Consider the following 110669-nt stretch of genomic DNA (forward strand, 5'->3'; position numbering starts at 1 on the left):
CGCGCCGATCTGCGACCCGCGGCGGATCCTCACGGTGACGATCGAGCGGAAGGAAGACCTGCTCTGGTGCATGGAGGAGGCCCTGCGCAGCGGGGCGGCCCCGCTGGTGGTGGCCGACCTGCCCGGACCGCCGGGCCTGACGCCGGTGCGGCGGCTGCATCTGGCAGCCGAGCAGGGCGGCACACGGCAAGAGATCGCGCCGCTCGGCGTGCTGCTGACCCCGGATCAGGGCGGCGCCGCCGGGATCGAGAGCCGCTGGTCGCTGATGCCTGCCCATGCCAGCCGCCACAGTGCCTGGACCCTGACCCGCCTGCGCGCCCGCAACGCCCCGCCGGGGAGCTGGCGACTGACCGCGCCGCCAACCCCCGAAGGGGTCTGGCGCACCAGCCGGGCCTCGGCCAGCGCCTGAGCACACGGGCGATCATAAGCCCGGCATCCATGGCAATGCAGACTATGCGCCGCGCAGAACGCGGCTATCATCGGGCCATGGAAAGACGATTGTTCTTGTGTACGGCCCTTGCATGGCCACTGGCGGCCCGGGCCGCGCCCACCCCCTATCAGCTCGCCCCACAAAGCGAGGTGGAATTCACCTTCTTTCTCGCAGGCGCGCCGAGCCGGGGCCGGATGCCCATTCTCGACGCGGATCTGCAGCTCGATTTCCGCCGGGTCTCGGCCTCGCGCGTGGATGTCACGCTCGACGCGGCCGGGGCGCGCACGAACCTGCCGCTGGCCAATGGGGCGCTGAAAGGGCCGAGCATCCTCGACACCAAACGCTATCCGCGGATCCGCTATACCAGCTCTGCCGTGCGCGCCGAGGAGGGCGGGGCTCGCGTGTCGGGGGAGCTTGAGCTGCGCGACCAGCGCCAGCCCGTGACCCTGAGCGCGCGCTTCTTTCGCCAGCCCGACCGCGACCCCGGGGATCTCAGCCAGCTTGTGATCGAGCTGCGCGGGGCGCTCGACCGCTCGGCCTTTGGTGCGACGGGCTTTTCCGATCTCGTCGCGGACCGGATCGAGCTGCGCTGCCTCGCGACCATCAACCGGGCTGGCTGAGCTGCGGCATCTGCGCCCGTCAAAGCCCATCCTGGTTAACAGATCGGTAAGGTTTTGGTCGCAAAGGTTAATGCAGCCCCGCTGACCGGAGCCGCCATGACCACCCGCGCCCATACCGTCGCCTTCCAAGGCATCGACCCCCGTCCTGTTGAGGTGCAATGCGCCCTGAGCCCCGGTTTGCCGGGGTTTTCCATCGTGGGCCTGCCGGACAAGGCCGTTTCGGAGGCCCGCGAGCGGGTGCGCGCGGCGATGTCCGCCCTGGGCCTCGCGCTGCCCTCCAAGCGAATCACGATCAACCTGTCGCCGGCGGATCTGCCCAAGGAGGGCTCCCATTTCGATCTGCCGATTGCGCTGGCTCTCATGGCTGCGCTCTCGATCATCCCGCCCGAAGCAGCGGAGAACACGCTCGCCCTCGGAGAGCTGTCGCTGGACGGCACGCTGGTCCCTGTCCTCGGGGCGTTGCCCGCAGCTCTGGCCGCAGCCGAGAGCGGTCGGACGCTCCTGTGCCCCGAAGCCTGTGGCGCCGAAGCCGCCTGGGTGGGCGGCACATCGGTGCTCGCGGCCGGATCGCTTCTGGGCGTGATGCGCCACTTTACCGGCGCGGCGCGGCTGAGCCCGGCCCAGCCCGGCGAGGTCGTCGAGACTCCCAATGTGCCGGACCTGTCCGATGTGAAAGGGCAGGAACGCGCGAAACGCGCCCTCGAGGTGGCTGCCGCGGGACGGCATCACCTGCTGTTGGTGGGCTCGCCCGGTTCGGGAAAATCCATGCTGGCCAAACGCCTGCCCGGGATCCTGCCGCCACTCGACGCCGCCGAAGCGCTCGAAACCTCGATGGTCCACTCCCTCGCCGGTCTGCTGGATGCGGGCGGGATCTCGCGCTTGCGTCCCTTTCGCGATCCGCATCACACGGCCTCGAGGGCCGCGATGGTGGGCGGCGGGCGCTGGGCCCAGCCCGGAGAGATGTCGCTCGCCCATAACGGGGTGCTTTTTCTCGATGAGTTGCCCGAATACGCCCGAGATGTGCTGGAGAGCCTGCGCCAGCCCATCGAGACCGGCTCGGTCGTGGTGGCCCGGGCAAACGCCCATCTGCGCTATCCCTGCCGGTTCCTGCTGGTGGCGGCTGCCAACCCCTGCAAATGCGGGCATATGTTCGACCCGGCCCAGGCATGCGGGCGCGCGCCGCTCTGCGGGGATGACTATATGGGACGGCTCTCCGGGCCGCTTCTGGACCGGTTCGATATCCGTCTCGATGTGCCTCCGGTCAGCTTCTCGGATCTCGATACTCCGTCCCAGAGCGAGCGCTCCGAGACGGTGGCGGCCCGCGTGGCCGCGGCGCGCGCACGGCAGACCGATCGGTTCGCGGGGCTCGACGGGGTGCGCGTGAACGCCGATGCGGAGGGCGCCCTTCTGGAGGAGATCGCGACGCCCGATGCAGCAGGGCGCGCCCTGTTGAGGGACGCGGCCGAACGCTTCGGGTTGACCGCGCGGGGCTATCACCGGGTGCTCAAGGTCGCGCGCACCATTGCCGATCTCGATGGCGCGGATCAGATCGCCCGACCGCATCTGGCCGAAGCGCTCAGCTACCGGGTGGTGATCCGCGAGACGGTCGCCTGACCCTCAGGCCTTGCGCGCCTCGATCGCGTCCCAGATCAGCGCCGCGCCATTGGTCCCGTCGAAACGCTCCAGCTCCTGAAGGCCCGTGGGCGAGGTGACGTTGATCTCGGTAAGATAGGGACCGATCACGTCGATACCGACAAAAATCTGGCCCTTCTCACGCAGGAAGGGTCCGATGGCGGCACAGATCTCGCGATCCCGCTCAGACAGGCCCACCGGCTCGGGCCGCCCGCCGACATGCATGTTCGACCGGGTTTCGCCCGCGGCAGGCACGCGGTTGATCGCGCCGATCGGCGCGCCGTCCACGAGAATGATGCGCTTGTCGCCCTGGGCCACATCCGGCAGGAACTGCTGCATGATCAGCGGCTCGCGGTTGATCCCGGCAAAGAGCTCATGAAGAGAGTTCAGGTTGCGATCCTCGGCGGTCAGACGGAACACCCCCGCCCCGCCATTGCCATAGAGCGGCTTGAGAATGACATCGCCAAACTCCGCCTTGAAGGCTTTCAGATCGTCGAGATTGCGCGCGATCATGGTGGGCGGCGTCAGATCGGGAAATTGCAGGACCAGCAGCTTCTCGGGGGCGTTGCGCACCCAGAAGGGGTCATTCACCACCAGCGTGTCCTCACCGGCCATGTCGAGCAGGTGGGTTGTGGTGATATACCCCATGTCAAAGGGCGGATCCTGCCGCAGCCAGACCACATCCATATCGGACAGATCAACCGTCTCGCGCGGGCCAAGCACTGCGGGATCCCCAACGACACGCTGGATCTCGGCCCAGTGGCCCGTGGCGCGCAGCCTGCCGCGGTCAAATGTCAGATCCGCCGGACCATAGACGAAAATCCGGTGCCCGCGCGCCTGCGCCTCTTCGGCCAGCCGAAAGGAGCTGTCGGCATCGATATCGACCTCTGTGATCGGGTCCATCTGAAAGGCAATCTTCATGGCGCGGGGCTCCTTCTGGCAGCATGCGCCTGTCTTGCCGCAGCAGGCAGGCCAGCGCAATGGCTGGCAGCCTGCCGGAATTCACATGGTGATGTTCGGAATCACACGGAACCGGCCCATCCCGTCAAGGGCCGCGAGATCCACCCGCATATCCATCAAGGCCAGGTCCGGATGCGCCCCGACAAAGGCCTCGGCAGCGGTCTGAATGCGCACAACCTGTGTCCAATGGAGGCTTTCGATGGCTCTTTCGAAGCTACTGCTCGATTTCACTTCGACAAAGACGAGCAAATCTTCGCGACGAAAGACCAGATCGATCTCGCCACCGCCCCCACGCCATCGCCGGGCCAGCAGAACACAGCCCCGGTCGAGATATGCCCGTTCAATCCGCGCCTCGGCGGAGAGGCCCGAAAGATGGGCACGCTGTCCACGGTCGCGCAATGCGGCCTGTGCCGGGCGCGGGGTCACTTGGGGCAATGCCATATCCATACCCCAGCCTTCCACAACGGGTTTAAGACTTGCCTAAGATCGCCAGGGCTTCCTTGTAGACCTGTCGGCGCGGCGCACCGGTGGCGGCGCTCACCTGGGCCACGGCGTCCTTTGCGCTCTGGCTTGCGAGCGCTTCGGTGAGCATCTCCGTTATGTCCTCGGGTGAGATCTCTGCCGCCGCGGCGGGCCCCACCAGCACCACGATCTCGCCCTTTGGCGGGGACTCGGCCACAAGCTGAACCAAGTCGCCGAGGGGCGCGCTGCGGATCTCTTCGAAGCGTTTGGTCAACTCGCGGGCGATGACGCCCGCGCGCGCGGGCCCTAGGATCTCGGCCATGTCGGAGAGGCTTTTCTCCAACCGTTTCGGGCTCTCGTAGAAGATCAGCGTCCCGGGCACCGCCGTCAGCGATTGCAGAACCTTGCGCCGCCCGCCCTTGGCCGAGGGCAGAAACCCTTCGAAAAAAAATCGATCCGTGGGCAGTCCCGCGAGGGACAGAGCCGTCACCGCCGCCGAAGGGCCCGGCGCCGCCGTGACCCCGTAACCTGCTGCCCGCGCCACCTGCACCAGATCGTAACCCGGATCCGCGATCAGCGGCGTCCCCGCCTCGGAGGCATAGACCACCAGCGCCCCGGCCCCGAGATGATCCAGCACCTTGTCCCGCATCCTTGGGCCCGAATGGTCGTGATAGGCCAGAAGCGGACGCCCGCCCACGGCCACCCCGTGAATGTCCATCAGTCGCCGCAGGCTGCGCGTGTCCTCGGCCACCAGCACCGTCGCCTCGCGCAATAGATCAAGCGCGCGCAGGGTGATGTCACGAGCATTGCCGATCGGCGTTGTAACCAGAACAAGGTGGCCCGCGCGCGGGTCTGACATCGTTGCAATCCTCTTTTAGGCAAGCCGGGCAACGCCCGTTTACATAGCGCTATGCGCCCTTTAGGTTCGGCCAGTGACGACCACCCCTGTTCCTGACCCCGATGCGCGGAGACCCGCATGTTCCCTGTTTTCCTCAAAACGCGCAAGGCTCTGCGCGCCGCCGCCCTGACGCTGACGTGCTCGGTCGCGCTGGCGGCCTGCACGGTGCCCTCCGATATTGCCGGCGGTGGCCCTTCGATAAACGCCTCCAGACCGGTGCCCGTGGCACTGCTGTTGCCCTATGGCACCGAAATTGCGAACCAGACCGGCCTCGCCCGCTCGCTCGAGAATGCCGCGCGCCTTGCGATCGCCGATCTGAACGGGGTGACGATCGACCTCAAGGTCTATGCCACCGCGGGCAATGCCGAACAGGCCGCCGTGGTCGCACAGGAGGCCGTGGGCGACGGCGCCAAGATCATCCTCGGGCCGGTCTTTTCCGCCGCGGCCAATGCGGCCGGGGTGGCCGCGGCGCGCGCCAATATCAATGTGCTGAGCTTCTCGAACAACACGGATATCGCAGGGGGCAATGTCTTCGTGCTCGGCAACACGTTCGAGAACACGGCCCGGCGGGTCGTCTCCTATGCGGCGCAGCAGGGATCCGGGAATGTCTTTGTCGCCTATCCGCAAACCTCCGTCGGGACGGTCGGGCGCGATGCGATCCTGCAGGCCGTGGCCGAGACCGGCGCCACGGCGGCGGGCAGCATCGGCTATGAAGCCTCGCAAACCGGCGTGGTGAACGCGGTGCCGCAGATTGCCAGCGCCCTGCGCTCCAGCGGGGCGACCGCGCTGGTGATGGCCGATGACACCTCGGGCAGCATCCCGCTCCTGTCGCAGCTTCTGCCCGAAAACGGCATCGACCCTGCCAGCACCCAGTTTGTCGGCCTGACCCGCTGGGATATCCCGGCCTCGAGCCTCGCACTGCCCGGCCTTCAGGGCGGGATCTTTGCCCTGCCCGACCCGGCGCTCAGCGCGCAATTCGCGGACCGCTACCAAACGACCTATGGCGCCCCGCCCCACCCGATTGCCGGGCTGGCCTATGACGGGATCGCGGCCATCGGCGCGCTGGTGAGCACGCAACAAAGCCGAGCCCTGACCGGTGCGGCCCTGACCCAGGGGTCGGGGTTTGCAGGCGTGACCGGGGCCTTCCGCCTGCGCGCGGATGGCACGAATGAACGCGCCCTCGCCGTGGCGCGGATCACCAACCAGGCGGTGACCATCGTCTCACCCGCCCAGCGCAGCTTCGGGGTCGGAGGCTCCTAGGCCGGTGCGCACCGAAACCCCGGATGTGGGCGCGCGCACCGCGCCGACCACGCCCCCGCCCGCCCAGAGCCTGGGATCCGCGCTTGCCGAGCTGCCGCTCGTGGCGCCGCCCGCCTCGATCTTTGACATGGCCGGCATGCAGGCCAAGCTTGACGCGGCCTGCGCCGAGACAGCCTCGGATGCCAGCGCCACGCGGGCCGCGGTCGTGCGCCTGCTCAAGGAGGCCCGGGCCGACGGGCTGCGCGCCATCCGCGAAGGCTTCGACGCGGCCCCCTTCGCGGCGCGCGAAACCGTACGCGCCTATGCCTACCTGACCGACGGGCTGGTCACCTCGGCGATCTACGTCGCCCGCCAGCACCTCCATCCGCTGCACACCCCGACCGGGGGCGAGCGGCTCTCGGTGATTGCGGTGGGCGGCTACGGGCGCGGGGAAATGGCCCTGCATTCCGACGTGGATCTGCTGTTTCTGACGCCCTACAAGATCACCCCCTGGGCCGAGAGCGTGATCGAGACGACGCTCTACATCCTGTGGGATCTCAAGCTGAAGGTCGGCCATGCCTCGCGCACGATCAAGGATTGCCTGCGACTGGGGCGCGAGGATTACACGATCCGCACTGCCCTGCTGGAAAACCGGTTCCTCACCGGCGACGCGGCCTTGGCCGACGAGCTGCGCACACGGCTGAAGTCCGAGCTCTTCCAGGGCACCTCGCAGGATTACATCGAGGCCAAGCTCGAGGAGCGGGAACAGCGCCATATCCGCCAGGGTGGTCAGAGGTTCATGCTGGAACCCAATGTCAAAGAGGGCAAGGGCGGGCTCCGCGACCTGCAATCGCTCTACTGGATCGCGAAATATGTCCACGGGGTCGAGACCGTGGACGCGCTCGAGGAACTGGGCGTCTTTGCCCATGACGAGCATATCCTCTTCGACACGGCCGAGACCTTTCTCTGGGCGGTGCGCTGCCATCTGCATATTGTGTCCGGCCGGGCCACGGACCAGCTGACCTTTGATTTGCAGGTCGAGGTTTCGGACCGCATGGGCTTCAAGGACCGGGACGGACGGCGCGGGGTCGAGCATTTCATGCAGCTCTATTTCCGTCACGCCACCAGTGTCGGCGACCTGACACGGATCTTCCTGACCGCGCTGGAGGCCAGCCATGCCAAGCGCGAGCCGCGCCTGATCGGCCTCTTGAAACGGTCGCGTAAGAAGAAGGTGAAAGACAGCTACGAGATCCGGCAGAACCGGATCGCCATCGCCGACCCAGACAGCTTCTTCGCCGACCCGGTGAACATCCTGCGCATCTTCGAGGAAGCCCTGCGCACGGGCTACCTGCTGCACCCGGACGCGATGCGGCTTATCAAGGCCAACCTGTCCCTCTTGGACAAGACCGTGCGGTCGAACAAGGAAGCCAACCGGATCTTCTTTGACACGCTGCTCAAGCACGGCAATCCGGAGCGCGCCCTGCGCCGGATGAACGAGCTCGGTGTGCTGGGCACGCTTATCCCCGAGTTCCAGAAGATCGTCGCGATGATGCAGTTCAACGTCTATCACCAGTACACGGTGGACGAGCATATCATCCAATGCATCTCGAACCTCGCCCAGATCGAGCGTGGCGAGCTGGTCGAGAGTCTGCCCGTGGCGAGCCGGATCCTGAAGGGCGGCGTGGACCGCAAGGTGCTCTATACCGCGATGCTTCTGCACGATATCGGCAAGGGCCGGCCCGAGGATCACTCGGTCGTGGGCGCGCAGATCGCCCGCAAGGTCGCGCCGCATATGGGGTTCAACGCGAAGGATTGCGAGACGGTCGAATGGCTGGTGCGCTATCACCTGTTGATGTCGGACATGGCGCAGAAGCGCGACATCTCGGACCCGCGCACCATCCGCGATTTCGCCAAGGCCGTGCGCAGCCGCGAGCGGCTCGACCTGCTGACGGTCCTGACGGTCTGTGACATCCGCGGGGTCGGACCGGAGACCTGGAACAACTGGAAGGCCCAGCTGATCCGCGCCCTCTATCGCCAAACGGCGGAGGCGCTGGAAAACGGGCTCGAGGATCTGAACCGCGAGACGCTGGAAGCCGAGGCCAAGCGGGCCCTGCGCGCCGCGCTCAGCGATTGGCCCCGCAAGGACCTGCGGGCCGAGACCGCGCGCCATTACGGCCCCTATTGGCAGGGGCTGCCCGCCGATGCCCATGTGGCCGTGGCCAACCTGCTGCGCGGGATCGAGGATGACGAGGTGCGGCTCGACCTGACCCTCGACGTGGATCGCGACGTCACGCGGATCGCCTTTGCCATGTCCGACCATCCGGGCATCTTCGCCCGGCTCGCGGGGGCACTGGCCCTGGTCGGCGCGAATGTGGTCGATGCCCGGACCTATACCACCAAGGACGGCTATGTGACCGCCTGCTTCTGGGTGCAGGATGCCGAGGAGAAACCTTACGAGGAATCCCGCCTGCCCCGCCTGCGCAAGATGATCGACAAGACGCTCAGCGGCGAGGTCGTCACCCGCGAGGCCCTGGTCAGCCGGGACAAGGTCAAGAAACGCGAGAGCCAGTTCCGCTTCCCGACCTCGATCAGCTTCGACAATGAGGGCTCGGAAATCTACACCCTCATCGAGGTGGATACCCGCGACCGTCCCGGCCTGCTCTTTGATCTGGCCCGCACCCTGGCGGAGGCGAATATCTATGTCGCCTCGGCCCAGATCGCGACCTATGGCGCGCAGGTGGTGGACACCTTCTACGTCAAGGACATGTTCGGGCTGAAGCTGCATGGCGCCTCGAAACTCGCCACGATCGAGAAGCGCCTGCGCGCCGCGATCGAGAACGGGGCCGAGCGCGCACAGTCATGACCCGTGAGCCTGCCTCGCGCCGCCCGAGGGCGCGGCGATGAAACCGATCCGCCTGATGGCGGGGTTCATGACCGTGGGGCTCTGGACCATGGCGAGCCGGGTGCTGGGCTTTGTCCGCGACATCCTGCTGGCGAGCCTGCTCGGGGCGGGGCCGGTCGCGGATGCGTTCTTCGTCGCCTTCTCGCTGCCCAACATGTTCCGCCGGTTCTTTGCCGAGGGCGCGTTCAACATGGCCTTCGTGCCGATGTTTTCGAAGAAGCTCGAAGCCGGGGAGGATGCGGACGGCTTTGCCCGCGACGCGCTGTCCGGGCTGGCGCTGATCCTGATCGCCTTCACGCTGGTGGCATTGGCGGCCATGCCCTGGCTGGTGTTGGCTATGGCCTCGGGCTTTGCGGGGGATGCGCGGCTGGACCTCGCGGTCGGGTTCGGGCGGATCGTCTTCGTCTATATCCTGTTCATCTCGCTGGCCGCGCTCCTATCCGGGGTGCTCAACGCGACGGGGCGTTTCGCGGCGGCGGCGGCGGCGCCGATCCTGCTGAATGTGGTGCTGATCACCGTGCTGCTGATCGCCCAGACCGGTGTGCTGGCCGAGACGCTGACCCTGCCCGCCCCCGGTGGGGCCGAGATCGCCGGGCTGCATCACGGGACCATGCTGGCCATCGGCGTGGTGATCGCGGGGATCGCACAGCTCTGGCTGCTCTGGCGGTCCGCGGCACAGGCCGGGTTTGACCTGCGCCCGCGCCGCCCGCGGATGACGCCCGAGCTCAGGCGTCTGGCCATCATCGCCGCCCCCGCGGCCCTTGCCGGGGGCGTGGTGCAGGTCAATCTGCTGGTCGGGCGGCAGGTGGCGAGCTTCTTCGACGGGGCGATTGCCTGGCTGACCTATGCGGACCGGCTTTATCAACTACCCCTCGGGGTGGTGGGTATCGCCATCGGCGTGGTGCTGTTGCCAGATCTGTCGCGCCGCTTGCAGGCGGGCGATACTGCCGGGGGGCGCGATGCGTTCAACCGGGCGGGCGAGATCTGCCTGACGCTCACGGTGCCCGCTGCCGTGGCGCTGGTCGCGATCCCCGAGGCGCTGATCTCGGTCCTGTTCGAGCGCGGGCGCTTCACCGCCGAGGACACCGCCGCCACCGCGCTCGCCGTTGCGGTCTATGGCATCGGCCTGCCGGCCTTTGTGCTGCAAAAGGTGTTCCAACCGCTCTATTTCGCGCGCGAGGATACGCGCACCCCCCTGCGCTTCGCGCTCTGGGCCATGGTGGTGAACGCGGTCGTGGCGGTCTGCCTTGCGCCGGTCATCGGCTATATCGCCGCCGCGCTCGGGGCGACGCTGGCGGGCTGGGCCATGGTCTGGCTCCTCTGGCGCGGCACCCGCAGCCTTGGCGAGGCTGCGGCCATCGACGCGCGCTTTGCCCAGCGGATCTGGCGGATCGTGCTGGCCTCGCTGGCCATGGGCGCGCTGCTCTGGGGGGCGGAGATGCTGCTGGCCGAGGCGCTGCGCACGCCGACCCTGCGCTACGGGGCGCTGGCCCTGCTGGTGGGATTCGGGATTGTGAGCTACGGCGTGATCGGCCACCTGATCGGGGCCTTCCGGATCTCCGAGATCAAGGGCGCCCTGCGCCGCAAGCGCGCCTGAGGCGTCGCCCCTAGCGCTTGCGCAGTTTGGCCAGCACGCGGTTCCAGCCGCCCGGCACCAGCACGAAGCTAAGCCCGAACCCGGCGACGAACCCGCTCAGATCCGCGACCCAATCCATGCCCACCTCGAAGAAGATCGCAAAGATCAGCTGGATTCCCAGCAACATCCCGATCAGCGAGAAGGCCCGGTATTGCTGCCCCCCGGTGGCGATCAGCGACACCCAGAGCAGGAACGTATAGGCCCCGATCAACCCGTACACCCCGGGATACCCCCCGATCAGCGGCAGTTCTGCATCCAGCAGCAGCCCGTAGACCAGCGCCCCGGCAATGGCCGAGGCCCAGAAGATCGTCAGGAAGGCGAGCCCGCCGAACACCTCGGACACCATCTTGCCCATGGCCAGCACGAAGATCGCGACAAAGACCGCATGGGTCAGGCTCGCATGGATCAGCGGATAGGTCAGAAAGCGCGCCATCTGCTCGGGCGGGAAGCGGCCATTGGCCAGCATCCAGTCAAAGACCTGATCCACGAAGCCGAAATCCCGGATCGCCGCAAGGCGCCAGCCCACAGCCTCGGGTCCCCCGAGGATCCCCCGTGCGCCGAGGCTGAACAGCGCCTCGATCCCGATCACCACAACGGCAAGGGCCACCACCAGCGGCGGCAGCGGATTGAAGGGCGATTCCGGGGTGGGTGTCATCTTGCTTGCGGGCCTTTGCGTCACGGCGGCTGGTTGACGAGTGCTGGGGCCATGGGTAAGCGACGCAACGGGGCGCGTCCAGCCCGCCCAGCCCCGGAAGACCGACCACAGGACCCACCGCGCACGCACCGTGCCCCGCCGCCAGATCGAAAGGCCCGCCATGACCGAGACCGAAACCAGCTTCACCCCGCGGGTCTTCTCCGGCATCCAGCCCTCGGGTGGTCTGACCCTGGGCAACTACCTGGGCGCGATCAAACGCTTCGTGGACATGCAGGAAAGCGGCATCCAGACCCTATATTGCATGGTCGACCTGCACGCGATCACCGTCTGGCAGGACCCCGCGGACCTGACGCGCAACACGCGTGAGCTGGCCGCGGGCTATCTCGCCGCCGGGATTGATCCGAGCAAGTCCATGCTCTTCAACCAAAGCCAGGTGCCCGAGCACGCCCAGCTCGGCTGGATCTTCAACTGCGTGGCGCGGATGGGCTGGATGAAGCGGATGACCCAGTTCAAGGACAAGGCGGGCAAGAATGCCGAGAACGCCTCGCTGGGCCTGTTTGGCTATCCGGCGCTGATGGCCGCGGACATCCTGATCTATCACGCGACCCATGTGCCCGTGGGCGAGGACCAGAAGCAGCATATCGAGCTGACCCGGGACATTGCCGCGAAGTTCAACCACGATTTCGGCGTCGATTTCTTTCCGCTGACCGAGCCGGTGATCGAAGGCGCGGCCACACGGGTGATGTCCCTGCGCGACGGGTCCAAGAAGATGTCGAAATCCGACCCTTCGGATATGAGCCGGATCAACATGACCGATGACGCGGACACGATCGCCAAGAAGATCCGCAAGGCCAAGACCGATCCCGAGCCCCTGCCCGAGACCGCCGAAGGCCTCAAGGAACGTCCCGAAGCGCGCAACCTCGTGAATATCTACGCCGCCCTGTCGGATCAGAGCGTGGATGCGGTGATCGCCGAGCATGCAGGCGCGCAATTCGGCGCCTTCAAGCCGGCGCTGGTGGATCTGGCCGTGGACAGGCTCGCCCCGATCTCGACCGAAATGGCGCGGCTGATGAATGACCCCGCCGAGATCGACCGCCTGCTGGGTCAGGGGGCTGCGCAGGCCCGCGAGATCGCGACGCCGATCCTCGACAAGACCTATGACATCGTCGGCATGGTTCGGAGCTGAGACACACAAATTCGCACAAAGGGCGTGCTGTGCTGCGCCTTTTGTGACCAGGCGCAGAGCTTTAGGTTCCTTGCTGAAAGGAGACCTGCCATGTCTGCGACCGATCTCGACACTGCCCCCAGCCGGACGCCCGCCCATGGGGCGCCGGTGCCCACGCTGGGTCATGTCCACCTCAAGGTGGCCAATCTGGACCGGGCTCTGGGTTTTTACCGCGACCTGCTCGGCTTTGAGTTGATGGAGCGGATGGGCGAGGACGCGGCCTTCCTCGCCTCGGATGGCTACCACCACCATCTCGCCCTCAACACCTGGGAGACCCGGGATGCCAGCCCCCCGCCCGCGGGCCATACCGGGCTCTATCATACGGCGTTTCTCTACAAGGACCGGGCAGATCTGGGCGCGGTGGTTCAACGGGTCCTCGATGCGGGCTACCGACTCGATGGGGCGGCGGATCACGGGGTAAGCGAGGCCGTCTACCTGCGCGATCCCGACGAAAACGGCGTCGAGCTCTATCGCGACCGCCCCCGGAGCGCCTGGCCGCGCAAACCGGATGGATCGATCAAACTATCGAACCAGCGTCTTGATATCGCGGCGCTTTTGGCAGAGGCGCGCAGGGAACAATCCTAGCGCCTACACAAAACTGTTGCGATTTGCGCATATCGGATATGCGCATAGGGGTTGGCAAACGCGCGCGCATCCTCTAACTAACACGCTCCGACAAAAATCGTGGAGGCAACCATGGCGTATCTGAACGCAAAACCGCAATCCGTGCGGTCTGTACCGACGACCCCGAGTGAAAAGTCCGTATCCCCGGACGAGGTCGTCAAAACCCCGGCTGGCCCGGGTACCATGAATTACCAGCTGGGTTTCGCCGCAGGCTGAGACCCGCCTATGAGTTTTGGCGAGGCGGCCCGGACCGCCTCGCCCCATACGACCCCTGCCCCTGAAGACCGCTTCGACGCGCTTCCCGGCCCCCTCCCGAAAATCGATGGACCTCGCCCCCCGACGCCCCTAGCGTGCGGCCCAGGAGGACGCGACATGGCGACGGGCACCAATATCCACACCTATTTCGAAGGCCGCTGGCACAAAGGCGATGTCCCGATCATGCGCGCGGCGGATCACGGATCTTGGCTCGGCAGCACGGTGTTCGACGGCGCACGCTATGTGAACGGGCTGGTCCCGGATCTGGAAGCCCACTGCGCCCGGGTCAATGCCTCTGCCGAGGCGCTGATGATCACGCCCACGGTCACCACCGCCGAGATGGTCGCGCTGACCCATGAGGGGCTGGCGCTCTATCCCAAGGACGCCGCCGTCTATATCCGCCCGATGTACTGGGCGCTCGATGGCGGACCGCTGGCGGTCGCGCCGAAAGAGGGCGCCACGGGCTTTGCGATCTGCCTCGAAGAGATCCCCATGGCCCCGCCCGAGGCCGCCACCACCCTGACCCGGACGCAGTTCCGCCGCCCGGTGCTGGAGGACAACCTGACCAATGCCAAGGCGGGCTGCCTCTATCCCAACAACGCGCGGATGCTGATGGAGGCGAGCCGCAAGGGGTTCGGCAATGCGCTGGTGGCCGACGCCATGGGCAATGTCGCCGAGAGCGCCACGTCGAACGTGTTCATCGTGCGCGACGGAACGGTCCTGACCCCGATCCCGAACGGCACGTTTCTGGCCGGGATCACCCGGGCCCGGCATATGGCGAACCTGCGGGCCGACGGGGTCGAGGTGGTCGAGACCGTGCTGAGCTTCGAGGATGTGACCGCCGCGGATGAGGTCTTTCTGACCGGCAACATGATGAAGATCACCCCGGTCACCGCCTTTGACGCGCGGCAGTACCAGGTGGGGCCAATCACACGCCGGGCGCGCGAACTCTATTGGGACTGGGCGCATTCGGCCTGACCTCAACGCGCGAGGTCCCGTGGCATATCCGTTGCCATCCCCCCCGGCATTCGCCATGATGAGCTTCGGACTGGAGGCCCCCAATGCGCAAGTTTCTCGTCGTTCTCGATGACAGCCGTGAATGTTTGAATGCCATGCGCTTTGCCGCAATGCGTGCCGCAAGCACCGGTGGCGGTGTGCAGATCCTGTCAGTGATTCCCCCCGACGAGTTCAACCACTGGATCGGCGTGAGCGAGGTAATGCGCGAAGAGAGCCGCGAGCGCATCGTCGCCCATTTCGAGGTGTTCGCGAAGTGGATGCGCGACAAGCAATCCATCGACCCCGAGCTTGTGATCCGCGAGGGCGAGCCTGTGGACGAGATCCTCGGCCAGATCACCTCCGACCGCGAGATCGGCGTGCTGGTGCTGGGCGCGGGCACGGGCCGCAAGGGCCCCGGGCCACTGGTCTCGGCGCTGGTGAAATCCTCGGGCACCCTGCCCGTGCCGCTCACCATCGTGCCGGGCGAGCTCAGCAAGGACCAGCTTGAGGCGGTCTGCTAGGCCCTGTCCCGCAGGCTTCGCCCCTTTTTCGCGCTTTGGGTGATTTAGAATCGTTCCAACTTCTTGACCCCGCGCGCCGGGCAGCGCATATAAGGGTCAACCCGAACGGAGGCCGTCCATGTTTATTCAGACCGAATCCACGCCGAACCCGGCGACCCTGAAATTCCTGCCCGGCCAGACCGTTCTGGAAACCGGCACTGCCGACTTCCCGTCGGTGGACGCCGCAAGCGCATCGCCCCTCGCAGGCCGCATCTTCGCAGTGGACGGAGTGACCGCCGTGTTCTTCGGAACCGACTTCGTCACTGTCACCAAGGCCGATGCGGTCGAGTGGGACCATATCAAGCCAGCCGTCCTCGGCGCCGTGATGGAACACTACCAATCCGGCGACGCGGTCATGACCGGAGAGGCCAGCGCGCCGGCCGGTCACGCCAGCCATGATGGGCCCGACTCCGCGATCGTGGGGCAGATCAAGGAACTGCTCGACACCCGCGTCCGCCCCGCCGTGGCGCAGGATGGTGGTGACATCACCTTCCACGGGTTTGATCGCGGCATCGTCTACCTGCATATGCAGGGGGCCTGCGCGGGCTGCCCCTCTTCGACCCTGACGCTGAAAATGGGGATCGAGAACCTGCTGCGCCACTACATTCCCGAGGTTCTGGAAGTCCGCCCCGTCGCGGCCTGACCCCTTTGGGACCGGTTCTTGCCTTCGATACCGCGGCCGCGCATTGCGCGGCTGCTTTGCTTTGGGACACCGAGATCCGCGTCTCGCGGATCGAGCCCATGGCCAGAGGGCAGGCCGAACGGCTGATGCCACTCCTCGAAGAGGTGCTGGCCGAGACCGGGATCGGCTGGGCCGATCTGACCGCGCTCGGCGTCGGGATCGGACCGGGCAACTTCACCGGCATCCGGATCTCCGTGGCGGCGGCGCGCGGGCTCGGGCTGGGTCTCGCGGTGCCGGTAGTCGGCGTATCGACGCTGGAGGCGCTGGCGCTCGGGGCCGAGGGCCCCGCGCTGGTCAGCCTCGACGCCCGGCGCGGCAATGCTTATCTGCAAGGCTTTGGCGCGGATGGTACGGCGCTCGCCCCGCCGGTCATGGCCCCCGTCGAGACAGCCGCCCTGCCGGGGACCGGCCCTGCTCCGCTCTGCCTCGGTGATCTGGCGCCGGAGCTCGCCACCCGCAGCGGCGGGACGGTTGTCCCGCCCCGCCACCCCCTGCCCGAGGCCATCGCCCGCATCGCCGCCCGGCGCGCGCGCCCGGACCTGCCGCCACCCGCGCCGCTCTACCTGCGGCCCGCGGATGCGGCCCCGGCCAAACCCGCCCCGGCCCTGCTCACCCCGTGATGGAGCCGGTGGTCATGGCCGCGATCCACGCGGCCTCCTTCACCACCCCGCGGCCCTGGTCGGCGCTGGAATTCGCCGATCTTCTGGCCCGTCCCGACAGTTTTCAGGTGGCGGTCCCGGCGGGCTTTGCCATCGGCCAGTCCCTCGGCCCCGAGGTCGAACTGCTCACGCTCGCCGTGGACCCGGCCCAGCGCCGCCGGGGCCTCGCCCGGGCCCTGATGGGGGCCTTCCACGAGGCGGCCCGGACCCACGGCTCTGAGGATGCCTTTCTCGAGGTGGCTGCCGAAAACGCCCCGGCCCGCGCGCTTTACGCGGCCTGCGGCTACACGCAGGCGGGACGGCGACGGCGCTATTACCGGCACCCGAACGGCACCCGCAGCGACGCGCTGATCCTGCGACGGAGCCTTGCGCGGGACTGACGCAATGTCACCCGCCCAAGCCTCGGGCATTCGCCCGCAAATCGCGCGCCCGGACCCGGAATCCTGTTGACCTTACCCGGAGGCCCCGCCTTACTTGGCCCGATCATTCGATCTGCTTGTGCGTGCAGGGTGACCCGAGTCAGAGGCACCCGCAGCCCGAAACCAACTGGGAGACGTAAGATGACCATGATGCAGAAACTGCTCGGTGCCGCTGGGGCAATGGCGCTGTCCGCCGGCGCGGCCTATGCCGAGCCCGCGCTGATTTTCGATCTGGGCGGCAAGTTCGACAAATCCTTCAACGAGGCGGCCTATACCGGCGCCCAGCGCTGGGTCGAAGAGACCGGCGGCAGCTACCGCGAGATCGAGCTGACCTCCGAGGCCCAGCGCGAGCAGGCCCTGCGCCGCTTTGCCGAGGCGGGCAACAACCCCATTGTCATGACCGGCTTTGCCTTTGGCAACGTGCTGGGCGAGGTGGCACCGGATTACCCGGATACGAGCTTTGCGATCATCGACATGGTCGTGGACGCCCCGAATGTGCGCTCGGTTGTGTTCAACGAGCATGAGGGCTCATACCTCGTGGGCATGATGGCGGGCATGGCTTCGGAATCCGGCACCGTGGGCTTCATCGGCGGCATGGATATCCCGCTGATCCGCAAATTTGCCTGCGGCTATGCCCAGGGCGTCAAGGCGGCCAATCCCGAGGCCACCGTGATCGAGAACATGACCGGCACCACCCCGGCGGCCTGGAATGACCCGGTGAAGGGCGGCGAGCTGACCCGTGCCCAGATCAGCCAGGGCGCGGATGTGGTCTATGCCGCTGCGGGCGGTACCGGCGTCGGTGTGCTGCAGACCGCAGCCGATGAGGACATCCTCTCGATCGGCGTGGACAGCAACCAGAACTATCTCTTCCCGGGTGAGGTCCTGACCTCGATGCTCAAACGCGTGGACAACGCCGTCTATGAAGCCATGTCCGACGGCCCGGGCTTCGAGACCGGCTTCCGCGTGCTCGGCCTCGCCGAAGAGGGCGTTGGCTATGCGGTGGACGAGTTCAACGCAGATCTGGTCACAGAGGACATGATGGCCGCCGTGGAGGCCGCCAAGGCCAAGATCATCTCCGGCGAGATCACCGTCCATGACTACATGTCCGACAACACCTGCCCGGTGATGTAAACCAGACGCAGACGACACGACCGGTGCGCGCGGGCCCTCTGGCCTGCGCGCGCCAGACCAGAACGGGGTGGGGCATATGGCAGACACGCAGGCGCCCGCGATTGAACTTCGCGGCATTTCCAAAGCCTTCGGGCCGGTCCAGGCCAACAAGGACATCTCAATCCGGGTCATGCCCGGGACCATCCACGGGATCATCGGCGAGAATGGCGCGGGCAAGTCCACGCTGATGAGCATCCTCTACGGGTTCTACAAGGCCGATGCGGGCGAGATCTACATCAAGGGCGACCTGACCCAGATCCCCGACAGCCAGGCCGCGATCCGCGCCGGGATCGGCATGGTGTTCCAGCACTTCAAGCTGGTCGAGAATTTCACGGTGCTCGAGAATGTCGTGCTCGGCGCCGAAGAGGGCGCGCTGTTGCGCCCGTCGCTGGCCAAGGCGCGCAAGCTCCTCAAGGAGCTATCGGATGAATACGAGCTCAACGTGGATCCGGACGCCCTGATCGAAGATCTGAGCGTCGGCCACCAGCAGCGGGTCGAAATCCTCAAGGCGCTGTACCGCAAGGCCGACATCCTGATCCTGGACGAGCCCACGGGGGTGCTGACCCCGGCCGAGGCGGACCACCTGTTCCGGATCCTCGAAGGGCTCAAGGCCGAGGGCAAGACGATCATCCTGATCACCCACAAGCTGCGCGAGATCATGGAGACCACGGATACGGTCTCGGTCATGCGCCGCGGCCAGATGACCGCCACGGTCAAAACCGCCGAGACCAGCCCGGAACAGCTCGCCGAGCTGATGGTGGGGCGCAAGGTTCTGCTGCGGGTGGACAAGACCCCGGCCCAGCCCGGCGCCCCGATCCTGCAGGTCGAGAACCTGCGCGTGGTCGATGACCAGGGGGTCGAGCGGGTCAAGGGGATCTCCTTTGACGTGCGCGCGGGCGAGGTGCTGGGCATTGCCGGGGTGGCCGGGAACGGCCAGTCCGAATTGCTCGAAGTGCTGGGCGGGATGATCACCGCCACGGGCCGCGTGGTCCTGAACGGGACCGAGATCGACCTGAGCGGCAAGCATTCCAACGGCAAGACCCGGCGCGCGCGCGGCATCGCCCATGTGCCCGAGGATCGGCAGGCCGAGGGCCTGATCATGGAATACCACGCCTGGGAAAACGTCGCCCTCGGCTATCACGAGGACCCCGCCTTCAATCGCGGTTTCCTGATGGATAACAAGGCGATCCGTACCGATGCCGAGGGCAAGATCGCCCGGTTCGACGTGCGCCCCGCCAATTGCTGGCTCTCGGCCAAGAACTTCTCCGGCGGCAACCAGCAAAAGATCGTGCTCGCGCGCGAGATCGAACGCAACCCCGAGCTTCTGCTCGTGGGGCAGCCGACCCGCGGCGTGGATATCGGCGCGATCGAATTCATCCACCAGCAGATCATCGCCCTGCGCGACGCGGGCAAGGCCATCCTTTTGGTCTCGGTCGAGCTCGAAGAGATCCTCGCCCTCTCGGACCGGGTCGCGGTGATGTTCGACGGCCAGATCATGGGCGAACGCCCGGCCCATGCCACGGACGAAAAGGAGCTCGGGCTCCTGATGGCCGGGATCACTGACACCCAGACGGAGGTTGCCTGACATGGACCGCATGCCGAAATGGGCCGATGCCCTGCTGGTGCCCCTGCTCAGCGTTCTGATCGCCTTCGTGATCTCCGGGCTGGTGATCGTGGCCATTGGCGAGAACCCGTGGGAAGCGCTCAAACTGATGATCACGGGCGCGCTCGGCTCCACCTATGGCTGGGGCTATACCCTTTATTACGCGACGAATTTCATCTTCACCGGCCTCGCGGTCGCCGTCGCTTTCCACGCCCGGATGTTCAATATCGGCGGCGAGGGTCAGGCCATGCTGGGCGGGCTCGGCGTGGCGCTGGTCTGTCTCTACCTGCCCCTGCCCCACTGGATCCTGATCCTGCCTGTGGCGATCATCGGCGGCGCGGTCTTTGGCGCGGCCTGGGCGGCGATCCCCGCCTATCTGCAGGCAAAGCGCGGCAGCCATATCGTGATCACGACGATCATGTTCAACTTCATTGGGGCCGCTCTGCTGAACTACCTCTTGGTCAATGTCCTGCGCCCCGAGGGGAACATGGATCCGGCCACGGCGAAATTCCCCGAGGGCAGCCACCTGCCGACGCTCCATGATCTGCTGGCTCCGCTGGGGATCGAGTTCTCGCGTTCGGCCCCGGCCAATGTCAGCCTGCTGATCGCGCTCTTGGCCTGCTACCTCTTCTGGCTGCTGATCTGGCGCACGCGGCTCGGTTACGAGATCCGGACCTATGGCAATTCCGAGACCGCCGCCGTCTATGCGGGCTACGGGCCGACCAAGATCATCATGGCCGCCATGCTGATTTCCGGCGGGCTTGCGGGCATGATGGCGATCAACAACGTGATGGGCGAGGCCGAGCGGCTGGTGCTCAACGCGGTCGAGGGCGCGGGCTTCATCGGCATCGCCGTGGCGCTGATGGGGCGTTCCCACCCGGTGGGCGTGTTCCTTGCCGCGATCCTTTTCGGCTTCCTCTATCAGGGCGGCGCCGAGCTGGCGCTCTGGACCAGCATCCCGCGCGAGCTGATCGTGGTGATCCAGGCCCTCGTGATCCTCTTTACCGGCGCGCTGGACAACATGGTCCGGATGCCGGTCGAGAAGGTCTTCATGGCGCTGAACAAGCGCAAGGCCGCCAAAGCCGCCTCGGAGCCCGCGGAATGACCGGCCCGATCTGGGACTACATGCCCGCGCTGCTCGCGGCTTGGGGCATCCAGCTGGTCGGGGTCATGTCCCCCGGCCCCGCGGTGGCCCTGCTCCTCGGGGTTGGGACCACGCAAGGGGCCCGGGCGGCCCTGCTGACCTGCGCCGGGATCGGCAGTGCGGCCATCGTCCTGTCGCTCGCCACGGTGCTCGGCCTGACGGTGATCTTCGCGCAACTGGCCGAGGCCGTGCTGGTCCTGAAACTGATCGGCGCGGGCTATCTCGCCTGGCTGGCCTATGGCGCGTTTCGCCGGGCCGCGAGCCCGCCCCCACCGCCCAGCGCAACCACGGTGCAGGCCTCGGCCCGCCGGCTCGCCCTGCGGGGCTTTCTGCTGCAGGTCACGACCCCCAAGGCGATCTTCTTCTGGATCGCCATCGCGAGCCTTGGTGGACTGGCCGCCGCCCCCTGGCCCGTGATCGCGGTCTTCGTTGCCGGAGCCTTCCTGAATTCCTTTATCGGCCACGGGCTCTGGGGGTTGGTCTTTGCCTCCCCGCCCATGCGGCGCCTCTACCTCTCGGGGCGGCGTTGGGTCGAGGGCGCGCTGGGCGCGTTCTTCGCCTTTGCCAGCTTCAAACTTCTGACGACGAGGATCTGAGCCATGGATTTCGCCACCCTCCTGCAGGTCCTCGACAGCACGATCCGCCTCGCGACCCCGCTCCTGCTGGCCTGCCTCGCCGGGCTCTTCTCGGAGCGGGCGGGGATCTTCGATATCGGGCTGGAGGGCAAGATGCTCGCCGCTGCCTTCCTGTCGGCGGCCGTCGCGGCGGTCACAGGCTCGGTCTGGGTCGGGCTCTTGGCGGGGATCTTTGCCGCGCTTTTGTTCTCGGCGATCCACGGGCTGGCCTCGATCACCTTTCGCGGCAACCAGCTGATCTCGGGCGTGGCGATCAACTTCCTCGCCGCCGGGCTGACGGTCCTGATCGCCCAGAGCTGGTTCAGCCAGGGCGGACGCACGCCCTCCCTCCTCGGTGGCGCACGGTTCGAGCCGATCACCCTGCCCTTTGCCGAGGCGCTGCAAGGCGTGCCGATCTTCGGACCGATCTATTACGAGCTGATCTCGGGCCACACTATCCTCGTCTATGTCGCGATGCTGGCCGTCCCCGCGACCTGGTACATCCTGTTCCGGACCCGGTTCGGTCTGCGCCTGCGCGCGGTGGGCGAGAACCCGGCCGCCGTGGACACCGCCGGGATCTCGGTCGTGGGCCTGCGCTATGCGGCTGTCGGGATCTGCGGCCTGCTTTGCGGGCTGGCGGGCGCCTATCTGGCCACCGGCCTCTCGGCGGGCTTCGTCAAGGACATGACGGCAGGTCGGGGCTACATCGCCCTCGCCGCCCTGATCTTTGCGAAATGGCGCCCCTGGTACGCGCTCATGGCCTGCCTGCTCTTCGGGTTTCTCGAGGCCATCGCCAACCGCTTCCAGAATATCGAGATCCTGAGCATCCCGATTCCGGTGCAGCTCATGCAGGCGCTTCCCTATATTCTGACGGTCGTGATCCTCGCCGGGTTCGTTGGCAAGGCAATCCCCCCTCGCGCAGGTGGGGAACCCTATGTTAAGGAGCGCTAAGCCAATCTGCGTCGGTGCGCCCATTGCGTCCGACGTACCGCCACGACTAAGCTGAGCCATGCAAATTTACCTCCCCATTGCCGAGGTTTCGGTTAACGCGTTCCTACTTCTGGGACTGGGGGGGATCGTCGGGGTCCTCTCGGGCATGTTTGGCGTCGGGGGCGGGTTCCTGATGACGCCGCTTCTGTTCTTTATCGGCATTCCGCCCGCCGTGGCCGTCGCGACCGAGGCGAATCAGATCGTCGCCTCCTCCTTCTCCGGCGTGCTCGCCCATCTCAGGCGAAAGACCGTGGATCTCCGAATGGGGACCGTCCTGCTGGTGGGCGGTCTCTTGGGCGCCGCGGTCGGTGTGGTCCTGTTCAACTACCTGAAATCGCTGGGCCAGGTCGATCTGCTGGTGAAGCTCTGCTACGTGGTCTTCCTAGGCGTGGTCGGCAGCCTGATGTTCGTCGAGAGCCTGAATGCGATCCGCAAGTCCAAGAAATCCGGCGGCGCCCCGCCCGCACGGCGGCAGCGCGGCTGGGTGCACAGCCTGCCCTTCAAGATGCGGTTCCGGACCTCGGGCCTCTATATCTCGGTGATCCCACCGCTGATCGTGGGCTTCTTTGTCGGCATCCTCGCGGCGATCATGGGTGTGGGCGGCGGCTTCATCATGGTGCCCGCGATGATCTACGTGCTGGGCATGCCCACCAAGGTGGTGGTCGGGACCTCGCTCTTCCAGATCATCTTTGTGACCGCCTTCACCACGCTGCTCCATGCGACCACGAACTTCACCGTCGACATGGCGCTTGCGGTGCTCCTGCTGATCGGGGGCGTGATCGGCGCCCAGATCGGCACCGCCATCGGCACTAAGCTCAAGGCCGAGCAGCTCCGCGTACTGCTCGCGGCTCTCGTGCTGCTGGTCTGTGGCAAGCTGGCCTTCGACCTGCTGGTGATGCCGTCCGAGCTCTATTCCATCGGCGCAGGGGGGCATTGATGTGATCCTGCGCAGTCTTCTCCTGCTCCTGCTGCTGGCCCTGCCCCTGCAGGCTGAAACCGTCGTCGCCGATCTGAGCCAGACCCGCGTTTCGATCACCGCGAATTTCGACGGCTCCGAGATCCTGATCTATGGCGCGGTGAAACGCGAAACCGAGATCCCGCCCGAGAACGATCTGGGCGTGATCATCGCCGTCGAGGGACCGCCCGAGCCGGTCACGATCCGGCGCAAATCCAAGGTGGCGGGCATCTGGGTGAACACGGCAGCTGCCGAGATCGACGCGGCCCCGACCTTCTACGCGGTGGCCACCTCGGCGCCGCTGGACAAGATCCTGAGCCAGACCGAAGACCTGCGCCACAAGATCACGACGCGGACAGCGATCCGCGCCATCGATAGCGGTGCCGCCGAAGAGCTTGACCAGTTCACCGATGCGCTGGTGCGGATCCGGGCCAGCGAAGACCTCTACCAGACCCGGGAATCCGCGGTGCTGCTGCGGTCGCAAACGCTGTTTTCCACCGAGTTCGCCCTGCCGGCGAACCTCACCGAAGGCAGCTACCGCACGCGAATCTTCCTCACCCGCAACAAGCAGGTGATCGACGAGTTCGAGACCGCCATCGATGTGCGCAAGGTCGGGTTGGAACGGTGGATCTACAACCTCGCCCATGAGCGTCCGCTCATCTACGGCCTGTTGTCTCTGGCGATTGCCATCGCCGCGGGGTGGAGCGCGTCAGCCGTGTTCCGCTATATCAAGGGCTAGGCTGGACCCAGCCCTAACCCCTTCCGATATAAGGCATTTTCGTCGCCATCAGGGTCATGAACTGGACATTCGCCTCCAGCGGCAGCGTGGCCATGGACCAGACCGCATCCGCAACCGCATCGGTCTCGATCATCGGGGTCGGCGGCTCCCCACGCGCGCGCGCGGCCGCGTCGATCCCCTCCAGAAGCTCGGTCCGGGCATTGCCGATATCGATCTGCCCGCAGGCGATCCCGAGGGGCCGCCCATCCAGCGAAAGCTGCCGCGTCAGCCCCGTGACCGCGTGCTTGGTCGCGGTGTAGCACACCGCCCCCTCGCGCGGCACATGAGCCGAGATCGAGCCATTGTTGATGATGCGCCCGCCCGCCGGATCCTGCCGCCGCATCCGCCCAAAAGCCGCTCGGGCGGCGAGAAACATCCCCGTCAGGTTCACCGCCAGGGCGCGATCCCAATCGGCCACGGGCACCTCGTCAATCATCGCTGCGGGCACGAAAATCCCGGCATTGTTGAACAGAACATCGAGCTGCCCGACCGCCGCGTCAAAGGCCGCGAACGCGGCCTCCACCGCCTCCGGATCCGAGACATCCGCGTTCAGAACATGCCCGTTCGCGCGCCCCGCCCGCACCGCGTCCAGCGCATCGGCCCGCCGCGCCAGCAGGCCCACCTGCCAGCCCTCGGCGAGAAACTTCTCGGCCACCGCGGCGCCAATACCGCCGCTCGCACCGGTGATCAGAATCGATTTGCTCATCGGGGATCCTCCTCCGTGGGCTCAAGGGTCAGTTTGGCAGGCGCAGCTTTCAGATCCGTTACGGACAGCGGCCCGTCCGGCCGCGCGAGCCGGGCCCGCGTCACCCAGATCAGCCGCTCCTGCGCGCGGGTGATCGCCACATAGGCCAGACGTTTCCACAAGGGCTGGCCCGCTTCGACCCGGCCGGCCCACGCCGCCGCCGAGAGGTCCGGCCCAAAGACCTGCACCGTATCCCATTGACTTCCCTGAGCTTTATGGATCGTCACCGCCGCCCCATGGAGGAACGTCGCCCCCATCCGCGCCGCGTAGGGAATGAAAGGCTCTTCCTCATCGGGCAGCTCGATCTTGACGATCGAGGCCGCCGAAACCTCGGGGGCCTCCGCCCCGACCACATGCAGCTTCGAAAAACCCGGCTTCCGCCCGGGCCCCAGATAGATCACCTGCGCGCCTTTGATCAGGCCGCGCGCCTCCAGATCGATCCGCTTTTTCCGGTGTTTCAGGGGCAGCTCCAGCCCATCGCAGATGAGCGGCTCGCCCTCGAGCAGCGCATCGGCAGGGGCATCATAGGCCGCCCGAAAGGCGTGGATCATCCGGATCCGCGTGGCATTCCGCCAGACCAGCGCGGGCGAGCGGGCCATCAGCGATGCCTCGACCCGACCCTGCACGACCACGCGCTCATCCCGCGCGGCGGCCTCCTCGATCATGCGCTCGAACCGGTTGAAATCGACCTCGGGATCGGCCAACGCATGGGCCAGATCGAGGATCGGGTTGTCTTCGGCCTGCCGGTGGATCCGGCTCAGGACTAGCTGCCGGGGCGCGGGCAATGTATCAAAAACCATCTTGCCCGACTGCCCCACCGGGGGCAGCTGGGCCGGGTCACCGAACAGGCATAGGGTCGGGAAAATCTCGCGCAGATCATCGAATTGTCGTTCGTCCAGCATCGAAGATTCGTCAACGAAACCAATGTCTAACGGGTCTTCACGCCGCTTCCAACCGGTGATGAAATCCGAACCCCGCAACCCTGCGGCGGCCAGCGCGCCGGGGATTGAGCTATGGGCCTCATAAAAGGTCTTGGCCCGGTCCAGCGCCTCATCCGTCAGCCCCTCGACCTCTGGCCTGTCGCCCGATCCGGCGAGCCAATCGGCGATCCGCTCGTATTCCGGATTATAGACCGGCGTATACAGGATCCGGTGGATCGTCGTGGCCGGAACCCCGCGCATCCGCAGCACCGAGGCGGCCTTGTTCGTGGGGGCCAGGATGGCGAGCGTGCGGCGATCCTTGCGGCGGCGGCCCTCCCAATCGCCCGAAACCACTTCGACCCCGGCCTTCACCAGATCATCGGCGAGCCGCGCCAGAAGCAGCGTCTTGCCCGATCCGGCCTTGCCCAGAACGGCGAGGACCGAAGAGGCGGCCCCCTCGCGCGGCGGCATCAGGGTTTCATCGGCCAGATCCACCCCAGCGGCAGCAAGGGCATCGGCGACCCGATCATAGGCATCGGCCTGATCGTCAGAGAAGATTACGGCGGGGGCGGTCATGGTGCGACACTAGCCAACGCCTCCCGCCCCCACCAGCGCGAATGATCCGTCAGGCCGCCAAGCTCGGACCAAACGCGCGTTCGTACCAATGGCAGCTGATCTCGCGGCTGATACCGATGCGGGCGGCGAGACGCTCGCGGAGATCTGCTTCCATCGGCCAGAGGCCAACGGCGACGGCGCTGCGGCCCTCACCTTCCTGGCCGAGGATTTCCGGGATCCAGCCGAGGCGGCGGTAGACCAGGGTCATCCGCGCATCGAAGACACCGACCGAATGGGTCAGGCCCGAGGCCACGCCGAATTCGGCCCCGGCCAGCATCAGCGCCCCGGCCACCTTGCTGTCGGCGCGCGGCGACAGGCAGAACCGGGTGCATTCCCAGATCAGCGGGCTCTGGATCGCCACGCCATCGGTCAGGTGCAGGAAGTGATCATTGATCATGGTCGGCCCGGTGGTCGGCAGGATCCGCATGGATCCGCCATGGGTGCCATCGGGCAGTTCATAGATCACATAGATCGGATTGACGGCATCGTACTCGTCGCGCTCAAAGCCATTCGCGTCCACGGTGACGTCCCATTTGAGGCGCACGGAGAACTGTTCAGCCCGATCCCGGAACATGGTGTCACGGAGACGGGGGTAAGCGTTAAGCTGGTCTGCGTAGATGAAACGGATCATGGGGGCGGCCCTCTTGTTGCGAAAACGAGAGGAAGCTACGCCCGGACCTGGTTAAGGATTTCCTAGCGGTCGCAGGCAAAAAAATCCTGCACATAGGGGTATTTAGACGACGATCAGCCCCCTGATCATCGCCCGCGCAACAGCGTGAGTGGTGTTGGCCGCGCCCAGTTTGAACCGCGCGCTTTCGATGTAAACCCTTAGAGTATGCTCGGAAATCTTCAGCTTGTCGGCGACCTGGCCACGGCTCAATCCGTTGGCCAGATGTGTGAGCGCATCTGATTCCCTGGGCGACAGGGGCTTCATGGGTGGATTTATATCTTCTTCGAGCTCCAATGCGCGCTGATTGATGAAATGCGCGGCAAGGATGAAGGTCTGCAGGTACTCCTTACGGTATGATTCCCAGCCTGAGTCGCTGGCCTTGTTGTTAACCGAGAAGACCGCGAACTGTCCGTTCGGGCCCCGGATCGGCACCGAGAGGCCTTGGTTCCCCACCCCGGTCTGAAGCGCCTCTCCCATGAACTCCCGGGCCGCTTTGGGAGACCAGTCGAGCTGCTTCCAGTCTACGGGGTTGAACCTCTGATACGTGCCTTTGATCACTGGATCGACGCGGGCGTAATCTTGTTCGATGTACCGTTTCACCCAGGGGGCATCGTAGGTCATCGCGCCGTATTTGTTCCCGCTGGCGTCGAGGCAGTGATAGGCGAAGTTCTCGACCTCTAGCTCATCACGCAAGGTGAAGAGCCGTGCCTGCACGTCATCAAGCGATCTTGCCGCCTGCAAATCCTCCAGAAACGATTCCAACCCGCGGGGCATGTCTCTCCAAAGCGTTGGGTTCGTCCTCGGTCGATTGAGCCAATTCCGTGGCCGCCACCAGCATGGTGTCGTCCAGTTGTTCAGCCAATGAAGTCAGGCCGTTTTGAAGGGCAAAACTCCGGAGATCCGCGAGAACATCAACAATCCAGTCTTGTGCCATGAGTGTTTCTTTCCAAAGGTTAACGAAACATTAACACAACTATAGCACGAGGGATTTGCCCCCGGTATTCGCGAAAAAAACCTCCCCAGAAATAGTGAGGGGCGCGAATCTAAGTGCTTGAATGCCTTGAAACGACTGGATTGGGTCAAAAGCAAAGGCTCGCAGCACTGGTTGTGCCGCGAGCCTTTCATTGATTCGTTAAGAAGAAGTTAGGCCGATTTACTCGCCTCTAGCGTGTCCTCAAACGTCCGCAGGCCGGTCCGCGGCGCCTGCACCAGCACGCTCATATTGCCCGGCTTGTGCTCGTTGCGCAGCATCTTCATATGCGCCTCCGGCAGCTCCGCCCAGGGGAAGACCTCGGACATGCACGGATCGAGCCGCCGCTCCAGCATCAGCTTGTTGGCCGAGGAGGCCTGCTTGAGATGCGCGAAGTGCGAGCCCTGCAGACGCTTCTGGTGCATCCACATGTAGCGCACGTCGAAGGTGCAGTTGAAGCCGGTGGTGCCCGCGCAGATCACGACCATGCCGCCCTTCTTGCAGACCAAGGTCGAGACCGGGAAGGTGCTCTCGCCCGGGTGCTCGAAGACCATGTCCACATTCACACCCTTGCCGGTGATGTCCCAGATCGCCTTGCCGAACTTCCGCGCCTCGGTGAACCACTCCTTATACTCAGGCGTGTTCACGGTGGGCAGCTGCCCCCAGCAGTTGAAGTCCTTGCGGTTGATCGCGCCCTTGGCCCCAAGGCCCATGACGAAGTCGCGCTTGTCCTCATCCGAGATCACGGCGATCGCATTTGCGCCTGCAGTGTTGATCAGCTGGATCGCATAGGAGCCGAGACCGCCCGACGCGCCCCAGACCAGCACGTTCTGGCCCGGCTTGAGGTCATGGGGCTCGTGCCCGAACAGCATCCGATAGGCCGTGGCCAGGGTCAGCGTGTAGCACGCGCTCTCTTCCCAGCTCAGGTGCTTGGGACGCGCCATGAGCTGCTGAGACTGCACGCGGGTGAACTGCGAGAACGACCCGTCCGGCGTCTCATAGCCCCAGATCCGCTGGCTGGACGAATACATCGGATCGCCGCCATTGCACTCTTCATCATCGCCATCGTCCTGGTTGCAATGCACAACCACCTCGTCGCCCACTTTCCAGCGGGTGACCTTGTCGCCCACGGCCCAGACGATGCCCGAAGCATCGGAGCCGGCAATGTGATAGGGCTGCTTGTGGCCGTCAAAGGGGCTGATCGGCTGGCCGAGCGCGGCCCAGACACCGTTATAGTTCACGCCCGCGGCCATCACGAGCACCAGCACCTCGTTGCTGTCGAGGGTCGGAACATCGACCACTTCCTGCAGCATCGCCTCGGTGGGCTCCCCGTGACGCTCGCGGCGGATCGCCCAAGCGTACATCTGCTTGGGCACATAGCCCAGCGGGGGCATCTCGCCCAGTTCATACAGGTCCTTCTCCGGTGCGTCGTAGGACACAAGGGATTGATCTACATCCAGCGCCATCTGGGCCTCCTCGTAAAAAACGGTTTCCGCAGCGCAGAATCAAATTGCTGCAGTGCTCACGAGGGGAATATGGGGCGCGCCGCAACATTGCAAACGAAAAACGTCTGGTTTGTGAAATTTTATGTCGCAGCCGCGAATTTTTCTGTCTCTGTAGGGGGGCTTGGCGGGCTTTGTGAACCTTTGGGCACCGTGCGGGCATAATACTCCAGGATCTGCACCGCAGCAGAGGGCACCTCGATCCGCCCCGCCGTCTCGCGCACAAAGCCCCGGCGGCGCAGCACCTTCAGCCCGTCCTCCGCCTTCAGGTCGGGGGGCAGCCGGTCCTCGATCAGGGGGCTCGCGGGCTGCACCGCACTGCGCGCGGCAAAGAGCCGGTCGAGATCCTCCCGCGCGATCCCCTCGGGATGGGCCAGCAGGATATCGGCCACCAACGGCACCGGCAGAAGCGGCACCGCAGCCCCCACCCGGGTCATCAGCTCCTGCCCCAGATCCTCGACGGTGCCGCCCGCCAGATAGGCCGCCCGCATGGACAGCGGCGCGCCAAAACTCACCCCCGCATAGCCGAACCGCTGCCGCCCGCGCAGGATCGGCCAGATCTCCGGCAGCACCGCGCCCAGAACCCGGCCCCAGGCCAGCTTGAACCGGCCCTCGGGGCGCGCGGCGACCAGCGAGGCATCCTCGAACACCCGGTCATAGTTCAGCCCCACGGGCAGAAAGACCACATCCGCCCCCGTCTCTGGATCGAACCCGTCCCAGAGATAGCTCAGCAGGCCCAACTTCGGCGGCCCCAGATGTCCGGACCGCGACAGCCCGCCCTCGGGGAAGATCGCCTGGGTCACCTTGGCCTCCCGCGCCATCTGGACATAGCGCGCCAGAACCGCCCGATAGAGCGGGTTGAGCTTGCGCCGCCGGATGAAATACGCGCCTGAGGCCCGGACCAGCCAGTTCAGCGGCCAGATCCGCGCCCATTCGCCCACCGCATAGGACAGGGTCGTGTTCTCGGCCACAAGCCACGTGACCAGCACGTAATCCATGTTGGACCGGTGGTTCATGACAAAAACCACGGTCGCCTCCGGGTCGATCCCCGCGACCGAGACATCCACCCGCTCGATCCGCACCCGGTAAAGCGCCCGGGTCAGCCAGCGTCCGACCCGGATTGCAAAGCCGAAATAGGTGGCCGTCGAAAACCCCGGCACGATCTCGCGCGCATAGCCACGGGCCTTTTCAAAGGCCACATCCTCGCGCACGCCCTCGGCCTTGGCATAGGCCACCACCGCCTCAATCACCTTGGGATCATAGAGCAGCCGGTTGATATTATCCGCCCGCCGCATGAGCTTGAACGGCTCGATGGGCCGCGCGAGCCGCGTGTTGAGCCGCGCCACCGCCCGTTCGAACCGGCGGCGAATGAACCAGCGCACCGAAGGGAAGAGGAAATGCGAGGCAAAGGTCACCGCCGCGAAGAGGATGACCAACACAAAGAGCCATAGGGGGACCGCAATCGTCTCCGTCATGGGGCCAGCTTGGGCCATGCGGCGCAACGGGTCCAGAAAAAGCCGACCGCCCCCGCTCGCAGGGCCCGGCGGTTCCCGTTGCCGCAGCACGGGACTGAACAGGGGACAAGCGGGCCGCGATCCGGTAAAACCGGGCCGGGTCGCGCGTGGCTTTCTGCGTGCGCTCTGTTGCGTTGCAGCGAATTGACACGGACATAAAGTTTCCGTAGAACCCAGCCAAACGCAAGATCATTGCGGCAAGTGATTCACGAGGATGTTGATGACCGAGATCAAGAAAGACCGCCCCTGGCTGTTTCGGACCTATGCGGGCCATTCCACGGCCGAAGCCTCCAACGCGCTCTATCGCGGCAACCTCGCCAAGGGGCAGACCGGTCTTTCCGTGGCCTTCGACCTGCCGACCCAGACCGGCTATGACAGCGACCATGTCCTGAGCCGGGGCGAAGTGGGCAAGGTCGGCGTGCCGGTGGCGCATCTGGGCGATATGCGCGCGCTCTTCAAGGACATCCCCCTTGATCAGATGAACACCTCGATGACGATCAACGCGACCGCGCCCTGGCTGCTGTCGCTCTACATCGCCGTAGCCGAGGAACAGGGCGCCGATGTCTCCAAGCTGCAGGGCACGGTGCAGAACGACATCATCAAGGAATATCTCAGCCGCGGCACCTATATCTGCCCGCCCAAGCCGAGCCTGCGGATGATCACCGACGTGGCCGCCTATACGCGCGAGCATCTGCCCAAATGGAACCCGATGAACGTGTGTTCCTACCACCTGCAGGAGGCGGGTGCGACGCCCGAGCAGGAGCTCGCCTTCGCACTTGCCACCGCCACCGCCGTGCTGGATGATCTCAAGGACAAGGTTCCGGCCGAGCATTTCCCGGCCATGGTGGGCCGCATCTCGTTCTTCGTGAATGCAGGCATCCGCTTCGTGACCGAGATGTGCAAGATGCGCGCCTTTGTCGAGCTCTGGGACGAGATCTGCCGCGAGCGCTATGGCGTCGAGGACCCCAAATTCCGCCGCTTCCGCTACGGGGTGCAGGTGAACTCCCTCGGCCTGACCGAGCAGCAGCCCGAGAACAACGTCTACCGCATCCTGATCGAGATGCTGGCCGTCACCCTGTCGAAAAACGCCCGCGCCCGCGCTGTGCAGCTCCCGGCCTGGAACGAAGCGCTCGGTCTGCCCCGCCCCTGGGACCAGCAATGGTCCCTGCGCATGCAGCAGATCATGGCGCTGGAAACCGACCTTCTGGAATATGATGACCTCTTTGACGGCAACCCGGCGGTGGACCGCAAGGTCGCCGAGCTGAAGGAAGGCGCGCGCGCCGAGCTCGCCACCATCGACGGGATGGGCGGCGCCGTGGCCGCGATCGAATACATGAAGTCCCGTCTGGTGGAGGCGAATTCCGACCGCCTCGGCCGGATCGAGATCGGCGAGACCACCGTGGTCGGCGTGAACAAGTACCAGCAGGGCGAGCCCTCGCCGCTGGTGGATGCCGATGGCGGCATCATGGTCGTCGACCCCGCCGTCGAAGCCGACCAGATCCAACGCCTTGAGGCCTGGCGCGCCGCCCGCGACGAAGACGCCGCGCAAAAGGCGCTGGCCGACCTGCGCGAGGCCGCCATGTCCGGCGTCAACGTGATGCCCGCCTCCATCGCCGCCGCCAAGGCCGGCGTCACCACGGGCGAATGGGGGCTTGAGATCCGCAAGTCTTTCGGCGAGTACCGCGCACCCACCGGCGTGTCGTCGAACCCCTCGAACCGCACCGAAGGTCTGGACGAGATCCGCGACGCGGTCTCTGCCGTCTCCACCAAGCTGGGCCGCAAGCTCAAGTTCCTCGTGGGCAAGCCCGGCCTCGACGGCCACTCCAACGGCGCCGAGCAGATCGCCGCCCGGGCCCGCGATTGCGGCATGGACATCACCTATGAAGGCATCCGCCTGACGCCCGAGGAAATCGTCAAAGCCGCCCGCGAGCAGGACGCCCATGTGGTCGGCCTGTCGATCCTGTCGGGCTCCCACATCCCCCTGATCGAAGAGCTCATGGGCCGGATGCGCGACGAAGCCCTCACCCATATCCCGGTGGTCGTAGGCGGCATCATCCCCGACGATGATGCAGACCGGCTCCGCGCCATGGGCGTGGCCAAGGTCTATACCCCCAAGGATTTCGAGCTGAACCGGATCATGTTCGACATCGTCGGCCTCGTGGACGCACAGCCTGTCGCGGCGGAGTAACGCGGGCGGCCTGCGGGCCCCCGCCCCTAGTCTTCTAGGATCTCGATCAGCTCCTCATAGGCATAGCTCTGCTGGACCACGATCTCGGTCTCCGGTTCGAAATCGCCGTCCATCGGCAGGCAACCGACACCGCAGATCTGGCTGGCGATCATCTCCGAGCTGTCCACATACCACATCCGCCCGCCCGGCGTGGCGATATAGCCGTCCACCCCGTCCTCTTCATCGGCCTCCATGTCATCGCCACTGGGGATCTCGGACCACGCATTGGGGTCATAGCCCCCATGGGTGTGATAGGAGGCCACCGGGTCGAAATCCTCGGGCCAGTCCGGCGCGCAACTGTCCGACCGGCCCCGTTGCGCCTTGGTCGCCACCAGATCCCCGTCATCGGTGTAGCCCACATAGCCGCAATACTCGCGATTCTTGCGGATCGACTTGACCTGCAGCTCCGCAAACAGCGCCCGCATGAAGGCGATCTCGTCGCTCTCGGCCACCGCCATACCCCCAGGCAGCGCCAGAACACCCCCGACCAATGCGGCACGGAACAAATCTCTCGGCATGGGACACGCACTCCTTATACTGGTCCGAACCCTAGCCCCCAACGCGCCCCGCGCAAAGGATCTCTCATGCGCTCTGCCCTCGCCTCGCTTGCCCTCGCCCTGCTCACCGCCAGCGCCGCCCCGGCGCAGGACCTGCCCGCCGCGCTGCAGGCCGAGATCGAGACCGCCCGCACCGATTGCGCGGCTTTCGAGAACGGCACGCTCGAGGTCCCATGGGAGGCCACGACCCGGACCGACCTGACCGGGGACGGCACCATGGATCTGGTCCTCGATCTGGGCAAGCTGCGCTGCTCCAGCTCCGCGAGCCTCTATTGCGGGACCGGGGGCTGCTCGGTCCTGTTCGCGGTGGGCGAGACGGTGACGCGGCGCCTCTCCAAAGGCTGGAGCGTCGAGCGTCTGGGCCCCATGACCGTGGTGCTGAACCAGCGCCATGGCAGCGATTGCGGCGGCACCAACCTGCGGCCTTGCGTCGAGGCCATGGTCTGGGACCCCGCTGAGAGCCGGTTCTCCAGCCTCGCCGAGTAAAGACAGGTTAACCGGATCTGACCCCGGCGCGCGCCGGTGCCCGACACTTGCCCGACACATGTCCGACAGGGAGCCGACAGGAGGCCGACCGGGTCAGGCAGCGCTTTCCGCCGCCCGCGCGCCCGCTATACTGAGGCGCAAACAGGGAGCTTTCCATGACCGTCCATATCGGAGCCAAACCCGGCGAGATCGCCGAAACCGTCCTCATGCCCGGTGATCCGCTGCGCGCGAAATGGGCCGCCGAAACCTATCTCGACGACCCGGTCTGCGTGAACGAAGTGCGGGGCATGTTGGGCTTCACCGGCACCTGGCGCGGCAACCGCGTGACCATCCACGGCTCCGGCATGGGCATGCCCAGCCTGTCGATCTATGCCAATGAGCTGATCCAGGAATATGGCGCACAAACCCTGATCCGCATCGGCTCCACCGGCGCGATGCAGGAGCATGTGGCCCTGCGCGATGTCATTCTCGCCATGACCTGCTCGTCAATCTCGACCCCGTCCAGCGGCATCTTCCGCGAGCTGAACTACGCACCCTGCGCCGATTGGAGCCTGCTCAAGGCCGCCGAGGCGGCCGCCCTGGCCAAGGGCACCAAGGTTCACGTGGGCGGGATCTATTCGTCAGATGTGTTCTATGACGAACGCCCCGATCTGAACGAAGAGATGACCCGTCACGGCGTCCTCGCCGTGGAAATGGAGGCCGCCGAGCTCTATACTCTCGCCGCCCGGTATGGCCGCCGGGCCCTCGCCGTGCTGACCGTGTCGGACCATCTGATCACCGAAGAGGCCCTGCCCTCCGCCGATCGGCAGTCAAGCTTCGGGGACATGGTCGAGATCGCGCTGCACGCCGCCTTCGACGCAGACTAGCCCGGGATAACCACCTGAGCTGAAACAGAAACAGCCCTGCGCAATCGCAGGGCTGTTCTGCTGTGCCACCGGCGGGAGTGCCCGGTCGCGCGCGTGGCTTAGCCCGCCTTGGCCTTGCGCCGACGCCAGCTCATGGCACCCAGTGTCCCCAGGGCCGAAAGCGTCAGGAGCGCCGGTGCCGGCAGCGGCACGGGCGGGATCGGTGCCAGACCCGTGGCCGTGAAGGCCGCCGCATCCGGGTTGCCCCCCACCGCCGCGAAGATCCCTGTCAGCTGCTGACCATCCGAGAAATTGATCGCCGCCGTGGCCCCGATCATCTCGTTGCCGAGCACGGTCGGCGTCGGCGCATTGGGATCGGCCGGATCCACATCGAGCAGGAAGCTGAACGTCTCGCCCGCATCGAAATTGTTGAACAGGATGTCGAGCGTGGTGCCACCATCGACAACCGTGCTCCCGGTCAGGCCGGTCGTGACATCCGTCCCCCCGGTCGCCGCAAAGGCCGTCCCGCCAGAGCCATTGCCCGGCGCACCGCCATCGACAGGGTCAAAGACCAGCGCCGTGCCACTCAGATCAATGGAGAAGGCCGTGATCATCTCGCCCGCATCGGAGGTGTTGGTGAAGGAATACGGCTGGCTGAACGTATCGCCATCGATCAGGAAACTCAGTGATGGAATAGCCAGTGCCGGAAGAGGTGTCATGACAAAGGCGGCAACAAGGATTGGCTTCAATTTAGGAAACATTGTGAACCTCAAAGATTTGGCGCGAAACAAAAGCACCACGTTAAAAAAACAGCCCGAAAGCGTGAACAATACAGCCCCAAGCCCTTCAATGTTATCACAATGCCCGTTTTTCAGCCAACAATCTTTTCGTTTTGCGAATATCTCACTGATTTCTTAGGCATATTTTAGGCATCTTTTGATCGCCAGTGACAGCAACGGCGCCACATGCCGCGCAGCGCCAATCCTGAGAGCCGCGGCGCCGCCAGCGGCACATCCGCGTGCGTCGGGTCCGCATGAGGTACATCAGCAGAAAGACGATCAGGATCGCGATTGGAAACAATGCCATAGGTGTCGCCCAAGCTCAGGTGCCACCCGCCGTCCCATCGCGCCCTCTGGAAAGGTCTCGGGATGCGGGCCGCCAGGTGGTCTGGTCAAACGCAAACAGGCAGACCTTAAAGGCCTGCCTGTCCGGAACGCGTCGATGAGACAGGTCTCAGACCTGACGTTCGACCATCATCTTCTTGATCGCGCCGATGGCCTTGGCCGGGTTCAGCCCCTTGGGGCAGGTCTTGGCACAATTCATGATCGTGTGGCAGCGATAGAGCTTGAAGGGATCCTCCAGGTCATCCAGACGCTCGCCCGTGGCCTCGTCGCGGCTGTCGATGATCCAGCGATAGGCGTGCAGCAGCGCGGCCGGCCCAAGATAGCGGTCCCCGTTCCACCAATAGCTCGGGCAGGAGGTGGAGCAGGACGCGCACATCACGCATTCATACAGCCCGTCGAGCTTCTTGCGGTCCTCGATGGACTGCCGCCACTCGGTGGCCGGCCGGTTTGTCTTGGTCTCGAGCCAAGGCATGATCGACGCGTGCTGGGCATAGAAATGGGTCAGGTCAGGGATCAGGTCCTTGACCACCGGCATATGCGGCAGCGGATAGATCTTCACGTCGCCCTTGATCTCGTCCATCCCGTAAATACAGGCCAGCGTGTTCCCGCCATCAATGTTCATCGCGCAGGACCCGCAGATCCCTTCGCGGCAGGAGCGGCGGAAGGTCAGCGTCGGATCGATCTCGTTCTTGATCTTGATCAGCGCGTCCAGAACCATCGGCCCGCAAGTGTCCATGTCCACCCAATAGGTGTCCACGCGCGGGTTTTCACCGCTATCGGGATCGTAGCGATAGATCTGGAACTTGCGCAGGTTCGTCGCCCCATCGGGCTTGGGCCAGGTTTTGCCCACGCGGATCGTCGAATTCTTCGGCAGGGTCAGTTGTACCATAGGGTTATCCTCACATTGCGGACCGACCACTCCGAGGTGCGTGGCAACAAGTCCTTACCAGAGTTTGAATGTTCTTGGGGACAGAATTCCATCGTATCAATTCCCCATAACATCGAGAATCGACCGCGCGCGACAGTCAAAGCTGTGATTGGCCTGCACATGCTCCGCCAATTCTTCGCGGTTTTGCTCCGCATCCTGACGCGCGGCCTCAAGTTGAGCCGCAAAGGTCGTTGCTGTGTACAGGCGCATATACGGAGCAAGATCTGTCGGAAGGCCAGACATCTGCTCGTTCAGCAACGGGCGTCCGCAGGCCAGAACGTCGAAAGCACGATTGGACAGGAACCCATGCGTTTTCATGTCCGCGGTGTGATCATTCAGCACGACGCGGGCGGCGCCGTAGTGCTTGCCAATGTCACTATAGTCAATGGAGCGTCCGCGCAGCACGCCTTCGGGAAGCTTACCCTCCCAGCCCCGTCCCCAAACCGCCAGCTCAGCACCGGCATTGAGCGCATACTCAACCACCGGACGTGGTGCGTAGTCTCGACGGTTGCCCACAAAAAGCACATTGGTGGCAAACCGAGGCTCCGCCTGCGCTGTGTTGCAGATTTCGGGATCTGTGCATTGCGGCAAGTAGCTTGCAGGGAGGCCACGCTCGGCCAGCATGTCAGCAAACCCCCTGGATGCGACGAAAATGTGCTCGGCCTCTGACAACTCCGCTTCCGTCAAACTGTCTGGTTGCGAAATGACCCAAAGGAAGAACGGGCGCTTTGATAGCGCGCGGTAGGGATGACTTCCGCGAATGACCAAATCGATTTCGCGTCGGAACGACAGCCGGCTGGGGACGTGCAGGCGTCCCTTCCGCTTTGCCCGACTGAGAAACTCAAACCTGATATCGCGTCCAGCTCGCGTGAGCGCCCTGCCGAGCGCTGACGCGAAAAACCAGTCCCCCCAACTGCGACCGGGCCGCGGCCGCGGGCAGGGTAAGAGCAAGCGTATGGGCATGGCCGTCGTCATTGGGGCAACCGAAAAAGACGTTTGAGGCGTCGGCGGCGTTGTCTCCGTCGGTCAAGTTTCTGGGAGTCTCTCCAAGACGTCAGGAAATCCCTGCGCGCAGTCTCTGCCAATGCGCGCTCCTCCTCCAAGCGGGCCTTCCACTCCGCTCCGGCCAGTTTTGAGAACGCAACTTCACTCCTCATCTCATCTGCCGCGAGTATCTCAGCCCGCTTAAGAACAGATGTAAGCAGCGGGTCGAGAAAGAAGCGGCTGCGCAATTCCTCTGGCATCCCGACGGCAAACCGATCCGCTTCGGCAAATCCCGAGAGCAATTCTGCGGCCAGCACCTCGGCTTCGCGTGGGTTGCGCATACATCGGCCAGAGAAGTTTGCCTCCGCCGCAGCCTCGAAATTGTCGTGCGATAACCAGCCTGGCCCCCCAAATCGGTCGTAGCAGAACACGGGCACCCGGGCGGCCAACGCGTATTGCACAGTCTTCCCAATGGAAACGACCGCGTCTATTCCATCGAAATCTGTGGGGGAAATCCGTCGGGGCGTATCCTTGCGCCCCACTCTTACTACCGCGACCCCGGCCTTCTCCAGATGGCGCAAAGCATGGCGCATCTCTGTCGGTACGTGGTTTGACACGCACAACAGTCGGCGCAACGCTTCACGGGGCGGGCGTTCCCCCCGTTGAAAGCTCGCCGGTGCCGGATTTGGAAAAACCTCTGCCCTGGCTTCGAGGTCAGGGTCATGGTTCACAAGCGCTGAGCGGGTCTCCGGGCTGTTTGTCAGGATGATATCGCCAAAGGCTTTTTCGAAATGTGGCCCTGGCACTTCGAGCGGAGCGTATGGAGACAGATGATTAAAAACAAAAACCGGGAAAGCGCCACGCTTTGGAACGGGCTTTTCGAATAAGCGTGCAAACACCGAGTGCTGGCAGTAGACGAGATCGTGCTGCCATAGGTTCACATCCTCCGGCCTATCCGTAACTGTGACCCCCCGCTCCAGAAGGGGGCCAGCAAGTTCTGAGGATATGGCATTAGTAAACAAGGTTACGTCAAAGCCCCGATCACGAAAAGCTTCGGCAAATTCCGTCGCAACCATTTCCGAACCTGCCCAACGGGCAAACTGGTTGGTCGCAATGAGGACGGAACAAAGCGTCATGTCTCACAGCAAACGGATTGCTGCACCAGATGTCTGGGCAGTCCGACAAGTGGCAGCACACGTCATGAACTTACGGGCCAAAGCGCGCACCGCAGGTTTCGATGCGCGCAATTGGAAGACGCATGCCCTTGGACACTCATCTTTAGTAGACCCGGGCCTTCGGCGCGATCTTCTTGAGGTCGATGCCGCCCTCGTTATGCCCCAGAAGCGGGTTGAGGTGCACGGGACGTGTGTCCAGGTCCACTTTGCCGTTCACATAGGACAGGGAGTGGACGCGCCAGTTCTCGTCGTCGCGATCCGCGTAATCCTCATGGGCGTGGGCGCCACGGCTCTCCTTGCGGGCCTCGGCGGAAACGATGGTCGCCAGCGCGTTCGGCATCAGGTTGGTGAGCTCGAGCGTCTCCATGAGGTCGGAATTCCAGACCATTGAGCGGTCGGTGACCTGGATGTCATCGACCTTGCCCGCCACGCCGTACATCTTCTCGACACCCTCGGCGAGGGTCTTGTCGGTGCGGAAGACGGCCGCGTCGGCCTGCATGGTTTTCTGCATCTCGAGGCGCAGCTCGGCGGTCGAGACCGTGCCTTTGGCATGACGCAGACCGTCGAAGCGCCCGAGGGCCGCATCCACGGAAGACTGGTTGAGGGTCGGGTTGGCGGAGTTCGGATCCACCACCTGGCCCGCCTTGATCGCCGCCGCACGGCCGAAGACCACGAGGTCGATCAGGGAGTTGGAGCCGAGGCGGTTCGCCCCATGCACCGAGGCGCAGCCCGCCTCGCCCACGGCCATCAGGCCCGGCGCGATCCGGTCGGGCTCGTCGGCGGTCGGGTTCAGCACTTCACCCCAGTAGTTCGTGGGAATGCCGCCCATGTTGTAATGCACCGTGGGCAGAACCGGGATCGGCTCCTTGTTCACATCCACACCTGCAAAGATCCGCGCGCTTTCGGAGATGCCCGGCAGACGCTCGGCCAGGGTATCCGGCGGCAGGTGGTTCAGGTGCAAATGGATATGGTCGCCCTCGGCGCCCACACCGCGGCCTTCGCGGATCTCCATGGTCATGCAGCGTGAGACCACATCGCGCGAGGCGAGGTCCTTGTAGGTCGGCGCGTAGCGCTCCATGAAGCGCTCGCCTTCGGAGTTGGTCAGATAACCGCCTTCGCCGCGCGCGCCTTCGGTGATCAGGCAGCCTGCGCCGTAAATCCCGGTCGGGTGGAACTGCACGAACTCCATGTCCTGCAGGGGCAGACCCTGCCGCGCGACCATGCCGCCTCCGTCACCGGTGCAGGTATGGGCCGACGTGGCCGAGAAATAGGCCCGGCCATAGCCGCCCGTGGCCAGCACGGTCATCTTGGCGTTAAACACGTGGATCGTGCCATCGTCGAGCTTCCAGCAGACCACGCCCTGACACTGCCCGTCTTCGGACATGATCAGATCGATGGCGAAGTACTCGATGAAGAACTCGGCGTTGTTCTTGAGCGACTGACCATAGAGCGTGTGCAGGATCGCGTGGCCGGTCCGGTCCGCAGCAGCACAGGTGCGCTGCACCGGCGGGCCTTCGCCGAACTCGGTGGTGTGGCCGCCGAAGGGACGCTGATAGATCTTGCCCTCTTCGGTGCGCGAGAAGGGCACGCCGTAATGTTCCAGCTCGTAGACCGCCTTGGGGGCTTCGCGGGCGAGATATTCCATCGCGTCCGTATCGCCGAGCCAGTCGGAGCCCTTGACGGTGTCATACATGTGCCACTGCCAGTGGTCCGGGCCCATATTGCTCAGGCTCGCGGCGATGCCCCCCTGGGCCGCCACCGTGTGGGAGCGGGTCGGAAACACCTTGGAGATACAGGCCGTGCGCAGCCCTTGCTCAGCCATGCCGAGCGTCGCGCGGAGGCCAGCGCCCCCGGCCCCGACGACCACGACGTCATAGTTATGCGTCTCGTATTCGTATGCAGACATTAAGGTCTCCTCGGGATCACAGGGCGAGCCGGGCAATGGCGAAGAGGCCAGTGGCCATCGCGCCGTAGCTCACGCAGGTCATTGCAATAATCAGCGCCTTCCGGGTCGTACCCTGGGCGTAGTCCTCGATCGCAACGGTCACGCCGTGGCGGAAATGGTCGAACCCCACCACCAGCATCAGCGCGGTCACGATGGCCGGGAAGGGCCGCGAAAGATAGGCGATCACTTCTTCATAGGGTGCGCCGACGACGCTCCCGAAGGTGAAGAGGAAGAGCGGCACGAGGATCACGAGCCCGACGGAGCTCACCTGCATGTGCCAGTGATGTTCGGTCCCGGTCTTGGCAGAGCCCAGTCCGGCGGCGCGTTTGCGGTCGGTCATAAATGCCATATCAGCCTCCCTCAGAGCGCGATAACGGTGATCAGGGTGAGCACGACAGAGCCGCCGATCACCATGTATCCCATGGCGTAGGCATCCTTGAGCTCGAACCCGTAACCCGCATCCCAAACGAGATGCCGGATGCCCGCGAGGGCGTGGTACCAGAGCGCCCAGATCGAGCCGAAGAAGACCAGCTTGCCGAACCAGGAGGTCACGATCCCATCGACGAAGGCGAAGTATTCAGGACCCGCTGCAGCACCCAGCAACCACCAGACGCAGAGCAACGCCCCGACCAGCAATGCGTTGCCTGTGATCCGGGTCAGGATCGAGGTGACCGAGGTCAGCTCCGGCCGATAGATCTGAATATGCGGGGACAGGGGCCGGTCCCCCCGGTTCACGTCTGCCATAGCGGCACCTCATGCTTGTCCTGGCGAATGGGATCTTTGCAGATATGCATAAAGAGTTTTGAGGCCCTGTCACGGCCTGACACTGTCACGATCCGGGTTTCCGGCGCGGTTATTTGGCGCAACCAGAGGGATTCTGGCGATTTGTGATCACGCGCCACAAAAGTGTGATCACAATAAGCGCACCCCGCCCAAGCCCTGACCCAGAATCGGTTTTTTCCCGCCTTTTTCGCCACCTGCGCCAAGTTGTGGTCGGCAGATCCTGAATCCGTGCTACATTCTGTCGCAGAGAATATGGGATAAGGAGCCCCTGATGTCGATCACTCGCAGCTTTGCCCTCGCCCTTGTCGGCGCCGCGGCCTTCGCCACGATGACCCCGAGCCTCGCAATAGCGCAGTCTTACGAGAACCAGCTCAAGGCCCGGCAAGGCCAGTTCCGGCTGATTGCGCTGAATATTGGCGTGCTCGGCGGAATGGCCCGGGGGAACGTGCCCTATGACGCCGAGGCGGCCCAGGCCGCGGCGGACAATCTCGTCGCCGTTGCCTCGCTCCACCAGGGGGCGATGTGGCCGGAAGGATCGGACAGCATGAGCATCGACGGCACCCGCGCCATGCCCTCCATCTGGGAAGACAACGCGGATTTCCTGTCCAAGTGGCAGGACGTGGCCACGGCTGCCGAAGGTCTCGCCGCTGTCGCGGGCGATGGTCAAGCCGCGCTCGGCCCGGCGCTTGGGCCTCTGGGCGCGACCTGCAAGTCCTGCCACGAGGCGCATCGCGCGCCGGAAAGCTAAGCGCAGGCGATGGGACGTCTTTTCGGGATCGCCCTGCTGCTCATCGCGGCGGGGGTGTCTCTGGGCCTCTTTCTGACGCGCGCGACCCCGCTGGATGAGGCCGCGCTCGAGGGGCTGACCGGCGATCCTGTCGCTGGCGCTCAGGTGTTTCACGCCGCGGGCTGCGCGTCCTGTCACGCGGCCCCCGGCGCCAAGGGCGAGGATCGTCTGGTCCTCGCCGGGGGGCAGCGCTTCGCTTCGCCTTTCGGGACCTTCGTGGCGCCCAATATCTCGCCGGATCCCGAGGCCGGGATCGGCGGTTGGTCCGAGCTCGACTTCGCCTCGGCGGTGATGAGAGGCGTGTCGCCGGACGGCATGCATTATTTCCCGGCCTTCCCCTTCACGGCCTACGCTCTGATGGAGCGGCAGGACGTGGCGGACCTCTGGGCCTATATGGCCACGCTCCCCCCGAGCACCGCGCCCAGCGCGCCACACGAGCTTGGCTTTCCTTTCAATATCCGGCGCAGCGTGGCGGTCTGGAAACTGCTGAACGGGCCATCGGACTGGGTGCAGCCCGCCGGCGACACACCGCGCGGGCGCTACCTCGTGGAGGCTTTGGCCCATTGCGCCGAATGCCACACGCCCCGCGACAGCCTCGGACGTCTCGAAACGGCGCGTTGGATGGCCGGGGCCCCGAACCCGTCGGGTCAGGGCAAGATCCCGGGGATCACCCCGGCCCAGCTCGACTGGTCTGCCGGGGACATCGCCTACTATCTGGAAACCGGCTTCACCCCCGATTTCGACTCGGCTGGCGGGCATATGGCCTCTGTGATCACAAACATGGCGCAGCTGCCCGCCGAGGATCGCAACGCCATCGCCGCCTATGTGAAAGCTCTCCCTCCGGTAGAGTGACAGGGCTGCGAACCGGCGAAGCTTTGCCAAAAGATCCGCGCGCAGCCTTGTGCGCGGGCCTGGCACGCCCATGTGATGAAGAGCCCCCCCACATGCCTAAGGAACTCACATATGTCCGAGCAAACACCTGATCCCGCAAAGACCTCCTCCACGCAGGGCCAAGACCTGATGGCGAAACTCAAAGCCCCGATGACGGTCACGCTGCCCACATGGGCGTTCGGCGCGGCCGGTCTGGTCGGTTTCCTGTTGCTGATCGCCGCGCTCGATTGATCGAAACGCCCCGCTCGGACCCCGGGCGGGGCGCGTCGCTCAGAGCGGCATGAGCGCCCAGTAATCGAGGTCCAGCAGAACTCCCGGCAGATACTTGCCGTTCTCGCCCTTAAGTTCCCCGACCGAACCGTCTTTTGTCGCCACAAGGCGCAGCCGGATCGCCCCCACACCGGGCGCGGCGGTCTCGGCCTTGTCGAGAACCTCGGACCAGCACTTCACCGTATCCCCCGAGAAACAGGGGTTCGCATGGGCCCCGGCATTCAGCCCGACGACCATCTGCGCATTGGCCAGACCGTTGAAGCTGAGCGTGCGCGCCATGGAAATGACGTGACCGCCATAGATCAGCCGCTGACCATCGGGGCGGAAAGTGGCGTCGAAATGCACCTTGGCCGTGTTCTGCCACAGGCGGGTGGCCTGCATATGCTCGGCCTCTTCGATGGTCACCCCGTCCACATGGTCGATGATCTCGCCCACCTCGTAATCGCCCCAACGGTGCAGCTCCCCCGCGAGATCGAAATCATAGCCTGTGAAATCGAGCCCCTCGGGGATCACGAGATCCGCTGCCGGAACCGTCTTCGCGAGATCCGGGATCACCGTCTCGGGCGCGGGCGCGTCCGGGTTCGCTTTGCGCACCATCACCCAGCGGACATATTCCAGCACCGTCTCATCGCGCTGGTTCAACCCTTTGGTCCGGACATAGACCACGCCGGATTTACCGTTCGAGTTCTGTTTCAGCCCGATCACCTCGGAGACCGAGCGCAGCGTATCGCCCGGATAGACCGGCTTCAGAAACCGCCCCTCACCATAGCCCAGATTGGCCACCGCATTCAGCGAGACATCCGGCACGGTCTTGCCAAAGACGATGTGGAACGCCGCGAGATCGTCCAGCGGGCTCGCCGAGAGGCCGCTCGCCTGGGCAAACGCATCGGAAGAATAGAGCGCATGGCGTGCCGGATAGAGCATGTGGTAGAGCGCGCGCTCCCCACCGGAGACCGTCCGCGGCACCGCGTGGGTCAACACCTGACCCAGCGCATAGTCTTCGAAAAAGCGGCCCGCATTGGTTTTGGCCATCATTGGTCTCCTAGTTTCATCTCGGAACTGTAGGGGGTGTCGATCTCCTTGATGACCGCCTGACCGCAGCGCATGACGCCATGTGCGGCATCAAAGGCGTAGGTCGGATCACCATGGAGGTCCCAGCCCTTGGACAGCGCCTCCGAGACCTTGTGGCAGAAGGCCGAGGTGTCGTCCTCGGTCAGGAAGCGGTAGATCTTCATGGGCTCAGGCTCCGAAGGGCGAGACGCCGAGCCAGGCATGGATGCCCGCGATCAGCACGTAGAGCACCACTGTGATCACAGCGAGGCGGATGGTTGTCTTGGTGCCGGCCTTCTCCGGAGCGGTCCAGCTCGGCTCCGCCTTGTTGATCAGGATGACCGAGCCCACGGCCCAGCCCAGAAGCCCGCCAAAGAGCAGGATCGATGCGAGATCCCCATTCACCAGCAGATGCGCAAAAGCCCAGATCTTGACCGCCAGAAGCTGCGGATGCCGGGTCCGGTAGGCAGGCCAGGCCTTGGCGCCCTTGGCCGCGCTGGACCCGTACACCCAGAGGGCCAGCAACATCAGCGCGTTGTTGACGTGGGTCAGGAACGCCGGCGGATACCAGACGGAGATGAACTCCGCCCCCCGATAGCCGAAGATCATCAGCACGAGCGCGGCCACGATCGCGACAGCGACCACCCCCCGGCCCATATCGCCCATGGCAGCGCGCTGCTCGGGCATCAAACGCTTGAAATAATGGGCGCTCGTCCAGAGGACGAGACCGGCGATCAGAAGGACAAAGGACATGGCTTACTCCGCGGCGATGGCTTGGATTGCCTCCGCTTTTGCCAGAAGTTGCCGCGCGGTGGCAACGTGAAGGTTCTCGACGATCTTGCCATCGACAACGGCCACGCCCTGCCCGCTCGCCTCGGCCTCTTCAAAGGCGATGATCTGCCGATTTGCCAGGTCCAGTTCAGCCTCCGAGGGGGCGAAGGCGCTGTTGGCCACGGCGATCTGTGCGGGATGGATCAGCGTCTTGCCGTCAAAGCCCATATCCCGGCCCTGATCGCATTCGGCCTTGAGACCGGCTTCATCCTTGAACGCATTATACACGCCGTCGACCGCGACCAGACCGTAAGCCCGCGCCGCCAGCAGGCACAGACCGAGCCCCGTCTGCATGGGCAGGCGGTCGGCGCGGAAGCGGCTGTCGAGTTCCTTGGCCAGATCGTTGGTCCCCATCACGAACCCCGCCATGCGCGGCGCTGCGGCAATCTCGGCCGCGTTCAACATCCCCAGCGGGGTCTCCATCATGGTCCAGATCGTCGTCTCGGCGGTTTCGGGGCGCGCATCGAGCTTCGCGGCGAGCGCTTCGACATCCGCGGCGCTGTTCACCTTGGGCAGCAGGACCGCCTCGGGCTTGGCGGCGGCCACCACATCGAGATCGGCCAGCCCCCACTCGGTGTCAAACCCGTTCAAACGCACGATTTTTGCCCGCGCGCCGTAGTCTTTCTCGGCGAGGGTCTCGGCCAGGAGATGCCGGGCATTCTCCTTCTCCTCGACGGCCACGGCATCCTCGAGATCGAAGATGATCGCATCCACGGGCAGGGTCTGGGCCTTTTCGAGCGCGCGGGCCTTGGAGGCGGGAATATACAGAACAGAACGGTAAGGGCGCGCACGGTGATCCATGATTCTCTCCAATGACAAACTTGGCGGAAAGAACCCCAGAGAGAGAAATTTTGCAAGAAAGTTTCTTCTGCGCCGCAGAAATGCAGAAAGGTCAATAGCTTGGACATAATTGCTGCAGGTGCGAAAAGGTCGCACGCTGCATTAACACGTTTTGAGGTATTCTATGGGCACGATAGCTCTATGCGTCGGACTTTGGAGGGATGCGCAATCCGCCCAGGATTGCACGACATAAGCGGGTAGTCCGGCATGGCTTAACCACTAAAACGGGTCTCGGGTTTTCCGGGGCACGGAAGGAAAGGTAGACCCATGAAGACCCAATTGAAGACGCTGTCCCTTGGCCTGATGACGACCCTGGTTCTCTCCGGCGCAGCACTGGCACAAGCCGCCCCCTCCCCGTGTGCTGAACGTGACAAGGTCGTGAGCCGACTGACCTCCAATTATGGCGAAACGGTTCGGAGCATGGGGCTCGGCGCGAATAACGGCGTGATGGAGGTGTTTGCCTCCGACGAAACCGGCACCTGGACGATCACGGTCACCATGCCGAACGGCCAGACCTGCCTGATCGCCTCTGGCCAAGCCTTCGAAGGCGCCGCCGTGATGGCCAAGATCGCCCCGGGCGACGACGTCTGAGCCGACATCCCGCGCCGCGGTGCAGCGGCGCGACTGGCCTGTTCACCCTGTAAGTATGCCCTGCGCTGCAGCGTTTTCTGCGGCGCAGCCCACCCTCCGGGTCCAGACTCCCGCCTCCCTGCCCTTGGGAATCGCCCGTTTCGGCCTGTTTTCAGGACCAATCGGCGCTTTTGTATGCAACGGCACACAGACTGCGCGATGGGTCGCACCTGAGCCCTTGATCAGATAATCACCAGTTTTCCGACTCTTAGCCGCGCAAGACCGCGCGGTACGGGCGTTGGGGCGTTCCGCCGCGCGGCACTTCCCTTGTAAGGCCATGCTGCAGCCGCTAGGCACGCAGCGAAGATCAACGAAAGCCGGAGACTTATCCATGGCCCGACCCAAGATCGCCCTCATCGGCGCTGGTCAGATCGGTGGCACCCTTGCCCACCTCGTCGCACTCAAGGAACTCGGAGATGTCGTTTTGTTCGATATCTCGGATGGCATCCCGCAGGGCAAGGCGCTCGACATCGCCGAGAGCGGTCCGGTCGAAGGTTTCGACGCCGCGCTGAAAGGCACCACCGACTACGCGGATATCGCAGGCGCAGATGTCTGCATCGTGACCGCCGGTGTGCCGCGCAAGCCGGGCATGTCCCGCGACGACTTGCTGGGCATCAACCTCAAGGTCATGAAATCTGTGGGCGAAGGCATTGCCGCGAACGCGCCCGACGCCTTCGTGATCTGCATCACCAACCCGCTCGACGCGATGGTCTGGGCGCTGCAGCAGTTTTCGGGCCTTCCGAAAGAGAAAGTCGTCGGCATGGCCGGCGTTCTCGACGCAGCCCGCTTCCGCCACTTCCTGTCAGTGGAATTCGACGTGTCCATGAAAGACGTCACCGCCTTCGTTCTGGGCGGCCATGGCGACACCATGGTGCCGCTGACCCGCTATTCCACCGTGGCGGGTATCCCGCTCCCGGATCTGGTGAGCATGGGCTGGACCAGCCAGGAGAAGCTCGACGCGATCGTGCAGCGCACCCGTGACGGTGGCGCCGAGATCGTCGGCCTGTTGAAAACCGGCTCGGCCTTCTACGCCCCTGCCGCCTCGGCCGTCGAGATGGCAGAAGCCTATCTCAAGGACCAGAAGCGTCTTCTGCCCTGCGCCGCCTATTGCGACGGCGAGTTCGGTCTCGAGAAGATGTATGTGGGCGTGCCCACCGTGATCGGCGCCAATGGCATCGAAAAGGTCGTGGACATCAAGCTCAGCAAGGACGAGCAGGTCATGTTCGACAACTCCGTCAACGCCGTCAAAGGCCTGATGGAAGCCTGCAAGGGCATCGACGACAGCCTGTCCTGATCGCGCAGCGCATTCAGACACCGGGCGACGCATGATCCCATGCGTCGCCTTTTTCATGCCCGCGGCCCATGCCGGGGCCGTTTGGTACAAGGGCCTGACGACGGGCCCCGAATCGCCAACAGCCTTCCATCTGCTTAATGGATTTTAATTTGTGATCACACTTTTTCAGGGTGTGATCACAAATGTCGAAAAAAGACCCTATGCGGCGAAATGGCGTTTTGCCCCCCTACCTGCCTGTGCAACACCCGAGGAAATACAAGCAGAACGGGACAGTTTCATGAACATTCATGAGTACCAGGCGAAAGCCCTCCTTCGCAGCTACGGCGCTCCGGTATCGGATGGTCGTGTGGTCTTGAAGGCCGAAGATGCCAAGACCGCCGCAGGCGAAATGGATGGGCCGCTTTGGGTGGTCAAGGCGCAGATCCACGCCGGTGGACGCGGCAAAGGCTCCTTCAAGGAAGCCGATGCCGGTGAAAAGGGCGGTGTCCGTCTCGCCAAATCCGTCGAAGAAGCCGCCGAAGAAGCCAAGAAAATGCTGGGCCGCACGCTGGTGACCCACCAGACCGGCCCGGTGGGCAAGACCGTCAACCGGATCTATATCGAAGACGGCTCCGGCATCGAGACCGAGCTTTACCTCGCGCTGCTCGTGGACCGTGGCACCTCGCGGATCTCCTTCGTCTGCTCCACCGAGGGCGGCATGGATATCGAAGAAGTCGCGGCCTCCACCCCGGAGAAAATCCTCTCCTTCGCCGTCGATCCGGCCACGGGCTACCAAGCCTATCACGGTCGCCGCATCGCCTTCGCGCTCGGTCTGACCGGCGCGCAGGTCAAGCAATGCGTCAAGCTCATGGGCCAGCTCTACAAGTGCTTCGTCGAGAAGGACATGGAGATGCTCGAGATCAACCCGCTGATCGTGACCGATGGCGGCGATCTGAAATGCCTCGACGCCAAGATGGGCTTTGACGGCAACGCGGTCTACCGCCACCCGGACATCGCCGAGCTGCGCGACGAGACCGAGGAGGACCCCAAGGAGCTTGCCGCGTCCAAGTATGACCTGAATTACATCGCGCTGGACGGCGAGATTGGCTGCATGGTCAACGGTGCGGGCCTCGCCATGGCGACGATGGATATCATCAAGCTCTACGGCTCCGAGCCTGCGAACTTCCTCGATGTGGGCGGTGGCGCCACCAAAGAGAAAGTGACCGAAGCCTTCAAGATCATCACGTCCGACCCGCAGGTCAAAGGCATCCTCGTGAACATCTTCGGTGGCATCATGCGCTGCGATGTGATCGCCGAGGGCGTTGTGGCCGCGGTCAAGGAAGTGGGCCTGCAGGTGCCGCTGGTCGTCCGTCTCGAAGGGACGAATGTCGAGCAGGGCAAGGAGATCATTAACACCTCCGGCCTTAACGTCATCGCCGCCGAGAACCTCAAGGACGGCGCCGAGAAGATCGTGGCAGCCGTCAAGGGCTGACCCAGTTGACCGCCGCGCGCCCGCCTGGGGCGCGTGGCACCCCCGCTGCGAGACGGACCACGTCCGATGATGATCCACGCCTCTGATTTCTCTGCCGAGACGCATGCTTGCGGCCTGCTGGCCACGTGCCATGCGACCCGCGCCGCGCGTTTTGCACCGGCCCGGTCGCATCGCGGGGCAATCGGGGATGCGCGGGAGCTCGTACTGCAACACCGTTCGTCCGGCGACGGGCTGAGGACGTGAACATGCGCCTGTCGTCTCTCCTCTTTCCTCTTTCGGCGATGATTTCCGGCATGATTTTTGCCGCCCCGCAGATCCCTGCGCGCACGCTCACCTTTGAGGATGCCGCCCGGATCAACCTGCAGGAGGCCGCCGAGATCTGCTTTGCCCCCGTGGCCAGCAATGACGAGATCATCGAAGGGTTCCGGGCCGCCGGGTTCATCGAGACCGTGCGCAACGACCCGCGCAACACCGGCAAGACCTACACTTTCAGCGCCCCGTCCGAGACCGTGGTGGCCGAGGTCTATTCCGGCGACAGGCCGGACCGTTGCGCCGTGGCGACCCGCGCCGTGGGCGTGCAGGAGGCCTCGGCGATCCTCGACGCGCTCGTGCCCGGTTTCTACCCCGAGTTCATCCGCAAGCTGACGCGCGGCGGGCTCTCGGTCGTCACGGGCGAGCAGATCAGCTGCGTGAATTTCGAGGACCCCGACAATCCGATCGGGCGCTATTTCAGCACCCGCAGCGCCCTCACCGATGCCTGTGTCGATGACGGCACGAGCATCCTGTTTTCCGCCTATCGCTCATGAGGACCTGCCGATGATCCGCATGCCCTCCGCGACCCGCGCATATCAGGCTCTCTCCCGGAGCCAGACCCGCACGATCACGCGACACCCGATGTCGCGACCAATGAAATAAACGACCCGAAGGACACCCAATGGCCGTACTTATCGACGAAAACACCAAAGTCATCTGCCAGGGCTTCACCGGCAGCCAAGGCACCTTCCACTCCGAGCAGGCCATTGCCTATGGGACGAAGATGGTCGGCGGCGTCACCCCCGGCAAAGGCGGGATGACCCATCTCGACCTGCCTGTGTTCAACTCGGTCCATGAGGCCAAGCATGTCACCGAGGCCAATGCGACCGTGATCTACGTGCCGCCGCCCTTCGCCGCGGATTCGATCCTCGAGGCGATCGACGCCGAGATGGAAGTGATCGTCTGCATCACCGAAGGCATCCCGGTGCTCGACATGATGAAGGTCAAGCGCGCGCTCGAGGGGTCCTCCTCGCGGCTGATCGGCCCGAACTGCCCCGGTGTGATCACGCCGGATGCCTGCAAGATCGGCATCATGCCCGGCCATATCCACAAGCGCGGCTCCGTGGGCGTTGTGTCCCGCTCCGGCACGCTGACCTATGAGGCGGTCAAGCAGACCACCGATGTGGGCCTCGGCCAGTCGACCTGCGTCGGCATCGGCGGCGACCCGATCAAAGGGACCGAGCATCTCGACGTGCTCGAGTGGTTCCTCGCGGATGACGAGACCGAGAGCATCATCATGATCGGCGAAATCGGTGGGTCCGCCGAAGAGGAAGCCGCCCAGTTCCTCGCCGACGAGAAGAAGAAGGGCCGCTGGAAGCCGACCGCAGGCTTCATCGCAGGCCGCACCGCCCCTCCGGGCCGTCGCATGGGCCATGCCGGTGCGATCGTCGCAGGCGGCAAAGGTGGTGCCGAAGACAAGATCGAAGCCATGCAGAGCGCAGGCATCGTGGTGGCCGAAAGCCCCGCGGGTCTGGGCGAAGCGGTTCTCAAGGCCATCGAGAACGGCTGATACAGCAAGTTCAGGTCCCGGCGGAGCGCCGCAGAGCGCGCCGGGGCCTGCACCGTCCAACACTCTTCGAGGGGGGATCCCATGACCGACCAAAGCCCGAACGATGTTTTTCATGCCTCCTCGTTTATGCAGGGGCACAATGCCGAGTATCTCGAGCAGCTCTATGCCCAGTATGCCAACGACCCCAATGCGGTCGATGCGGCCTGGGCCGAGTTCTTTCGCGCGCTTGGGGATGCCGAACTGGATGTGAAGGCCGAGGCGGCAGGTCCGTCCTGGGCGCGCGGTGACTGGCCGCCCGCCCCGAGCGATGATCTCACCGGTGCGCTGACCGGCGAATGGCCCGCCCCGGCCCCGACCGAGGTCAAGGCCGCCGGCAAGAAGATCGCCGCCAAGGCCGCCGACAAGGGTGTCGAGGTCACCGACGAGCAGATCAAGCGCGCCGTGCTCGACAGTATCCGCGCCCTGATGATCATCCGCGCCTACCGGATCCGGGGCCACCTCGTGGCCGATCTCGATCCGCTGAAGATGCGCAACCAGACGCCCCATCCGGAGCTGGATCCCAAGACCTACGGCTTTGCCGAGGCAGATATGGATCGCCCGATCTTCATCGACAACGTGCTGGGCCTGCAGATCGCCTCCATGCGCCAGATCATCGAGATCGTGAAGCGCACCTATTGCGGCACCTTCGCTCTGCAATACATGCACATCTCCAACCCCGAAGAGGCCGCCTTCCTGAAAGAGCGGATCGAGGGTCTGGGCAAAGAGGTGCAGTTCACCCGCGAGGGCCGCAAGGCCATCCTGAACAAGCTGGTCGAGGCCGAGGGCTTCGAGAAGTTCCTCCATGTGAAATACATGGGCACCAAGCGCTTCGGCCTCGACGGCGGCGAATCCCTCGTCCCGGCCATGGAGCAGATCATCAAGCGCGGCGGCAATCTGGGCGTCAAGGAGATCATCATCGGCATGCCCCACCGGGGCCGTCTGTCGGTGCTGGCCAATGTGATGTCCAAGCCCTATCGCGCGATCTTCAACGAATTCCAGGGCGGCTCGTTCAAACCCGAGGATGTGGATGGCTCCGGCGATGTGAAATACCACCTCGGTGCCTCGGCGGACCGGGAGTTCGACGGCAATTCCGTGCACCTGTCGCTGACTGCCAACCCCTCGCATCTCGAGGCGGTGAACCCGGTGGTTCTGGGCAAGGCCCGGGCCAAGCAGGACCAGCTGGGCGATGTGGATCGCACGGCCTGCCTGCCGATCCTGCTGCACGGGGATGCGGCCTTTGCTGGCCAAGGCGTCGTGGCCGAGTGCTTTGCGCTATCGGGCCTGCGCGGTCATAAGACCGGTGGCACGATCCACATCGTGGTGAACAACCAGATCGGCTTCACCACGGCACCCCATTTCAGCCGCTCCAGCCCCTATCCCACGGATAACGCGCTGGTGGTCGAGGCCCCGATCTTCCATGTGAATGGCGACGATCCGGAGGCAGTGGTGCATGCCGCCAAGGTGGCCACCGAGTTCCGCCAGAAGTTCCACAAGGACGTGGTGCTCGACATCTTCTGCTATCGCCGCTTCGGGCATAACGAGGGCGATGAGCCCATGTTCACCAACCCGATCATGTACAAGGCGATCAAGAAGCAGAAGACCACGCTGCAGCTCTACACCGAGCGGCTGGTCAAGGACGGACTGATCCCCGAGGGCGAGATCGAGGACATGAAGGCCTCGTTCCAGGCCCATCTCAACGAAGAGTTCGAGGCCGGCAAGGAATACAAGCCGAACAAGGCCGATTGGCTCGACGGGCGCTGGTCCCATCTGCAGACCGACAAGGAAGATTACCAGCGCGGCCAGACCGCCATCAAACCCGAAACGATGGCCGAGGTTGGGGCCGCTCTGAGCCGGGCGCCGGAGGGCTTCCCGCTGCACAAGACGGTCGGGCGACTTCTGGAGACCAAGGCCAAGATGTTCGAAAGCGGCGAGGGCTTTGACTGGGCCACCGCCGAGGCGCTGGCATTCGGCTCGCTGCTCACCGAGGGGTACCCGGTGCGGCTGGCCGGTCAGGACAGTACGCGCGGGACCTTCTCGCAGCGTCACTCCGGCCTCGTGAACCAGGAAACCGAAGAGCGCTACTATCCGCTCAACAACATCCGCGAGGGTCAGTCGCGCTACGAGGTGATCGACAGCGCATTGAGCGAGTACGCGGTGCTCGGCTTCGAATATGGCTACTCGCTGGCAGAGCCGAACGCGCTGACCATGTGGGAAGCCCAGTTCGGCGACTTCGCCAATGGCGCGCAGATCATGTTCGACCAGTTCATCAGTTCGGGCGAGCGGAAATGGCTGCGGATGTCCGGTCTGGTCATGCTGCTGCCGCACGGGTTCGAGGGCCAGGGGCCGGAGCACTCTTCGGCACGGCTCGAGCGGTTCCTGCAGATGTCCGCCGAGGACAACTGGATCGTGGCCAACTGCACGACCCCGGCGAACTACTTCCACATCCTGCGTCGCCAGCTGCACCGGACTTTCCGCAAGCCGCTGGTCCTGATGACGCCGAAATCGCTCTTGCGGCACAAGCTCGCGGTGTCAACCGCCGCCGAGTTCACCACAGGATCGAGCTTCCACCGGGTGCTCTGGGATGACGCCCAGCAAGGCAATTCCGACACGCAGCTGGTCTCGGATGACAAGATCAAGCGGGTCGTGATCTGCTCGGGCAAGGTCTATTACGACCTGCTCGAAGAGCGGGACGCGCGCGGCATCGACGATGTCTACCTGCTGCGTCTGGAACAGTTCTATCCCTTCCCCGCCCTGGCGATGATGAAGGAGCTGGAGCGGTTCAAGGGCGCCGAGATCGTCTGGTGTCAGGAAGAGCCTAAGAACCAGGGCGGCTGGACCTTCGTCGAGCCGAATATCGAATGGGTGCTGAGCCGGATCGGCTCCAAGCACAGCCGTCCGGTCTATGCCGGGCGCTCGGCCTCGGCCTCGCCGGCAACCGGCCTCGCCAGCATGCACAAAGCACAACAAGCCGCGCTCGTGAACGAAGCGCTTACGATTGAGGGATAAGAATATGTCTGTAGAAGTCCGCGTCCCCACGCTGGGGGAAAGCGTCACCGAAGCGACGGTCGCCACCTGGTTCAAGAAGCCCGGGGATGCTGTTGCAGTCGACGAAATGCTCTGCGAGCTGGAAACCGACAAAGTGACCGTGGAAGTGCCCTCTCCTGCCGCCGGCACCTTGGCCGAGATCGTGGCCGAAGAAGGCACGACCGTCGGGGTCGACGCCCTGCTGGCCTCGATCGGTGAAGGCGCCGGTGCGGCCCCCGCCGAAGCGCCCGCTGCCGCGGCAGAGGCCGAGGCGCCAGCCGCTGGCGGAGGCGAGAGCGTGGATGTGATGGTTCCGACCCTGGGCGAAAGCGTCACCGAAGCCACGGTATCGACCTGGTTCAAGAAGGTCGGGGACACCGTCGCGCAGGACGAGATGCTCTGCGAGCTGGAGACTGACAAGGTTTCGGTCGAGGTGCCCTCCCCCGCTGCCGGCGTTCTGTCCGAGATCGTGGCCGCCGAAGGCACCACGGTCGACGCGACGGCCAAGCTGGCCGTGATCGGAGGGGCCGGCGCGGTCGCGGCACCTGCGGCACCGGCTCCCGCGCCGGCGGCGCCCACCGCCTCCGGCAAGGATGTCGAGGACGCGCCCTCGGCCAAAAAGCTGATGGCAGAAAACAACCTGTCCTCTGGCGATGTTCAGGGCACGGGCCGCGATGGCCGCGTCATGAAAGGCGATGTGCTCGCCGCCATGGCCGCACCCAAAGCCGCGGCCCCGGCCCCCGCCGCAGCCCCCCGCGCGCCCGTTGCCGCCGATGATGTTGCCCGCGAAGAGCGGGTGAAGATGACGCGTCTGCGTCAGACCATCGCCAAGCGCCTGAAGGACAGCCAGAACACCGCCGCCATGCTCACCACCTATAACGAGGTGGACATGACCGAGACCATGGCACTGCGGAAGGAATACAAGGACCTCTTCGAGAAGAAGCACGGCGTGCGCCTCGGCTTCATGTCCTTCTTCACCAAGGCCTGCTGCCACGCCCTGAAAGAGGTTCCTGAAGTCAACGCCGAGATCGATGGCACGGACATCGTCTACAAGAACTTCGTCCATATGGGCATCGCCGCTGGCACGCCCACGGGCCTCGTGGTGCCCGTGATCCGCGACGCGGACCGGATGAGTTTTGCCGAGATCGAAGGCGCCATCGCCGAGAAGGGCAAGCGCGCACGGGACGGGAAGCTGTCCATGGCGGAGATGCAGGGCGGAACCTTCACGATCTCCAACGGCGGTGTCTACGGCTCGCTCATGTCCTCGCCGATCCTGAACCCTCCGCAATCGGGCATCCTCGGCATGCACAAGATCCAGGACCGCCCGATGGTCATCAATGGCGAGATCAAGATCCGCCCGATGATGTACCTCGCGCTCAGCTACGACCACCGGATTGTGGACGGCAAGGGCGCCGTGACCTTCCTCGTGCGCGTCAAGGAAGCGTTGGAAGATCCGCGACGTCTGTTGATGGACCTGTAAGAAACCAAGCCCCGGCGTTTCGCCGGGGCAGCCTCGAACCCTTTGGGACGCTCGCATGTCGCTGACCCTGACAGCATTGAGGTGGATGATCGCTCTGGCGATTTTTGCGCTGGCTGTCCGCGTTTTCGCGGCCTCCTTTCGTGAGGCGACGGCGGCTCAAGTCACCATTTCAACAGCAAACGTCGCCATTCTTTGGGGCTTCTTGGTTGCGCTCAAAAGACCAGTAAAGTGGGTTGCCTATGTCGCGCTACCGCTGAGCATCTTGGATGTGTTCAGAGCTATGTCCGGTGGCTTCGTCCCAAAAAACGCACTGAACATGGTCGATGCGATTTTCTCGTTTGTCGCCGCATGTGGTCTGGTGATCTGGATGGGTGAACAACGAAAGGTTTCTGTCCGATGACCCCCGAACTCACCGTCCTGGCCCTCGCGGGCTTGCTTCAAGTTGTTCAGTTCGTTCTGTACTCCGTTACAGCGAACCTTCAGGTTGGGCCCCAAAAGGCCATGTCTCCCCGCGACGAGCCGATCCATCTGACCGGGATCGCGGGGCGATTTCAGCGCGCGATGAACAACCATTTCGAAGGGCTTGTCCTCTTCACCATCGCGGTGGTCGTGGTCACGCTCGGCGAGCAATCCACGCCCTTCACCGCCCTCTGCGCCCATACTTACCTGATCGCACGGATCCTCTATATCCCGGCCTATGCGCAGGGCCTTGCCCCGTGGCGCTCGGTGATCTGGTTTGTCGGCTTTGCCGCCACTGTCGCGATGCTTCTGGCGGCGCTCTTATGATTTCATTGTTCCCGAAATACTCCGGGGGAGTCGCATCGCGACGGGGGCAGCGCCCCCCCGACCCCGCCCGCCCCATGAAAGGACCTCTCCATGGCAAGCTATGACGTTATCATCATCGGTTCAGGCCCCGGCGGCTATGTCTGCGCCATCCGTTGCGCGCAGCTCGGCCTGAAAACCGCCTGCGTCGAAGGGCGCGAAACTCTGGGGGGTACCTGCCTGAATGTGGGCTGCATCCCGTCCAAGGCGCTGCTCCATGCCTCCCACCAGCTGCACGAGGCAGAGCATAACTTTGCCAAGATGGGCCTAAAGGTCGCGCCCAAGGTCGACTGGAAACAGATGCTCACCTACAAGGACGATGTGATCGGCCAGAACACCAAGGGCGTCGAATTCCTGTTCAAGAAGAACAAGATCGACTGGCTCAAGGGCTGGGGCTCGATCCCCGAGGCTGGCAAGGTCAAGGTCGGCGACGAGGTCCATGAGGCCAAGCACATCATCATCGCCTCGGGCTCCGAGGCGGCCTCGATCCCGGGCGCCGAGGTGACCATCGACGAGAAGGTCGTCGTGACCTCCACCGGTGCGCTTGAACTGGGCAAAATCCCCAAGCGGATGGTCGTGGTCGGCGGCGGCGTGATCGGGCTGGAGCTCGGATCCGTCTATGCGCGCCTCGGCACCGAAGTGTCGGTCATCGAGTTCATGGATGGCATCACCCCGGGTCAGGACATGGAAGTGGCGCGCCAGTTCCAGAAGATCCTGACCAAGCAGGGGCTGAAATTCATCTTGGGCGCTGCCGTGCAGAAAGTGACGGCCACCAAGACCAAGGCGACCGTCACCTACAAGCTGCGCAAGGATGACAGCGAGGAGAGCCTCGAAGCGGATGTGGTGCTCGTCTCCACGGGTCGCAAGCCCTACACTGCGGGGCTGGGCCTCGACGCGGTCGGCGTGCAGATGACCGATCGCGGCCAGATCGCCACCGATGGCAGCTACCGCACCAGCGTGGCGGGCATCTATGCGATTGGCGATGTGATCGATGGCCCGATGCTCGCGCACAAGGCCGAGGATGAAGGCATGGCCGTCGCCGAAATGATCGCCGGTCAGCACCCCCATGTGAACTATGATGTCATCCCGGGCGTGATCTACACCCATCCCGAGGTCGGCAGCGTCGGCAAGACCGAAGAGCAGCTCAAAGCCGAAGGCGTGGAGTACAAGGTCGGCAAGTTTTCCTTCATGGGGAACGGGCGGGCGAAGGCGAATTTCGCCGCCGAGGGCTTTGTCAAGCTGCTGGCGGATGCCAAGACGGATCGGATCCTCGGGGCCCATGTGATCGGTCCCATGGCAGGCGATCTGATCCACGAGGTTTGCGTGGCCATGGAATTTGGGGCCGCAGCCGAGGATCTGGCCCGGACCTGCCACGCGCATCCCACCTATTCCGAGGCCATGCGCGAGGCCGCCCTTGCCTGTGGCGACGGGGCGATCCACGCCTGAGCGATGCGAAAAACGACTAAAGACAAAGCCCCGCGCCATGGCGCGGGGCTTTGGATTTCTGGCCTCCGGCGGGGATATTTCCGGACTTAAGTCAGACCCGCTCAGACCGACAGGCAGATATACTTCATTTCGAGATACTCCTCGATCCCATGATGGGAGCCTTCGCGCCCCAGACCGGATTGCTTGATCCCACCAAAGGGCGCGCTCTCGGTCGAGATGATGCCCGTATTCACGCCGACAATGCCGTATTCCAGCGCTTCGGACACCCGGGTGATCCGGCCGATGTCACGGGCGTAGAAATAGCCAGCGAGACCGAAGATCGTGTCATTGGCCATGGCGATGGCCTCCGCATCGGTCTCGAACCGGAAAAGCGGGGCGACCGGGCCAAAGGTCTCTTCCTGCGCGACCTTCATCTCCTGGGTGACCCCGGTGACCACGGTCGGCGTGAAGAATGTGCCGCCCAGCGGGTGCGGCTCGCCTCCGGTGATCACGTCACCACCCTTGGCACGCAGATCGTCCAGATGGTCCTGCACCTTTTCCACAGCGGGCATGTTGATGAGCGGCCCGATGGTCACCCCTTCCTCAAAGCCATCCCCAACCTGCAGCGCCTCGACCGCCTTGGCCAGCTTCTCGGCAAAAGCGTCATACACGCCATCCTGCACGTAAATCCGGTTCGCACAGACACAGGTTTGCCCGGCATTGCGGAACTTGCAGGCCATGGCGCCCACGACCGCCGCATCCAGATCCGCATCATCAAACACGATGAAGGGCGCATTGCCCCCGAGTTCCATGGAGCATTTCTTCACCTGATCCGCCGCCTGCGCGAGCAGGATCCGCCCGACCTGGGTCGAGCCGGTGAAGGTCAGCTTGCGCACCGTATGGTTCTCGCAGAACTCCTTGCCGATGGCGGCGGAGTCGTTGCTCGGCACCACGGCAAAGAGCCCTGCCGGGATGCCCGCGCGCTCTGCCAGAACCGCGAGTGCCAGCGCCGAGAGCGGCGTGTCCTCTGCGGGCTTCGAGATGAACGCACAGCCCGCCGCCAGCGCGGGGGCGGCCTTGCGGGTGATCATCGCCACGGGGAAATTCCAGGGCGTGATGGCCCCCACCACCCCTACGGGCTGCTTGATCACCTGGATCCGCGCATCGGGCAGATGGGCCGGGATGGTCTCGCCATAGATCCGCTTGGCCTCTTCGGCGAACCACTCGACGAAAGAGGCGCCATAGCCGATCTCGCCCTTGGCCTCGGCCAGGGGCTTGCCCATTTCGGCTGTCAGGATCCGCGCCAGATCCTCGGTATTCTCGGTGATCAGGTCGAACCAACGGCGCAGCACGTTGGCGCGGTCCTTGGCCGTGCGCGCGGCCCAAGCCCTTTGCACCGCATCCGCGGCGGCGATGGCACGGGCGGTCTCGGCGCGGCCGAGATCGGCCACCTCGGCGATCAGATCGCCCCGGGCCGGGTTGCGCACGGGGAATGTTGCGCCATTGTCGGCCTCGATCCAGTCGCCGCCAATATAGGCGCGCGTTTCCAGCAATGTCGCATCGCTGAGCTGCCCGCGCAGATCGGTCACGGTATCAAGCATTCTGGACCCTCCCTCGTCACTTGTGCCAGATCAAGAGCTAGCCGCGCGACGCGGTAAGGACAAGAGCGAGGAGCAGAGCCGATGGATTGGAACGCCGCTTATGACAATGCCGGGTTCATCCCCGAGGCCGCCGGATATCTGACCCGCTGGCCGGCGGAGGCGGCGGCGTTTCGGGAGACGGCGCAGGCGCGGCTGGACATCCCCTATGGCGATGAACCGCGCGAGGCGTTCGACCTGTTCCTGCCCGAGGGGGCGCCGGAGGGGCTCGTCGTGTTCGTCCATGGCGGCTACTGGCGGCGGTTTGACCGGACGGACTGGTCGCATTTCGCCGCCGGTTCCCTTGCGCGGGGCTGGGCCGTGGCCATGCCGAGCTATCCGCTCTGCCCCGTGGTGACGATCCCCGAAATCACCGAGTGCACGCGGCGCGCGATCGAAGCGGCGGCGGCGGAGATCCCGGGGCCGATCCGCCTCACCGGGCATTCGGCGGGCGGGCATCTGGTCGCGCGCATGCCTGCCGCGGGCCTTGCGCCCGAGGTGCTGGCGCGGGTCGCGCGGATCCTGCCGATCTCGCCGGTGAGCGATCTGCGGCCTTTGCTGAAGATCGATCTGGTCGAGACTCTGCGGCTGACACCGGAGAGCGCCGCAGCCGAGAGCCCGCGCCTCGCGCCTGCGCCGGGCATCCCCGTGGATGTCTGGGTCGGGGCCGAGGAGCGTCCGGTGTTTCTCGATCAGGCACGCTGGCTGGCCGAGGCCTGGGGCGCGCACCATCACGTGGCCACGGGTCGGCACCATTTCGACGTGATCGATGATCTGCGCGTGCCGGACAGCCCCCTCGTGGCCGCGCTATTGGCCTAGTCGCTCTGCTCGACCCAGCAGGGCAGCACATCCTCGGGCGCTGGTCGCGCCGCATGAACGCCCCGGGCAATGGCGCGCGCCAGACAAAGCGAGGCTGCGTGCCCCAAAAGCAGCGGGTCGGACACCCGCGTGCCCAGCGAGGCCGCAAAGACCAGATCCCCGTCCATGGGCGTGTGCGAGGGCACGAGCGCACGGGCCATCCCGTCATGGGCCGCCACCGCCATGCGCGTCGCCTGAGCCTGGGACAGCGCGGCATCCGTGGCCACGATGGCGATGGTCGTCGCGGTCCGCGCCACGCCCTTGACCGGCGGCAGGGCGGTCGGATCCGCAGCGCCCGCCCCAAGCCCGCCGAATTCATCCCCAATCTCGAAAGGTGCCGCCCAGAAGTGACGGCTGCCGGGGATCGTCGCCGAGCCCAGCGCATTCACCGCCACCAGCGCCCCGACCGTCGCTCCATCGGGCAGCACCAGCGAGGCCGACCCGAGCCCGCCCTTGAGCGTCGCCGTCAGAGCCCCGGTCCCGGCCCCGACGCTGCCGAGGGCAAACTCCGGCGCGGCGGCCTCCAGCGCCTCGCGCCCGAGCCAGTTATAGGGGTTCATCATCCAGTCCTTGTCGCCGCCATTGAGCAGATCGAACAGGATCGCGGCGGGCACGATCGGCACGCGCTGTCCCCCGACATCGAACCCCCGCCCCTTGGCGCGCAGGGCATCCGCCACGCCCGAGGCCGCATCGAGCCCGAGGGCCGATCCGCCGGACAGGACCAGCGCATCCACCTGCTCCACCGTCTTGTCGGGGGCGAGCAGGTCTGTCTCGCGCGTGCCGGGCGCGCCGCCCATGACATGCAGCCCGGCGACGAACGGCGCGGCGGCTGTCACTACCGTGACACCGGATTTCAGCCCGTCATCCTCGGCATTGCCCACCAGAAGCCCCGGAACATCCGTGATCAGGTTGCGCGCGCCCGGGCGCAGGGCCCCCGCACTCATGCCCGCCTCAGGGTGCCTTGGGCAAAGCCCAGCGGGGTGAGGCGCGCGCTGCCCGGAAAGACGCCCGCATCGGGCATCAAGAGCACCAGCGTGTCGTCTTCATCCAGCGCCACCAGCAGTCGCGTCACCGTCTCGGGCGGAAAGAACCCTTCGAGCCGCTTGCGGATCCCGCGATCCTGCAGCACCTCGATCTGGTCGAAATCGAGATTGGGCGCCTCGTCGAGCAGATGCGCAAAGACCAGCGGCTGGCTTTCGAACGTACCGGCAAACACCGCGATATCCGCGGGCAGGTCCTGCGGCGCGCTCATATGCAGCGCCCGCCATCGACTTCCATGGCGACCCCGGTGATCATGCTGGCCTCATCCGAGCAGAGGAAGGCCGCCGCATTGCCCAGATCCTCGGGCTGCGAGAAGCGGCCCAGCGGGATGGTCGACAGGAACTTTGCCCGCATCTCAGGCGTGTCCTCGCCCATGAAAGAGGCCAGCAGCGGCGTCTCCCCGGCCACGGGGTTGAGCGCGTTGACCCGGATGCCATGGGGGGCCAGCTCGACCGCCATGGCCTTGGTCGCCGTGATCATCCAGCCCTTGGAGGCGTTGTACCAGTTCAGGTTCGGACGCGGGCTGACACCGGCGGTTGAGGCGATGTTGAGGATCGCGCCCGCCCCCCGCGCCTTCATGCCGGGCACGAAATGCCGCGCGGTCAGGTAGACGGATTTCGCGTTCACCGCGAGCACCCGGTCGAACTCGGCTTCGGTCACCTCTTCCATGGGTTTCGGCAGATGGGTGATGCCCGCATTGTTCACGAAGATATCCGGCGCGGGATGGGCTGCGGCCAGTGCGGCGACACTGGCCCCATCGGCTACGTCCACCTCGGCGGCGATACCCCCGAATTCCGCAGCCACGTCGCGCGCCGCCTGCAGATTGATATCCGCCACGATCACCGCAGCCCCCTCGGCCGCGAACTTCCGGACGATCCCGGCCCCGAAGCCGGAGCCTCCGCCGGTGACGATTGCGGTTTTTTCGGCCAAACGCATACTGGTCCCTCCCCTTGGGACCAAGGTGCTCAGGAACCCGCGACCGCGCAAGCCGAAACGCAAAACGGGCGCGCAAATGCACGCCCGTTCGGTGTCGTCTGGTCAGCCGTCAGGCGGCGACGGTGCCTTCCACGGCCTGCGCCGTGCGGCCGGAGCCGATGGCGATCCGGCGCGGTTTGAGGGCTTCGGGCACCTCGCGCTTGAGATCGATGTCGAGCATGCCGTTCACGAGGCTCGCCCCGGTCACACGGACATGGTCGGCCAGATGGAAGCGGCGCTCGAAGGCGCGGGTGGCGATGCCACGGTGGAGATAGCTGCGCTCAGCCTCATCCTCGGGCTTCTTGGCGGTCACGACGAGAGCGTTCTCGCGCACCTCGATGCTCAGATCATCTTCGCCAAAGCCAGCGGCCGCGATCGAGATGCGATACGCATCCGCGTCGGTCTTTTCGATGTTGAACGGGGGGTAGCTCGGCTGGTTGCCGGCATCGGTCCGCATGACCCGGTCCACGAGATCGGCGAAGTGGTCAAAGCCGACGGTGGCGCGGTAGAGCGGGGACATATCAATAGATCGCATGGTCATCCTCCTGGAGCGATGTGCGTGGTTCAGGCCCCCCATCCGGGGCGACCCTGGTTGAAACACCGGACCCGATTGGCGTCCGATGACATTGATCTGGGGATGTGGATTTGGGCTTTCAAGAGGGGTGCTGCGCCTCAAGGGCGCAGAAATTTCGCCCCAGCCCCCTGCATGGCGCGGTCCCGGGTCAGGGTGCGGACCTTGGGGGCCTCGCGCTTGAAGACCCCGTCGGTCTCGGCCAGATGCCCGCGCAGATCCTCGACCGCCGTCTCGACCTTGACCGCCAGGGCCACGCGCTCCTGCTTGTAGAGCGATTTGGCCGAGATCACCGACACCACCCGCGGCACCCCGTTGAGCCAGGCCAGCACCGGCGCTCCGGAGGAGCCGAAATCCACATCGCAGGACAGGACCTGCACCGTGTCCTCGCGCTCCAGCACACGGCAGGACGACTGCAGCGAGGGCACCTCCTCCCGGTCGCGGGCATAGGAGACCAGCGCCACCTCGTTAAGCCAGCGCGGGGTCTGGTCCACCACCAGCGGCGTGATGTTGGACTGCCGGATCGGCTGGGCCAGCTCGAGGATGGCCAGATCCGTGGCCACACGGTGCAAGGTGTCGGGTTCACCGAAGATGTAATCAGGATGCACCGCCGCGCGGCGGATGCTGCGATAGGCCGCCGCCCGCCCGTTGCGCAGCCCGGGCTTGAAGGTAATGTCCTGAGCCCGCACCCGCTCGCCGCTCTGCTTGTCATAGAGGCAATGGGCCGCCGTCAGCACGAGATCCATGCTCACCAGCGTGCCGGTGCAAAACCCCGTCCCGCCGATATCGAGCCGCCCGACTGCCTGATAGGCGCGCACGGCATCCGCCGTTTCCAGCGCCTCAAGCGGTTCGTCGGCCCGGGCGGTCCCGCCCAGAGCCACCAACAGGGCCAGACCACAGGCCTTCAGAAGTAATGCCACACCAAACTCCGTCCTCGACCGACACAGGGTGGACCCACCCTAACGCCGGTTTAGGGCGGAATTCAGGCAGCCTCCGCCGCGGTCAGGGCCCGCGGCTTGGGCCCCCCGGTCGCCCAATCGATCAGCTCGACCGTATGCACGATCGGGACCTGCGTGCCAGAGCCGATCTGCATCATGCAGCCGATATTGCCTGCGGCGATCAGATCCGGCGCCTTGGCCTCGAGCGTCTCGACCTTGCGCGCCTTGAGCTGGCCCGAGATCTCGGGCTGCATCAGGTTATAGGTCCCCGCCGAGCCACAACAGAGATGGCTGTTCTCCGGCTCGACCACCTTGAACCCGACCCGGCGCAGCAGGTCCTTGGGATAGGTCTTGATCTGCTGGCCATGCTGCAGCGAACAGGCCGCGTGATACGCCACCGTCAGCCCCTGGCTGAATTTCTCATGCTCGGGCACCTCGAGACTGATCAGAACTTCGGAGATGTCCTTGGCGATCCCGGCCACGGCCTCGGCTTCGGCGGCCAGCGGTTCATTGCGGAACATATGCCCGTAATCCTTGACCGTGGTGCCACAGCCCGAAGTGTTGATGACAATCGCATCGAGCCCCTCGCCCTGCATCTCGCGGTGCCAGGCCCGGATGTTATGGGCCGCCGTGGCATGGCTCTCGGCGGTCTTGCCCATATGATGCGTCAGCGCCCCGCAGCAGCCCTGCCCCTCGGCGATCACCACCTCGCACCCCAGCCGCCGCAGCACCCGGATGGTCGCATCATTGATATCGGTGTTCAGCGCCTTCTGGGCACAGCCCGTCATGAGCGCGACGCGCTTCTTGCGCGGCCCAATGGCCGGAAAGACCTGCGGGTCGTCATTGCGGCTGACCGGCGGGATGGTCTTGGGCGCCATCTCCAGCATGGCGCGCAACCGGGCATCGGGGACAAACCGCTTGAAGGGTTTGGCGATCTTCGCGCCCAGCATCGCCACCCGGAACCGCATCGGATAGGGCAGGATCCGCGCCAGAGTCCAGCGCAGGACGCGCTCGGTCAGGGGCCGCTTGTAGGTCTCTTCGATATACTCGCGCGCATGATCCACCAGATGCATGTAATTCACCCCCGAAGGGCAAGTGGTCATGCAGGCCAGACAGCTCAGACAGCGATCCACATGCTTGACGGTCTTCTCATCCGCCGGGCGCCCGGTCTCGAGCATGTCCTTGATCAGATAGATCCGCCCGCGCGGGCTGTCGAGCTCATCGCCCAGCACCTGATAGGTCGGGCAGGTCGCCGTACAGAACCCGCAATGGACACAATTGCGCAGGATGCCGTTGGAATGGGCCGTGGCCGGATCCTCGAGCTGCTCGGGGGTGAAATTGGTTTGCATGGTGTTTTCCCTGCTCTGCGGTCAGGCCATCAGGCCGGGGTTGAGGATGCCCTTGGGGTCGAACTGCGCCCGCAGGCGGGTCTGGATCGCCGCAAGCGGGGCCGGTTCGGGCTGGAACACGGGCCGTGCCGCCCGGGTCTCCTCCCGGGCCCGGATCAGGGTCGCATGACCGTGGAACGGCTCCGCCCGAGCCGCAAGCTTGGCGCGCAGGTCGAGCCCGTCCGGCACCCGCGCCCAGATCAGCCCCCCGCCCCAATCGTAGTAAACCGACCCGCCAAGACCCGAGATCAGCGTACCCAGCGCCGGCCCGTCCGAAGGCTTGACCGAAATCCGCCAGATATCGCCCTCGGACCCGCTGAGCGGGGCGACGTCCCGCACACCCTGCCAGAGCGCCGGTCCATCGCCTGACAGAGTAACCTCGCCATGACTCCCCAACAGCGCGCGCAGCTTGTCGCTGCGATAGCGCACCGAAGCCTCGAACCCCTCGATCCGCACGCAGGTTTCCGGCCCCGACGCTCCAGCAGGCAGATGCGCCGCGCCGGTCACCTCGTAAGGCGCGCCCAGCGCCGCCGACAAGGCCGCAACTGCGGCCGCGTCGGACAAGCCATGCACCACCAGCGTCGCCTCGGTCTCGGGCTGGGGCAGCACCTTGAAACTCACCTCGGTCAACACCCCGAGCGTGCCATAGCTGCCCGCCATGAGCTTCACGAGATCATAGCCCGTGACATTCTTCATGACGCGCCCACCATTCTTGATGACCTCGCCCTCGCCCGAGACAAAGCGCACCCCGATCAGACTGTCGCGGCAGGCCCCGGCCTGGATCCGGCGTGGGCCGGAGATATTTCCGGCAACCACGCCACCAATCGTCGGCGCGCCCTCTTGTCCAAAGAGCCCCCGGTGATCCATGGGCTCAAAGGGCAGGCGCTGACGCTCTGCCGCCAGAGCCGCCTCGATCTCGGCCACCGGCGTGCCCGCCTGCGCCACGACCGTCAGCGCGCCCGGCTCATAAAGCCCGATCCCCGACAGCGCGGCAGTGGACAGAACCTCCCCCGCCACGGGTTTCCCGATGGGCCGTGTCCCGCCCCCGCGCACGCGCAAGGGTGCCTCTGCAGCCGCAATCATTCCGGCCAATTCGGTCTCGCTCGTCGGTGCCAGCATGGGCCCGCCCCCTCATTGTTCTTGAAATACTCCGGGGTGAGGCGCGCATGCGCCGAGGGGCAGCGCCCCTTCCCCCTGCGGATCTCAGGCTGCGGCGTCCGGCTTCACGCGCCGCGCCTCGGTCACGTCCAGCGGAAACACCTTGGATGGGTTCAGCAACCAGGCCGGGTCGAACACGTCCTTGACCCGCAGCTGCATCTCCATATCCGACCCGGTAAACTGGGTGTTCATCAGATCGCGCTTCTCAATCCCGACCCCGTGCTCCCCGGTCAGACAGCCGCCCACCTCGACGCAGAGCTTCAGGATCTCGGCCCCAAACGCCTCGCAGAGCTCCAGATCCCCCTCCTTGTTCGCATCAAAGAGGATCAGCGGATGCATGTTCCCATCCCCCGCATGAAACACATTGCCGACCTTCAGCCCGAACTCCTCGGACATCTCGCCGATCCGGCGCAGCACATAAGGCAACTCCGAGACCGGGATGGTCCCGTCGAGACACATGTAGTCGTTGAGCTGCCCGATCGCGCCAAAGGCCGATTTCCGCCCCAGCCAGATCTTGGCGCTCTCTTCAGGCGACTGGCTCTGGCGCAACTCCACCGGGTTATGCTTGCGCGCGATCTGCAGGATGACGCCCAACTGCTCATCGATCTCCGCCTGCGAGCCCTCGACCTCGACGATCAACAGCGCTTCGCAATCGGGATAGCCCGCCTTGGCGAAGTTTTCCGACGTCTCGATGCAGAGCTTGTCCATGAACTCGATCGCCACGGGCAAGACGCCCGCCTTGATGATGTCGGCGACACAGGCCCCGGCCACCTCGTTATCGTCAAAGGCAATCAGCGCCGGGCGCGCGCCCTCGGGCTTGCGCAGGATCCGCAGGGTCGCCTCGGTGACAACCCCCAATTGCCCCTCGGAGCCGCAGATCACCCCAAGCAGGTCGAGCCCGCCTGCATCCAGATGCGCGCCGCCGATCTCGACCACGGTGCCATCCATCAGGACCATGGTCACACCCAGCAGGTTGTTCGTCGTCACCCCGTATTTCAGGCAATGGGCCCCGCCGGAATTCATGGCGATATTGCCCGCAATCGCACAGGCCAGCTGCGAGGACGGGTCCGGCGCATAGAAGAAATCCTCTTCCTCGACGGCCCCGGTCACGCTCAGATTGGTGCGCCCGGATTGCACGCGGATGATCCGGTTCTCGTAATCGGTCTCGAGAACCTGGTTCAGCTTGGCCACCCCGAGGATCACGCTATCTGCCGTGGGCAGTGCCCCGCCCGCCAGCGAGGTGCCCGAGCCGCGTGGCACCACGGGCACGCCCTCCGCTTGGCAGATCTTGAGCACGGCCGCGACCTCTTCGGTCGTGGCAGGCAGAACGGCCGCGAGGGGCGGGCATTTATAGGCGGTGAGCGCGTCGCATTCATAGGCGCGCGTCTCATGGGGCTCGTGGATGACGGCGTCGGTCGGCAGAACCTCCTGCAAGAGCGCGACGATCCGGCTCTTCTTGGCCAGCACAGCCGCATCCGGCGTTGGCATCTCCATCGGATTTCCTCCTGATCGACGGGGCTCGCACCCAATTGGTAATAATTTATAACCAATTTACGTGATCCGGCAAGGTGTTTCTCATCTGATGCCCCAAAACGCAAACCGCGCGGAGGGGACCCCGCGCGGCTCGGCTCTCGTGATCCCCGCGGCACGCGCGCCGCGGGACAATCAATTCAAGGGCTTACTCGGCTGTGGCCGCCTCGACCAGACCGCTGAGCATGGCGCTCATCCCGGCCTGGGCTTTCGCGGGCATCTCCAGCCCATGGCGCGCCATCACCGTCTCGGCCAGCCATTCACCGGAGTTATAGGCCACAAAGACCTCCCCTTCGCCGGTTTCATAGACAAGAGCGCGCAGGGGCAGATCGATGGCCAGTGTCGGCGCCTTCAGGAACATCGGCGTGCCCGCCTTGGGCACCCCGAAATAGAGAACCGTCGCCGCAGGCATCTGCAGATCAACGCCTGCTGCGGCCGCCTGATGGTCGATCTTGGCCAGCAGGGTCAGGTTCCGCCTCGCCATTTCGGCTTCGAGCTTGGCGATGGTCTCGGCGGAGGAATGGGCGCTCGGAACGGTGACGGGCGCGATGTCATCGGCCAGAGCGGGCCCGCCGAACCAGGCAAGGCAGAGGATCACGAGGGCGCGAATGGTCATGGGTCAGGTCTCCTTCAGGACTGTCTCTGAACCGACGCTATCGGCTCGGGCCCAACGGCCACAACGGACCCCACCGGAACGTGATCCAGCGTGGGCGAGCCCTTGCCGATGCGGCGTCTTTCCCGTGAAAAAGGGGCACGTGTCGCCACGCGCCCCGGTCCTGAAAATGTCTTGTGGGTTAATGCGCCATTCCGATCGAGAGGAACAAGGTCTCGCCGGAATGGTCATCCACACCGTCATTGTCGGTGGAGATGAAAATCTCGCCCGCCTGCGTGATGGCCAGCCCCTCGACCTTGTCGAGCACATAGCCCCCCGTCGCGGTCAGGTCCGGAAGCAGGTCGCGGACCAGCTCCTTGGATACGGTGGGGATGTCATCCCCGCCGAGCTTGCCGGGCACCATCTCGGCCACAGGCACCCGGTAGACCTTCTTGGTGACGGCCGCGCGCCCATGCTGGTTGTCGCGCTCGACGATGTAGACGTGATCGCCATGGGCGGTGATCTCCGACAGACCGACCCAACCCTGCGCCGGTGCCGCCTTGGGATAGAGCACCGCGCCCCAGTCCCCGGTTTCGAGATTGTAAGACACGAGCTTCACGTGATGCTCGGGATCATCCCGCCACTCGCGCTGCACCGCCATCCAGAGTGTGTCGCCGATCTTGGTGATCCCTTCGAAGCCAAAGCGCCGCTCCACCGCCATCAGTTCGGGCGGCAGGCCGATCTCGGCCTCGATCTCGCCATCCGCGCCGATGTGATAGAGCGCATGGGGCGTGACCCGGTCCGTGCGCCCTTCGGAGGCCACCCAGAACCCGCCTTCGCCATCCAGCGTGATGCCCTCCAGGTCCAGCTTCTGCGCCGGACGGCCCTTGCGGGTCACGGGCAGGGCCGAGGTGATCCGCGCCGGCGTGGTCGCGGTATCGATCGTGTAAATGGTCGGCTGATAGCTGTAGAAGCTGTCATTCACCGCGTAGATCGTGCTGCCCTCACCCGCGACCATGCCCGAAAGCGCGCCCCAACCGATCAGCTCATCCGCGCCGGCAGAGGTCAGGTGCGGATAGGACGCGGGTGCCTCGGAATACTGGTACAGCATCACATGGGCCCGGGCTGCCCCATCCTCGAGCCCGTCATACTCGTTCGCCGTGGCCAGCAAGCCGCGCGACGGGATCGCCACCGCGCCCTCGGGCGAGATGCCCGACGGCAACAACTGCGCCAGCACCGGCGCGGTCGGATCCGTCACGTCATAGACGCCTACGACCGAGGCCCGCTCGGCCATGACGAACACATAGGGCGTGCCGTCAAAGCTGCCGAACTCCATCCCCTCGGGCTCCACGCCCTTGGCGTCCGAACGCTTGTCCGGGTAATGGCCGATCTGCACGATGGCATGCTCAAGGGTCGCCCCGGTCTCGAAGATCTCGGTGCCGTCCTTGGCAAAGATCGTCATGCCGCGCGCGCCGCCATCCATGTCGCCTTCATTGGCGATGGCGAAATGGGTGTCGTCGATCCACTGGATCCCGTCCGGCTCGCGCAGACGGCTAGGCTGACGCTCGGTGAAGATCAGCGCGCCGCGCTCATCCGTGGCATCGATCCCCTCAAGATCCACGCCCCCCGCCGAGAAATGCGACAGGATGGACCCATCGCGGGCCACCACGGCGATATGGTTGTTCTCCTGCAGGGTCACGACCGTCTCGCCTAGGCTGTTGATGTCGACGAACTCGGGCTCGGGATCCTCCCCGGCGATCTCCGCCAGCCCGGTCAGGTCCGCACGGATCAGGCTGTCGCAATCAAGGCTGCCCTCCACCACATCGATCATCACCAGATCGCCCGCGGGCATCTGCGGCACGCGCCCGTCGCCCAGATCCTCGTCGCGCTCATTCTCGATCGCGACAGAGATGAAAGACCCGTCCGGCGCCTTGGCCGTGCTGTCGGGCTGCCCGCCCAGATCGCAGCGGGCAATCTCGGTCATGGTGGTCAGATCGATGGCCTTCACCAGTCCCGAGGGCGCCGTATAGCTCTCGGAGGTGTTGATCCCCACGAACGCCGTGCTCCCGATGATCGAGACGGCGGTCGGCTCCCCGTCCATCGCCATGGTGCCCAGCGGTCTGGGGTTGGAAGGATCCGTGATATCAATTGCGCCGATCACCCCGGCGGGGCTGTCCGTATAGACCAGCGTCATGCCATCGGCGGTGGCGTCGATGATCTCGGCAGAGGTTTCCTTCGGCGCGTCGCCGTCAAAATTCGCCGTGACCGGAAAGGACGCGATGCGGTTAAAATTCATATCGGCAGAGGCGGCACCTGCGACCAGGGCGAGGGCGGCGCTGCTCAGAAGACCAGTTTTTGTCATGACATTCCCCAAGGTTTGCGCCCCCGGGCATGCAACAGCTGTGTAACAGCCCCGCGTCAGAGCCATGTCACTTCTGTAAAAGCCGCACTGGCGCAGAAGTGACTGCCGCCGCACCACGCCTTGTGCAAAACTGGCGCGACGGGCAAAGGAGCACCCCATGACACGACATCCCCTTCGCGCGGCCCTCCTCGCGACTGGCCTGAGCCTTGCCAGCGGCGCAGCACTTGCCAGCCCCTCGGTGATCGAGCGGGCCGAGGCGCAGCGCTCCGGCGACAGCTATCGGATCTCGGTCACCCTCAGCCATGCGGATACAGGCTGGGACCACTATGCCGATGGCTGGGAGGTCCAGACCCCCGACGGCACGGTGATCGGCAGCCGCGTCCTCTACCACCCCCATGTCAATGAACAGCCCTTCACCCGCAGCCTCAGCGGCGTGATCGTCCCGCCCGGCGTGACCGAACTTGTGATCCGCGCGCGCTGCAATGTGGACGGCTATACCGGCACGCCCTACCGGCTGCGCCTCACCAACTAGGGCCCCGCGCGGATCCGCGCGACGCCCGTTTCATTGTTCCAAAAATAGGCGTTATTATACTTGCCGTACCCACCTTGAATTGCTATATTGGTAGCAAGAGAAGAGAGTGTATGTCATGTCGATCCTGTCCCGCAAAGAGTTCCACGACGAGCAAGCCGCTTACGACTATGTTGAAGCGCGTGTTTGGCCGCATGGCGCTACCTGCCCGAAGTGTGGCGAGCGTGATCGCGTGTCCAAGATGGGCGGTAAATCCACCCGGATCGGCGCGTACAAGTGCTACAAGTGCCGCAAGCCGTTCACCGTGAAGGTTGGCACCATCTTCGAGTCCAGCCACGTTCCGATGCACATTTGGCTTCAAGCGATCTACCTGATGTGCGCCAGCAAAAAAGGCATCAGCAGCAACCAGTTGCACCGCACCCTTGGCGTTACTCTGAAAACCGCATGGTTCATGTCTCACCGTATCCGTGAAGCTATGCGCACCGAGGGCGGCGCGTTTGGCGTTGGTGGCGGCTCTGTCGAGATTGACGAGACTTTCATCGGCAAAGAACCGGGCGTGACCAAAACCAAGACCGCTCGCGGCGGCGCTCACAAGATGAAGGTTTTGACCTTGGTTGACCGCGATACCAGAACCGCAAAGTCAGTCGTTATTGACGATCTGCGCGTTGACACCATGGCGAAAGCTGTAGCTGAGAATATGTCTCGTGAAGCCCGCATGATCACCGATGAATACCGCCAGTATAAGCACATGGCGAAAGACGTTGCCGCACAGCATGAATTCGTGCGTCACAGTGCTGGCGAATACGTCAGACAGGATGATCCTGAAATTCACACCAACACCGTTGAAGGCTTTTACAGCGTATTTAAGCGGGGCATGAAAGGCGTCTATCAGCACTGCCAGAAACAGCATTTGCACCGTTATGCAGCGGAGTTTGATTTCCGGTACAACAACCGTGCAGCCAAGGAAATTAGCGATACTGTTCGTGCTGACATTGCGCTCACTGGCATCGTTGGCAAGCGGCTCACCTATCAAACAATTGGTGCATAATGGCAAAGAAGCCCGAAAGCGATCCAGAGCAGTACAAGCGGTTTCTAGCAAAGGTCAAAGAGCTAGAGGACGCTGGCGAACTAAACCCCATCGCCGATGAGGCGATGGAGCGGACTGTCGTTGCCGCGAAGCAAAACTCAAACCGAGATCAAGATTTGTAGCCAGAATTGCAGAATGGGTGCGTCGGCTGCAAATTTCCAGTCCTAGAGTCGCCGCCCTCTCGAGCTCGCGTTATGTGGTCAAAAGTTACCGAGTTAGAATGCACCGCCGCATCGCAGATGGCACACCTCCGCGGGGATTCCATAACTAAGCGAATAAATGCCGCCGATTTTGCGGATGATGACGGGCTAGACTTACTGGGAGGAAGTTCCGCCCCAGGCGGCGGGACCTCTAGTTGCTTGAGATGAGCAAAATCCTTCTGTTGGGATAGCCAACCTATAATGTCGTCATCATCTTTTTCGCCCCACATCGCCTCGGCGATGCTCCAGTAGAGGTCAACCACCCTTGATAGGCTGCGACCTCCCGCGCCCAATCGGCTCATGGTTAAGGAAACGTAGGTTCTATTTCGAGCTAGGTACGCCTCAAACCGATTTCTAATTTTGGTGAAGTCGTTTTTCTTACCACGCTCGTCTATTTTTGCAGCGAACTCTACTGTTGCCAAAAAAGCGTTTGGCTGGAAGTTGCCTGTGGCTGAATAGCAATACACCAAGGGGTGCAGGCCGAGCGACCCGCTATGATTGGTACTTACCAACCGCAGTTTGGACTGCACTCGCTTCAAGAATTCAACGGTTTTTTGCCCATCGACGTCTTCGGGCAATGCATCTGGAATTTTCTTTGCGGAAGCGCTCGTCGGTAGCGGAATTCCGTTGGAAACATTTACTAGCTCAAACACAAAAGGAAGCGCGTTATAACCCTTGCCTGCAATCGGCACATCGGAAGTCGTAATCGGCGCATTGTGCGGCGGCTCATAAAGTACCTTAAACAACTCTTCTCCGAGTTGCTCTATTTCGCGCTGGACTTCTGGTGCAAAACCGGCCCAATATTTGTGCCCCTTTGCACCTCGGGCAATGCATCGGGCGGATATCGCGTCCGGTGCCTTTCTGGTTTGCAAAATTCTGCGCTCGGTGGGGTCAATCGGCTGTGCGGCTTGATTGATTTTGAAAAACGATGCTTCAGCGGCCTTTGAGTCAGCCGCAGTAACCCACTGCACCTCAACTGCACCAGACCCCATACGGCGCAACCATCGTGCTTTCTTTGCGTCAGAAACCTCCTGCCCTATTAGCCCTTTGAATTCGGCATAGGGGCCGATGTCCTTTCGGACCTTCTTACGTACTCGATCCGCGATTTTTCTCTGCTCTTCGGTTAAGCCGGAGCCATATTTCGAAATTGATGCGGTGCCATCTCCGTAGTCGTCCCTTATCCAAGAGATCAAAGCGCTCAACCTATGAGCGCCATCAATCACAAACACATGGTCCCCGCTCTGCCACAAGATGACAGCAGGGATTAAATGACCCTCTAAGAACGCTTTGATCAAGTCTACAACCGCGTCTGGCCCCCAGTGAGTTGTCTCCCTTTGGAAGTCTGGCTTGCGCAGTGTTCCAGCAAAAAAAGCAGACGCCTCCAAGTCTGATAGGCTTATTCTGTCTCTGTCACTGCCGCCAGAACTGCCAGTATCGGACTCGAAGTCCTCCCGAGGCACCAGCGCATCTAGGTTTACCTTTTGACCTGCCAATGGAGCCTCCAAGCTAAATCGGGCGTGATTCTGAATACTCATATCACACCAAATTCAGGATGGGTACGGCAAGTATAATAACGCCCAAAAATACTCACGGCGCGCGATCTGCCAGCCATGACCGCCGCAGGCAGCAGCGCTCAGCCCGGCGTGCTGCGCCGACCTTCGCGCAGCCAGGCCGCAATGGTCAGAAGCGCCACCAGCGCGAGGAACAGCCAGGCCGCGATCAGCGGGCTGATCCGCAGATCCGTGGTCAGGGCCGCCTCGCGCGGGGTCAGGCCGATCCAGCCGCGCCCGGCCGCGTTGCGTCCCTCGCCCACATCTCGCAGGCGCGGCACGCCATCCTCCAACGTCAGCACCCCGCCCCGCGTGGCATTCACCGCCAGGGCGAGCTTGTCGCCGCTGGCAAGGGTCTCTTCGAACTCGCGCGGCGCGGCGGGCCCGAGCGCCACCACGGCCTCCAGATCGCCCTCCGCAAGCCGATAGAGCCCCGGCTCCGCACCGGTGAATTCCGCGCTCCAGCGGCCCGGGGCGATCTCGGTCAGGGGCACCACGGTTTCCACCCCATCGGGGCCGACAATCGTCACCTCGCGCTCCCCATCGGTAAGCGCACGGCGGGTGATCGTCATGGTCTGCCCCTCGGCGGTCGCGGTCAGCGCGTCCTCCTCAAGCTCGGGCTCTTTCATCATCCAATGGGCCAGACGGCGCAGCAATTCGAGCTGCGGCCCACCCCCCTCATAGCCGCGCGACCAGAGCCAGGCGTGATCCGAGGCCAGCAGCGCCACGCGCCCTTCGCCCACCCGGTCCAGCAACAGTAGTGGCCGGTCCCCGGGACCTGTCATCACCACATCGCCCGCCATGGGCTCCACCTCGATCAGGCGGAACCAGCGGCCCCAGGGGGTCTCCCCCTCTGCCAGATCGGCGGGCGCGAGCCCCGCCGTCACCGGATGCCGGTCGCCCACATCGCTGATCGCGGGGGTGAAGCCCTCTTCGATGACCTGCGCCGTGGGCTCTCCGGGCAGGATATCGGCCAGCGGCGAGCGGTAGATTGAATTGGCGGAAGCAAAATCAGGCCCCGCCGCCACCAGAACCGCCCCGCCGGATTCCACATATTGCGCGATATTGGCGAGATAGATCTGCGGCAGGATTCCGCGCCGCCGATACCGGTCGAAGATGATCAGGTCGAAATCATCGATCTTCTCGAGGAATAGCTCGCGGGTCGGAAAGGCAATCAGCGACAGTTCCGAGACCGGCACGCCATCCTGCTTCTCAGGCGGGCGCAGGATCGTGAAATGCACCAGATCCACCGCCGAATCCGACTTCAGAAGGTTGCGCCATGTCCGCTCCCCCGCATGGGGCTCGCCCGAGACCAGCAGCACCCGCAGCCGGTCACGCACGCCGTTGATCTGCACCACGGCCGCGTTATTGCGATCGGTCAGCTCGCCCTCCGCCTCGGGCACCGAGAGCTGCACGACATTCATCCCGCCATGCTCCAGCATCAGCGGCACGGTAATGTCGCGCCCCACCGGCACGTCCACGGCAAAGCCCTCGCCGCCATCGATGGCAATCTGCAACGAGACTTGCCCCCGGGCGGCTTGCGGGACATCGCCCTGATCCTCGATGCTGAGCGTCAGCTCCACCTCTTCGCCCAGGATTCCGAAGGCGGGCGCAGTCTTGACCACGAGGCGGCGATCCCAATCGCCCTCCCGCCCGGTCAGCAGCAGGTGCAGCGGCGCCGGCAGGGTCGGCATCGGGCCCAGATCATGGACCTGACCGTCGCTGAGAAGGATCGTCCCCGCCAGCCGCGCCTGAGGGATTTCCGTCAGCGCCTCGGTCAACGCACCGGTCAGCAGCGTGCCCGCATTCCCCGGCCCGTCGCCCACGCGCACCACGCGCAACTCGGTGTTGGAGCGCGCCTCGATTTCCGCCGAGAGCTCGGCCAGCGCCGCCTCGGTCTGCTCCGCGCGGTCCGAGATCCGCTGGCTGGCCGTGTCATCCACCACCACCAGCACGATATCCGTCAGCGGGCTGCGATCCTCCTCCTGCAGCGACGGGTTGGCGAGCGCCACCAACAGGGCGGCCGCCGCCAGCCCCCGGATCCACGCGCCCAAGAGGCCACGCGACCCGGCAAAGAGGAGCAGCCCCGCCATGAGCACTGTCAGCACCGCCAGCGCGACCCAAGGCAGATAAGGGTCGAAGATCACAGTCCCCGTGGTCATTGGCCGAGCCTTTCGAGCAGAGCAGGCACATGGACCTGATCGGATTTATAGTTCCCGGTCAGCACATGCATGATCAGGTTCACGCCAAACCGATAGGCCAGCTCGCGCTGCTGACGCCCCGAGAAGCCGCGCCCGATGGGCACCATGGCGCGCCCGTTTTCATCCGTGGCCCAGGCCGCAGCCCAGTCATTGCCGCCGATCACCACCGGGGTCACGCCGTCATTGAGGTTGCGGAAGGGCATCCCCTCGACCTGCTCGGCATCCGGCGGGGCCGCCTCGACCCAAAGGGTCCGCCCCTGATGGCGCCCTGGGAAATCCTGCAGCAGGTAGAAGGTCCGCGTCAGCACATGATCCGCCGGCAGTGGCTCCAGGGGGGGCACATCCAGAGGGGCCGCCAGCGCGCGCAGGGTACGCATCCCTTGGCTGTCATTCCCAAAGCGCGAGACATCCGCATCGCGCGTGTCGAACAGGATCATGCCGCCACCGCGCAGATACCGGTTCAGCTTGGCATAAGCCTCGGCCGAGGGCAGCGGCTGACGGTCGGTGACAGGCCAATAGAGGAACGGGAAGAAGGCGAGCTCGTCGGTCTCGAGATCCACGGTGATCGGCTCGGCGGGTTCGATCGAGGTGCGCTGGGTCAGAACGCGCGACAGGCCGCGCAACCCGGCCAGCGCCGTGGTGTCGAGTTGGGCATCGCCTGTCCGCACATGGGCGAGGACCACCGCACTCGTGGCCTCAAGGGCCAGCACGTCATCCGGGACGCCCTGAGCCTGCCCCGGCACCGGGGTCATGGCCAGCAGCGCCGCAAGGACCAGCGCCGCTGGGGCCGCGCGGTGGCTCTGGCGCAAACGGCCCGAGAGCCAGAGTGCGGCCAGAATATCCAGCGCCAGCAGCATGAGCGCCGCCGTCAGAAGCCACCCGGCCAGCGGCTGATCCTGCTGCGCCTCCATGCCCTCGACCGTGATCGAGGCGGGCCAGACCGCCGGGGCCAGCGCGGCCTCCGGACCCAGAACATTGCGCGCCAGACGGCGGTCGCCGCCCGCATAAAGCCCCGGGGGCACATCCGCGCTGAGCGGGGCTTCGGCGAGGTCTTCGCCCGGAATGCCCGCAAGCTGCCCGGCATCCTCCAGCGTGCCATAAGGCCCGAGCACCTGCTCGGCGACCCATGTGGTGCCTGCCAGCGCCTCGGCGGTCAGCGCTGCGGGGCGCGATGACACGGCCAGACGCTCCAGCATCTGCACGAAGAGCCCCGAGAGCGGCAGGCTCGACCATTCTGCATTCGCGGTCACATGGATCAGCACCACCTGGCCCTGTCCCAAAGCCTTGCGCGTGACCAGCGGCGTGCCATCGGTCAGGGCCGCGATCACCCGGTCCGGCAGGCTGGGGTCCGGCTGGGCCATGACCTGTGCGGTGACGGTGACATCCTCGGGCAGAGGCAGACCAAAGAAGGGCGAGGTTTCCGCAAAGGGGCGCAGAGACTTCGGCTCGCCCCAACTCATGGCGCCGCCGACCGAGCGTCCGCCCGCGCGCAGGCGCACGGGCATCAGCGGATCCTCGGAGGTGCGCGAGACATCCGACGCGGCCAGTCGCGGCCCGGCAAAGCGCAGCAGCAGCCCGCCGTTTTCAACCCATGCCTCAAGGCCCTCGGCCTCGCTCGGCGCAAGCTGGGCCACATCGGCCAGAATGATCACATCCGGATTGGCGGGCAGCGCGTCGACCAGCGGCACCTCAAGGATATCTGCTGTGGGCGTGAGCGCCCGGCGCAGGTAGTGCAGCGGCGTAAGCAGCTCCAGCCCCTCGCGGTCATCCCGCCCGGCGAAGAGGGCGATCTCACGGCGGCGCAGGGCGTCATCGGCAAGGCTGACCGCGCCCGCCGTGGTCTGGCCGGGGATCTCGAAGCGGGTGATGCGGTTGCGCAGCTCCGGCGGCAGGTCGAACGCGGCCTCGGCGGATGTGGCACCGGCCTCGAAGGTGATCTCGGAACGGCCCAATTCCCGCGTGATCCCGTTGGGCCCGGGGCCACGGGCGATCACCGTCAGCGCACGCTCGCCCGCAGCCGGGCTGCGCAGAACCTGCGCCGTGACATCGCCATCGCTGATCTGTGCCGGGGTCAGGCCGAACACGGCACGCGGGCTTTCGAACACCCGGACGGTACCGCGCGCCTCCAAAGCGGCGAGCACATCTGCACGCCCCTCCCAGTCGAGCCCGTCGGACATCCAGAAGGTGTCAAACGCCCCCTCGACCGCCGCAAGCCAATCCAGAACCTCTGCGCCGTGGACCGGCCAGGGTTGCGGCTGCACGCCTGGCAGGCGCGCGCGTTCGGCTTCGGGGGCACCAAAGGCGATCTCCGCAGGCGGAAGGTCGGTCAGTGTCACCAGTGCCACCGGGCGTCCGTCGCGGGCCGCCTCGGACAAAAGCGCCTCGAGCCGGTCCTGCCGTGCGGACCAGTCCCGAGCAGAGGCCCAGCTAGCATCCGCCGCGATGAGCAGCGGGCCGTTGCCCGGTGTGCGCTCATCCGGGTTCAGGATCGGCCCGGCAAAGCCGAGGATCATCGCCGCCACCGCCAGCGCCCGCAGCAAGAGCAGCCACCAGGGCGTCTTGTCGGTCTCGCTCTCGGGGTCGTTCAGCCCCAGCAGCAGCGCGACGCCCGGAAACCGCCGCGTGATCGGAGCCGGGGGCACCGCCCGCAGGATCAACCACAGGATCGGCAGCGCCAGCAGCAGCAGCAACAGCCCGGGAGAGGCAAAGGCGATGGGTCCGAGGGAAAACATCAGCGCACCTGCTCCAACGCGTGATAGAGCCAGAGAAGCGGGTCCTCGGGCGGGTGGTCCGTATGGTGAATGTCGAGCCGCCAGCCCGTGCGGCGGGCCAGCATCTGCAGCCAGTCCTTGCGCTCGGCCAGCCGTTCCAGATAGGCCTCGCGCAGGCCTTTGGCCTTCAGCGTCTCAAACCGGATCGCGCCCGACATGCTCTCGAAGACGGTGCGCCCGTCATAGGGAAACGCCTCTTCATCCGGGTCGAGAACCATCACCAGCGCGCCCTTGACGCCCCGGTCGGCAGCCGTGGTCAGAGCCTTTTCGATCGGCGCGGTCTCACCCAGAAAATCCGACAGGAACACCGCCCGCGCGCCCGAGGGCATCACGCGGGGCACCGGCACGCCGTAATCTTCCGGGTCCTTGGGGTCCATCAGCGCGGCCGCCAGCCGGATCAGCTGGGTGTTCCCGGCCTTGGGCGGCTCCGGCAGGGTCATCAGACCCACGCGTTCACCCGCGCGCACCGCGAGGATCGCCAGCGCCATGCCGATGGTCTGGGCCCGGCGCAGTTTCGAGGGGCGGTTGCGCCCGCCGGTAAAGCCCATGGATTGCGCATCATCGACCCAGAGCATCAGACTCTGCGCCGCCTGCCATTCCTTTTCGCGCACGAAGGGGCTGTCGGCCCGGGCCGAGCGGCGCCAGTCGATGGCGCGCACGCCGTCTCCGGCCTCGGCAGGGCGGTACTGCCAGAACTCATCGCCCATGCCCGCCCGCTTGCGCCCGTGATTGCCGAGCATGATCGTGGCCGCCAGATGCTCTGCCGCCACCATGAGCGGTGGCAGGCTGCCCGAGACGGTCTCGGAACGGTGGCGCAGGCTGTCAGGAGTGTGGAGCGCCTCGGAAAATCCGGATCGGCTCACGCGGCCTGCTCAATCCGGGTGACCCCGTGGGTGACGCTGTCGATCACCTCTTCGAGCACCACGCCCTCGGCCCGTGCCGCAAAGCTGAGCGCCATGCGGTGGGACAGGATCGGACGCGCCAGAGCCGCCACATCCTCGGCAGAAGGCGCAAGCCGGCCATCCAGCAGGGCGCGCGCCCGAACGCAGAGCATGAGCGATTGCGCGGCCCGGGGGCCCGGCCCCCAGGAGACCGAGCGTGACACGGCGTCATGGGCCTCGGGTTCATTCGGGCGGCAGGCCCGCACCAGATCGAGGATCATCTCGACCACCGCATCGCCCACGGGCATGCGCCGGACGACGTCCTGGGCATGGATCAGCTCAGGCCCGGTGAAGACCGGATGGGCCTTGGCGCTCTCGGAACCGGTGGTCGCCATCAGGATCCCCTTTTCCGTCTCGCGATCCGGGTAATCAACATCGATCCGCAAGAGGAACCGGTCGAGCTGCGCCTCGGGCAGGGGGTAGGTCCCCTCCTGCTCGATCGGGTTCTGGGTGGCGAGCACATGGAACGGCGCGGGCAGCGGGCGTTCCTCGCCCGCGATGCTCACATGCTTCTCCTGCATCGCCTGCAACAGCGCGGACTGGGTCCGCGGCGAGGCGCGGTTGATCTCGTCAGCCATCAGCAACTGGCAAAAGATCGGCCCCTCAAGAAACCGGAAGGAGCGCGCGCCATCGGCCGCCGTCTCCAGCACTTCGGAGCCGAGGATATCCGCAGGCATCAGGTCGGGCGTGAACTGCACCCGGTTGGCGCTCAGCCCCATCACCGTGCTCAGCGTGTCCACCAGCAGGGTCTTGCCCAGCCCCGGCAGGCCCATCAACAGAGCATGTCCACCCGACAACATTGCATTGAGGGACAAATCCACAACCGTGGGTTGTCCGATGATCTGGGTCGCGATGCTGGCCTTGGCCTCGGCGAGTTTTTCACCCAGCGTCTCGATATCTTTCACCAGGGTGTCTGCGTCAGACATGTCCGCTCCTTGCCGTTGCCTTATATAGTCTCATTAAAGGGAAGTATGGCCCGTCTGACAAATGGCAAAAACTATGAGCGCACAAAACATCGTGACCCCGACCGCGGATGACCTCGCCGTCTCGGCTCAGGCCGCCTCGAAACAGGGCCCGCCGCCCGTGCATCTGTGGAACCCGCCCTTCTGCGGCGACCTGGATATCCACATCGCCCGGGATGGCAACTGGTCCTATCAGGGTTCGCCGATCAGCCGGGCGCCGCTGGTGCGGCTCTTCTCGTCGATCCTCAAGCTGGAAGACGGCAAATACTTCCTCGTCACCCCGGTCGAGAAAGTCGGGATCACGGTCGAGGACGCGCCCTTCGTGGCCACGGATTTCGAGGTCAGCGAGGAAGACGGCGCGCAGGTGCTGACCTTCACCACCCAGGTGGGCGATACCAGCCGCGCCGGGGTCGAGAACCCGATCCGTGTCAGCCGCGACCCGGGGACGGGCGAACCGGCGCCCTATATCCATATCCGCCGTGGGCTCGAGGCGCTGATCGACCGCAAGAGCTTCTATAGATTGGTGGAATTGGGTGAGACCGCCGAGATCGAGGGCACCGAATGGTTCGGTCTGCGCTCGGAGGGTGTGTTTTTCCCCATGATCCCGGCGGCGGAGTTGCAGGGCGTCTGACGCGCCCTGCCCTGTGGTGTCAGGCCGCGCGACGGCGGCTCAGGCCGAGCCCGCCCAGCGCGCAGAGCAGCAAGAGCCCGCTCATCGGCAAGGGGATGACCGCCGGTTGCGGCAACCCGCTCAGACTGCGCGTGGTATCGCCGAAGCTGTCGATCTCGATCACGACCTCGCCCTCTCCCATCAGATCGAAGGTATCCGCATCCGTCTTGAACAGGATCGTCTCAATGAGATCACTCTGAGTGTCGCGAGGATCCAGGTAGGTGACCGTGATGGTATCACCATCCGCCGACCGCTCGATCAGGGGCACGTAGGGATCGAAGTCGAGGATCCAGCCCACATCCACCTCAAAACCGGCAAAGCCGGAAACGCTGAACACACGCGCGCCATTCAGGAGCCCGGCAAGGCTGTCATCGATCGACCGGAAATCGTAGCCAAAGGTGGTATGGCCCGAGCTGGTCTCGAAGACGGCGAAATTGATCTGACCGGTCACGGTGTAGAGGTCATCGACGACCCCGCCCCCGCTGAACCCGTCGCGCTGCTCGGTCGCCGACACAGATCCCGAGGCGACTTGGGTCCCCAGAAAATCCGGGTCCCCGGCAACGACCTTGCCCGTATCGAAATAGGCCAGTTGATCGAGGGTTGTCCCCGGCAGCAAGGGCACGGCCTGAGCCGCACCAGCGGCCAGAAGTGCGCCAGTAAAAACAAGAGATTTCAAGAACATGAAATTGAACTCCGTAACTGAGAATACATCATACCGCAAAAGGTTAACACGACCTCGGCGACCTGCCTAGTCGCGTTGGCGGATCACCTCAGACCCTAGCCACGGGCGTTGTGATCGGGGGGAGCTGCGCAACATGACCGGCCCAGATCCGGAGCAACCTGCTGGCACAGCATGCACGGCGACGATGGCGTGCGGGCATTGTCTTCGCAGCGCAGGACGTCCGTCACGGCGACGTCCGGGTCCACTGGCAGCTGCAGGGGTCGGATGGCACAATGAACGTGGGTCTGTACCGCTCCCTCCCGCGACCGATGGCGGCATGCGGTCGGTTTTTCACCAGGGGACGGGCCCTTCGGGGACTTTGTCGCTGACGCGGCGGGGCGGACGCGTTAGACCCCGCGCATCTGCCCCTTGCGCGAGAGTGCCGCGATGCTGCCTGCCCGATTTGCCCCTTATCTCTTTGCCCTGATCCTGTCAGGCGTGATGTCGCTGATCGTGTCGGGCGTAGTGACCTTCAAGGCCCTCGGGATGCCGCCGGGCTTTGTCGGGCTCTGGTTGAACGCGTGGCTTTTTGCCTGGGCCGTGGCCTTTCCCAGCGCTCTGTTCGCAGGTCCGCTCGCGCGCAAACTCGTGGCGCGCCTGACCACGCAGGGCTAGCGGCGGAAGGGGCTCGGGCGCAGGCCCGCTGCCGCGCTTTGGGTCACATCCGAGATGCGTTTCGCGCGGGTCGGCGCGGTCTTCGCAGTCTTGATCCATTCCAGCGTGCCGCGCTTGACTGAGCGAGGCCAAGCCTCCCAGACCGAGACAAGATCCCCCAGGGCCGCGTCCAGATCCTCGGGGCGCTCCAACCGCTCCACATCGTCGAGAAAGACCCACATGCCATTCGCCTCGGCCTGCGCGATCACCGCCTCGCCCGGGGGCTGCATAAGACCGGCGGCGCGCAGTCGCGCGACCTTCTCCTTGTTGACCCGCGACCAGGCGGATTTCGGATTGCGCGGGCTGATGCGCAGCTTGGCCCGGTCCGCGTCCACGCGCCCGGTGACGGAATCCACCCAACCCCAGCAGAGCAGCTCGTCAATCGCCGCGTCATAGCTGAGATAGTGGTCCGTGTGCTTCTTGTAGGTGATCATCCAGACCGACGCCGTTTGCCCGTGATGGGCCGCGAGCCAGTCGCGCAGATCCGCGCGGCTGCGGATCTCAATCTCTTCAAGACTGCTCATGGCGCCACTCACCGGGGGCCAGACCGTCCAGCTGCCACGCGCCGATCTGGGTTCGGATCAGACGCAGGCAGGGCAGCCCCACAGCGGCACACATGCGCCGCACCTGCCGGTTCTTCCCTTCCGTGATCGTCAGCCGCAGCCAAGCATCGGGCACGGTTTTTCGAACGCGCACGGGCGGGTCCCGGGGCCAGAGCCAGTCCGGCTCCGGCACTTGCGCCACCTTGGCCGGGCGGGTCGGCCCATCCTTGAGAGTCACGCCCCGGCGCAAACGCTCCAACGCGTCGGGCCCGGGGGCCCCCTCGACCAGCGCGTAATAGGTCTTGGGCATCTTGGCGCGCGGCTGGGTGATCCGCGCCTGCAGCTTGCCATTATCCGTCAGCAGGAGCAGCCCCTCGCTGTCGCGGTCCAGCCGCCCGGCCGCATAGACGCCGGGCAGGTCGATCCAGTCCTTCAACCCGCGCCACTGCCCCTCGGGTGTGAATTGCGACAGGACGTTCATCGGCTTGTTGAAGGCGATCAGCATGACGCGCGACCTAATGCGCCTCGGCCCAGCTCGCCCCCTGCCCTGCATCCACGGTCAGCGGCACGTCGAGCCGTACGACCGGCTCTGCCGCGCCTTCCATGATGTCGCGCACCACGGGGATGACCGTTTCCACAGCCTCCTCGGCGACCTCGAAGATCAGTTCGTCATGGACCTGCAAGAGCATCCGGGCGGGCAGATCCGCGATGGCACCCGGCATGCGCACCATGGCCCGGCGGATAATGTCCGCCGCCGTGCCCTGGATCGGCGCGTTGATCGCCGCGCGCTTGGCGAAGCCGGCCTGCGGGCCGCGCGCGCCAATCTCGGGCGTGTGGATCTTGCGCCCGAACAGGGTCTGGACGAATTTGTTCTCTTTCGCGAAGGCGACCGTGTCGTCCATATAGGCGCGGATCCCCGGGAAACGCTCGAAATAGGTGTCGATGAAGGCCTGCGCCTCGCCGCGCGGGATGCGCAGATTGCGCGCGAGGCCGAAGCCCGAGATGCCGTAGATCACCCCGAAATTGATCGCCTTGGCCTGTCGGCGGATCTCGGGTGTCATCTCGTCGAGCGGCACGTCGAACATCTCCGACGCGGTCATTGCATGAATGTCGAGCCCATCGCGGAACGCGGTTTTCAGCGCGTCGATCCCGGCGATATGGGCGAGGATCCTGAGCTCGATCTGGGAATAATCGAGGCTGACCAGCACATTGCCCGCCTCGGCCACGAACGCTTCGCGGATCCGGCGTCCTTCCTCGGAGCGGACGGGGATGTTCTGCAGGTTCGGGTCAGTCGAGGCCAGACGCCCGGTATTCGCCCCGGCAATCGAGTAAGAGGTATGCACCCGCCCCGTCTCGGGGTTGATATGGTCCTGCAGCGCGTCCGTATAGGTCGATTTCAGCTTGCTGAGCTGACGCCAGTCGAGCACCCGGCGCGGCAGGTCATGCTCGGTCGCCAGATCCTCAAGCACATCCGCCGGGGTCGAGTACTTGCCAGACTTGCCCTTTTTGCCGCCCTCGAACCCCATCTTTTCGAACAGGATATCGCCAAGCTGCGCGGGGCTGCCCACATTGAAGCTTTCGCCCGCAAGCTCGTGGATCTCCGCCTCAAGCCCGGCCATCTTCTGGGCAAAGGCATTGGACATCCGGCTGAGCGTATCGCGGTCGACCTTGATCCCATGCATCTCCATCTCGGCGAGGACCGGCACCATGGGCCGCTCCATCCGCTCGTAGACCTTGGTGACCTGCGCCACATGCAGGCGCGGCTTCAAAAGCTGCCAGAGCCGCAGAGTAATCTCGGCATCCTCGGCGGCGTATTTCGCGGCCTCGTCGATGGGGACGAAATCGAAAGTGATCGCGGATTTGCCCGTGCCCAGCAGGGTCTTGATCGGGATCGGTGTGTGGTCGAGATAGCGCTCGGACAAAGCGTCCATGCCGTGATTGTGCAGCCCCGCATGGAGCGCGTAGCTCAGCAGCATCGTGTCATCGATGGGCGCGACCGAGATCCCGTTCCGGGCCAGGATCTTGGCGTCATATTTCATGTTCTGGCCGATCTTGAGGATCGCGGGATCCTCCAGAACCGGCTTCAGAAGCGCGAGCGCCTCGTCGAAATCCATCTGGCCCTCGGCCAGCTTCGGCTCCGACGAGAACAGATCCGTCTCGCCCCCGCCATCCTTGTGGGTCAGGGGCAGATAGGCCGCCTTGCCCGGCTCCACGCAGAGGCAAATGCCCACCAGATCCGCGCGCATCTCGTTGAGCCCCGTGGTCTCGGTGTCCACCGCCACATAGCCACGGGCGTGGATCGTCTCGATCCACGCGGACAGCGCGGCGGCATCCCGAATGGTCTCATAGGCGCTGGGGTCGAGCGGGGGCAGGTCCACCGCGTCTGCCTCGGCAGACGCGGCCACGGGCTCGGGCACGGCGGGGGCCTCGACCCCCAGTGTCGCCGAGATCCGCTTGGTCAGCGTGCGGAACTCCATCTCCGCCAGAAAACCCAGCAGGGTTTCGGGCTCCGGATCTCGCACCTCCAGATCATCGAGCGTGAAGCCCAGTTCCATCTCGCAATCGAGCTGCACGAGCTTCTTTGACAACTCGATCTGGGCGCGGTGTTCGATCAGGGTCTGGCGGCGCTTGGGCTGCTTGATCTCCTCGGCGCGGTCGAGCAGGTCTTCGAGCGAGCCATACTCGTTGATCAGCAGGGCCGCGGTCTTGATCCCGATCCCCGGCGCGCCGGGCACGTTGTCCACGGAATCCCCGGCGAGCGCCTGCACATCGACCACGCGCTCGGGTCCGACGCCGAATTTCTCATGCACCCCGTCCACATCGATGGTCTTGTTCTTCATCGCGTCGAGCATCTCGACCCCGCCGCCCACGAGCTGCATCAGGTCCTTGTCGGAACTGATGATCGTGCAGCGCCCCCCGGCCTCGCGCGCCTGCACAGCAAGGGTGGCGATGATGTCATCGGCCTCGAACCCCTCCATCTCTTTGCAGGCGATGTTGAAGGCCTCGGTCGCGGTCCGGGTCAGGGGGATCTGCGGGCGCAGATCCTCGGGCATCGCCTCGCGATTGGCCTTGTACTGATCATAAAGGTCGTTGCGGAAGGTATGGCTGCCCTTGTCGAAGATCACCGCCACATGGGTCGGCGCGTCCGAGCCGGTATTGCCCTCCACATAGCGCTGCAGCATGTTGCAGAACCCCGACACTGCCCCGATCGGCAGGCCGTCGGATTTCCGCGTCAGCGGCGGCAGCGCGTGATAGGCGCGGAAAATGAACGCCGATCCGTCGATCAGATGCAGATGATGTCCCTTGCCAAATGCCATGGCCGCCCCCCAGGTCTCGCGTCGCGTTCCCAGCGATATAGCCTTGCACCGGGATTGGCGAGGGGTCAGCGGCCAGTTCAGGCCGGTGGCAGCGCGGTCTGGGTCATATGGATGAAAATCGCGATGAAATAGAGCACGCTGGCGGTGACCACGAAGCCATGCCAGATCGTGTTGTGGAACCGCATGCGCGTGGCCAGCAGAAACGGCACCCCGACGGAATAGAGAAGCCCCCCCGCCACCATCAGCATCACCACCGGCCCCGAGAGTGTCGCCAAAAGCCCCTGCCCCCCCACGACAATCGCCCATCCGAGCCCGAGACAGAGCAACGCCGAAGGCAGCACCGAGCGATGGCGGCGCAGGCTCGACAGAACCACGCCAAAGGCCGCCCCGCTCCAGATCGCGGTGAGCAGTCCGAACCCCGTCCCCGACAAAAGCGCGAAGGGCGTATAGGTCCCGGCAATCTTGACGAAAATCGCCCCCTGATCGAGCGCGCGCAGCCGCACCACCCAGTCCGGGCGCGGCACGTGATTGTAAAGGAACGAGCAAAAGAGCATCGCGATCAGGCTGCCGCCATAGATCGCCAGCCCGGTGATCGGACCCGCGCCCAGCTTCCACACGGCGGCCAGGGTGATCAGCACCGGAACCGCCGCGAGGGCCGCCCCCAGCGCGCCGAGATGCACCACCGCATCGCTGATGCGTTCGGCGCGGGTATAGGGCCGCTCGGGATCTCGGTAGTGAGTCATGGGGGAAATCATAGCATGATTATCCCCTCACACCGGGTTAACCGCACGGAACCCGCCCCGGCGGCAGGGGTTTGCCCAGTCCGAACGGCCATGTCGCAAAAGGTCGTCGGCCCTTGGCCCGCACCAGCCCCGTCCGGAGGCCCGGCAGCAGGCCAGCGAACCCGGCACCCTAAATCCGGCAAGCCTCAGTCGACGGCGATCTTGCCTTCGAAATCCTTGTGGATGTAGCGCGCATCGCAATAGGGGCACTCGACCCAGCCATGCTCTTCGGGGATCTGGAGCCAGACGCGTGGATGGCCCAGCGCGCCCTCGCCCCCATCACAGGCGATCCGCCAATCGGTCACGATTTTGGTCTCGGGGACAGCGGTGGGCATGGGATGGCTCCGTCGATAAGATCACAAAGTCTTGCCTCGGAGCGCGCGCACCCCTAGGTCGGGCGCATCATACGCCTTGTCCCGCCCCGAACAAGAGCTTGGGGCCCAGAGGCGCACGGGGGGACGCCATGTCACATCAAAGTTCCGCGGCGGCGATCGAGATCACCGGATTACGCAAAACCTATGGCGCGGCCAATGGCCAGCCCCCCAAGGACGCGCTGAAGGGCGTGGATCTGACGATCCCGGCCGGGTCGATCTTTGGCCTGCTGGGGCCGAATGGGGCGGGCAAATCGACTCTGATCAACATCCTCGCCGGGCTCGTGCGCAAGACCGAAGGTCAGGTGCGGATCTGGGGGTTTGATCAGGATGTGAACCCGCGCCAGAGCCGGGCCGCGATCGGGGTGATGCCGCAAGAGCTGAACCTGGATCCGTTCTTCACTCCGCGCGGCGCGCTCGACATGCAGAGCGGGCTCTACGGGGTGCCGCGCAGCGAGTGGCGCACCGATGAGATCCTCGCGCTGATCGGGCTGAGCGACAAGGCGGACGCCTATTCGCGCTCGCTTTCGGGGGGGATGCGGCGGCGGCTCTTGCTGGGCAAAGCGCTGGTCCATACGCCCCATGTGCTGGTTCTGGACGAGCCGACCGCCGGGGTCGATATCGAACTGCGCCAGATGCTGTGGCGCAATGTGCGCAAGCTCAACGAGGAGGGGATGACGATCATCCTGACAACCCATTACCTCGAAGAGGCCGAAGAGATGTGCGACGAGATCGCGATCATCAACCACGGCGAAAAGATCGCCCAGGACAAGACAGCGAACCTGCTGGGGCGGCTCGATGCCAAGACGCTTGTGATCACACCCGAGGCGCCCGTTTCAGGCCCGCTGCCAGAGATCCCGGGCGTGCAGGGGCAGATCCGCCCGGACGGCACGCTCTGCTTTGCCTATCGGCGCGGGCAGATCTCGGTCGAGACGATCCTCGAGGCCGTGCGCCATGCACAGATCCATATTCGCGAGCTGGCCACGGAAGAGCCCGATCTCGAAGATGTCTTCGTGGCGCTCACGCGCAGCGCGGACGCGGCCTAGTCGGCCCCGGTCTCGCGCCCCTCGAGCCGGGCTGCCAGATCCGAAGCGTTGAAGAGCCGCCGCACCGCCTCGGCATAATCCATCTCAGGCGCGAAGGCGCCCGTCTCGAGAAAAGCGACCGATTGGGCGATCACCTTGGGATCGTTCATCATCAGCGTATGGGTCACCGGCAAGGTGATGTGATCGGCCATGCCCGCCACCCGGGTCCGCGCGACCGAGACCTTGCCGTCATCCTCACCGGGCAGGACCTGTGAAAAGAGCGGGTTGAGGCTGCTCGTGCCGGCGATCACGCCCGTCTCGAAGGGCACCGGCCCGAGCCGGTTGGGCACCGAGTCCGGCCCCGTCCCGAGCTGGCGCCCTGCGGGTCCGTTCACCCACTGGAACAGCGCCCAGTCGCCCAGCTCATCCACCAGTTCCGATCCCTGATTGGGCGGGCCCAGCATCACCACGCGGCCGATCCCCTCGGGCCCGGCCTCCGCCGCATGGGCCCGCAACAGGATCCCCCCCATGGAATGGGCCACCACATCGGCAGCGCGGGGCGCGCAGCCCGCCAGTGCTTCGGGGACGACCTGCGCCGCGAGGGTTTCCACCGTCGCCTCGGTGGAGGCATAGTCCGGCGTGATCACCTTGTGACCCAGCCCGCTGAGGACGACCTCCATAACCGTGAAAGACGCATCGCTGCGCGCCAGCCCATGCAGCAGGACGATACAGGCCGCGCTGGCAGGTTGGGACAGAAGGGCGCAAGACAGGGCAGCAAGGATCAGGGCACGCATGGCCGCAGGTTATCCGCCCGGTCCGGCCAAGGCGAGAGGCTTGCCAAGGACGGGACGCAACGACACTGTGGCAGGATGCCCCCAAGCTCCCCCAGACTGGCCGTGCGTGCCCTGATCCTCGACGCGCAGCAGCATCTCTTGCTGGTGAATGCCTATCCGGGTGGGCGCAGCGACCTGTGGTGCGCGCCCGGTGGCGGGGTGGAGCGGGGCAGCTCTCTGCCCGAGAACCTGATCCGCGAAGTGCATGAGGAGACCGGCCTGCGCATCGCCGTGGGCGCGCCCTGTCTGGTCAACGAGTTCCACGATCCCGCGGGCAGCTTTCATCAGGTGGATCTGTACTTTCGCGCGACAATCACCGCCGGTCAGATCGACCCGGACTGGCGCGATCCCGAGGGTATCGTGACCGAGCGACGTTTCGTGACCCGGGCCGAAATGGGCAGGCTGCGCGTGAAACCCGACAGCCTTGCCGCGGCGGCCTGGGGCACGGGCGTGCTCTATGATCCGCTGGAGCCGATTGTCCGCTAGGCCTTGCGCAGGGAGATCGCCACGCCGCCCAGCACCAGCAGCGTCGCAAGACCGGTGAGCCATGTCACCGCCTCGCCCAGCAGGATCAGCCCGCCCAATGCGGCGATGATCGGCACGGTAAGCTGCGCCACCGCCGCCCGCGTCGCCCCGAGCGAGGGCAGCACCGCGTACCACAGCGCATAGCCCAGCCCCGAGGTCAGGGCTCCCGAGACCACCGCCAGCACCACGCCCGGCAGCGTGAGCGGATCGGAGCTCGCCCAGACCAGCCAAGCCAAGAGGCCCAGTGGCAAAGCCAGCAGGAAGTTCGCCGCCGTATCCGCCAGCGGCGCGCGACTGCCCCGCCCGTGCAGCGAATAGATCCCCCAGCCCACTGCCGCGATCATCATCAGCCCAAGTCCCAGCGGGTCCGGTCGCCCCACCGCCCCCGGCCACAGCAAGAGCGCAAGCCCGGCCAGCGCCATTCCCGCGCCCAGCCAGCGGGCCAAGGGCACGGTGTCGCGCGCCAGAAGCGCACCTGCGAACATGGTGATCTGCACCCCGCCAAAGAGGATGAGTGCCCCGAGCCCGGCATCCAGACTGAGATAGGCAAAGGAAAAGCCCAGCATATAGGCGGTCAGGCTCAGCACACCGATCCAGCGCCCGGGCGAGGTCAGCCCCAGCGGCCCGCGTCGCCGCGCGAGCACCACCAGCATGAGCGCACCTGCCGCGAGCCGGATCGCGGCAAAGGCCGCCGGGCCGATCCCCGCCTCGGCCAGCGCGGCCCGGTTCAACAGGGAATTGGCGGCGAAGGCCGTCATGGTCAGGGCAACAAGCGCAAAAAGGCGGGGGCCGGAAAGCGGGGCAGTGGCAGACGTCATGGGCCAGCCAGATCACGGGGCGGCGCGGCGGGCAAGGCCGGATCACGGGCGGCCGTGCAACTCCGCGTGAAACCGGGCCGCGCCTAGCCCAGCAACCGCTCGGCGAAGGCGCCGCCAAGAAACGAGACCACACCGCCGGAAAAGCTCGCCGCGACCTGACCCGTCACCTGATCCAGCACCACGAGATCCGCGCGCTGGCCCGGGGCCAGTGTTCCGCGATCCGAAAGGCCGAGCATCTCGGCCGGGCGCGCGCTGACCCGGTCCCAGACCGGGGCGAGGGCCGGGCTCACCCCACCGGCGAGATCCAATGCGGCGGCCTTCAGCGAGGGATAATGGTAGTCCGAGACCAGCGCATCGCAGAGCCCATCGGCAATCAGGTCCCGGGCCGAGACATTGCCCGCATGGGATGCGCCGCGCATCACATTGGGTGCGCCGAGAATGATCGGATCGCCCTGTTCGCGCGCCGCCTCTGCGGCCTCTGCGGTCTCGGGAAACTCGGCAATGCGCACCCCCATGGCCCGGGCCGCGTGGCGATCGGCGGGGCTGTGATCATCGTGGCTGCCCAAGGTCACCCCCCGGGCGATCAGCGCGCGGGACAAGGCGGCGAGCCGCGCGGGGACTTCGGCGCTCCGGGCGTGGAGGTCCTGCATCAGCCGCAGATGGGCCTCCGGATTGCGCCCGCTCTTGAGCGCTTGCCCGGTCAGGCGCGGCGGGCGGCGGCCCTCGGCCAAGCGCTGATGCGGCAGGTGATCATTGAACACGACATAGCGGATCCCCGTCTCGGCGATGAAGGCCTCTACCGCGGGGAAATCGTCGATCATATGGGTCTCGAGCCGCAGCTGGATCTGCATATCCGTGCGCAGGCGGTCCCCGGTCGCGGTCAGAGCCCGGGCAAGCTCGCGCGCGAAATCGGGGCTGCGCATCCCGCCTTCCCAGGACCAGAACTGGGCGAGGATCGCCGTGGTGATGCCCGCTGCCGCCAGCTCGGCATCGAGCGCGAGCAAGCCCTCTTCGGTGGTGCGCAGCGCGCCCCGGCGCGGGGCCAGATGCCGCTCGAACCCGTCCCCATGCAGATCGATCAGCCCGGGCAGGAGCGCGTAGCCCTCCAGGTCGACCTCCCGCAGGCCGGGGGCGTCCGACAGGATCCGCCCGTCCGAGATCGCGAGCGTTTCAAGCGCACCCGCGCGCGGATCGAGGATCAGACCGTTATGGAACCGAAGCGATAACATGGGCGGGGTGATGCGCCGGGCAGACGGCGGGTGCAAGCCCCCTCGCCCGGGACGCGGCGGCGGGTCTCAGGACCGGCTGTCGCCCAGCCCCCGGAAGAATGCCGTGGGATAGCGTACATCAAACCGCTCACCGCCCAGCCCGGGCTGGAAGGGCAGCAGCATCAGATTGTTGCGCGGATAGGCGGTGGACAGACGCGACGCACCTTTCACCGAGAAGCCGAAACGCTCGTAATAGGAGGGATCGCCCAGCACGAGGATCGCAGGCACATGGCGTTGGCGCAGCATGTCGATCCCCTCGCGCACGAGGGCCGCGCCCACTCCCTGTCTCCGCTTGTCCGAGCGCACCGTCAGCGGGGCCAGCGCGATCCAGCCCTCGGGCGTAATGAGACGCGGAAAGGCGATATGGCCGATCACATGACCCTTCTCGATCGCGACCAGTTCAAGCTCCATCGCGGACTCGTCGCGCAGCGCCTGCAACAGGCGCGACTCGCCCGGCCCCTCGAAGCTCGTATCCACCAGAATCGACACCGCACGGTGGTCGTCGGCCCGGATTGGCCGGTATTCGATCGGAGGCGGCGCGTTGATGTTCATCGCCTCACTCTGCGCGGGATTTGGCCGAGAGGCCAAGCCTTTTTCCGGCCCTGTTGCCGTTTCCGCGACAATTTCAGTCACGCCCCGCAGAGGCGCAGAGCCCCAAACGCAAAAAGGGGACCCGAAGGCCCCCTCTCGCATCTCGTTGTGAGCCGGGTGGCTTACATCATGCCGCCCATGCCGCCCATGTCGGGCATGCCGCCGCCGGCAGCTGCGCCTTCCTTGGCGGGCAGGTCAGCGACCATGGCCTCGGTGGTGATCAGCAGACCCGCGATGGAGGCTGCGTCTTCCAAAGCGGTCCGCACAACCTTGGCCGGGTCGATCACACCGAAGGCAAACAGGTCGCCATACTCTTCGGTCTGAGCGTTGAAGCCAAAGGCGGTGTCGTCGCTCTCGCGGACCTTGCCGGCCACGACAGCGCCGTCCACACCGGCGTTCTCGGCGATCTGGCGCAGGGGCGCTTCGATGGCCTTCTTGACGATCGCGATGCCTGCGTCCTGGTCGGAGTTCGCACCGGACAGACCGTCAAGCGCCTTGGCCGCCTGCACGAGGGCCACGCCACCACCGACGACAACGCCTTCCTGCACGGCTGCGCGGGTCGCGTTCAGAGCATCGTCCACACGGTCCTTGCGCTCTTTCACTTCGACCTCGGTCATGCCGCCAACGCGGATGACAGCCACACCACCGGCGAGCTTGGCCACACGTTCCTGCAGCTTCTCACGGTCGTAGTCGGACGTGGTCTCTTCGATCTGGTTGCGGATCTGAGCGACGCGCGCTTCGATCTCGGCCTTGGCGCCTGCACCGTCGACGATGGTGGTCTCGTCCTTGGTGATGGAAACGCGCTTGGCGGTGCCCAGCATGTCGATGGTCACGTTCTCGAGCTTCATGCCCAGATCTTCGGAGATCACCTGGCCGCCGGTCAGGATCGCGATGTCCTGCAGCATGGCCTTGCGGCGATCACCGAAACCCGGTGCCTTGACGGCTGCGATCTTCAGACCGCCGCGCAGCTTGTTGACCACGAGGGTCGCCAGCGCTTCGCCTTCAACGTCTTCCGCGATGATCAGGAGCGGCTTGCCGGACTGGATCACCGACTCGAGCAGCGGCACCATCGGCTGCAGCGACGAGAGCTTCTTCTCGTGCAGCAGGATGATCGCGTCTTCCAGCTCGGTGGTCATCTTGTCGGGGTTGGTCACGAAGTACGGGCTCAGGTAGCCACGGTCGAACTGCATGCCCTCGACAACATCGGTCTCGGTCTCGAGGCCCTTGTTCTCTTCGACGGTGATGACACCCTCGTTGCCGACCTTCTGCATCGCGTCGGCGATCTGGTTGCCGATCTCGGCTTCGCCATTGGCGGAGATGGTGCCGACCTGCGCAACCTCGGCGCTGTCTGCAACTTCGCGGGACGCGGCCTTGATGGACTCGACGATCTTGGTGGTCGCCATGTCGACGCCGCGCTTGAGATCCATCGGGTTCATGCCAGCGGCAACCGACTTCATGCCTTCCTTGACGATGGCCTGAGCCAGCACGGTCGCGGTGGTGGTGCCGTCGCCGGCTTCGTCATTGGTGCGGGAAGCAACTTCCTTCACCATCTGCGCGCCCATGTTCTCGAACTTGTCTTCCAGCTCGATCTCTTTGGCGACAGACACACCGTCCTTGGTGATGCGCGGCGCGCCGAAGGACTTGTCCAGAACCACGTTGCGGCCTTTCGGGCCGAGGGTCACCTTCACAGCGTCGGCGAGAATGTTCACGCCTTTGAGCATGCGGTTGCGGGCGTCGGTATCAAACTTGACGTCTTTAGCAGCCATTGTGTTCGCTCCTATAGAATTTCGTTGAGGGGGTCAGCGGCGGCTCAGGAAATGATCCCGAGGATGTCGCTTTCCTTCATGATCAGCAGGTCTTTGCCGTCGACGGACACCTCGGTGCCGGACCACTTGCCGAACAGGATCTTGTCGCCTTCCTTGACGTCCATGGCGATCCGGTCGCCATCTTCGTCCTTGGCGCCTGCGCCCACGGCCACAACCAGGCCCTCGGCCGGCTTTTCTTTGGCGCTGTCGGGGATGATCAGCCCGCCTGCGGTTTTCTCTTCGCTCTCAACGCGCTCGACCAGTACACGGTCGTGTAGCGGAGTGAATGCCATATCTGAGGCTCCTTCGCTCAGTGTTTCTCCCTGGCCCTTTCGGGCCGTTAGCACTCATCTGTGGCGAGTGCTAACGCAGCGTAGGTAGAGATGGCTCACGGGGGTGTCAACGGGAATCAGGGGAAAAAATGACGCCGGGAACTCGGCAGAGGAGCGCAAGGCACGCGCACCTCAGGAGGAGGCCGCGTGCCGTTGGTCTCGCCGTATGTGAGGATCGCACCCGGCACAATCAAGGCCGGTCCCCGCAGGGATGTCTGCGACTGACGCGTCAGCCCGCCGGTTCCTGACCGCGCCAGACGGGCCAGCTCAGCAGGATCGCGCTGCCCGAGATAAGGGTCATGAGCGTGCCAGGGAAAAAATGCACGAAGCCCGGCAAGTCCATGAAGAAGAAGTACCCAAGATCCGCCAGCCCGCCGATCAGGGCCGTCACCCAAAGCGCCGTCCGGTTGCCCCGCCATATCAGAAGGCCGCCAATCACCGTCGCCACGCCGAACCAGCCGAGGTTCCAGCCATGCTGGTGCAGGATCCCCCCGACCGCCGGATGGTACTCTGCCTGCAAAAGCTCAGGCGCAACGGCGTCCGCGACAGCCTGAAAACCGCCGCTGGCATCACTGCCCAGCACGATCCCTCCGGCGAGGGCATGCACCACCCCCCAGATGACCCAGAGCACGGCAATGATCTTTGGCAGGGGCAGATTGGCAGCAGTCATGGGGACCTCATTCGGAACTGGCGCGGCATGTTAGTGGACAATGTCTACCTTTATTGAAGCAGTGGACAATGTCAACTAAGCAAAGTCATGGCTGATACAGACCTTGCCCTGTCCGTGGATCGCTTCATGCGCCGGATCCACAGCGCCCTGCAGGCGCGGGCCGCAGAATTCGACACCGAAAATGTGGGACCCGCCGGGGGCATGTTGCTGCTGACACTGGCGGAGATGGGCCAGCCCGAGATCCACGAGCTGACCGCGCGCTTTGCCCGGGACAAATCGCAGATGACCCGCGTCATCGGGATGCTGGAGACCAAAGGCCTCGTGACCAAGCGCCCCTCCCAGCGCGATCAGCGGGCCAGCGTGGTTCTGCTGACACCCAAGGGCCACAGGGTCGTCGCAGAACTGAGCACCGCGCTGGCCGAGGCGATAGACACCCTTGTCGCGCCCCTGAGCACTGATGAGCAGCAGGTGCTCAAGACGTTGATGGCGCGGATCGCCTGAGCGCCGCGCCATCCGCAAATGACAAAGGCCGCAGCGTCATCGCATACGCCGCGGCCTCTCCCCCCTCCCCCTTCGTCGAATTACCAGCTGTTATAGCCGAGGAACTTGCCCGACATCTCGACCTTGACCCGGTCGCCCTTGGGATGCTCGACCCGTGTCACGGACATGTCGAAATCGATGGCGGACATGATGCCGTCGCCGAATTTCTCCTGGATGATCGCCTTGAGCGTGGGGCCGTAGACCCCGACGATCTCGTAAAATCGGTAGATGCAGGGATCGGTCGGCACGGCCTGTTCCCAGATCTTGGTCGGGCTCTCGGCGAGCACGCTGGCCGCCTCCTGCGGCAGGCCCATCACCGAGACCATGGCCTCGGCCTTGTCTGCCGGAAACGCGTTCATTCCCATGGCCGCCGAATGGGTCCATATCGGAGACATGTCGATCTTCGCGGCGATCTCCTCCCAGGTCAGTCCGGCCTGCTTCTTGGCCGACAGGATCATCGCGGTGACGTCTTCCTTGGTCATCATTTCCGACATTGAAACGGTATCCTTCATGGTGGTCTTCCTATCTCTGGGCCCGGATCACAGGCCAAGCTCTGTGAGGCCCGGATGGTCGTCAGGGCGCGGCCCGGGCGCGGGCCAGTGAAACAGCCGATCCGCCTCGGCGATCGGCACGTCGTTGATCGAAGCGTGGCGCACAGCCATGTAGCCATGGGCGTCGAACTGCCAGTTCTCGTTGCCATGGGCGCGGAACCACTGGCCGGTCTCGTCATGCCATTCGTAGCAAAAGCGCACGGCGATCCGGTCCGCGCTGTGGCACCAGATCTCCTTGATCAGGCGGTAGCCATTCTCGGTCTGCCATTTCCGGGTCAGAAAGGCCTCGACCTCGGCCCGGCCATTGAGAAATTCCGACCGGTTGCGCCAGCGCGTGTCCGGCGTATAGGCCAGCGCGACCTTGGCCGGGTCACGCCCGTTCCAGGCATTCTCGGCCATGCGGACCTTCTTTACCGCATCCTCGTAGGAAAACGGCGGCACGGGCGGGCGCGGAGCGTCCTGGGTCATCAGCCCCTCCTCTCAGTTCGGGACCGCCCGCAGTCGGGGCTCTTCATCGGCGGGTTCCGCCGCCGTCTCGGTGGTGTCGATGCGCACCGGCGTCGGCATCTGCAAGCCGCGTGTCGCGGGCTGCCCGGCGAGCTTGGCTGAGCGCTGCCCGAGGAACTGCACCAGATGGTTGCGGATCGCGTAGTAGTTCGGATGCTCGACAATCTCGGTGCGCTTGCGCGGACGCGGGATCGTTATCTCGACGCTTTCGGCCACTTGGGCCATGGGCCCGTTGGTCATCAGCAGGATGCGGTCCGCGAGCAAAATGGCCTCGTCGATGTCATGGGTGATCATGAACACCGTCTGGTCCGTATCGCTCCAGACCTTGATCAGCTCGTCCTGGATGGTGCCCCGCGTCAGGGCGTCCAGCGCGCCGAAGGGCTCGTCGAGCAACAGCAGCTTCGGCTCGTTGGCAAAGGCCCGTGCGATGGACACCCGCTGGCGCATGCCCCCCGAGAGTTGGCTCGGTTTGCGGTGGATCGCATCGCCGGTCAGGCCGACCTTTTCCAGGAACTTGATCGAGTGGTCGATCACCTGCGGCTTGGACCAGTCCGGAAACCGGGCGCTGACCCCGAACGTGACGTTCTTGAGCGCCGACAGCCAGGGCAGAAGCGAGTAGTTCTGGAACACCACGCCGCGGTCGAGGGAGGGGCCGCGCACGACCGCCCCATCCATTTTCACCACCCCGCTGGTCGGCTCGGCGAGCCCCGCGAGGATGTTCATGATGGTCGACTTGCCGCAGCCGGAATGGCCGAGGATGCAGACGAACTCCCCCTTCTCGATCCCGAAACTGGCATTTTCGAAGACCGAGAAGGTCCCGCCATTGCCGTCCGGATAGGTCTGGGTCAGCTGCTCGATGCTGAGAAATGCATGTGCCATGGTCTGCCTCGTTATTCTGAATACGCGACGACGCGCTGGAGCATGCCGAACACCGCGTCCAGCAGCATGCCGACAATGCCGATCATGAGGATCGAGAAGATCACTGAGGTCAGGTCGAGATTGTTCCACTCGTTCCAGACGTAGTAGCCAATCCCTGTGCCCCCCACGAGCATCTCGGCGGCCACGATCACCAGCCAGGCGATCCCGATGGAGATGCGCATACCGGTCACGATGGTCGGCGCGGCGGCAGGCAGGATCACCGTGAAGGCGGTCTTGAGCGCGCCCAACTCATGGGTTCGGGCCACATTGACCCAATCCTCGCGCACCCCGGCCACGCCGAAAGCGGTGTTGATCAGCATTGGCCAGATCGAGCAGATGAAGATCACGAAGATCGCACTTGCCTCGCTGTCCTGAATGATGAAGAGCGCCAGCGGCATCCACGCCAGCGGCGAGATCGGGCGCAGCACCTGGATGAACGGGTTGAGCGCCTTGTAGGCTACCGAGGACATCCCGATGAGAAAGCCCAGCGGGATCGCCACCATCGCGGCGAGGAAATAGCCGCTCAGCACCCGGTAGATCGAATAGCCGATCTGGATGCCGATCCCCTTGTCATTGGGCCCGGCATCGTAAAACGGGTTCGAGAGCTGCTCCCAAGCCTTTTCCAGAACCTGGCTCGGGGGCGGCACGCCCGCCTTGGGCTGCCCCCCGCCGGTGAGGAGCTCATACTCGGTGAGCTCCCCGACCGCTTTCGGCGCCGGGATCGACATCTCCCAGATCAGACACCCCACCACCAAAAGCAGGATGGACAGGATGGCCGCCTTGCGGTTGTCCGACAGGGTGCCCATCAGTCCGCCTTGATCGCGAAGCTGTCCACATAGGCCTCGGGCTCGGCCGGATCGAAGGTCTTGCCCATGATCGTATGAGACTTGTAGGTGATGTCCGGCGCGTCGTAGCCGAGATCTTCCATGACCTTCTTGGCGTCGGCGGCGAGATAGACCTGCTCGGCCACGCCCCTGTAGTCCACATCGCCCTCGATATAGCCCCAGCGCTTCATCTGGGTCAGGATCCAGACGCCCATGGAATGCCATGGGAACGGGTCGAAATCGATCCGGTCGGGGACGCGCTTCACCTCGCCCAGACCATCGGCATAGGTCCCGGTCAGAACCTGCTGGATCACGGTCACCGGCTGGTTGAGGTAGTTCGTCGGGGCAATCGCCTCCGAGATCTCGACCCGGTTGTCAGGGTTGGATGCGTATTGCGTGGCGTCGATGATCGACTTGAGCAACGCGCCATAGGTGTTCGGCAGCTCCTCGGCAAAGGACAGCGGCGCGGCAAAGGCGCAGCAGGGATGCCCCTCCCAGATTTCCTTGGTGAGGATATGGATGAAGCCGATGCCCTCGAAGACAGCGCGCTGGTTGAACGGATCCGGCGAGAGGTAGCCGTCGAGGTTCCCGGCGCGCAGGTTGGCGACCATCTCGGGCGGCGGCACCACGCGGATCTGGATGTCCACATCCGGGTCCAGACCGAATTCGGCCACGTAGTAGCGCAGCAGGAAGTTGTGCATCGAGTATTCGAAGGGCACGCCGAAGGTGAACCCTTTCCACTGGGACGGGTCGCGCTTGTCCATATGCTCGTTGGACAGAACGATGGCCTGGCCGTTGATGTTCTCGACCGCGGGCATGATGTAGGGCTCGGCCACCGACCCAGCGCCGAGGGTCATGGCCAGCGGCATCGGCGTCAGCATGTGGCTCGCGTCATACTCGCCCGACAGGGACTTGTCGCGCGCCACGGCCCAGCCGGCGGTCTTGATAACCTGCGCGTTCAGCCCGTAGCGCTCATAGAACCCCAAAGGCTGCGCCATGATGATCGGCGTGGCACAGGTGATCGGCACGAAGCCGATATTCAGGTCGGTCTTCTCGGGCGGCCCGAGATTGTCGAGGATCGCCGCCTTGGCCTTGTCCAGCGGGAACACCGAGGCCAACGCAGCGGCGGCCGTCGTCCCGCCGACCATCCCCATGAAGGACCGGCGACTGACATCGCTCTGGCCAAAGACCGAGCGGACGATCGCGTTTTCGACCGCGCTTTCAAGCATCTCTTCGCTGGACATGGAGGCCACGTGCTCGGACGCCGTGGCCGAGCAGGTATGGCAGGTGCACCCCTGACCATGGCGCAGATCGCTGTCTTTCGAGAATGGATTGCCTAGGCTTTTCACAGTCATGCCGACCCTCACTGATCATGTTTGATCCAAGCCTGTCACAGGGCCCACCCCCTGCGTAGACGGGTTCGCGCAGTGACCAAAAATCGCAAAGCTCTGAATTTGATGGCTATTTATTAAGCAGCTCTCACGAAATTTCGTAATTTACGACGGTTCGTATCTGGCCGCGCCAAACGCGCGCCCCAACTCTCGGGTCATGGACGGCGATTCTGACTTCTTCATCTCCCTGCATGACCACCCATTTCCGGCGGCGGTGCTCGATGTCCGCCTGCAACGGCTGACGGCGGCCAATGCCGGGGCGGATGCCCTGTTCGGGACCGAGCTGGCGCGGGCCGGGCTGGACCCCTTCCTGAACTCCCCGGGAACCGAGTTCGCGGTCTTTCTGGAGGCGGTCGAGCATTTCGGCGCCTATATCGGGACGGCCCTCTCCTTCGTGAATGCGGCGGGCGACGCGCTGCGGCTACAGCTCCATGGCAGCGCCCTCAGCAATCGCCAGATCCTGCTCAGCTTTCTCGATCTCGACGCCCAGGCCCGGCGCAACGAGCGCGCCGAGCTCGAGGCCCAGCACCGCGCGGGGCTGACCCAATGGCAGAATATCTATGGGTTTTTCCGCGAGATCGAGGCCCAGAACCAGCTGATCCTCGATGCGGCGGGCGAAGGGATCTACGGCATCGATGCCGAGGGGCGCGCGACCTTCGTGAACCGCGCCGCGCAGGACATGCTGGGCTGGCAAGCCAAGGACCTGATCGGCAAGGAACTACATTCGATCATCCATCACCACCACCTGAACGGCGAGCATTTTCCGGCCCACACCTGCCCGATCTACGATTCCTTCCGCCGCGACCGGACCGTGCGCGTCGAGGACGACGCCTTCTGGCGCAAGGACGGCAAGCCGATCTTCGTGGAATACGTCTCGACCCCGATCTACGATCATGGGGTGCTGGCGGGCGCGGTGGTGATCTTTCGCGACATCACCGAGCGCAAGGAAAACGAGGCGCGCCTGCGCACCGCCCTCGCGGAGGTCGAGACCCTGCGCGAACAGCTCGAGCAGGAAAATGACTACCTGTTGACCGAAATCCGCAATGTCCGCTCCCATGCGGGGATCGTGGGCGAAGCCCCTTCCACCAAGGCGCTGAACACGCAGATCGGTCTGGCCGCCGAGACCAAGGCCAACGCGCTGGTCAGCGGCCCGCCCGGCGCGGGCAAGTCCCTGACCGTCACCGCCATCCACGAGGCCAGCGACCGCGCCAAGCGCCCGTTGGTGCGGGTGAACTGCTCGGATGTGTCGGCCCGCGAGCTGGAGATCGACCTCTTCGGCATCCGGCGCGGCAGTGCGCGGGGCGTGACGCGCGACATCGTCGGCAAGCTCGCCCTCGCGAACCACGCGACGCTGCACCTGATCGAGGTGTCGGACATGCCCAAGGAGCTACAGGCCAAGCTGGTGACGGTCCTGACCGAGAAACGGGTGCGGCGGATCGGGGACAGCACGGATATCCCCGTGGATCTGGTGGTGATCGCGACCACCGCACGCGATCTGGCCGCCGAGGTGAAGGCCGGGCGCTTCCGGCAGGACCTGTTCTTCGAGCTCAGCGTCTTTCCGATCACCTGCCCGCCCCTGCGCGACCGGCGCGAGGATATCCCGCATCTGGCAAAGCACTTCATCGACCGCGCGGTGAAACGGCTGCGCGTGCCGCCGGTGCGCCTGACCAAGGGCAATATCGATGCGCTTCTGGCCTATGACTGGCCCGGCAATGTCCGCGAGTTCGAAAGCGTGATCGAGCGCTCGCTGATCCTCGCCCAGGGCGGCAAGCTGCGATTTGACTTCGAGATCGGCGAGGCTCCGGCCCCGAATGGCGATGAGACCATCCTGACCGACGCGGATCTGCGCCGGATGGAGCGCGAGAACCTCGTGCGCTGCCTGCGCCGCGCCAAGGGCAAGGTGTCGGGTCTGGGGGGTGCGGCGCGCCTGCTCGATCTTGCGCCGACCACGGTCTATTCGCGGATCAAGAGCCTCAAGATCGCGGATGAGGAGTGGCAGCAGGGCGGCTGATCGGTCCTGCTAGCCGTCGGCGGGCGGCGCGTTTTCCCAGCTATAAGCCCAGTGGACCAGCCCCGCGCGCCCCGCCTCCGTGAGGCCATAGATCCCCTTTTCGACCTTCTCGAACCACGCATAGTGGTTGTCCCGCATCAGGCGGGTCGCCCCGGCCACCCCGGTCGCCTTGGCCACATCCTGCCCGCGCGCGGGTCCCTGTTCGGCCAGATACGCGGCACAGCGCAGGGCGTCCTGCCGGTAGGCCGTGACAATCCCGTGGCGCGTGGCCCCGCCCGCATTCGGGTCGCCCTCCAGCCGCTGGAACTCCCGCAGCAGGCGCGCCTGCTTGGCCTTTACCTTGCGCGGGGCATAGGGCCCGGGATCGCACTGTACCTCGGCGCGCCCGTCCTCCCGCACGGTGATCAGCCCCAGCCCGAGGCGCCGACAGAGGTTCAGATTGTCCTTCAGACTGCGTTTGGCGGTCCGCCCCTTGGGTTTCGGCACGGCGATATAGACCGTCTCGCTCAGCCGCAGCCGCGCGACGGCCTGATGATAAAGGCTGAGGGAGAACCCGGTTTTCAGCTCGACCAGAACCGGCGGCTCGTCGCCCCGGATCGCGACCACGTCCACCGCGCCCACCTCGCCCTTGACCACATAGCCCTGCGCCTCCAGCAGGGTCTTGATCGGGGGGTAGAGCTCGGTCTCGCGCATAACCGCACCCTACCCGGCTGAGCGCTCGGCGCCACCCCGCCGCGCTGCATCGCGGCGTCCAAATGCCGCCCATCCGCCCCGGTGACACTGGGCGGGCACGCTTCTATAAGGCGCGCAAAGATCCTCCCACAGACGGAAACACGCCATGACGATCCAAGTATTCGGCCATAAATCCCCCGACACCGATTCCACCGGCTCGCCCCTGATCTGGGCCTGGTATCTCTCCGAGATCAAAGGCACCCCGGCCGAGGCCGTGCTGCTCGGCGCGCCCAATACCGAGGCCGCCTTCGTGGTGGACCGCTGGGGCTTTGAGACCCCCGCCATCATTGAGGATGTGGCCGAGGACGCGCCGGTCGTCATCGTGGACACCAACAACCCCGCCGAGCTGCCCGCCAGCATCAACAGCGCCGACATCCAGCAGATCATCGACCACCACAAGCTGGTTGGCGGGCTGGAAACCAAGGGTCCGATCGACATCACGATCCGCCCCGTGGCCTGCACCGCCACCATCATGTACGACCTGATGGGCGCGGACGCCGCCAAGATGCCCGAGAATATCAAGGGCGCGATGCTGTCCTGCATCATCTCGGACACGCTGGAATTCCGCTCGCCGACCACCACGGATCGCGACCGCGAAGTCGTCGCCGCCCTCGCCGGTGAGCTGGGGATCTCTGTGCCCGATTACGCCGCCGAGATGTTCGCCGCGAAATCCGATGTCTCGGCCTTCTCCGATGCCGAGCTGCTGCGGATGGATTCCAAGGAATACGCCGTCGAAGGCACCAAGTTCCGGGTCTCGGTTCTCGAGACCACCTCCCCCGCGACCGTGCTGGACCGCAAGGCGTCTCTGATCGAGAGCATGACCACCGTCGCCGCCGAGGACGGGGTCGATCAGGTGCTGCTCTTCGTGGTCGACATCCTGAACGAGGAATCCACGCTGCTGGTGCCCAATGATCTGGTCAAGACCGTCGCCGCCAAGAGCTTTGACGTCGAAGCCAGCGGCGACGCCGTGGTTCTGCCCGGCGTGGTCAGCCGCAAGAAGCAGATCATCCCGAACCTCAAGGTCTGATTACCGGCCCATATCGACGAACAAAGGGGACGCCGCGCGCGTCCCCTTTTTGCTGTCCGGGGCCTGAAACGACGAAGGGCTGCCCTTTCGGACAGCCCTTGCCAAGAGGGTCATGCGCAGGTGTGTCAGGATTGCGCGCGACGCCGACGGAGTGCCGCGAGGCCTCCGAGACCAGTAGCCAGAAGCGGCAGACCAGCCGGCAGCGGGATCGGGGTGGCCCCAACCTCGAGCACCGACGGATCCCCGTTCGTGGCCACGTAAAGCAGGCCGAACTCGCCGCCGTCGAACCCGGCGACGGAGGTGGTGCGCACACCGTTCGGACCGTTGAAGCCATCGACCAGCACGCCATCGTCGAAGATGTTCATGCCATCATCGTGACGCACGTCGAAGTCATGGGCGCCAACGCCAGCCTTGGTGAAGTAGAAGAAGGTAGAGGTTGCCGAGCCAGCGCCGATATCGGGCTTGCTGAGCTGCAGATCGCCCACAGAGCTGTCCAGACCAGCGACGGAGCCACCAACACCCGTGTCGAGCCACATCTGGATCGTGGTGCTGTCGGTGCCGTCAAAAGTGCCGAAGCTGAGCTCACCGGTATAGGTGAAGGTGTCGGAGACCGACGCCACATTCGCCTGAGCTGCATTGAAGTTCGCCATGGTCGCCTGAGACTGAGCCGAGCTCAGGTTCTGCAGGTTCACGACCGTGACGTCGAAGGTGCCGCTCAGGGTGGCAGCGCTTGCCATGCTTCCCAGAACGACGGATGCCAGAGCGGCACCCAGAACACGTTTAATCATTACACTCATCCTGTAACTGGTTTTCCATATAATTGGCCTAGCAATTGAATAGCGCTTAATTCAAATTAATTCCGTGACTATTTTCCATTAATATTAATGGGTTAACCATAGGCGCAATTTACCATTTTCCGGGTTTGCCCACAGGATCGGGAACGGTGCGGCCCGGAGCCCGGGACTGTCAACGGGATGCAGGGCAAGCCCGGCCTACACGGCCCAAAACCCGCGCAAACCGGGCCGAAACGCGCAGGGCACGGCCTCCCGAACGGCCTTGCCCCTTGCGCCGCGCCTCGATGACCGACACAAGTCCCGCAAAGGCTCGGACCCCGTGCGTCCCGCCCCATCGACCGATCAGGAGCTTCGCCCATGACCCGTATCGTGACCTCTCTCTCCGAGATATCGCATCAATATGACGCCCTGCTCGTGGACCTCTGGGGCTGCGTCCATAACGGGGTGACGGCCCATCCCGAGGCGGTGGCGGCACTGACCACGTATATGGCGGGCGGGGGCACGGTGCTCTTGCTGACGAACTCGCCCCGCCCGCGCGCCGGGGTGGAAAAGCAGCTCGACAGTCTCGGGGTGCCGCCCAGCTGCTGGCACACCATCGCGACCTCCGGGGACAGTGCCCGGGCCGCGATGTTCCGCGGTGTCGTGGGCGAGAAGGTCTATTTCATCGGCGAGGATCACGACCAGCGCTTCTTTGACCCGATCAATGTGGTGAGCGACCCCGTGTCGATCCAGCAGGTGCCGCTGGCCGAGGCCGAGGGCATCGTCTGCACCGGCCCCTTCGACCCCATGGCGGACCCGGCCGAGAATCGCGCGGATTTCCTCTATGCCAAGCAAAAGGGGATGAAGCTGCTCTGCGCGAATCCCGATATCGTCGTGGACCGGGGCGAACGGCGGGAATGGTGCGCGGGCGCGCTCGCCGCCCTCTATACCGAGATGGGGGGTGAGAGCCTCTATTTCGGCAAGCCGCACCCGCCGATCTATGACCTCGCCCGGGCCCGTCTGAGCGAGATGGGCAAGCATCCCTCGACGGACCGGCTCCTGGCGATCGGGGACGGGATCCACACGGATATCCAGGGGGCCCAGGGCGAAGACATCGATTCCCTCTTTATTACGGGGGGCTTGGCCGCGGCGGAAACCGGTACGACCGACCAGCCCGACCCCGCGAAACTGGACAGCTTTCTGGCCAAGGGGCAGGTCACACCGACCTACGCCATCGGGAAACTTCGCTAGCGCGGGCGATCCGGGCGCGTAACAATGTTTCAACATATGCGCCCAGTTTGTCGCATTCTTTCTTTCGCGGTTGCAGAAAGGCTGCGTTTCGTCTATCCAGCGCCCAGCTAGACTGGAGTGAGAGATGTTGGACAACACCCCGCGCGGCACAATTTGTATCGAAGATATCGAGATCGGCATGTCCCGGTCTCTGCGCAAGATCATCTCGGATCGCGATATCGAGATGTTTGCCGAAGTCTCCACCGACCGGAATCCGGTGCATCTGGACGAAGAATACGCCCAGGACACCCGGTTCGAGGGTCGGATCGCCCATGGCATGCTGACCGCCAGCCTGATCTCGGCGGTGATCGGCGAGCAATTGCCCGGCCATGGCACGGTCTATCTCGGTCAGTCGCTGAAATTCATGGGCCCCGTGCGCCCGGGCGACATGGTCTTTGCAGAGGTCACCGTCACCGACATCAACTTCCCCAAGCGCCGGGTCTCGCTCGAGACCAAGTGCTTTGTGGATGACAAGGTCGTGCTCAAGGGCGACGCCCTGGTGATCGCGCCCAGCCGCAAGTTCGACTGACCCGTCGCCAGCGCTTGCGCGTCGTCGCGGCGCGGGCTACCTCAGGCCCATGATGAGGATCGTTCGAGACGCTGACTATGTGCTGCCAACCGATCGGGGCGCCTGCGCCGCGATCGGCAATTTCGATGGCGTACATCTCGGACATCAAAGCGTGCTGGATCGCGCCCGGACCGAGGCTGGGGCCCTGTCGGCGCCGGTCGGCGTTCTGACATTCGAACCCCACCCGCGCGAGTTCTTTGCGCCCGACGCCCCGCCCTTTCGGCTGATGTCCGAGACGGCGCGCGCGCACCGGCTGGAAAAGCTCGGGGTGGACGTGCTCTATCAGCTGCCCTTTGACGGCGATCTGGCCGGGCTGAGCGCCGAGCGGTTTGCCCGCGAGATCATCCATGATGCGCTGGGGCTCCGCCACGTGCTGGTGGGATCCGATTTCTGCTTTGGCAAGGGGCGCGCGGGCACGGCCGAGATGCTCCGCGGCTTCGGGGCCGAGATGGGTTTCGGCGTCACGGTGGCCGAGCTTCTGCAGGATGCGGAAACCGTGGTCTCCTCGACCTCGATCCGCCGGGCGCTGTCCGAAGGACGACCCGAGGACGCCGCGCGGATGCTGGGCCATTGGCACCGGATCGAGGGTCCGGTGATCCATGGCGAGAAACGAGGCCGGACCCTGGGCTATCCCACGGCGAACATGTCCATCGCCGGTCTGCACCCGCCGAAATTCGGCGTCTATGCGGTTCTGGTCAATGTGCTCGAAGGGCCCCATGAGGGAAGGTATCACGGGGCGGCCTCCATGGGCGTGCGCCCGATGTTCGGCGAGAATGTCCCGAACCTCGAAACCTTCCTGTTTGACTTCAAGGGCGACCTCTATGACACGCCCCTCTCGGTGGCGCTGGTCTCGTTCCTGCGCCCGGAAGAGAACTTCGACGGGCTCGACGCGCTGATCACCCAGATGGATGCCGATTGTGCCCGCGCGCGCGAGATCCTCGCCCGGGCCGAGGCCGCCGCGTGAGCCGCCGCAAGGGGCGCAAGGGTCCGCCGACCCGCCTGCGCCGCCGCTTTTGGGAGACGGTTCCGCTCACCGAGATGAGCCAGGCCGAATGGGAGGCGCTCTGCGACGGGTGCGGCAAGTGCTGCCTGCTGAAGCTTGAGGACGCGGACACCGCGGAGGTGGCCTTCACCCGGGTCAGCTGCCGGTTGCTCGACACCGAAAGCTGCCGCTGCGGTCAATACGAGCTGCGCAAGCAGTTCGTGCCCGATTGCGTGGTGCTGACGCCCGAGACCATCGACACGGTCGCCTATTGGATGCCCGCAACCTGCGCCTACAAGCTGCTTTATGACGGCAAGCCGCTCTACCCTTGGCATCCGCTGATCTCGGGCCGGGCAGAGAGCGTTCATGAGGCCGGGATCTCGGTCGCGGGCTGGGCGATCCCGGAATTCGAGGTCGCCGAGGAAGAGCTCGAAGATTACCTGATCGAGCCCGAGGGCGAATAGCTTTCCGCCGTCAGGAAGCGCTCCAGCAGGGGCGCGATCTCGGCGCTATGGGTCAAGGGCAGCATATGCCCTGCCCCTTGGATCACATGCGCGCTCGCCTGCGGCAGCGATGCGGCCAGCCCCGCCTGTATCGCCGGGATGATCGCGGGCGACTGCGCTCCGGAGAGCAGCAGGGCCGGGCACCGGACCTGCCCAAGCCGCGGCACAAGACCGAACTGATCCGCGAGCATCGTCTGGTTCGAGCGCGGGATCATCGGGATCCGTGCGATCGCGTCGGCCTGCTGCGCCGGGCTCAGCCGCAACCAGGGCGCCCCGCCCCAGCGCGCGAGAAAGAGCGCCGCAGCACGCGCCCAGTCTTCGGCAGCGAAGGCTGCGGTCTCGGCGGCACACTCCGCTTCGAACGCCCGCAGGGCCTCCGGGTCCGACAGGCGCGCGGCGGCAAAGAGCACGGGCTCCGCCAGCACCAGCCGCCGGACCCGCGCCGGCGCCTCCAGCGCGAGGCGCAGGGCCACCGTGGCGCCATAGCTGTGCCCGACCAGATCCACCGGCCCGTCAAACCGTGCAAGAAGCGCCTGCGCGACCTCCAGAACATGGCTGTGGTCATCGCGCGCGGGGTCCCACGGCCCCGAGCGGCCATGGCCCGGCATATCGAAGGTCACGGAGCACCGGCCCGGTAGGTGAGAGATCAGAGGCTGCCAGCCCCGCGCCGAGCCGAGCGCGCAGTGTAGAAAGAGCGTGACCGGCCCGTCCCCCGTCACGCTCCAGGAGATTTCGGTCCCCGCAAGGGTCTCGCGCGGCACTAGAGGGTGCCGTCGAGATGCGCCTCCAGATCATCGAGCCGGTCCTGCCCCCAGAACCGTTGATCATCCTCGGTGATGAAGAAGGGCGCGCCGAAGACACCCCGGCTCACCGCCTCTTCGAGGTTGTTGGCATAGGTCTCCGCGCCGCTCAGGAGCCCGCTATCGGCGAGGCTCGGATCGAAGCCTGCCGCCGACAGACACGCCTTGATCACCGCGTCCTCGGCCACGTCTTTTTCCCCCGCCCAGCAGGCGGCGGTGATGCCGTTGACGAGCTTGCCCAGATCGCCCCCGCCAGCGGCCTG

The 110669-nt window shown here is 64.9% G+C and carries 112 protein-coding genes (2 of these 112 running past the window's edge); 51 read left to right on the forward strand and 61 right to left on the reverse strand.

Features of this window, described 5'->3' with window-relative positions; translation table 11 throughout:
* From ACP15I_RS13595 to ACP15I_RS13605, 3 genes are all read left to right on the forward strand, one after another.
* A protein-coding gene (locus ACP15I_RS13595) for an ImuA family protein (protein WP_424975515.1) crosses the window boundary here: on the forward strand, positions 1-409 show its 3' portion. Its footprint begins 230 nt before the window's first position; 409 of the gene's 639 nt are visible here — the last part of the coding sequence; its start codon lies beyond the left edge, outside the window; its stop codon occupies positions 407-409.
* A gap of 77 nt (positions 410-486) precedes the next feature.
* Entirely contained in the window at positions 487-1050 is a 564-nt protein-coding gene (locus ACP15I_RS13600) for a YceI family protein (protein WP_424975516.1), read from the forward strand.
* A 96-nt stretch (positions 1051-1146) separates the two neighbouring features.
* Entirely contained in the window at positions 1147-2664 is a 1518-nt protein-coding gene (locus ACP15I_RS13605) for a YifB family Mg chelatase-like AAA ATPase (RefSeq protein WP_424975517.1), read from the forward strand.
* A gap of 3 nt (positions 2665-2667) precedes the next feature.
* On the opposite strand, the gene gshB is transcribed toward ACP15I_RS13605, so the two are convergent.
* The 3 genes from gshB to rsmI all read right to left on the reverse strand — a co-directional run bounded on the left by gshB (position 2668) and on the right by rsmI (position 4963).
* Positions 2668-3603 (reverse strand): glutathione synthase, encoded by a 936-nt coding sequence (gene gshB, locus ACP15I_RS13610; RefSeq protein ID WP_424975518.1) that lies wholly within the window; start codon positions 3601-3603, stop codon positions 2668-2670.
* Between the two features lie 81 nt (positions 3604-3684).
* Positions 3685-4083 (reverse strand): YraN family protein, encoded by a 399-nt coding sequence (locus ACP15I_RS13615; RefSeq protein ID WP_424975519.1) that lies wholly within the window; start codon positions 4081-4083, stop codon positions 3685-3687.
* A 28-nt stretch (positions 4084-4111) separates the two neighbouring features.
* On the reverse strand, positions 4112-4963 hold the full coding sequence (gene rsmI / locus ACP15I_RS13620; RefSeq protein WP_424975520.1) for a 16S rRNA (cytidine(1402)-2'-O)-methyltransferase: 852 nt from the start codon (positions 4961-4963) through the stop codon (positions 4112-4114).
* Positions 4964-5080: 117 nt separating this feature from the next.
* Here rsmI and ACP15I_RS13625 point away from each other — a divergent pair, with 117 nt between their 5' ends.
* The 3 genes from ACP15I_RS13625 to murJ are packed head-to-tail and all read left to right on the forward strand — an operon-like array spanning position 5081 to position 10740.
* Positions 5081-6262, forward strand: coding sequence for a penicillin-binding protein activator (locus tag ACP15I_RS13625; protein WP_424975521.1), 1182 nt, complete (start codon positions 5081-5083; stop codon positions 6260-6262).
* A gap of 4 nt (positions 6263-6266) precedes the next feature.
* Positions 6267-9104, forward strand: coding sequence for a [protein-PII] uridylyltransferase (locus ACP15I_RS13630; RefSeq protein WP_424975522.1), 2838 nt, complete (start codon positions 6267-6269; stop codon positions 9102-9104).
* Between the two features lie 37 nt (positions 9105-9141).
* The gene (murJ, locus tag ACP15I_RS13635; protein WP_424975523.1) at positions 9142-10740 is read left to right on the forward strand and encodes a murein biosynthesis integral membrane protein MurJ; all 1599 of its coding nucleotides are present in this window, start codon (positions 9142-9144) and stop codon (positions 10738-10740) included.
* Positions 10741-10750: 10 nt separating this feature from the next.
* Here the strand turns inward: murJ and ACP15I_RS13640 are convergent, their stop codons facing one another.
* Positions 10751-11434, reverse strand: coding sequence for a rhomboid family intramembrane serine protease (locus tag ACP15I_RS13640; protein WP_424965079.1), 684 nt, complete (start codon positions 11432-11434; stop codon positions 10751-10753).
* A 160-nt stretch (positions 11435-11594) separates the two neighbouring features.
* Between ACP15I_RS13640 and trpS the strand changes: the two genes are divergently transcribed.
* The 14 genes from trpS (at position 11595) to ACP15I_RS13710 (ending at position 24069) form a co-directional block, all read left to right on the forward strand.
* Positions 11595-12620 (forward strand): tryptophan--tRNA ligase, encoded by a 1026-nt coding sequence (gene trpS / locus ACP15I_RS13645; RefSeq protein ID WP_424965080.1) that lies wholly within the window; start codon positions 11595-11597, stop codon positions 12618-12620.
* A 90-nt stretch (positions 12621-12710) separates the two neighbouring features.
* Entirely contained in the window at positions 12711-13244 is a 534-nt protein-coding gene (locus ACP15I_RS13650) for a VOC family protein (protein ID WP_424975524.1), read from the forward strand.
* A gap of 411 nt (positions 13245-13655) precedes the next feature.
* On the forward strand, positions 13656-14516 hold the full coding sequence (locus ACP15I_RS13655; protein ID WP_424975525.1) for a branched-chain amino acid aminotransferase: 861 nt from the start codon (positions 13656-13658) through the stop codon (positions 14514-14516).
* A gap of 83 nt (positions 14517-14599) precedes the next feature.
* Positions 14600-15055: a universal stress protein gene (locus tag ACP15I_RS13660; RefSeq protein WP_424975526.1), complete on the forward strand. Its 456-nt coding sequence runs from the start codon at positions 14600-14602 to the stop codon at positions 15053-15055.
* Between the two features lie 118 nt (positions 15056-15173).
* Positions 15174-15737, forward strand: a complete 564-nt coding sequence (locus ACP15I_RS13665; protein WP_424965084.1) for a NifU family protein — start codon at positions 15174-15176, stop codon at positions 15735-15737.
* On the forward strand, positions 15734-16396 hold the full coding sequence (gene tsaB, locus ACP15I_RS13670; RefSeq protein WP_424975755.1) for a tRNA (adenosine(37)-N6)-threonylcarbamoyltransferase complex dimerization subunit type 1 TsaB: 663 nt from the start codon (positions 15734-15736) through the stop codon (positions 16394-16396). Before ACP15I_RS13665 ends, tsaB begins: the two co-directional genes overlap by 4 nt.
* Positions 16396-16815 (forward strand): GNAT family N-acetyltransferase, encoded by a 420-nt coding sequence (locus tag ACP15I_RS13675; protein WP_424975527.1) that lies wholly within the window; start codon positions 16396-16398, stop codon positions 16813-16815. Before tsaB ends, ACP15I_RS13675 begins: the two co-directional genes overlap by 1 nt.
* Positions 16816-16995: 180 nt before the next feature.
* Positions 16996-17985, forward strand: a complete 990-nt coding sequence (locus ACP15I_RS13680) for a BMP family lipoprotein (protein WP_424965086.1) — start codon at positions 16996-16998, stop codon at positions 17983-17985.
* A 76-nt stretch (positions 17986-18061) separates the two neighbouring features.
* Positions 18062-19609 carry an ABC transporter ATP-binding protein gene (locus ACP15I_RS13685; protein WP_424975528.1) on the forward strand — a complete coding sequence of 516 codons (1548 nt, stop codon included), beginning with the start codon at positions 18062-18064 and terminating at the stop codon, positions 19607-19609.
* A gap of 1 nt (position 19610) precedes the next feature.
* Complete coding sequence (locus ACP15I_RS13690; RefSeq protein ID WP_424965088.1) at positions 19611-20732, forward strand: ABC transporter permease; 1122 nt, start codon at positions 19611-19613, stop codon at positions 20730-20732.
* Positions 20729-21367 carry a LysE family translocator gene (locus tag ACP15I_RS13695; RefSeq protein WP_424975529.1) on the forward strand — a complete coding sequence of 213 codons (639 nt, stop codon included), beginning with the start codon at positions 20729-20731 and terminating at the stop codon, positions 21365-21367. Before ACP15I_RS13690 ends, ACP15I_RS13695 begins: the two co-directional genes overlap by 4 nt.
* Positions 21368-21370: 3 nt before the next feature.
* On the forward strand, positions 21371-22336 hold the full coding sequence (locus ACP15I_RS13700) for an ABC transporter permease (protein WP_424965090.1): 966 nt from the start codon (positions 21371-21373) through the stop codon (positions 22334-22336).
* A gap of 58 nt (positions 22337-22394) precedes the next feature.
* Positions 22395-23312: a sulfite exporter TauE/SafE family protein gene (locus ACP15I_RS13705; protein WP_424965091.1), complete on the forward strand. Its 918-nt coding sequence runs from the start codon at positions 22395-22397 to the stop codon at positions 23310-23312.
* A 4-nt stretch (positions 23313-23316) separates the two neighbouring features.
* On the forward strand, positions 23317-24069 hold the full coding sequence (locus tag ACP15I_RS13710) for a TIGR02186 family protein (protein WP_424965422.1): 753 nt from the start codon (positions 23317-23319) through the stop codon (positions 24067-24069).
* A gap of 13 nt (positions 24070-24082) precedes the next feature.
* Here the strand turns inward: ACP15I_RS13710 and ACP15I_RS13715 are convergent, their stop codons facing one another.
* From ACP15I_RS13715 to ACP15I_RS13745, 7 genes are all read right to left on the reverse strand, one after another.
* Positions 24083-24814: an SDR family oxidoreductase gene (locus ACP15I_RS13715; RefSeq protein WP_424975530.1), complete on the reverse strand. Its 732-nt coding sequence runs from the start codon at positions 24812-24814 to the stop codon at positions 24083-24085.
* A complete protein-coding gene (locus ACP15I_RS13720) occupies positions 24811-26349 on the reverse strand; it encodes an AAA family ATPase (RefSeq protein WP_424975531.1) in 1539 nt (512 codons plus the stop codon). Before ACP15I_RS13720 ends, ACP15I_RS13715 begins: the two co-directional genes overlap by 4 nt.
* Positions 26350-26398: 49 nt before the next feature.
* Positions 26399-27019 (reverse strand): acyl-homoserine-lactone synthase, encoded by a 621-nt coding sequence (locus ACP15I_RS13725; protein WP_424965094.1) that lies wholly within the window; start codon positions 27017-27019, stop codon positions 26399-26401.
* A 102-nt stretch (positions 27020-27121) separates the two neighbouring features.
* Complete coding sequence (locus ACP15I_RS13730) at positions 27122-27820, reverse strand: helix-turn-helix transcriptional regulator (protein ID WP_424965095.1); 699 nt, start codon at positions 27818-27820, stop codon at positions 27122-27124.
* Positions 27777-27992 (reverse strand): hypothetical protein, encoded by a 216-nt coding sequence (locus tag ACP15I_RS13735; protein ID WP_424965096.1) that lies wholly within the window; start codon positions 27990-27992, stop codon positions 27777-27779. The genes ACP15I_RS13730 and ACP15I_RS13735 overlap by 44 nt, the downstream gene beginning before the upstream one ends.
* Before the next feature lie 209 nt (positions 27993-28201).
* Entirely contained in the window at positions 28202-29494 is a 1293-nt protein-coding gene (gene ccrA / locus ACP15I_RS13740; protein WP_424965097.1) for a crotonyl-CoA carboxylase/reductase, read from the reverse strand.
* A 119-nt stretch (positions 29495-29613) separates the two neighbouring features.
* Entirely contained in the window at positions 29614-31005 is a 1392-nt protein-coding gene (locus ACP15I_RS13745) for a 1-acyl-sn-glycerol-3-phosphate acyltransferase (protein ID WP_424965098.1), read from the reverse strand.
* Positions 31006-31258: 253 nt separating this feature from the next.
* On the opposite strand from ACP15I_RS13745, the gene ACP15I_RS13750 reads away from it, so the two are divergent.
* A complete protein-coding gene (locus tag ACP15I_RS13750) occupies positions 31259-33232 on the forward strand; it encodes a protein meaA (RefSeq protein ID WP_424975532.1) in 1974 nt (657 codons plus the stop codon).
* Between the two features lie 26 nt (positions 33233-33258).
* On the opposite strand, the gene ACP15I_RS13755 is transcribed toward ACP15I_RS13750, so the two are convergent.
* Entirely contained in the window at positions 33259-33789 is a 531-nt protein-coding gene (locus ACP15I_RS13755; protein ID WP_424975533.1) for a DUF4329 domain-containing protein, read from the reverse strand.
* Between the two features lie 66 nt (positions 33790-33855).
* Between ACP15I_RS13755 and ACP15I_RS13760 the strand changes: the two genes are divergently transcribed.
* Both ACP15I_RS13760 and deoD read left to right on the forward strand, forming a co-directional pair.
* Positions 33856-34314, forward strand: a complete 459-nt coding sequence (locus ACP15I_RS13760; protein ID WP_424975534.1) for a hypothetical protein — start codon at positions 33856-33858, stop codon at positions 34312-34314.
* A gap of 155 nt (positions 34315-34469) precedes the next feature.
* Positions 34470-35180: a purine-nucleoside phosphorylase gene (deoD, locus tag ACP15I_RS13765; protein WP_424975535.1), complete on the forward strand. Its 711-nt coding sequence runs from the start codon at positions 34470-34472 to the stop codon at positions 35178-35180.
* Positions 35181-35278: 98 nt separating this feature from the next.
* Here deoD and ACP15I_RS13770 read toward each other — a convergent pair whose 3' ends face one another.
* From ACP15I_RS13770 to sdhC, 7 genes are all read right to left on the reverse strand, one after another.
* A complete protein-coding gene (locus ACP15I_RS13770; RefSeq protein WP_424975536.1) occupies positions 35279-35878 on the reverse strand; it encodes a hypothetical protein in 600 nt (199 codons plus the stop codon).
* A gap of 514 nt (positions 35879-36392) precedes the next feature.
* Entirely contained in the window at positions 36393-37172 is a 780-nt protein-coding gene (locus tag ACP15I_RS13775; protein ID WP_424965105.1) for a succinate dehydrogenase iron-sulfur subunit, read from the reverse strand.
* A gap of 96 nt (positions 37173-37268) precedes the next feature.
* Complete coding sequence (locus tag ACP15I_RS13780) at positions 37269-37898, reverse strand: glycosyltransferase family protein (protein WP_424975537.1); 630 nt, start codon at positions 37896-37898, stop codon at positions 37269-37271.
* 284 nt (positions 37899-38182) lie between these two features.
* On the reverse strand, positions 38183-39331 hold the full coding sequence (locus ACP15I_RS13785) for a hypothetical protein (RefSeq protein WP_424975538.1): 1149 nt from the start codon (positions 39329-39331) through the stop codon (positions 38183-38185).
* Between the two features lie 142 nt (positions 39332-39473).
* Positions 39474-41276: a succinate dehydrogenase flavoprotein subunit gene (gene sdhA / locus ACP15I_RS13790; RefSeq protein ID WP_424975539.1), complete on the reverse strand. Its 1803-nt coding sequence runs from the start codon at positions 41274-41276 to the stop codon at positions 39474-39476.
* Between the two features lie 16 nt (positions 41277-41292).
* Positions 41293-41664: a succinate dehydrogenase, hydrophobic membrane anchor protein gene (sdhD, locus tag ACP15I_RS13795; RefSeq protein ID WP_424965110.1), complete on the reverse strand. Its 372-nt coding sequence runs from the start codon at positions 41662-41664 to the stop codon at positions 41293-41295.
* Between the two features lie 11 nt (positions 41665-41675).
* Positions 41676-42059: a succinate dehydrogenase, cytochrome b556 subunit gene (gene sdhC / locus ACP15I_RS13800; RefSeq protein ID WP_424965111.1), complete on the reverse strand. Its 384-nt coding sequence runs from the start codon at positions 42057-42059 to the stop codon at positions 41676-41678.
* A gap of 310 nt (positions 42060-42369) precedes the next feature.
* On the opposite strand from sdhC, the gene ACP15I_RS13805 reads away from it, so the two are divergent.
* The 3 genes from ACP15I_RS13805 (at position 42370) to ACP15I_RS13815 (ending at position 44007) form a co-directional block, all read left to right on the forward strand.
* Positions 42370-42846, forward strand: coding sequence for a c-type cytochrome (locus ACP15I_RS13805; protein WP_424965112.1), 477 nt, complete (start codon positions 42370-42372; stop codon positions 42844-42846).
* Between the two features lie 9 nt (positions 42847-42855).
* The gene (locus ACP15I_RS13810; protein WP_424975540.1) at positions 42856-43737 is read left to right on the forward strand and encodes a c-type cytochrome; all 882 of its coding nucleotides are present in this window, start codon (positions 42856-42858) and stop codon (positions 43735-43737) included.
* 111 nt (positions 43738-43848) lie between these two features.
* The gene (locus ACP15I_RS13815; RefSeq protein ID WP_424975541.1) at positions 43849-44007 is read left to right on the forward strand and encodes a hypothetical protein; all 159 of its coding nucleotides are present in this window, start codon (positions 43849-43851) and stop codon (positions 44005-44007) included.
* 39 nt (positions 44008-44046) lie between these two features.
* Here ACP15I_RS13815 and ACP15I_RS13820 read toward each other — a convergent pair whose 3' ends face one another.
* From ACP15I_RS13820 to ACP15I_RS13835, 4 genes are read right to left on the reverse strand one after another with little or no spacing between them, the layout of a single operon-like run.
* Entirely contained in the window at positions 44047-45078 is a 1032-nt protein-coding gene (locus ACP15I_RS13820) for a MaoC family dehydratase (protein ID WP_424975542.1), read from the reverse strand.
* Positions 45078-45281: a DUF1737 domain-containing protein gene (locus ACP15I_RS13825; protein WP_424975543.1), complete on the reverse strand. Its 204-nt coding sequence runs from the start codon at positions 45279-45281 to the stop codon at positions 45078-45080. The genes ACP15I_RS13820 and ACP15I_RS13825 overlap by 1 nt, the downstream gene beginning before the upstream one ends.
* A 4-nt stretch (positions 45282-45285) precedes the next feature.
* Positions 45286-45849: an NnrU family protein gene (locus tag ACP15I_RS13830; RefSeq protein WP_424965117.1), complete on the reverse strand. Its 564-nt coding sequence runs from the start codon at positions 45847-45849 to the stop codon at positions 45286-45288.
* A 3-nt stretch (positions 45850-45852) separates the two neighbouring features.
* Entirely contained in the window at positions 45853-46728 is an 876-nt protein-coding gene (locus tag ACP15I_RS13835; RefSeq protein WP_424975544.1) for an HpcH/HpaI aldolase/citrate lyase family protein, read from the reverse strand.
* A gap of 306 nt (positions 46729-47034) precedes the next feature.
* Between ACP15I_RS13835 and ACP15I_RS13840 the strand changes: the two genes are divergently transcribed.
* From ACP15I_RS13840 to lpdA, 10 genes are all read left to right on the forward strand, one after another.
* Positions 47035-47358: a hypothetical protein gene (locus ACP15I_RS13840; RefSeq protein ID WP_424965119.1), complete on the forward strand. Its 324-nt coding sequence runs from the start codon at positions 47035-47037 to the stop codon at positions 47356-47358.
* Between the two features lie 370 nt (positions 47359-47728).
* Entirely contained in the window at positions 47729-48691 is a 963-nt protein-coding gene (gene mdh, locus ACP15I_RS13845; protein ID WP_424965120.1) for a malate dehydrogenase, read from the forward strand.
* A 277-nt stretch (positions 48692-48968) separates the two neighbouring features.
* A complete protein-coding gene (sucC, locus tag ACP15I_RS13850) occupies positions 48969-50162 on the forward strand; it encodes an ADP-forming succinate--CoA ligase subunit beta (protein WP_424965121.1) in 1194 nt (397 codons plus the stop codon).
* A gap of 245 nt (positions 50163-50407) precedes the next feature.
* Positions 50408-50968 carry a hypothetical protein gene (locus tag ACP15I_RS13855; RefSeq protein ID WP_424975545.1) on the forward strand — a complete coding sequence of 187 codons (561 nt, stop codon included), beginning with the start codon at positions 50408-50410 and terminating at the stop codon, positions 50966-50968.
* Between the two features lie 128 nt (positions 50969-51096).
* Positions 51097-51984: a succinate--CoA ligase subunit alpha gene (gene sucD, locus ACP15I_RS13860; protein ID WP_424965123.1), complete on the forward strand. Its 888-nt coding sequence runs from the start codon at positions 51097-51099 to the stop codon at positions 51982-51984.
* An 81-nt stretch (positions 51985-52065) separates the two neighbouring features.
* Positions 52066-55029 carry a 2-oxoglutarate dehydrogenase E1 component gene (locus ACP15I_RS13865; RefSeq protein ID WP_424965124.1) on the forward strand — a complete coding sequence of 988 codons (2964 nt, stop codon included), beginning with the start codon at positions 52066-52068 and terminating at the stop codon, positions 55027-55029.
* A 4-nt stretch (positions 55030-55033) separates the two neighbouring features.
* On the forward strand, positions 55034-56527 hold the full coding sequence (gene odhB / locus ACP15I_RS13870; protein ID WP_424975546.1) for a 2-oxoglutarate dehydrogenase complex dihydrolipoyllysine-residue succinyltransferase: 1494 nt from the start codon (positions 55034-55036) through the stop codon (positions 56525-56527).
* A 55-nt stretch (positions 56528-56582) separates the two neighbouring features.
* Entirely contained in the window at positions 56583-56927 is a 345-nt protein-coding gene (locus ACP15I_RS13875; RefSeq protein WP_424975547.1) for a hypothetical protein, read from the forward strand.
* Entirely contained in the window at positions 56924-57313 is a 390-nt protein-coding gene (locus tag ACP15I_RS13880) for an MAPEG family protein (RefSeq protein WP_424975548.1), read from the forward strand. The genes ACP15I_RS13875 and ACP15I_RS13880 overlap by 4 nt, the downstream gene beginning before the upstream one ends.
* Before the next feature lie 90 nt (positions 57314-57403).
* Complete coding sequence (lpdA, locus tag ACP15I_RS13885) at positions 57404-58795, forward strand: dihydrolipoyl dehydrogenase (protein ID WP_424975549.1); 1392 nt, start codon at positions 57404-57406, stop codon at positions 58793-58795.
* A 101-nt stretch (positions 58796-58896) separates the two neighbouring features.
* Here lpdA and ACP15I_RS13890 read toward each other — a convergent pair whose 3' ends face one another.
* The gene (locus tag ACP15I_RS13890) at positions 58897-60375 is read right to left on the reverse strand and encodes an NAD-dependent succinate-semialdehyde dehydrogenase (RefSeq protein ID WP_424975550.1); all 1479 of its coding nucleotides are present in this window, start codon (positions 60373-60375) and stop codon (positions 58897-58899) included.
* A gap of 81 nt (positions 60376-60456) precedes the next feature.
* Between ACP15I_RS13890 and ACP15I_RS13895 the strand changes: the two genes are divergently transcribed.
* A complete protein-coding gene (locus ACP15I_RS13895; RefSeq protein ID WP_424975551.1) occupies positions 60457-61230 on the forward strand; it encodes an alpha/beta hydrolase in 774 nt (257 codons plus the stop codon).
* On the opposite strand, the gene ACP15I_RS13900 is transcribed toward ACP15I_RS13895, so the two are convergent.
* The 10 genes from ACP15I_RS13900 to ACP15I_RS13945 all read right to left on the reverse strand — a co-directional run bounded on the left by ACP15I_RS13900 (position 61227) and on the right by ACP15I_RS13945 (position 71824).
* The gene (locus tag ACP15I_RS13900) at positions 61227-62213 is read right to left on the reverse strand and encodes a P1 family peptidase (RefSeq protein WP_424975552.1); all 987 of its coding nucleotides are present in this window, start codon (positions 62211-62213) and stop codon (positions 61227-61229) included. The genes ACP15I_RS13895 and ACP15I_RS13900 overlap by 4 nt on opposite strands.
* Positions 62210-62521: a hypothetical protein gene (locus tag ACP15I_RS13905; RefSeq protein WP_424965132.1), complete on the reverse strand. Its 312-nt coding sequence runs from the start codon at positions 62519-62521 to the stop codon at positions 62210-62212. Before ACP15I_RS13905 ends, ACP15I_RS13900 begins: the two co-directional genes overlap by 4 nt.
* Complete coding sequence (locus ACP15I_RS13910; RefSeq protein WP_424975553.1) at positions 62518-63246, reverse strand: glucose 1-dehydrogenase; 729 nt, start codon at positions 63244-63246, stop codon at positions 62518-62520. The genes ACP15I_RS13905 and ACP15I_RS13910 overlap by 4 nt, the downstream gene beginning before the upstream one ends.
* A gap of 109 nt (positions 63247-63355) precedes the next feature.
* A complete protein-coding gene (locus ACP15I_RS13915) occupies positions 63356-63820 on the reverse strand; it encodes an Hsp20 family protein (RefSeq protein ID WP_424975554.1) in 465 nt (154 codons plus the stop codon).
* Positions 63821-63957: 137 nt separating this feature from the next.
* A complete protein-coding gene (locus ACP15I_RS13920) occupies positions 63958-64776 on the reverse strand; it encodes a trypsin-like serine peptidase (protein ID WP_424975555.1) in 819 nt (272 codons plus the stop codon).
* 62 nt (positions 64777-64838) lie between these two features.
* The gene (gene glcF / locus ACP15I_RS13925; protein ID WP_424975556.1) at positions 64839-66143 is read right to left on the reverse strand and encodes a glycolate oxidase subunit GlcF; all 1305 of its coding nucleotides are present in this window, start codon (positions 66141-66143) and stop codon (positions 64839-64841) included.
* A 21-nt stretch (positions 66144-66164) separates the two neighbouring features.
* A complete protein-coding gene (locus ACP15I_RS13930; RefSeq protein ID WP_424975557.1) occupies positions 66165-67301 on the reverse strand; it encodes an FAD-binding protein in 1137 nt (378 codons plus the stop codon).
* An 84-nt stretch (positions 67302-67385) separates the two neighbouring features.
* A complete protein-coding gene (locus ACP15I_RS13935) occupies positions 67386-68834 on the reverse strand; it encodes an FAD-linked oxidase C-terminal domain-containing protein (protein WP_424975558.1) in 1449 nt (482 codons plus the stop codon).
* 184 nt (positions 68835-69018) lie between these two features.
* A complete protein-coding gene (locus tag ACP15I_RS13940) occupies positions 69019-69486 on the reverse strand; it encodes a DUF302 domain-containing protein (RefSeq protein ID WP_424975559.1) in 468 nt (155 codons plus the stop codon).
* Between the two features lie 178 nt (positions 69487-69664).
* The gene (locus tag ACP15I_RS13945) at positions 69665-71824 is read right to left on the reverse strand and encodes an esterase-like activity of phytase family protein (RefSeq protein WP_424975560.1); all 2160 of its coding nucleotides are present in this window, start codon (positions 71822-71824) and stop codon (positions 69665-69667) included.
* 157 nt (positions 71825-71981) lie between these two features.
* Here ACP15I_RS13945 and ACP15I_RS13950 point away from each other — a divergent pair, with 157 nt between their 5' ends.
* From ACP15I_RS13950 to ACP15I_RS13960, 3 genes are all read left to right on the forward strand, one after another.
* Positions 71982-72356, forward strand: coding sequence for a hypothetical protein (locus ACP15I_RS13950; RefSeq protein ID WP_424975561.1), 375 nt, complete (start codon positions 71982-71984; stop codon positions 72354-72356).
* Between the two features lie 115 nt (positions 72357-72471).
* Positions 72472-73401 (forward strand): IS1595 family transposase, encoded by a 930-nt coding sequence (locus ACP15I_RS13955; protein ID WP_424975562.1) that lies wholly within the window; start codon positions 72472-72474, stop codon positions 73399-73401.
* The gene (locus tag ACP15I_RS13960; protein WP_424975563.1) at positions 73401-73562 is read left to right on the forward strand and encodes a hypothetical protein; all 162 of its coding nucleotides are present in this window, start codon (positions 73401-73403) and stop codon (positions 73560-73562) included. The genes ACP15I_RS13955 and ACP15I_RS13960 overlap by 1 nt, the downstream gene beginning before the upstream one ends.
* Here ACP15I_RS13960 and ACP15I_RS13965 read toward each other — a convergent pair.
* From ACP15I_RS13965 to ACP15I_RS13985, 5 genes are all read right to left on the reverse strand, one after another.
* A complete protein-coding gene (locus ACP15I_RS13965) occupies positions 73550-75175 on the reverse strand; it encodes a GmrSD restriction endonuclease domain-containing protein (protein ID WP_424975564.1) in 1626 nt (541 codons plus the stop codon). The two genes, ACP15I_RS13960 and ACP15I_RS13965, sit on opposite strands and share 13 nt — an antisense overlap.
* Before the next feature lie 98 nt (positions 75176-75273).
* A complete protein-coding gene (locus ACP15I_RS13970) occupies positions 75274-77352 on the reverse strand; it encodes a hypothetical protein (RefSeq protein ID WP_424975565.1) in 2079 nt (692 codons plus the stop codon).
* Positions 77349-80123 (reverse strand): DUF4159 domain-containing protein, encoded by a 2775-nt coding sequence (locus tag ACP15I_RS13975; RefSeq protein WP_424975566.1) that lies wholly within the window; start codon positions 80121-80123, stop codon positions 77349-77351. Before ACP15I_RS13975 ends, ACP15I_RS13970 begins: the two co-directional genes overlap by 4 nt.
* Positions 80123-81025 carry a DUF58 domain-containing protein gene (locus tag ACP15I_RS13980; protein ID WP_424975567.1) on the reverse strand — a complete coding sequence of 301 codons (903 nt, stop codon included), beginning with the start codon at positions 81023-81025 and terminating at the stop codon, positions 80123-80125. Before ACP15I_RS13980 ends, ACP15I_RS13975 begins: the two co-directional genes overlap by 1 nt.
* Entirely contained in the window at positions 81022-82029 is a 1008-nt protein-coding gene (locus tag ACP15I_RS13985) for an AAA family ATPase (RefSeq protein ID WP_424965145.1), read from the reverse strand. Before ACP15I_RS13985 ends, ACP15I_RS13980 begins: the two co-directional genes overlap by 4 nt.
* Before the next feature lie 61 nt (positions 82030-82090).
* On the opposite strand from ACP15I_RS13985, the gene ACP15I_RS13990 reads away from it, so the two are divergent.
* Positions 82091-82696, forward strand: a complete 606-nt coding sequence (locus tag ACP15I_RS13990) for a DUF1285 domain-containing protein (RefSeq protein WP_424975568.1) — start codon at positions 82091-82093, stop codon at positions 82694-82696.
* A gap of 19 nt (positions 82697-82715) precedes the next feature.
* On the opposite strand, the gene ACP15I_RS13995 is transcribed toward ACP15I_RS13990, so the two are convergent.
* Positions 82716-83417, reverse strand: a complete 702-nt coding sequence (locus ACP15I_RS13995) for a hypothetical protein (RefSeq protein ID WP_424975569.1) — start codon at positions 83415-83417, stop codon at positions 82716-82718.
* Positions 83418-83843: 426 nt separating this feature from the next.
* Here ACP15I_RS13995 and ACP15I_RS14000 point away from each other — a divergent pair, with 426 nt between their 5' ends.
* Positions 83844-84071: a DUF2798 domain-containing protein gene (locus tag ACP15I_RS14000; RefSeq protein ID WP_424965148.1), complete on the forward strand. Its 228-nt coding sequence runs from the start codon at positions 83844-83846 to the stop codon at positions 84069-84071.
* Here ACP15I_RS14000 and ACP15I_RS14005 read toward each other — a convergent pair.
* The 5 genes from ACP15I_RS14005 to ACP15I_RS14025 all read right to left on the reverse strand — a co-directional run bounded on the left by ACP15I_RS14005 (position 84068) and on the right by ACP15I_RS14025 (position 89086).
* Positions 84068-84634 carry a YdeI/OmpD-associated family protein gene (locus ACP15I_RS14005; protein ID WP_424965149.1) on the reverse strand — a complete coding sequence of 189 codons (567 nt, stop codon included), beginning with the start codon at positions 84632-84634 and terminating at the stop codon, positions 84068-84070. The genes ACP15I_RS14000 and ACP15I_RS14005 overlap by 4 nt on opposite strands.
* Complete coding sequence (locus ACP15I_RS14010; protein ID WP_424975570.1) at positions 84621-85157, reverse strand: pseudouridine synthase; 537 nt, start codon at positions 85155-85157, stop codon at positions 84621-84623. Before ACP15I_RS14010 ends, ACP15I_RS14005 begins: the two co-directional genes overlap by 14 nt.
* A 10-nt stretch (positions 85158-85167) precedes the next feature.
* Positions 85168-87969, reverse strand: a complete 2802-nt coding sequence (gene polA, locus ACP15I_RS14015) for a DNA polymerase I (RefSeq protein ID WP_424975571.1) — start codon at positions 87967-87969, stop codon at positions 85168-85170.
* Positions 87970-88046: 77 nt separating this feature from the next.
* Positions 88047-88712, reverse strand: coding sequence for a PAQR family membrane homeostasis protein TrhA (gene trhA, locus ACP15I_RS14020; protein ID WP_424965152.1), 666 nt, complete (start codon positions 88710-88712; stop codon positions 88047-88049).
* Positions 88713-88897: 185 nt separating this feature from the next.
* Positions 88898-89086 (reverse strand): zinc-finger domain-containing protein, encoded by a 189-nt coding sequence (locus tag ACP15I_RS14025; RefSeq protein ID WP_424975572.1) that lies wholly within the window; start codon positions 89084-89086, stop codon positions 88898-88900.
* Between the two features lie 128 nt (positions 89087-89214).
* Here ACP15I_RS14025 and ACP15I_RS14030 point away from each other — a divergent pair, with 128 nt between their 5' ends.
* The gene (locus tag ACP15I_RS14030) at positions 89215-90168 is read left to right on the forward strand and encodes an ABC transporter ATP-binding protein (protein WP_424965154.1); all 954 of its coding nucleotides are present in this window, start codon (positions 89215-89217) and stop codon (positions 90166-90168) included.
* Here ACP15I_RS14030 and ACP15I_RS14035 read toward each other — a convergent pair.
* Positions 90165-90941, reverse strand: coding sequence for an esterase/lipase family protein (locus ACP15I_RS14035; RefSeq protein WP_424975573.1), 777 nt, complete (start codon positions 90939-90941; stop codon positions 90165-90167). The genes ACP15I_RS14030 and ACP15I_RS14035 overlap by 4 nt on opposite strands.
* A 75-nt stretch (positions 90942-91016) precedes the next feature.
* Between ACP15I_RS14035 and ACP15I_RS14040 the strand changes: the two genes are divergently transcribed.
* Positions 91017-91466, forward strand: coding sequence for an NUDIX domain-containing protein (locus tag ACP15I_RS14040; RefSeq protein ID WP_424975574.1), 450 nt, complete (start codon positions 91017-91019; stop codon positions 91464-91466).
* Here ACP15I_RS14040 and ACP15I_RS14045 read toward each other — a convergent pair.
* The 6 genes from ACP15I_RS14045 to ACP15I_RS14070 form a co-directional block, all read right to left on the reverse strand.
* Complete coding sequence (locus ACP15I_RS14045; protein ID WP_424975575.1) at positions 91463-92323, reverse strand: DMT family transporter; 861 nt, start codon at positions 92321-92323, stop codon at positions 91463-91465. The two genes, ACP15I_RS14040 and ACP15I_RS14045, sit on opposite strands and share 4 nt — an antisense overlap.
* Before the next feature lie 83 nt (positions 92324-92406).
* Entirely contained in the window at positions 92407-93552 is a 1146-nt protein-coding gene (locus ACP15I_RS14050; RefSeq protein WP_424975576.1) for an alpha-D-ribose 1-methylphosphonate 5-triphosphate diphosphatase, read from the reverse strand.
* 66 nt (positions 93553-93618) lie between these two features.
* Positions 93619-94143, reverse strand: coding sequence for a GNAT family N-acetyltransferase (locus tag ACP15I_RS14055; RefSeq protein WP_424965159.1), 525 nt, complete (start codon positions 94141-94143; stop codon positions 93619-93621).
* A 161-nt stretch (positions 94144-94304) separates the two neighbouring features.
* Positions 94305-95948 (reverse strand): chaperonin GroEL, encoded by a 1644-nt coding sequence (gene groL, locus ACP15I_RS14060; protein ID WP_424965160.1) that lies wholly within the window; start codon positions 95946-95948, stop codon positions 94305-94307.
* Positions 95949-95992: 44 nt separating this feature from the next.
* Complete coding sequence (gene groES / locus ACP15I_RS14065; RefSeq protein ID WP_424965161.1) at positions 95993-96280, reverse strand: co-chaperone GroES; 288 nt, start codon at positions 96278-96280, stop codon at positions 95993-95995.
* Positions 96281-96548: 268 nt separating this feature from the next.
* Positions 96549-96989 carry a hypothetical protein gene (locus ACP15I_RS14070; protein ID WP_424975577.1) on the reverse strand — a complete coding sequence of 147 codons (441 nt, stop codon included), beginning with the start codon at positions 96987-96989 and terminating at the stop codon, positions 96549-96551.
* 87 nt (positions 96990-97076) lie between these two features.
* Here ACP15I_RS14070 and ACP15I_RS14075 point away from each other — a divergent pair, with 87 nt between their 5' ends.
* Entirely contained in the window at positions 97077-97490 is a 414-nt protein-coding gene (locus tag ACP15I_RS14075; RefSeq protein WP_424975578.1) for a MarR family winged helix-turn-helix transcriptional regulator, read from the forward strand.
* 80 nt (positions 97491-97570) lie between these two features.
* Here the strand turns inward: ACP15I_RS14075 and cynS are convergent, their stop codons facing one another.
* Genes cynS through ACP15I_RS14100 form a run of 5 tightly spaced genes read right to left on the reverse strand, consistent with a single transcriptional unit; the run spans position 97571 to position 101684 of the window.
* On the reverse strand, positions 97571-98041 hold the full coding sequence (cynS, locus tag ACP15I_RS14080) for a cyanase (RefSeq protein ID WP_424965164.1): 471 nt from the start codon (positions 98039-98041) through the stop codon (positions 97571-97573).
* Positions 98042-98068: 27 nt separating this feature from the next.
* Positions 98069-98548, reverse strand: a complete 480-nt coding sequence (locus ACP15I_RS14085) for a DUF1348 family protein (protein WP_424965165.1) — start codon at positions 98546-98548, stop codon at positions 98069-98071.
* 12 nt (positions 98549-98560) lie between these two features.
* Positions 98561-99466 (reverse strand): ABC transporter ATP-binding protein, encoded by a 906-nt coding sequence (locus ACP15I_RS14090; RefSeq protein WP_424965166.1) that lies wholly within the window; start codon positions 99464-99466, stop codon positions 98561-98563.
* Between the two features lie 11 nt (positions 99467-99477).
* Positions 99478-100311 carry a nitrate ABC transporter permease gene (gene ntrB / locus ACP15I_RS14095; protein WP_424965167.1) on the reverse strand — a complete coding sequence of 278 codons (834 nt, stop codon included), beginning with the start codon at positions 100309-100311 and terminating at the stop codon, positions 99478-99480.
* Positions 100311-101684 carry a CmpA/NrtA family ABC transporter substrate-binding protein gene (locus ACP15I_RS14100; protein WP_424975579.1) on the reverse strand — a complete coding sequence of 458 codons (1374 nt, stop codon included), beginning with the start codon at positions 101682-101684 and terminating at the stop codon, positions 100311-100313. The genes ntrB and ACP15I_RS14100 overlap by 1 nt, the downstream gene beginning before the upstream one ends.
* Positions 101685-101877: 193 nt before the next feature.
* On the opposite strand from ACP15I_RS14100, the gene ACP15I_RS14105 reads away from it, so the two are divergent.
* Positions 101878-103731, forward strand: a complete 1854-nt coding sequence (locus tag ACP15I_RS14105; RefSeq protein WP_424975580.1) for a sigma-54 interaction domain-containing protein — start codon at positions 101878-101880, stop codon at positions 103729-103731.
* A gap of 9 nt (positions 103732-103740) precedes the next feature.
* Here ACP15I_RS14105 and ACP15I_RS14110 read toward each other — a convergent pair whose 3' ends face one another.
* The gene (locus tag ACP15I_RS14110) at positions 103741-104424 is read right to left on the reverse strand and encodes a DUF2161 domain-containing phosphodiesterase (protein WP_424975581.1); all 684 of its coding nucleotides are present in this window, start codon (positions 104422-104424) and stop codon (positions 103741-103743) included.
* 145 nt (positions 104425-104569) lie between these two features.
* On the opposite strand from ACP15I_RS14110, the gene ACP15I_RS14115 reads away from it, so the two are divergent.
* Positions 104570-105490 (forward strand): manganese-dependent inorganic pyrophosphatase, encoded by a 921-nt coding sequence (locus ACP15I_RS14115; protein ID WP_424965171.1) that lies wholly within the window; start codon positions 104570-104572, stop codon positions 105488-105490.
* A 125-nt stretch (positions 105491-105615) separates the two neighbouring features.
* Here the strand turns inward: ACP15I_RS14115 and ACP15I_RS14120 are convergent, their stop codons facing one another.
* Positions 105616-106287, reverse strand: a complete 672-nt coding sequence (locus ACP15I_RS14120) for a VPLPA-CTERM sorting domain-containing protein (RefSeq protein ID WP_424975582.1) — start codon at positions 106285-106287, stop codon at positions 105616-105618.
* A 354-nt stretch (positions 106288-106641) separates the two neighbouring features.
* Here ACP15I_RS14120 and ACP15I_RS14125 point away from each other — a divergent pair, with 354 nt between their 5' ends.
* From ACP15I_RS14125 to ACP15I_RS14140, 4 genes are all read left to right on the forward strand, one after another.
* Entirely contained in the window at positions 106642-107514 is an 873-nt protein-coding gene (locus ACP15I_RS14125; protein WP_424975583.1) for a TIGR01459 family HAD-type hydrolase, read from the forward strand.
* A gap of 124 nt (positions 107515-107638) precedes the next feature.
* Entirely contained in the window at positions 107639-108082 is a 444-nt protein-coding gene (locus tag ACP15I_RS14130) for a MaoC family dehydratase (protein ID WP_424965174.1), read from the forward strand.
* Positions 108083-108134: 52 nt separating this feature from the next.
* On the forward strand, positions 108135-109085 hold the full coding sequence (locus tag ACP15I_RS14135) for a bifunctional riboflavin kinase/FAD synthetase (protein ID WP_424975756.1): 951 nt from the start codon (positions 108135-108137) through the stop codon (positions 109083-109085).
* Between the two features lie 74 nt (positions 109086-109159).
* Entirely contained in the window at positions 109160-109567 is a 408-nt protein-coding gene (locus ACP15I_RS14140; protein WP_424965424.1) for a YcgN family cysteine cluster protein, read from the forward strand.
* Here the strand turns inward: ACP15I_RS14140 and ACP15I_RS14145 are convergent.
* Positions 109540-110367 (reverse strand): alpha/beta fold hydrolase, encoded by an 828-nt coding sequence (locus ACP15I_RS14145; RefSeq protein ID WP_424975584.1) that lies wholly within the window; start codon positions 110365-110367, stop codon positions 109540-109542. The genes ACP15I_RS14140 and ACP15I_RS14145 overlap by 28 nt on opposite strands.
* A protein-coding gene (locus ACP15I_RS14150; protein ID WP_424975585.1) for a 2-hydroxychromene-2-carboxylate isomerase crosses the window boundary here: on the reverse strand, positions 110367-110669 show its 3' portion. The gene runs 297 nt beyond the window's last position; the window shows 303 of its 600 coding nt (coding positions 298-600); its start codon lies off the right edge, out of view — the gene reads right to left on this strand; the stop codon is at positions 110367-110369. Before ACP15I_RS14150 ends, ACP15I_RS14145 begins: the two co-directional genes overlap by 1 nt.

The sequence above is a fragment of the Dinoroseobacter sp. S124A genome, from assembly GCF_049801015.1.
Classification (GTDB): Bacteria; Pseudomonadota; Alphaproteobacteria; order Rhodobacterales; family Rhodobacteraceae; genus Dinoroseobacter.

Bases quoted from the DNA above. Each gene is read 5' to 3' on its own strand.
- ACP15I_RS13815 (WP_424975541.1), top strand. From the start codon at position 43,849: ATGTCCGAGCAAACACCTGATCCCGCAAAGACCTCCTCCACGCAGGGC.
- ACP15I_RS13690 (WP_424965088.1), top strand. From the start codon at position 19,611: ATGGACCGCATGCCGAAATGGGCCGATGCCCTGCTGGTGCCCCTGCTC.
- ACP15I_RS13805 (WP_424965112.1), top strand. From the start codon at position 42,370: ATGTCGATCACTCGCAGCTTTGCCCTCGCCCTTGTCGGCGCCGCGGCC.
- ACP15I_RS14040 (WP_424975574.1), top strand. From the start codon at position 91,017: ATGCCCCCAAGCTCCCCCAGACTGGCCGTGCGTGCCCTGATCCTCGAC.
- ACP15I_RS13950 (WP_424975561.1), top strand. From the start codon at position 71,982: ATGACACGACATCCCCTTCGCGCGGCCCTCCTCGCGACTGGCCTGAGC.
- ACP15I_RS13600 (WP_424975516.1), top strand. From the start codon at position 487: ATGGAAAGACGATTGTTCTTGTGTACGGCCCTTGCATGGCCACTGGCG.
- groL (WP_424965160.1), bottom strand. From the start codon at position 95,948: ATGGCTGCTAAAGACGTCAAGTTTGATACCGACGCCCGCAACCGCATG.
- ACP15I_RS14130 (WP_424965174.1), top strand. From the start codon at position 107,639: ATGTTGGACAACACCCCGCGCGGCACAATTTGTATCGAAGATATCGAG.
- ACP15I_RS13990 (WP_424975568.1), top strand. From the start codon at position 82,091: ATGGCAAAAACTATGAGCGCACAAAACATCGTGACCCCGACCGCGGAT.
- ACP15I_RS13735 (WP_424965096.1), bottom strand. From the start codon at position 27,992: ATGGCACAAGACTGGATTGTTGATGTTCTCGCGGATCTCCGGAGTTTT.
- ACP15I_RS13695 (WP_424975529.1), top strand. From the start codon at position 20,729: ATGACCGGCCCGATCTGGGACTACATGCCCGCGCTGCTCGCGGCTTGG.
- ACP15I_RS14090 (WP_424965166.1), bottom strand. From the start codon at position 99,466: ATGGCACATGCATTTCTCAGCATCGAGCAGCTGACCCAGACCTATCCG.
- trpS (WP_424965080.1), top strand. From the start codon at position 11,595: ATGACCGAGACCGAAACCAGCTTCACCCCGCGGGTCTTCTCCGGCATC.
- odhB (WP_424975546.1), top strand. From the start codon at position 55,034: ATGTCTGTAGAAGTCCGCGTCCCCACGCTGGGGGAAAGCGTCACCGAA.
- ACP15I_RS13970 (WP_424975565.1), bottom strand. From the start codon at position 77,352: ATGACCACGGGGACTGTGATCTTCGACCCTTATCTGCCTTGGGTCGCG.
- ACP15I_RS13685 (WP_424975528.1), top strand. From the start codon at position 18,062: ATGGCAGACACGCAGGCGCCCGCGATTGAACTTCGCGGCATTTCCAAA.
- sdhC (WP_424965111.1), bottom strand. From the start codon at position 42,059: ATGGCAGACGTGAACCGGGGGGACCGGCCCCTGTCCCCGCATATTCAG.
- ACP15I_RS13680 (WP_424965086.1), top strand. From the start codon at position 16,996: ATGACCATGATGCAGAAACTGCTCGGTGCCGCTGGGGCAATGGCGCTG.
- ACP15I_RS14140 (WP_424965424.1), top strand. From the start codon at position 109,160: ATGAGCCAGGCCGAATGGGAGGCGCTCTGCGACGGGTGCGGCAAGTGC.
- rsmI (WP_424975520.1), bottom strand. From the start codon at position 4,963: ATGTCAGACCCGCGCGCGGGCCACCTTGTTCTGGTTACAACGCCGATC.
- ACP15I_RS13955 (WP_424975562.1), top strand. From the start codon at position 72,472: ATGTCGATCCTGTCCCGCAAAGAGTTCCACGACGAGCAAGCCGCTTAC.
- ACP15I_RS13985 (WP_424965145.1), bottom strand. From the start codon at position 82,029: ATGTCTGACGCAGACACCCTGGTGAAAGATATCGAGACGCTGGGTGAA.
- ACP15I_RS14100 (WP_424975579.1), bottom strand. From the start codon at position 101,684: ATGACTGTGAAAAGCCTAGGCAATCCATTCTCGAAAGACAGCGATCTG.
- mdh (WP_424965120.1), top strand. From the start codon at position 47,729: ATGGCCCGACCCAAGATCGCCCTCATCGGCGCTGGTCAGATCGGTGGC.
- ACP15I_RS13785 (WP_424975538.1), bottom strand. From the start codon at position 39,331: ATGACGCTTTGTTCCGTCCTCATTGCGACCAACCAGTTTGCCCGTTGG.
- ACP15I_RS14030 (WP_424965154.1), top strand. From the start codon at position 89,215: ATGTCACATCAAAGTTCCGCGGCGGCGATCGAGATCACCGGATTACGC.
- ACP15I_RS13760 (WP_424975534.1), top strand. From the start codon at position 33,856: ATGCGCTCTGCCCTCGCCTCGCTTGCCCTCGCCCTGCTCACCGCCAGC.
- ACP15I_RS13665 (WP_424965084.1), top strand. From the start codon at position 15,174: ATGTTTATTCAGACCGAATCCACGCCGAACCCGGCGACCCTGAAATTC.
- ACP15I_RS13820 (WP_424975542.1), bottom strand. From the start codon at position 45,078: ATGGCCAAAACCAATGCGGGCCGCTTTTTCGAAGACTATGCGCTGGGT.
- ACP15I_RS14050 (WP_424975576.1), bottom strand. From the start codon at position 93,552: ATGTTATCGCTTCGGTTCCATAACGGTCTGATCCTCGATCCGCGCGCG.
- ACP15I_RS13910 (WP_424975553.1), bottom strand. From the start codon at position 63,246: ATGCGTTTGGCCGAAAAAACCGCAATCGTCACCGGCGGAGGCTCCGGC.
- ACP15I_RS13930 (WP_424975557.1), bottom strand. From the start codon at position 67,301: ATGCTGGCACCGACGAGCGAGACCGAATTGGCCGGAATGATTGCGGCT.
- ACP15I_RS13725 (WP_424965094.1), bottom strand. From the start codon at position 27,019: ATGATCCGTTTCATCTACGCAGACCAGCTTAACGCTTACCCCCGTCTC.
- ACP15I_RS13890 (WP_424975550.1), bottom strand. From the start codon at position 60,375: ATGCTTGATACCGTGACCGATCTGCGCGGGCAGCTCAGCGATGCGACA.
- ACP15I_RS13675 (WP_424975527.1), top strand. From the start codon at position 16,396: ATGGAGCCGGTGGTCATGGCCGCGATCCACGCGGCCTCCTTCACCACC.
- ACP15I_RS13605 (WP_424975517.1), top strand. From the start codon at position 1,147: ATGACCACCCGCGCCCATACCGTCGCCTTCCAAGGCATCGACCCCCGT.
- ACP15I_RS13660 (WP_424975526.1), top strand. From the start codon at position 14,600: ATGCGCAAGTTTCTCGTCGTTCTCGATGACAGCCGTGAATGTTTGAAT.
- ACP15I_RS13705 (WP_424965091.1), top strand. From the start codon at position 22,395: ATGCAAATTTACCTCCCCATTGCCGAGGTTTCGGTTAACGCGTTCCTA.
- ACP15I_RS14035 (WP_424975573.1), bottom strand. From the start codon at position 90,941: ATGCGTGCCCTGATCCTTGCTGCCCTGTCTTGCGCCCTTCTGTCCCAA.
- ACP15I_RS14115 (WP_424965171.1), top strand. From the start codon at position 104,570: ATGACGATCCAAGTATTCGGCCATAAATCCCCCGACACCGATTCCACC.
- ACP15I_RS13965 (WP_424975564.1), bottom strand. From the start codon at position 75,175: ATGAGTATTCAGAATCACGCCCGATTTAGCTTGGAGGCTCCATTGGCA.
- ACP15I_RS13880 (WP_424975548.1), top strand. From the start codon at position 56,924: ATGACCCCCGAACTCACCGTCCTGGCCCTCGCGGGCTTGCTTCAAGTT.
- ACP15I_RS13625 (WP_424975521.1), top strand. From the start codon at position 5,081: ATGTTCCCTGTTTTCCTCAAAACGCGCAAGGCTCTGCGCGCCGCCGCC.
- ACP15I_RS13770 (WP_424975536.1), bottom strand. From the start codon at position 35,878: ATGACACCTCTTCCGGCACTGGCTATTCCATCACTGAGTTTCCTGATC.
- trhA (WP_424965152.1), bottom strand. From the start codon at position 88,712: ATGACTCACTACCGAGATCCCGAGCGGCCCTATACCCGCGCCGAACGC.
- ACP15I_RS13835 (WP_424975544.1), bottom strand. From the start codon at position 46,728: ATGGATCACCGTGCGCGCCCTTACCGTTCTGTTCTGTATATTCCCGCC.
- lpdA (WP_424975549.1), top strand. From the start codon at position 57,404: ATGGCAAGCTATGACGTTATCATCATCGGTTCAGGCCCCGGCGGCTAT.
- ACP15I_RS14010 (WP_424975570.1), bottom strand. From the start codon at position 85,157: ATGCTGATCGCCTTCAACAAGCCGATGAACGTCCTGTCGCAATTCACA.
- murJ (WP_424975523.1), top strand. From the start codon at position 9,142: ATGAAACCGATCCGCCTGATGGCGGGGTTCATGACCGTGGGGCTCTGG.
- ACP15I_RS14075 (WP_424975578.1), top strand. From the start codon at position 97,077: ATGGCTGATACAGACCTTGCCCTGTCCGTGGATCGCTTCATGCGCCGG.
- ACP15I_RS13655 (WP_424975525.1), top strand. From the start codon at position 13,656: ATGGCGACGGGCACCAATATCCACACCTATTTCGAAGGCCGCTGGCAC.
- ccrA (WP_424965097.1), bottom strand. From the start codon at position 29,494: ATGGCGCTGGATGTAGATCAATCCCTTGTGTCCTACGACGCACCGGAG.
- ACP15I_RS14125 (WP_424975583.1), top strand. From the start codon at position 106,642: ATGACCCGTATCGTGACCTCTCTCTCCGAGATATCGCATCAATATGAC.
- ACP15I_RS13840 (WP_424965119.1), top strand. From the start codon at position 47,035: ATGAAGACCCAATTGAAGACGCTGTCCCTTGGCCTGATGACGACCCTG.
- ACP15I_RS14105 (WP_424975580.1), top strand. From the start codon at position 101,878: ATGGACGGCGATTCTGACTTCTTCATCTCCCTGCATGACCACCCATTT.
- ntrB (WP_424965167.1), bottom strand. From the start codon at position 100,311: ATGGGCACCCTGTCGGACAACCGCAAGGCGGCCATCCTGTCCATCCTG.
- ACP15I_RS13615 (WP_424975519.1), bottom strand. From the start codon at position 4,083: ATGGCATTGCCCCAAGTGACCCCGCGCCCGGCACAGGCCGCATTGCGC.
- ACP15I_RS14055 (WP_424965159.1), bottom strand. From the start codon at position 94,143: ATGAACATCAACGCGCCGCCTCCGATCGAATACCGGCCAATCCGGGCC.
- ACP15I_RS13945 (WP_424975560.1), bottom strand. From the start codon at position 71,824: ATGACAAAAACTGGTCTTCTGAGCAGCGCCGCCCTCGCCCTGGTCGCA.
- ACP15I_RS13755 (WP_424975533.1), bottom strand. From the start codon at position 33,789: ATGCCGAGAGATTTGTTCCGTGCCGCATTGGTCGGGGGTGTTCTGGCG.
- ACP15I_RS13905 (WP_424965132.1), bottom strand. From the start codon at position 62,521: ATGAGCGCGCCGCAGGACCTGCCCGCGGATATCGCGGTGTTTGCCGGT.
- ACP15I_RS14005 (WP_424965149.1), bottom strand. From the start codon at position 84,634: ATGAGCAGTCTTGAAGAGATTGAGATCCGCAGCCGCGCGGATCTGCGC.
- ACP15I_RS13750 (WP_424975532.1), top strand. From the start codon at position 31,259: ATGTTGATGACCGAGATCAAGAAAGACCGCCCCTGGCTGTTTCGGACC.
- ACP15I_RS14070 (WP_424975577.1), bottom strand. From the start codon at position 96,989: ATGACTGCTGCCAATCTGCCCCTGCCAAAGATCATTGCCGTGCTCTGG.
- ACP15I_RS13855 (WP_424975545.1), top strand. From the start codon at position 50,408: ATGCGCCTGTCGTCTCTCCTCTTTCCTCTTTCGGCGATGATTTCCGGC.
- glcF (WP_424975556.1), bottom strand. From the start codon at position 66,143: ATGCAAACCAATTTCACCCCCGAGCAGCTCGAGGATCCGGCCACGGCC.
- ACP15I_RS13895 (WP_424975551.1), top strand. From the start codon at position 60,457: ATGGATTGGAACGCCGCTTATGACAATGCCGGGTTCATCCCCGAGGCC.
- ACP15I_RS14045 (WP_424975575.1), bottom strand. From the start codon at position 92,323: ATGACGTCTGCCACTGCCCCGCTTTCCGGCCCCCGCCTTTTTGCGCTT.
- ACP15I_RS13995 (WP_424975569.1), bottom strand. From the start codon at position 83,417: ATGTTCTTGAAATCTCTTGTTTTTACTGGCGCACTTCTGGCCGCTGGT.
- ACP15I_RS13960 (WP_424975563.1), top strand. From the start codon at position 73,401: ATGGCAAAGAAGCCCGAAAGCGATCCAGAGCAGTACAAGCGGTTTCTA.
- cynS (WP_424965164.1), bottom strand. From the start codon at position 98,041: ATGAAGGATACCGTTTCAATGTCGGAAATGATGACCAAGGAAGACGTC.
- deoD (WP_424975535.1), top strand. From the start codon at position 34,470: ATGACCGTCCATATCGGAGCCAAACCCGGCGAGATCGCCGAAACCGTC.
- ACP15I_RS14025 (WP_424975572.1), bottom strand. From the start codon at position 89,086: ATGCCCACCGCTGTCCCCGAGACCAAAATCGTGACCGATTGGCGGATC.
- groES (WP_424965161.1), bottom strand. From the start codon at position 96,280: ATGGCATTCACTCCGCTACACGACCGTGTACTGGTCGAGCGCGTTGAG.
- ACP15I_RS14085 (WP_424965165.1), bottom strand. From the start codon at position 98,548: ATGACCCAGGACGCTCCGCGCCCGCCCGTGCCGCCGTTTTCCTACGAG.
- ACP15I_RS13650 (WP_424975524.1), top strand. From the start codon at position 12,711: ATGTCTGCGACCGATCTCGACACTGCCCCCAGCCGGACGCCCGCCCAT.
- ACP15I_RS14000 (WP_424965148.1), top strand. From the start codon at position 83,844: ATGCTGCCTGCCCGATTTGCCCCTTATCTCTTTGCCCTGATCCTGTCA.
- ACP15I_RS13720 (WP_424975531.1), bottom strand. From the start codon at position 26,349: ATGACCGCCCCCGCCGTAATCTTCTCTGACGATCAGGCCGATGCCTAT.
- ACP15I_RS13640 (WP_424965079.1), bottom strand. From the start codon at position 11,434: ATGACACCCACCCCGGAATCGCCCTTCAATCCGCTGCCGCCGCTGGTG.
- ACP15I_RS13875 (WP_424975547.1), top strand. From the start codon at position 56,583: ATGTCGCTGACCCTGACAGCATTGAGGTGGATGATCGCTCTGGCGATT.
- ACP15I_RS13900 (WP_424975552.1), bottom strand. From the start codon at position 62,213: ATGAGTGCGGGGGCCCTGCGCCCGGGCGCGCGCAACCTGATCACGGAT.
- ACP15I_RS13775 (WP_424965105.1), bottom strand. From the start codon at position 37,172: ATGGTACAACTGACCCTGCCGAAGAATTCGACGATCCGCGTGGGCAAA.
- ACP15I_RS13940 (WP_424975559.1), bottom strand. From the start codon at position 69,486: ATGACCATTCGCGCCCTCGTGATCCTCTGCCTTGCCTGGTTCGGCGGG.
- sdhD (WP_424965110.1), bottom strand. From the start codon at position 41,664: ATGGCATTTATGACCGACCGCAAACGCGCCGCCGGACTGGGCTCTGCC.
- ACP15I_RS13935 (WP_424975558.1), bottom strand. From the start codon at position 68,834: ATGGAGATGCCAACGCCGGATGCGGCTGTGCTGGCCAAGAAGAGCCGG.
- ACP15I_RS14120 (WP_424975582.1), bottom strand. From the start codon at position 106,287: ATGAGTGTAATGATTAAACGTGTTCTGGGTGCCGCTCTGGCATCCGTC.
- ACP15I_RS13915 (WP_424975554.1), bottom strand. From the start codon at position 63,820: ATGCGATCTATTGATATGTCCCCGCTCTACCGCGCCACCGTCGGCTTT.
- ACP15I_RS13865 (WP_424965124.1), top strand. From the start codon at position 52,066: ATGACCGACCAAAGCCCGAACGATGTTTTTCATGCCTCCTCGTTTATG.
- sdhA (WP_424975539.1), bottom strand. From the start codon at position 41,276: ATGTCTGCATACGAATACGAGACGCATAACTATGACGTCGTGGTCGTC.
- sucC (WP_424965121.1), top strand. From the start codon at position 48,969: ATGAACATTCATGAGTACCAGGCGAAAGCCCTCCTTCGCAGCTACGGC.
- ACP15I_RS13700 (WP_424965090.1), top strand. From the start codon at position 21,371: ATGGATTTCGCCACCCTCCTGCAGGTCCTCGACAGCACGATCCGCCTC.
- ACP15I_RS13810 (WP_424975540.1), top strand. From the start codon at position 42,856: ATGGGACGTCTTTTCGGGATCGCCCTGCTGCTCATCGCGGCGGGGGTG.
- ACP15I_RS13825 (WP_424975543.1), bottom strand. From the start codon at position 45,281: ATGAAGATCTACCGCTTCCTGACCGAGGACGACACCTCGGCCTTCTGC.
- ACP15I_RS13975 (WP_424975566.1), bottom strand. From the start codon at position 80,123: ATGTTTTCCCTCGGACCCATCGCCTTTGCCTCTCCCGGGCTGTTGCTG.
- polA (WP_424975571.1), bottom strand. From the start codon at position 87,969: ATGGCATTTGGCAAGGGACATCATCTGCATCTGATCGACGGATCGGCG.
- ACP15I_RS14110 (WP_424975581.1), bottom strand. From the start codon at position 104,424: ATGCGCGAGACCGAGCTCTACCCCCCGATCAAGACCCTGCTGGAGGCG.
- gshB (WP_424975518.1), bottom strand. From the start codon at position 3,603: ATGAAGATTGCCTTTCAGATGGACCCGATCACAGAGGTCGATATCGAT.
- sucD (WP_424965123.1), top strand. From the start codon at position 51,097: ATGGCCGTACTTATCGACGAAAACACCAAAGTCATCTGCCAGGGCTTC.
- ACP15I_RS13830 (WP_424965117.1), bottom strand. From the start codon at position 45,849: ATGTCCTTTGTCCTTCTGATCGCCGGTCTCGTCCTCTGGACGAGCGCC.
- ACP15I_RS14135 (WP_424975756.1), top strand. From the start codon at position 108,135: ATGAGGATCGTTCGAGACGCTGACTATGTGCTGCCAACCGATCGGGGC.
- ACP15I_RS13745 (WP_424965098.1), bottom strand. From the start codon at position 31,005: ATGACGGAGACGATTGCGGTCCCCCTATGGCTCTTTGTGTTGGTCATC.
- ACP15I_RS13715 (WP_424975530.1), bottom strand. From the start codon at position 24,814: ATGAGCAAATCGATTCTGATCACCGGTGCGAGCGGCGGTATTGGCGCC.